The organism is Pseudomonas sp. LSJ-87, assembly GCF_032971465.1.
In the GTDB taxonomy this organism is placed as follows: Bacteria; Pseudomonadota; Gammaproteobacteria; order Pseudomonadales; family Pseudomonadaceae; genus Aquipseudomonas; species Aquipseudomonas putida_Z.
In genome coordinates, this window is sequence record NZ_JAWJYQ010000006.1 from 168,900 (window position 1) to 279,915 (window position 111,016).

A 111,016-nucleotide genomic window follows, 5' to 3' on the forward strand; every position below is an offset into this window, starting at 1 on the left:
CTTCTTCGGCGTTCTTGACCGTGTCGCCCAAGGCGAACACCTGGCCGGCCTGTTCTGCCTTGACCCAGGCAGGGCTGCGCCCGGCCCATTCCTCGGCGATTACCTGCAGGTCGTTGCGTGCGAGCGCCACTTCCATGCTGACGGTGCTGCCGGGCAGGGTGTCGGTGGTGTAGCCGTAGCCACGCTCCACGATCAGCCGCAGGATCTCGGTGGTGAGGGCACCGCTTTCCCAGCCGATGGCACCAAAGCGGATGGGCGTGGTGCGTTCTGCGGAGGCGGCGCTGTCGGTGCTGGCCAGGCCTACGGCGAGCAGCAGGCCGGCCAGCAACGTCGGAATCTTTTTCATGGGGCCTCTTGGAGTGGCGCTACTGAGTTGCCGCAAGTGTAGACGACCGGCTCCAGGCCCGGCAGGAAGGCCGCTGCACGCGATTGGCAGCGGCCTGCAAGTGACTCAGACGCGGAACTGGTCCATCAGCGCCTGTTGCTGGTTGGCCAGGCTGTTCAGCGACTGGCTTACGCGCGCCGACTCGTTGGCCTGCCCCGACAGCGATTCGGTGACATCACGGATGGTTGCCACGTTGCTGTTGATCTCCTCGGCCACTGCGCTCTGCTCCTCGGCGGCCGAGGCGATCTGCAGGTTCATGTCGGTGATCACCGTCACTGCCTGGCCGATGCGCTGCAGCGCGGTGACGGCCTGGCCAACCTGCTGCACGCCGCCCTGGGCCTGGCGGTGGCTGTTGTCCATGGCCCCGACCACTTCGCGGGTGCCGTTCTGCAAAGCCTCGATCACCTGGCGGGTTTCTTCCACCGATTCCTGGGTACGCTGGGCCAGGTTGCGCACCTCGTCCGCGACCACGGCAAAGCCACGGCCGGCTTCACCGGCACGGGCCGCCTCGATGGCGGCATTGAGCGCCAGCAGGTTGGTCTGCTCGGCGATCGAGCGGATCACTTCCAGCACCGAACCGATCTTCTCGCTGTTCTGCGCCAGGCCCTCCACCTCGGCCATGGCGTTGCTCATGTCGGCGGCCAGGGCATCGATGCTGTGGGTGGTGCGGTCGATCACCGCCAGGCCTTCGCGGGTGGCCTGGTCGGCGTCGCGGGCGGCCTGCGCGGCCTGGGCGGCGCTGCGGGCGACGTCCTGGGCGGTGGCACTCATCTCGTGCGAGGCAGTGGCCACCTGGTCGACCTGGCGGTACTGCTGCTCCATGCCGGCGCTGGTCTGGGTGGCAATTGCCGAAGACTGGTCGGCGGTGCCACGGGCAGCCTGCACCGAGCGTTTGACCTCGGCGATGGTCGGCTGCAGCTTGTCGAGGAAGCGGTTGAACCAGCCGGCCAGTTCGCCCAGTTCGTCCTGCTTCTGGTAGGTCAGGCGGCGGGTCAGGTCACCTTCGCCGCTGGCGATGTCCTTGAGCATGCTTGCCACGCCGAGGATCGGCCGGGTAACGCCGCGGGCCATCAGCCACACCATCAGCAGGCCGGCAATCGCCGCCGCCAGGCCCAGGCCAAGTTCCAGCAGGGTGCCGCTGGTGTTCAGCGCGTCCAGTTCCTGTTTCAGCGCTTCGGCCGGCCCGGTCAGGGCGTTTTCCGGCACATCCAGCAGCACGCCCCAGGGCTGGGCATCCGGGATCGGCCGGAACGCGGCCAGCACTTTCAGGCGCTGCTGGTCGTGCACGATGGTCATCTTGCCATCGGCCAGCTTGCGCACCAGTTCGGCACCTTTGGCGGTATCGACCTGGTCGAAGCGCTGGGCCAGCTTGCTGGCGTCGGCGCTGTAGCCGGCCAGCAGGCCGACCGGGCTGAGGATGCCGACCGTGGTGCGGCCTTCGTACAGGCTGCGGCTGGCCTCCTGGCTCAGGGCCTGCAGGCTGTTGAGGTTGATGTCGATGGACAGGGTGGCGATCACCTTGCCGTCGACTGCCAGCGGGAAGACGATGCTGGTCATCAGCACCTGCTGGCCATCGATGTCGTAGAAGTAGGGCTCCACCACGCACACCTTGCCGGATGTGCGCGGGCACACCCACCAGGTATTGGCTGGCTGGCCGCTGGGGCCGATCTCGGTGTTGGCCATGTCATGCTCGGGCAGGGCCATGGCCGTCAACTGGCCGACACGCGGCTGCGACCAGTACAGGGCGAAGCGCCCGGTTTCGTTGCTGCCCAGTTCCGCCTTGCCGGCGAACAGGCTGTCCTTGTTGTCCAGGGCGTTGGGCTCGAACACCAGCGACAGGCCGAGCAGCTCAGGGTTGGCCTGCAGGGCGGCGCGCACCTGGCGGGTCATGTCCTCGCGCAGGTCGAAGGCATCGAGAAAGCGCTTTTCCGCCTGCTCGCGCAGGAACAGCACCTGGCGGGCGAAACCGGCGCCGTACTGGTAGGCGTCCATGAACTGGCGGCGGATGTTCAGCGCCTGCACCTCGCCCTGCGACTCGATGCGCGACTGCGCCGACTCGGTCAGCATCTGCATGCTGCTGGCCTTGACCAGGTCCGAGCTGTGGTCCATGCGGTACAGCGACAGGCCGACGAGCAGGGTGACGATGCCGGCCAGGCAGAGACCGGCGAGCAGGGTGATCTTCCACTGGATGGAAAGTTGTCGCAAAGGCATGGGGGTGGGTCCCTTGTAATAAGAGTGTGGCTGACGAATGTGTCGGCTGGCGCGGGCTTTTCTTTATTCAAACGTTCAATTTAATCCGCAGGTCGCGCGAGGCGTTGGTAATCCGCCGCAACATGGCGCTTTTGACATCTGCTGCCCACTGCTTCAGAGTGCGCGCTTTTTTTCCGTCGCAATGAGGTAAGCCAACCATGAATGCAGTGATCGCCGCGGTCGGCATCATGCTGATACTCAGCCTGTCCCGCGTGCACGTGGTCATCGCCCTGATCATCGGGGCCCTGGCCGGTGGGCTGGTGGGTGGCCTGGGTATCGAGGGTACGCTCAAGGCCTTCAACGGCGGCCTCGGCGGCGGGGCCACGGTGGCCCTGTCCTATGCACTGCTGGGCGCCTTTGCCGTGGCCATCGCCAAGTCCGGCCTGGCCCATGCCCTGGCCGACCGCGCCCTGGCCATGATCGACCGCCAGGGCCATGCCAATGGTGGCAAGGTCAAATGGTTGCTGGTCGGCCTGATGCTGGTGGTGGCGGTGTCGTCGCAGAACATCCTGCCTATCCACATCGCCTTCATCCCCTTGCTGGTGCCGCCGCTGCTGTACGTGCTGACCCGCCTGCGCATCGACCGCCGGCTGATCGCCTGCGTGATCACCTTCGGCCTGATCACCCCGTACATGTTCCTGCCGGTGGGCTTTGGCAACATCTTCCTCAACGAAATCCTGCTGGCCAACGTTGCCCGCGCGGGTGTCGACGTGAGTGGCGTGAATGTCACCCACGCCATGGCCATCCCGGCAGCCGGTATGCTGGCAGGCCTGTTGCTGGCGGTATTCATCAGTTACCGCAAGAAGCGTGACTACGACCTGGCGCGCATCGAGCAGGTGGAGCAGGTGAGCGTGCAGTACAACCCGCTGACCCTGCTGGTGGCCGGCCTGGCGATTGCCTCGGCGTTCATCGTCCAGTTGTGGCTGGACTCGATGATCATCGGCGCCATGGTCGGCTTCCTGATCTTCTCGCTGTCGGGCATCGTGCGCTGGAAGGACACTGACGATCTGTTCACCGAAGGCATGAAGATGATGGCCATGATCGGCTTCATCATGATTGCCGCCTCGGGCTTTGCCGATGTGATGAAGGCCACCGGTGAGGTGAAGAGCCTGGTGGAAACCTCGGCGCAGTGGATCGACCACAGCAAGGGCGTCGGGGCCTTGTTGATGCTGCTGGTGGGCCTGCTGGTGACCATGGGCATCGGCTCGTCGTTCTCCACCGTGCCGATCCTGGCCGCGATCTTCGTGCCGCTGTGCGTGCAGCTGGGCTTCGACCCGCTGGCCACGGTGTGCATCGTTGGTACCGCTGGTGCGCTGGGCGACGCCGGCTCGCCTGCCTCGGACTCGACCCTGGGCCCGACCTCGGGTTTGAACGTGGATGGCCAGCACCACCATATCTGGGACACCGTGGTGCCCACCTTCATCCACTACAACCTGCCACTGCTGGCGTTCGGCTGGTTGGCGGCGATGACGCTGTAAGACGGGGAGGGCGTCAGCCCTTGTCGGGCGGCGGCGAGATGCGGTTGAGCACGGTGCTGCCGTCCTTGCTGCGGGTCAGGTAGACCGGCAGTACCTTGGGCAGGTTGTTGACCAGGCGCCCCACCTCACGGGTGTTGTAGATGCCGCTGATGCGGATGCGGCCGGTGCTGGCGTCGGCCAGCAACAGCGGTGCGTCGAGGTAGCGGTTGATAATCGGCAGGGCCTGTTCCAGGCTCAGGTTGTCGAGTACCAGCTTGCCGTCGCGCCAGGCCAGGCTGTTGCCGTAGTCGTCGCTCTGCTCCAGTTGCGGCTCGAAGTCGCCCTTGTGATAGCTGGCCTGCATCCCCGGGCCCAGGCGGTAGCCACCGGCGCTGCCGTCGCTGGATACCAGTACCGAACCCTCCACCAGGGTGACCTTGACCTGCTCCTGGTACTTCCACACGTTGAACTGGGTGCCGGTGACGCGGGTCTGGCCGCGACCGGCATGCACGATGAACGGGTGGCTGCTGTCGTGCTGCACCTTGAAGAACGCCTCGCCACGCTTGAGCGTGACCTGGCGTTGGTCCTTGTAGTTGAGGTAGGTGAGCTCGGTGTTGAGGTTGAGCTGCACCGTGCTGCCGTCGCTCAGCTGCACGGTCTGCATGTGCGCGCCGGCTTCGAAGTGCTGGTAGTGGTTGGGCAGCCAGCCTTGCTCCCAGCCCACCCAGCCGGCCAGCGGCAGCACCGCCAGGGCGATCGCGGCAGCGGATGCCAGCGGCCGCCAGTTGCGCGGGCGTGCGGCCTGTTGCACGGGCGGGTTGAAGTCGATGACGGTGGCATTGCGCGGCAGCAGGTCGGCGGTTTGCCAGATTTCCAGCATCGCCTGGTATTCCTCGGCATGCCGCGGATCGGCCGCCAGCCAGCGGGCGAACGCCTCGCGCTCGCCCGCCGTGCAATCTTCGGCGTGCAGGCGCATGCACCAGTGCGCGGCGGCGTCGGTGATGGCATCGTCTGGGCTGGGATTGAGGCGGTCGTGGTTCATTGCGGCTCCGGGTTTTGCGCATTCTACCCTTGCTGGAGGGCTCCCGAGAACCGAGGTAATGGCGAATGACTATCAGTTGTGCCGGTTTTCGTCGGATTGGTGATGGTTTTCCAGCGTTTGAGAACCCTTCGCGCAGGTAAATTCAGGCTGAAATCGTTGGGGCTGCTGCGCAGCCCTTTCGCGACACAAGGCCGCTCCCACAGGTACAGCGCTGCCCGATGGGTTGGTGCGATACCTGTGGGAGCGGCCTTGTGTCGCGAAAGGGGCGCATAGCGCCCCCAGCGGCTCATCAGAACTGCGCCGCCTCCAAACCATAAAGGCTGCCACTACCCGCCCGGATACTGGCCTCCAGCCCCAACCCCCGCGGCAAGACCCGCTGGAAGAAGAACTCTGCACACGCAAGTTTGGCCCCATGAAACGCGGCATCCTCGTCACGCCTGGCCAATGCCACCGCCGCCATCCGCGCCCACATGTAGGCATACGCAGTCAGCCCGAACAGCTGCAGGTATTCCACCGCCACCGCACTGACCAGGTTGGCATCCTCGCCGGCCCGCGCCCGCAGCCAGGCGCTGGTGGCCTCCAGCCGCGCCAGGCTCGCTTGCAGGGCTTCACGGTGCAGCGGCGCATCCACGCTGAAGGCCCGCACCTCGGCGGCAAAGCTGGCCAGCGCCTGGCCACCGTCGGCCAGCACCTTGCGCCCGAGCAGGTCGAGGGCCTGGATGCCGTTGGTGCCTTCATAGATCTGCGCAATGCGCACGTCGCGCACCCGCTGCTCCTGGCCCCATTCGCGGATGTAGCCATGGCCGCCATACACCTGCTGGCCGAGCACGCAGCTTTCCAGGCCGTTGTCGGTGAAGAACGCCTTGGCCACCGGCGTCAGCAGCGCCACCAGGCGCTGCGCATGCTCGCGCTCGCCGGCGTCTTCGGCGTAGCGCGCCAGGTCCAGCTGCTGGCCGACGTAGGCGGCAAACGCCCGCCCACCTTCGGTGAGGGTGCGCATGGTCAGCAGCATGCGCCGCACATCGCCGTGGTGGATGATCGGGTCGGCAGCCTTGTCTTGTGCCTGCGGGCCGCTGGCGGCGCGGCTTTGCAGGCGCTCGTTGGCGTAGCGGGCGGCGCTCTGGTAGGACGCCTCGGCACAGCCGATGCCCTGGATGCCGATGGACAGGCGCTCGTAGTTCATCATGGTGAACATCGCCGCCAGGCCCTTGTTCGGTTCGCCCACCAGGTAGCCGACGGCACCATCGAAGTTCATCACGCAGGTGGCCGAAGCCTTGATGCCCATCTTGTGTTCGATCGAGCCGCAATGGGCGGCGTTGCGCGCGCCCAGGCGGCCATCGGCCTCTACCAGGTACTTGGGCACCAGGAACAGCGAGATGCCCTTGGCGCCGGTGGGTGCATCCGGCAGCTTGGCCAGCACCAGGTGGACGATATTCTCCGTCAGGTCCTGTTCGCCGCCGGTGATGAAGATCTTGCTGCCGCTGATGCGATAGCTGCCGTCGGCCTGGGGCTCGGCGCGGCTGCGGATCAGCCCCAGGTCGGTGCCGGCATGGGGTTCGGTGAGGCACATGGTGCCGGCCCAGCGGCCTTCGTACAGGGGCGGCAGGTAGGTGGCCTTGAGCGTTTCGCTGGCGTGGGCGTCTATCGCCAGGCAGCTGCCGGCGCTCAACGCCGAATACAGGCTGAAGCTGCAATCGGCGGCGTAGAGCATTTCTTCGAACAGCACACCGAGCATTTTCGGCATGCCCATGCCGCCATGTTCGGGGTTGCCGCCCAGGCCGACCCAACCGCCTTCGCGGTAGGTGTGCCAGGCCTCGCGGAAGCCGTCAGGGGTAGTGACTTCGCCTGCGGCAAAGCGCACGCCTTGCTCGTCACCGTTGCGGCTGAGCGGGGCAATCAGCTGGCCGGTGACTTTGGCTGCTTCCTCGAGGATGGCATCGGCGGTATCGGCGTCGATGCGCTCGGCCAGGGCAGGCAGGCGGGCCCACAGGGCCGGGGCGTTGAACACATCATGCAGGACGAAGCGCATGTCGCGCAGGGGGGCGGAGTAGGTGGTCATCGGGGGCTCTTGGAATAAGGGAAACATGGGCTGGCCTCTTCGCGGGCACGCCCGCTCCCACAGGTAAAGCACAGGGTTCAAGGCCGGTGCGGTCCCTGTGGGAGCGGGCATGCCCGCGCCCACAGGGACCGCACCGGCCTTGAACCCTGTGCTTTACCTGTGGGAGCGGGCATGCCCGCGAAGAGGCCACCACTGGATCAGAGGGCTTTGGCCCGGTCGCGCAGCACGTACTTCTGGATCTTGCCGGTGGAGGTCTTGGGCAGTTCGCCGAACACCACGGTCTTCGGCACCTTGAACCCGGCCAGGTGCTCGCGGCACCAGCTGTAGATGTCGGCTTCGCGGGTGTCTTCGCGGCCCGGCTTGAGGGCAACGAAGGCGCACGGGGTTTCCCCCCATTTTTCATCCGGGCGCGCTACCACCGCGGCTTCCAGCACCGCCGGGTGCTTGTACAGGGCGTCCTCGACCTCGATGGTGGAGATGTTCTCGCCACCGGAAATGATGATGTCCTTGAGCCGGTCCTTGATCTCGACATAGCCATCGGCGTGCCACACGGCCAGGTCACCGGTGTGGAACCAGCCGCCACGGAAGGCTTCGACGGTGGCCTCGGGGTTCTTCAGGTAGCCCTTCATCACCGTGTTGCCACGCATGAAGATCTCGCCCAGGGTGTTGCCGTCGCGCGGCACCGGCTCGAGGGTTTGCGGGTCGGCGACCATCAGGCCGTCGAGGGTCGGGTAGCGCACGCCCTGGCGGGACTTGATCCGTGCGCGCTCTTCCAGCGACAGTTCATCCCATTCGTCATGCCAGGCACACACGGTCACCGGGCCGTAGACTTCGGTCAGGCCGTAGGTGTGGGTGACCTGTATGCCCATCTCTTCCACGGCGCCGATGACCTTGGCGGGTGGCGCGGCGCCGGCGACCATGGCCTGCACCGGGTGCTCGATGGCCGCCTTGGCCGCCTCGGGCATGTTGACCAGGGCGTTGAGCACGATCGGCGCGCCGCACAGGTGGCTGACCCGGTGCTCGCGGATCAGGGTCAGGATCTTCTGCGGGTCGACCCGGCGCAGGAACACATGGGTGCCGGCCAGCGCGGTGATGGTCCATGGGTAGCACCAGCCGTTGCAGTGGAACATCGGCAGGGTCCACAGGTACACCGGGCGATGGCCCATGCCCCAGACCATCTGGTTGCCCAGGGCGTTCAGGTAAGCGCCACGGTGGTGGTAGACCACGCCCTTGGGGTTGCCGGTGGTGCCGGAGGTGTAGTTGAGCGAGATCGCCTGCCACTCGTCATCGGGCCATTCCCAGGCAAAGTCCGGGTCGCCTTCGGCGAGGAACGCCTCATAATCCAGTTCGCTGACCGCACGGCCTTCGCCGTACTCCGGGTCATCCACATCCACCACCAATGGCGGGTGCTCGAGCAAGGCCAGGGCCGCCTCGATGACGCTGTGGAACTCGCGGTCGGTGATCAACACCTTGGCCTCGCCATGCTGCAGCATGAAGGCGATGGCCTCGGCGTCCAGGCGTACGTTCAGGGTATTGAGCACGGCGCCGGTCATGGGCACGCCAAAATGGGCTTCGAGCATGGCCGGAATATTGGGCAACATCACCGCCACGGTGTCGCCACGGCCGATACCCCTGCCCATCAGGGCGCTGGCCAGGCGTCGGCAGCGTTGGTAGGTCTGCTGCCAGTTGCGGCGGATGGCACCGTGGATCACCGCCGGGTAGTTGCCGTATACGGCAGCGGTGCGTTCGATGAAACTCAGCGGGGTGAGGGCGACATGGTTGACGGCAGCGGGCATCAGGCCCTGGGCATAGATCGACATGCGGTAATCCTGTAGGGGAGGCAGGCACAACCTGTGCGCTTGACCCCCGGTGGCTGATTGTTAGCTCTGTTCAGGGTGCAGGGAGGCGGACGGTGGGCCGCTCGCCCTTGTCGCAGTTTTACGCGAGTCGCTATGGTATTAGGAATATCGACTATAGCAATATAGTAAAACTACTATAACAACGAGCCGCCTACCGTGGACAACACTGCCTATCCCTTGCTCGCCAAGGATCCGCAACCCAGCCTGATGCTGGCCGGCGACGCCAGGCCGCTGGCACTCAACCCGGCGCTGCAGGCCTGGGTCGATGAGGGCCCGGCACTGGCCAGCTGGCTGCCGGGCAACTGCGCCGCCCTGGTGCGCGCCTGCCTGCGCCAGCGCCGGGCGATCGCCGATGTCGAGGTGCAGGTCGGTGAACGCATCGTGCTGTGGAGTTTCATCCCTGACGACCAGGGCCAGCAGGTGCTGGCGCGTGGCCGCGACGCCAGCGACGAGCGCCATGGCGCACGCGAGGCCAGCCGCGCCCGGCGCCTGTACCGGCTGATCATCGAGAACACCACCGACCTGATCTCCCGGCACAGCCCCGACGGCCGCTTCCTCGATGCCTCGCCGGCGGCATTCCGCCTGCTTGGCCTGTGGCCCGAGCAGCTGCGCGGCATGGCCGTGCATACCTTGCTGCACCCGCGCGAGCGCCGCCAGGTGCTGCGCCAGGCCGCCGCCGCGCTGGACCAGGACGGCTACCACACCATGACCTGCCGGGTGCGCCAGGCCGCAGGCGGCTACCGCTGGTTCGAGATCGCCAGCCGAGCCATCCGCGAAACCTACACCGGCACGGTGGTGGAGGTGGTCAGTGTGTCCCGCGACATCACCCTGCGCATCGAAGCTCAGGAAAGCCTGGCGCACAGTGCCCGGTTGGCCACCTTGGGCGAGCTGGCTTCGGGCATTGCCCACGAGATCAACCAGCCGTTGGCCGCAGTGGTCAACTATGCCAATGCCAGCCAGCGCTACTTGCAGGGCCTGGAGCGCGACCCGCAGGCCCGCGAGCGGGTGGGGCAGGGCCTGCAACGCATCAGCGAACAGGCCACCCATGCCGCCGAAGTGATCCGCCGCCTGCGCGCCTTCCTGCGCAAAGGGCCACGCCGCCTGCAGGCGCTGGACGTGGCCGAGGTGGCCGGCGAAGCCATGCGCCTGTGCGCCTGGGAGGCCGCGCGTGACCAGGTGGTGGTCGAGTTGCGCATGAGCGCGCAGTTGCCCTTGGTGTATGCCGACCGGGTACTGCTGGAGCAGGTGCTGTTGAACCTGCTGCGCAACGCCATCGATGCCAACCGCGAGCAGCATGGCGAGCGGCCGTCACATATCCTGCTGGGCGCTGCGCGCGATGGCGATGGCGTGCTGGTCGAGGTGGCCGACCAGGGCCCTGGCGTGGCGCCCGAGCGCCTGGATGAAATCTTCACGCCGTTCACCACCAGCAAGGCCGACGGCCTGGGCCTTGGCCTGAGCATGAGCCGCAGCCTGATCGAAGGCTTTGGCGGCAGCTTGTGGGCGCGTGCCGGTGACAATGGCGGTCTGGTACTGTGCTGCCGCCTGGCGGTCAGCAGGGGATAAGGGGAGATGGCGGTGCAAGCGAAAGTGTATGTGGTCGATGACGACCAGGGTATGCGCGACTCGACGGTGTGGCTGCTGCAGTCGGTGGGCTTGCAGGCCTTGCCGTTCGCCGGCGGGCAGGCGTTTCTCGACGCCTGCGTCGACGATGGGCCGGCCTGTGTGCTGCTGGATGTGCGCATGCCTGGGCTGGGCGGGTTGGCGGTGCAGCAGGCGATGCGCGAGCGTGGCCTGGGGTTGCCGGTGATCTTCGTCAGCGGCCATGCCGATGTGCCGATCGTGGTGCGGGCATTCAAGGCCGGCGCCTGCGACTTCATCGAAAAGCCCTACAACGACCAGTTGCTGCTCGACAGCGTACAGGCCGCGCTGGAGAACGCCGGGCGGGCACGCCAGGACGACCAGGCGCTGGCCGAGGTGCAGCTGCGCATCGATGGCCTGACACCGCGCGAGCGCGATGTGTTCGTGCCGTTGGCCCAAGGGTTGAGCAACCGCGAGATTGCCGAGCGGCTGGGCGTCAGCGTGAAGACGGTGGACCTGTACCGGGGGCGGGTGATGAAGCGGTTGCAGGCCGATAGCCTGGCGGAGTTGGTGGGCATGGCCATTGCCTGCGGGGCGGTGGAGGCACTGGGCCTGAAAGCGGTGTGACTGCGACTAGTGCGGTCTCTGTGGGAGCGGCCTTGTGTCGCGAAAGGGCTGCGCAGCAGCCCCAGTAATTTGCGCCATAGCAAAGATCGCTGGGGGCTGCTACGCAGCCCTTTCGCGACACAAGGCCGCTCCCACAAGAGCCTCCCTCGGCAGGCGAGAGAAGGGGAAAATCATGAAATTTTCCATAGCAACCTAATCAAGGCTTTGACATTCACTGCCTAGGCAGTAATATTTTTACACAATTACCCGAGCAGCCTCCGATGGCCCATTTCTCCCCCGAAAACTTCCAGACCTGCGCCATCGGCATGCTGCTTGGCCGCGCGGCGATCCTCAAGGACCGTATTCTCGACTGGCACCTCGAATCCGAAGGCGTCACCGCCGCGCAGTTCAAGGTGCTGATCATCGTCACCCAGTACCAGGTGGACACCCCGGCCGAGCTGTGCCGCTACCTGGGCCTGGACAGCGGGTCGATGACCCGCATGCTCGACCGCCTCGAGCAGAAGGAGCTGATCGTGCGCAACCGCTGCGCCGACGACCGTCGCCAGGTGCGCCTGGCCCTTACCGCCGATGGCCAGCGCCTGGCTGACCGCCTGCCGGAAATCGGCGCGGCGGCCATGAACGAGTTGTGCGGCGCGCTGGCAGCCGAAGAGCTCGCGACCCTGGAAGGCCTGCTGGCCAAGGTCCTGCTCGCTGCCGGCGACCCGTTGACGATCCGCCGCTTCGGCGATCGTTGAACCCTGTCACGAATTTTCCAAGGTATTGTCATGGCCACTCCCGCAGACACCCCGACTCCCTCCGCCGCGCCCGAACCGTCGCGCAAGCGCAAGGCCTGGCTGCTTGGCCTGGTGTTGCTGCTGATCCTTGCCGGCGTCGGTGCCTGGGCCTGGTACAGCCTGGTCGGGCGCTGGCACGAAAGCACCGACGATGCCTACGTCAACGGCAACGTGGTAGAGATCACCCCGCTGGTCACCGGCACCGTCACCAGCATCGGTGCCGATGACGGCGACCTGGTCCACGCCGGCCAGGTATTGCTGCAATTCGACCCGGCCGACAGCCAGGTGGCGTTGCAGTCCGCCGAAGCCAAACTGGCGCGCAGCGTGCGCCAGGTGCGCGGGTTGTACAGCAACGTCGACGCGCTCAAGGCGCAGCTGGAAACCCGCCAGGCGGAGCTGCGCAAGGCCCGCCAGGACTTCAACCGGCGCAAGGTGCTGGCCGACAGCGGTGCGATTGCCGCGGAAGAATTGTCCCATGCCCGCGATGACCTGAGCGTGGCCGAGGCTGCCGTCAACAGTGCGCGCCAGCAGCTCAGCACCAGCAGCGCGCTGGTCGACGACACCGTGGTGTCCTCGCACCCCGAGGTGATGGCCGCCGCCGCCGACCTGCGCCAGGCCTACCTCGACCATGCCCGCACCACCCTGGTGGCACCGGTCACCGGCTACGTCGCCAAGCGTACCGTGCAGCTGGGCCAGCGCCTGCAACCGGGCACCGCGACCATGGCGGTGATCCCGCTGGACCAGGTGTGGATCGACGCCAACTTCAAGGAAACCCAGCTACGCGACATGCGTATCGGCCAGCCGGTGCAGATCAGCGCCGACCTGTACGGCAGCGAGGTCAGGTACAGCGGCACGGTCGACAGCCTTGGCGCCGGCACCGGCAGCGCCTTCGCCCTGTTGCCGGCGCAGAATGCCACTGGTAACTGGATCAAGATCGTCCAGCGCGTGCCGGTACGCATCCACCTCAGCCCCGACCAGCTCAAGGACCACCCGCTGCGCATCGGCCTGTCCACCGTGGTCGAGGTCGACCTGCACGACCAGAGCGGCCCGGCCTTGGCCCAGCAGCCACCGCAGCAGGCCAGCTACACCACCCAGGTGTATGACCGCCAGCTGGTCGAAGCCGACAACCTGATCGCCCGGCTGATCCACGAAAACAGCGCAACCGGCAAGACGGCCCAGCGATGAGCAACAACGCTGCTGCCCAGTTCACGCCACCGAGCCTGCTGCTGACCACCATCGGCCTGTCGCTGGCGACGTTCATGCAGGTGCTCGACACCACCATCGCCAACGTGGCCTTGCCGACCATTTCCGGCAATCTGGGGGTGAGCTACGAGCAGGGCACCTGGGTCATCACTTCGTTCGCGGTGAGCAACGCCATCGCCTTGCCGCTGACCGGCTGGCTCAGCCGGCGGTTTGGCGAGGTGAAGCTGTTCATCTGGGCCACGCTGCTGTTCGTGCTGGCCTCGTTCCTGTGCGGTATTGCCCAGTCGATGCCGGAGCTGGTCGGTTTTCGCGTGTTGCAGGGCGTGGTGGCCGGGCCGTTGTACCCGATGACCCAGACCTTGCTGATCGCCGTCTACCCGCCGGCCAAGCGCGGCATGGCCCTGGCGCTGCTGGCGATGGTCACGGTGGTGGCGCCGATTGCCGGGCCGATTCTCGGGGGCTGGATCACCGACAGCTACAGCTGGCCGTGGATCTTCTTCATCAACGTGCCCATCGGCCTGTTCGCCGCCGCCGTGGTGCGCCAGCAGATGCGCACCCGGCCGGTGGTCACCAGCCGCCAGCCAATGGACTACATCGGCCTGCTGACGCTGGTCATCGGCGTTGGCGCGTTGCAGGTGGTGCTGGACAAAGGCAATGACCTGGACTGGTTCGAGTCGTCGTTCATCATTGTCGGCAGCCTGATCTCGCTGGTGTTCCTGGCGGTGTTCGTGATCTGGGAACTGACCGACCGTCACCCGGTGGTCAACCTGCGCCTGTTCGCGCACCGCAACTTCCGCGTCGGCACCATCGTGCTGGTAGGGGGCTATGCCGGGTTCTTCGGCATCAACCTGATCCTGCCGCAGTGGCTGCAGACGCAGATGGGCTATACCGCTACCTGGGCCGGCCTGGCGGTGGCGCCGATCGGCCTGTTGCCGGTGCTCATGTCGCCGTTCGTGGGCAAGTACGCGCACCGCTTCGACCTGCGGGTGCTGGCCGGGCTGGCGTTCCTGGCGATTGGCAGCAGCTGCTACATGCGTGCCGGGTTCACCAGCGAGGTGGACTTCCAGCATGTGGCGCTGGTGCAGCTGTTCATGGGCATTGGCGTGGCGCTGTTCTTCATGCCGACCTTGAGCATCCTGCTGTCCGACCTGCCACCGCAGCAGATTGCCGATGGCTCGGGCCTGGCGACCTTCCTGCGTACCTTGGGCGGCAGTTTCGCGGCGTCGCTGACCACCTGGATCTGGATTCGCCGGGCGGACCAGCACCATGCCTACCTGAGCGAGCACATCAGCCAGTTCGACCCGGCCACGCGGCATACCCTGGAGCAGCTGGGCGGGGCCAGCCCACAGAGCTATGCGCAGCTGGAGCAGATACTCAACGGGCAGGCGTACATGATGTCGACGGTGGACTACTTCACCCTGATGACCTGGGTGTTTGCCGGGTTGATCCTGCTGGTGTGGTTCGCCAAACCGCCCTTTACCGCCAAGGCGGGGCCGGCGTCGGCAGGGCACTGAGCCGGGCCAGAACAAGGCCCGGGCTCTTTGCCAAATGCCAGGTCAGGCACTCGCTGCTGCGTACCAGGGCCGCTGCATGCGCAGCACCAACCGGTCGATTTGCGGCACCAGCAGGTTGCCGGCCAGCACGGCGAAGCAGAGGCCATCGGCATACAGCCCGAATTCGCGAATCAGCTCGGTCAGCGTGCCGACGGTCACGCCGAAGAGGATGCGACCGGCGCGGGTATCGGGGCTGGTGACCGGATCGGTGGCGATGAAGAAGGCGGTGAAGAGATAGCCGCCGAGGCTGAGGTTGTACACGGCTTCCTGCAGGCTGTGGCCGGCAGCCATGCACAGCAATACCGTGCTCGCGATCATCGCCAGCGGAATCTCGATGCGGATCACCCGCAGCGAAGCCAGCAGCAAACCGCCGGCAATGTAGCCGTACCCCGACAGGTTGTGGGTGACATGGGTGAACTCGTTCTGCGCCAGTTGCGTGGCGCCGGCGAACGCATCGAGTTCCAGGCGTGGCGCCAACTGTAGCTGTTGCAGCAGAACCGCCTTGGCGTCCAGGGCTGCGGTCCAGGGGGCATGGTTCGATGGCGCGGGGTACAACTGCTGGTAGAAGCAGATGGCAACCACCCCCAGGCCAACCATCGCAGGGTTGAGGCGGTTGCGACCAAGGCCTCCACTGGCGTGCTTGCACAGTGCCAGAGCGGCAAAGCTGGCCAGGGCGATCATCCACAACGGCACCATCAGCGGCAATGCCCGAGCCAGTATCAGGCCCAGCACCAGCCAGCTGAGGTCGCTCAAACCCTTGCGTACGTCATGCCCGCGCAGGCGCAGCAGGGCGGCTTCGAAGCCCAGGGCGAACAGCACGCACCAGAAGGTCTGCAACCAGACCACGACACCGAATTGCCAGGCATACAGGACGGTGCCCGGCAGCAGGCACAGGACGACCAGCAGCATCACCGTGCGCAGCCGTTGCGGGATGGGGTGGCGTATCAGGCTCATGCGCGGACCTCCGTCTTGCTCTGGCGGAAGCGTTCGCGCAGCGGGATATTGCTCGGGCAGATGCTGCTGCAGCTGCCGCATTCGATGCAGGCGTCCAGGCGCAGCTGTTGCAGGCTGGCCTTGTCCAGGCGTTCGGCAGCAGCGTAGAGGTCCAGCGGCCGCAGCGACATCGGGCAGACATCCACGCAGCGCGTGCAGCGAATGCAACTGCTGGCGGGGCGAGCAGCCGGCAGGTAGCGCTCGGCGCCGAATATCAGGCAACTGCTGGTCTTGCTGACGAAGGCGTTGGCGTCCGGTAGCGGCTGCCCCATCATCGGGCCGCCGACCTGGGTCAGCTGCCCAGTGGAGGACGCGCCAGCAATCGCGCGCAGTTCGCTGACCGGGTAACCCACCGGCACCCGCACATTGCCCGGGCGCTCGCAGTCACCTGTCAGGGTCAGCACGCGGCTGGTCAGTGGTTCGCCCTGGAAGACGGCCCGGCCCAGTGCGTAGAGGGTTGCGACATTCAGCGCCAGCACGCCGATATCGGCGGGGCGGCTCCCCGGGGCCAGGTTGCGGCCACTGAGGCTCTTGATCATCAACGGCTGCCCACCTGCCGGGTAACGCTCCGGAAGTGGACAAATCTCGACCCGGGTGCGCGCTTGGCGAGCGGCGGCACGTAACGTGGTCATCGCCTCCGGCTTGTTGGTTTCGATGCCGAAACGGGTAGTCGTTATTCCCAGCAGCGCGGCGACATAGTCGGCGGCCTCGATCAACGCTTCGGCATTCTCACGCATGAGGCGGTCATCGCAGGTAAGGAAGGGCTCGCATTCGGCACCGTTGATCAGCAGCAGATCGGGCTGCTGTGCGCCGGCCAGCTTGAGGGCAGTCGGGAACCCCGCACCACCAAGGCCGACTATGCCCATCTGCAATGCGCGCTCGACCAGCGCCTCTGGCGTTTGCGGCAGGCCCGGCGCCGGGCGTTCGAGCCACTCATCCAGGCCATCTGCGTTCAGGATGACGGCCATGACCGGCTCGGCCGAGTCGGCCGCGAAGACGTGATCGATCCGTTCCACGATGCCGGAAGTACTGGCATGCACCCAGGCGGTGGTGTTGTCGCCAATACCGATCACTTCGCCCTTGCTAACATGCTGCCCCGGCTGCACGCAAGGCTGGACAAACCGCCGACCCCGCCCGAGCGGGATCGCCAGCTGGATTTTTCCGATTGCGACCGGGGCAACCGGGGTGGCGTTGGACAGTTCCTTGTATCCCCTGAGCTCGATCCCTCCATGCCAACTACGCTGAGAGGATGAGGCGATGGCCAGCAGACGGCGCCAGAAAGGTTTCTGTTGCGGCTGACGCTGGGCGCGGATGCGGCTCTGCAGGCGTTCGACGCTCTGCAACGAATGGCTAGACATTTACTGTCCTCCAATTTTTGGGCAATGAACGCCCCTGTGCGCTTATGCACATGGTTGTTTTATTGCTTCCGGGACGTTAAGCGGAAAGGGAGGGGGGATGATTGATCACCCGCGCAGATCAGAGTGCTCGATGAGGATTTTGTTCGGTTTTTGACCAGGTTTGCTGATGAACGGTAGGCCAATTGCCATCTCGCAATTCTGGTGAAATAACCTGCGCCGCGAACGGGCGGCCAGAGTCGGCGAGGTGTCGAATGATGCGCGCAAGCCTGCTGGTGATGCTGGTGACATTGCTGTATGGCTGCGGCGATAGGATTGAACGCTTTGGCGGGCCGACCATGGGCAGCACGTATTCGATCCAGTACGTACCCACCGCGCAGGCGCCCGGCGCGCAGCAGGTAAAGGCCGAAGTCGAGAGGATTCTCGAGGCGCTCGACAAGCAGTTTTCCAACTGGCGCGGCGATTCCGTGGTTGCCCGCTTCAACGCTCTGCCGGCCGGCGCCTGTCAGGCGGTGCCGGAAGAGATGCAGCATTTGCTGGTGTACGGTGTGTCTCTGTTCCGCGAGAGTGGCGGGGCTTTCGACCTGACGGTCTTGCCATTGATGAACCTCTGGGGCTTCGGCCCGCAGTCACGCGGCAGGCAGGTGCCGGACGCCAGCGCACTGGCACGGGAGCAGGCACGGGTAGGGTTGCAGCACTTGCACCTGGATGGAGAAAAGCTGTGCAAGGATGTGGCGGCGCAGCTGGATTTCGACAGCATGCTCGCCGGTTATGCAGTGGATCGGGTGGGTGACCGGCTTGCGGCCCTGGGTATCCAGGCCTATCTGGTCGAGATCACCGGTGAACTCAAGGGCGTCGGCCGCAAGCCGGATGGCTCGCCCTGGCGCATCGCCCTCGAGGTGCCGAGTGGCGGGGGCGAGCAGCAAGTGGAGCGCGCCATCGCCCTGGATGGCTACGGCGTTGCCACCGCCGGCGATTACCGCAACTATTTCAAGGAAGGTGGCCAGCGCTATTCGCACACCTTCGACCCCCGTGTCGGCAGGCCGGTCAAGCACGCGCTGGCGGCAGTGTCGGTGGTCGACCCTTCGGTGCTGCGTGCCGATGCCCTCGATACATTGTTGATGGTGCTCGGCCCGGAGGAAGGCTATGCCTTCGCCGAGCGGCATGAAATAGCTGCCTACTTCATCATGCACCAAGGGCTGGGTTTCGTTGCGCGGGCGACGCCGCGATTCGAGACGTTGTTTCCTCAGCAGGGCACGCCCAGGCAGTAGCAGCAGGAAAGGTCATTCCCACGCGCAGCCTTTTCCCCTATTGTCGATGCTCCCTTTCCAAACGATTGGCAGATCCATGGAGAAAGTCATCGTCATCACCGGTGCCAGCCGCGGCATCGGCGCCGCCACGGCGCTGCTGGCCGCCCGCCAGGGCTACCGCATCTGCATCAACTACCACGCCGACGACCAGGCCGCCGAGGACATCCTCGGCCAGGTCCGCGCCCTGGGCGCCAAGGCCATCACCGTGCGCGCCGACGCCAGTGTCGAGGATGAGGTCATCCAGCTGTTCCAGCGCGTGGACGAAGAACTCGGCCCAGTCACTGCGCTGGTCAACAACGCAGGCACCATCGGCCAGCAAAGCCGGGTCGAGGACATGTCCGAATTCCGCCTGCTCAAGGTCATGAAGACCAACGTCGTCGGCCCCATGCTCTGCGCCAAGCACGCACTGAAGCGCATGGCACGCCGGTACGGCGGGCCGGGCGGGGCCATCGTCAACGTGTCGTCGGTGGCCGCACGCCTGGGCTCGCCCAACGAATACGTGGACTATGCCGCTTCCAAGGGCGCCCTCGACACCTTCACCATTGGCCTGGCAAAGGAAGTGGCAGGCGAGGGCGTGCGGGTCAATGGTGTGCGGCCAGGCTACATCCATACCGGGTTCCACGCGCTGTCGGGCGACCCCGACCGGGTCAGCAAGCTCGAGCCCGGCTTGCCCATGGGCCGCGGCGGGCGCCCCGAGGAAGTGGCCGAGGCCATCCTCTGGCTGCTCTCGGACAAAGCCTCGTACTCCACCGGCAGCTTCATCGACCTGGGCGGCGGGCGCTGAGCGCGCCGGTCAATCCTCCAGCAGCGTGCGTACCCGTTCGGCCAGCACTTCCAGCTCGAACGGCTTGGTCAGCACCTGAGTGCCTTGCAGCAACTGGCCGTCACTGAGCGCCGCGCTTTCGTCGTAGCCAGTGATGAACAGCACCCTGAGGTCGGGATGGCGCTCGCGGCAACGTTCAGCCAACTGGCGGCCATTCAGGCCGCCGGGCAGGCCGATATCGCTCAACAGCAGGTCTGGCCGCTCGCCAGCTTGCAGGTGGGCGAGGGCGGCCGGGCCGTTCTCGAATGCATCGACCCGATAACCCAGTTCTTCCAGCACCTCGCAGACGACCACGCGCAAGGCGGCCTGGTCTTCGACCAGCAGGATACGCTGCGTGGCGCCGCTGCTTTTTTCCAGCAGTGTGCGCGGTGGCCTGGGTGCCGGGGCTTCGGGGTGCTGGTGGTGGCGGGGAAGCAGCAGCTCGATGCGGGTGCCTTCGCCAAGTGTCGACAACACCCGTAGCTGCCCGCCCGACTGGCGCACGAAGCCATAGGTCATCGACAAGCCCAGCCCAGTGCCCTGGCCCATCGGCTTGGTGGTGAAGAACGGGTCGACGGCGCGCTCGGCCACCTCCGACGACATGCCTTTACCGTTGTCGCTGATGCTCAGCCGTACATATTCGCCAGCTGGCAGTTCCAGTGCACGGGCTTGCTGGTCGTCGAGCAGCAGGTTGTCACCGAGGATATCGATCACGCCGCCAGCGGGCATGGCATCGCGGGCATTGATGCACACGTTGAGCAGGGCGCTTTCCAGTTGCGGCGGGTCGATGAAGGTCGGCCACAGCTGGCAGGGGAATTGGCTGGTCAGGGTGATGGAGGGGCCGATGGTGCGGCGCAGCAGCTCTTCCATGCCGCCCACCAGCGTGGCCACCTGCGTGGAGCAGGGCTGCAGGGTCTGCTGACGGGAGAATGCCAGCAGCCGGTGTACCAGCGAAGAGGCCCGCTGCGCCGAGTCGCTGGACAGCTTCAGCAACGGCTCCAGTGCGTCGAAACGGGATTGCTCCAGGCGTTGGCGCATCAGCTCCTGGGCACTGAGGATGCCGCCCAGCAGGTTGTTGAAGTCGTGGGCGATGCCGCCACTGAGCTGGCCGACCGCCTCCATCTTCTGTGCCTGGCGCAGGGCTTCCTCGGCCTTGGCCTGTTCTGCCAGTGCCGCATTCACCCGTTGTTCCAGTTCCTCGTTCAGGCGCTGCAGGGCCTGCTCTGCCCGTCGGCGTGCGGTGACGTCCTTGAACAGTACCGCCACCTGGCGCTTTTCGGCCGGCTCTACACGGAAGGTGGTCACCGACAACACATGGCCGGTGGCGACCAGCTCCTGCTCGAAATGCAGCGGCTCGCCCGTGCGCAGCACCGCGCCATAACGAGCGACCCAGTCGTCTGCCTCATCGGGCACCATCTCGCGCAGTTTCTGCCCGACCACGTTGGGGATGCCGGCGTGCTTGGCATAGGCCGCATTGGCCAGCACATGCACATAGTCGCTCAGTGGGCCGTGAGGGCCGTCGAAGAACTCGATGATGCAGAAGCCCTCGTCCATGGTGTCGAACAGCGAGCGGTAGAAGTCCTGGTCGTGTTGCTGATGGCTTGCCAGGCGGGCTTCCAGCAGCGCGTTCTGTTGCTGCAGGGCTTCGACTTGTTGGCGCAGTGAAAGCAGGTCGCGGGAGGGCATGCCGACGTCCGACAGTGGATGAAGCCCAGACTTTAGCGTGTTCGGCAACAGGCGAATAGCCAGTCAAGGCGGGTGTGGCGCAATGCCCAGCAGCCGCTCGATCCGTTCGCCAAGGGTGCTCAGGTCGAAGGGTTTGTGCAGCAGTTCGGTGCGCCTGTCGGGCCGGGCAAAGTGCACCGTATCGGCAGCGTCGTAGCCGGTAATCAGCAATACCGGGGCATGCTCCACAAGGTTTTGGTAGGCCTCTGCAAGCTGGTAGCCGTCAACCCGCCCAGGCAGGCCGACATCGGTGATCAGCAAGTCCGGTGGCGGCCCTTCCTGCAACGACTCAAGCGCCGGGTGGCCGCCCTCGAAAGCTTGCACCTGGTAGCCCAGCTCCGTCAGCACTTCGACCAGCACCAGGCGCAAGGCCGGTTGGTCCTCCACCAGCATGATCCGGCACCCGCGCGCATGCAGGGGCGCGGTGGCGGATGTGGCTGGCTCGTCGTTGCAGGTTGCGGGAGCGCTCCGGTCTCGGGGCAGGTACACGTGAACGCAAGTGCCTTGCCCGGCGACGCTGTCGATCAGCAACTGCCCCCCGGACTGGCGAACAAAGCCATAGACCATGGACAATCCCAGGCCGGTGCCCTGGCCCAGTGGCTTGGTGGTGAAGAAGGGTTCGAGGGCGCGTTGCAGCACTTCACTGGACATGCCCACGCCGGTGTCCTCGACTTGAATGTGCAGGTAGTGGCCCGTCGGCAGGTCCAGGCGCTTGGCTTCGGCCGCTGCGAGATCGGCGTTTTCGCAACCGATGCGCAAGGTGCCGCCCAGCGGCATGGCGTCACGGGCGTTGATGCACAGGTTGAGCAGGGCGTTCTCCAGCTGTTGCGGGTCGATGCGGATCGACCATTGCGCAGCCAGTGTGCGGTCCTGGAAGTCAATGTGCCGGCCGGTCGAGCTGCGGATCAGGTCATGCATGTCGGCGACCAGGCGCTGCACATCCACCGCTTGTGGCAGCAGCGTCTGCTGGCGCGAAAAGGCCAGCAACCGCTGCACCAGGGCTGAGGCGCGCAGTGCGTTGCTACGGCCGAGCTCGAGCATGCGGGCCGTGTCGGCAAAGCGTTGCTGGCCCAGGCGTTGCTCTGCCAGCTCCAGTGCGCCAAGCAGGCTGCCCAGCAAGTTGTTGAAGTCGTGGGCGATGCCACCGGTCAACTGGCCGACCGCCTCCATTTTCTGCGACTGGCGCAGGGCTTCTTCGGCCTGGCGCAGGCGCTCCTGCTCGGCCACGCGCTCGGTGATGTCATAGGCGAACAGGTACCCGCCCTGGACTTGCTGCTGCGCATCGTGCAACGGGTGGTAGCGAATCTCGTAATGGCGCGGGGCGTCAGGTGGGCCGAGGGTGATGGTGTCGATGAAGGCTTCGCCGGCCAGCACGCGTGGCCACACCGGTGCCAGGCGGCCCATGATGTCAGGCTGGTTGAGCAGGAACTGCGGCACGTAATCGCCGATCTGCGGCACGAAACCACGGTAATGCGCGAAGGTTTCCCGGGCCATGCGGTTGATCGCTATCAGGCGCATGCTGCGGTCGGCAGCAAACACGTTGGCCAGGCTGTTGTCGAGCAATTCGCCCAGTAGCCGGTTGTGGGCCTGTGCAGTGTCGTCGCGCTCGGCCAGGCGAGCTTCCAGTTCTGCGACACGCGCTTGCAGCTGTGCCAATGACGGGAGCGAATCTGCTTGCATGGCGAGGGCCCGGTGAGCGGATCGGGCAACTATAGTCGCCCACCGGGGCACCAGCCATCAGAACGAGCGGATGATCCGCCCCAGGGTTTCCATGGCCCGTTCGGCATCCTCGTGCCAGGGGCTGCCGTAGTTCAGGCGGATGCAGTTGCCGAAGCGCCGGGTGGGCGAGAAGATCGGCCCGGGGGCGATGCTGATGCCTTGGGCCAAGGCCATGTGGAACAGCTTGAGGGCGTCCATCTGTTCAGGCAGTTCCAGCCACAGGAAGTAGCCGCCGGACGGCTGGCTGACCCGCGTCTGCGCCGGAAAGTGCCGGGCGATGGCCGCCAGCATGTTGGCCTGCTGGCCTTCCAGGGCATAGCGCAGCTTGCGCAGGTGGCGGTCGTAGCCACCGTGCTGCAGGTAGTCGGCGATGGCCGCCTGGGCCGGCATCGAGGCACACAGCGAGGTCATCAGCTTGAGCCGTTCGATCTTCTGTGCAAAGCGCCCGGCTGCCACCCAGCCGATGCGGTAGCCGGGTGCCAGGCTCTTGGCGAACGAGCCGCAGTGCATCACCAGGCCCTGGGTGTCGAAGGCCTTGGCCGGCTTGGGTGCCTGTTGCGCGTAGTACAGTTCGGCGTACACGTCGTCTTCGATCAATGGCACCTGATGACGCGCCAGCAGCTCCACCAGTGCCTGCTTTTTCGCCTCCGGCATGCTGGCGCCCACCGGGTTCTGGAAGTTGGTCATGCACCACACGGCCTTGACCGGGTGCTTCTCCAGCGTTTGCGCCAGCACGCCCAGGTCCATGCCTTCGCGCGGGTGCACAGGAATTTCCACGGCCTTGAGCTTGAGCCGCTCCAGTACCTGCAGGCAGGCATAGAAAGCGGGTGCTTCGATGGCCACCAGGTCACCGGGCTGGGTGACGGCCTGCAGGCACAGGTTCAAGGCTTCCAGCGCGCCGTTGGTGATCAGCAGCTCCTCCATCGGCAACATCAGCCCGCCAACCATGTAGCGCAGGGCAATCTGCCGGCGCAGCTGCGGGTTGCCGGGTGACAGGTCGGTCACCACCATGCGCGGGTCCATGCTGCGGCTGGCGCTGGCCAGCGAGCGCGACAGGCGTTGCAGCGGAAACAGCTCGGGGCTGGGGAAGGCCGAGCCGAACGGCACGGTGTTGGGGTCCTTGATCGAGTCGAGGATCGAGAACACCAGCGCGCTGACGTCGACGTCGGTGGACTCGCTGACCGGCTGCAATGCCTGCGGTTCGCTGAACTGGCGCGGGGCGTGGGCGTTGACGAAATAACCCGAGCGCGGCCGGGCGCGGATCAGACCGCGCCGTTCCAGCAGGTAGTAGGCCTGGAACACGGTGGACGGGCTGACCCCGTGGGTCTGGCTGGCATAGCGCACCGAGGGCACGCGCTGGCCGGGGCCCAGCACCCCGGAGCGGATCAGTTCGGCGATGTCGTCGGCAAAGCGTTCGTAGCGTTTCATTCTGGCCTTCTGTCGAAGCCTGGCAGGCAAGGTGGAGTCAGTGTAAGGGATCAGCGGTTCAGCGGTGCGACGAAGCGGCTGTGGGCCACGCTGCGGATGGCGGGGGCGTCGCGCTCGCTGATCTCGAAGCTCAGCGTCTGCGAGCTGCTGGCCGGGCGCTCGGCGAGCATCGCCACCGACACCGGCAGCTCACTCATTTCACCGGCCGGGATCATGAATGAGGTCTTGCCCTGCAGGCTGAAGCCGTCGGCGTCCAGCAGGCGCAGCTGGTAGTGCCGGGTGCTTTCGGTCTTGTTGATGACCTTGAGCAGGTAGATGTTCTCGATCTGGCCCTGGGCATTCTCGCGGAACAGGCCGCGGTCCTTGATCACATCCAGCGACACCATCGGGCGCAGCTGCAAGGCCACCACCAGCGCCGCGATCATCACCCCCAGCGCGGCGGCGTAGCCCAGCAGGCGCGGGCGCAGCCAATGGGTGGTGCCACCTTGCAGGCTGCGTTCGGACTTGTAGCCGATCAGGCCACGGGCATAGCCCATCTTGTCCATTACCCCGTCACAGGCATCGATGCACGCCGCACAACCGATGCACGCCATTTGCAGGCCATCGCGGATATCGATGCCGGTAGGGCACACCTGCACGCACAAGGTGCAGTCGATGCAGTCGCCCAGGCCCAGGGCGCGGAGGTCGCTGCCTTTCTTGCGCGGGCCACGGGCTTCGCCGCGCCGCGGGTCATAGGCGACCGCCAGGGTGTCCTTGTCGAACATCACGCTCTGGAAGCGTGCATAGGGGCACATGTGCAGGCACACCGCTTCGCGCAGCAGGCCGGCATTGATGTAGGTGGCGGCGGTGAAGAACAGCACCCAGAACAGCGCCACGCCGCCCAGTTGCAAGGTGAACAGCTCCGCGGCCAGTGGGCGGATCGGGGTGAAGTAGCCGACGAAGGTCAGCCCGGTGAGCACGCCAATGGCCAGCCACAGGCTGTGCTTCAGCGTGCGCCGGGCCAGTTTGTTCAGGCTCCAGGGCGCGGAAGCCAGCTTGATGCGCTGGTTGCGGTCGCCCTCGGTGACCTTTTCGCACCACATGAACAGCCAGGTCCAGGTGCTCTGCGGGCAGCTGTAGCCGCACCACACGCGGCCGGCATACACGGTGATGGCGAACAGGCCAAAGGCGCAGATGATCAACAGCGCCGACAGCAGGATGAAGTCCTGCGGCCAGAAGGTGGCGCCGAAGATGTGGAATTTGCTGTTGCCCAGGTCCCACAGCACGGCCTGGCGGCCGTTCCAGTTCAGCCAGGCGGTGCCGAAGAACAGCACGAACAGGGCGCCGGCGAAGCCGATGCGCAGGTTGCGGTACAGCCCGGTGAAGCTGCGGGTATGGATGCCATTGTCGGCGCGGCGCGGCTGGGGGCTGGCTGGGGCGGTGGCGATCTCTGTGAAAGGGATTCTATCGTTCATGGCTCGGTGCTCATCAGGCCTCGATCAGGCATGAGCACTATGGCCCTGAGGCTGTTATCAGCACAGGCTCAGATTTTGCGATAAAAACCGTATCAGATTTCCGGGCAGGCCCCGCCAGGCCTCAGATTACCGAGCCTGGCGTGCTGGCCTTCAGATGCCTGCGGCTATCCACCGCACCCGCCACGGTCAGTGCATCGGCCTCGGCTTCGGTGATGGGCACGCGCTGGCCGGCCAGCAGGGCCACGGACATGCGCAGCTGTTCGTCGGTGACGATTTCGATGGACGGGCCATCACCCTCGATGCGCAGGTCTTCGGCGATCAGGGTGCAGCGGCGGGTGGTTTCGTCGATTTCAATGGGCATGGAGTGGTCCTCCTGGGGGTTACAGGGGTGGACCACAGGGCGGGGCGGGTTGCTGCATCCGGAAGCTGAGCGGCACTTTGTCATTTGCCCGGAGGTCAACCCTTGCAGATGGCAGGCCCGGCCTCTTCGCGGGTAAACCCGCTCCCACAGGTACTGCATTGCATTGAAACCTGTGCAAACCCTGTGGGAGCGGGTTTACCCGCGAAGAGGCCGGGCCTGGCAATGCAATACTCAGGCAGGGGAAAAGCAATGGACCTCATCTGGCAAGCAATCCAGGCCGAATTCGCCGATATCACCGACGAGCGCGAGGTCACGCAAATCCTCGTACGCCTGCTGATGGCAGCCCTGCTCGGCGCCGTGCTGGGCTTCGAGCGCGAGCACAAGGGCAAGGCCGCAGGGGTGCGCACGCATATGCTGGTTTCGCTGGGCGCCGCGCTGTTCGTGCTGGCACCGAGCATGGCCGGGGCCGATGAGCAGGCGCTGAGCCGGGTGATCCAGGGCATTGTCGCCGGTATCGGTTTTCTGGGTGCGGGCACCATTCTCAAGGGTAACGGCCAGGACGCCAGCCATGTGAAGGGCCTGACCACTGCCGCCGGGCTGTGGATGACCGCCGCCATCGGTACGGCAGCCGGCATGGGCCGTGAAGCCACGGCGTTGATCAGCACGATACTGGCCCTGCTGGTGCTGGGCACGATGCCGTTGCTGGTGGACAAGCTCGAAGGGCAGGATGAGGGAAAGCAGGAGGAGGAAGAGGGCAGGAAGCACTGAGGGGAGCCGAAGCTCCCCTCAAAGCGTTGTTGCCTGCTCTTTTTTTATTATTGGGACCGGCCTGTTGTTGTTTTTGTCAGCCTGTCCTGGTGTTGCGGGCGACCCCCATGCGGGGTCAAGAGCAAACGTATTTTTTTGAGCGCTGACCTGCCTTCATCATTGCTGATCCGAACCTGGCTGCCGCTACCTGGAGGTAGTTTTATTGTTCTGTGCCAGACCGCGGGGCGTACCCCTGAAAAGCGTGTCGACTCCAAAAAAATCTGCTTGCTACGCCTCTGCCGTGTTGTTCTTGTTATGTCAGAGCCGTTACCTGTTGTTTTTATTGGGTGTCACATTCTTTTTGTTGTTGTACCAGAGATATAGCAGGGTGCGTGCCAACTTTTGAAAACCTTTTAAAATCAAGCACTTGGCGATTTCTGTCGAAATCGACCGGCCTGAAATTCTGCCGATTTGTTTCCCTGTTACCCGATTTTTTGCTGCAAAACGTGGGGGCGGTAACACTTCACCCACACCAATGTGACACCCGTATGACTTATTGCGCGCTGCGCGCCCGCGCTACCCGCGACCCGTTGTCGCGGCCCAGCACGCTGCTGATGCGGCGGCCGGCGGCGATCAGCAGGTCCAGTTCGATGCCGGTTTCAATGCCCAGCCCCTGCAGCAGGTACACCAGGTCTTCACTGGCGATATTGCCGGTAGCGCCTTTGGCATAGGGGCAGCCGCCCAGCCCGGCCACCGAGCTGTCGAACACGCTGATGCCTTCGAGCAGGCTGGCATACACGTTGGCCAGGGCCTGGCCATAGGTATCGTGGAAGTGCCCGGCCAGTTGCTCGCGCGGTACCTGTGCCGCGACCACCTCGAACAGGCGCCGGGTTTCGCCAGCGGTGCCGGTGCCGATGGTGTCGCCCAGCGATACCTCGTAGCAGCCCATGTCGTGCAGGGCACGGGCCACCGGGGCGACCTGCTCGGCGCTGACCTTGCCTTCATAGGGGCAGCCGAGCACGCACGACACATAGCCGCGCACGCGCACACCGTGGTTGCGCGCGGCTTCCATGATCGGCTCGAAGCGCTTGAGGCTGTCGCTGATCGAGCAGTTGATGTTGCGTTGCGAGAAGGCTTCGGAGGCGGCCGCGAACACCGCCACTTCCTTCACGCCAGCGGCCAGGGCGTCCTCGAAACCGCGCAGGTTGGGGGCCAGCGCCGCATAGGTGACACCCGGGCGCTGCTGGATACCGGCGAACACTTCGGCGGAGCCGGCCATCTGTGGTACCCACTTGGGCGAGACGAAACTGCCCACTTCGATATAGGCCAGGCCCGCTTTGGTGAGGTCGTCCACCAGGCGCACCTTGTCGGCGACGCTGATGGGCTGGGCTTCGTTCTGCAGGCCGTCGCGGGGGCCTACTTCGACCAGGCGGACGTGTTTGGGCAAGGACATGGCGGGTTTCCTGTGGCGTTCAGCGGTTGTCTTTGTTGTTCAGGGTGGCGGCCAGGGCTTGTTCGCAGCGCTCCTGGGCGGTGTCCAGCTCCAGCTGCATCTGGTGGATGTCGAGCATCTGCTGTTCCAGCTGGGCGCGGCGCTCGGCGATTTTCGCCAGCATGCTGTTGAGCTGCTTGAGGTTGCCGCTGGAGGGATCGTACAGCTCGATCAGCTCGCGGCATTCGGCCAGCGAAAAGCCGATGCGCTTGCCGCGCAGGATGAGCTTCAGGCTGACCTTGTCACGCGCCGAATAGATACGCTCCAGTCCACGGCGCTCGGGGCTCAGCAGGCCCTGTTCCTCATAGAAGCGGATGGCGCGGGTGGTGATGTCCAGCTCGCGGGACAGGTCGGAGATACTGTAGGTCTGGGTGCTCATGCTGGGGCTCGGCGTGGGGTATGCGGGTATCCTGAGGGCAGGTTGACGTTTACGTCAAGCAGGGGGCGGGATGTGTGTTGCCTGAACCGGCCTCTTCGCGGGTAAACCCGCTCCCACAGGAAGTGCACAGGCCTTGAGGGCACCGCCGTCCCTGTGGGAGCGGGTTCACCCGCGAAGAGGCCAGAACAGGCGAAAAAGTTACTCAGACAACCCCGACCTGCGATACCCATTCGGTGTCTGCCCACTCAACCGCTTGAACCACCGGGCAAAATAGGTGGGGTCGGTAAAGCCCAGGCTATCCGACAACTGCCCGATGCTCATCCGCGTATAGATCAGGTTGCGCCGCGCCTCCAGCAGCAACCGCTGGTGCACCACCTGCAGCGCGGTCTGCCCACTCAGCGCCCGGCACAGCTGGTTCAGCTGCAAACTCGGAATATTCAGCCGCGCGGCAAAGTCCTCCACCGACAGGTGCTCACGGTAATGCGCCTCGACCAGGCGCAGGTACTGCCCCAGCAACTGGCGGTCGCGTTCATCGCGGTTGCGCGGCGCCTGCCCCAGCTGCTGGCGGCGGCTGATCCACACCATCAGCGCCGTCACCAGCGCCTCGAGCAGTGCCGCCCGCGTCGGGGCGTTGCCCTGGTACTCCTGCTGCAGGGTCTCGATCAGGCTGCGCAGGTGCACCCGGTCCCGGCCCAGCGGGTAACACGCCGCCTTCGCCAGCACCGCCAGCGGCGCGCCCAGGCGCTGCTCCAGGTTGGCCACCAGTGCCGTGCCAAAGGTCAGCACATGCCCCTGGATATCGGCGCTGAAGCGAAAGCCATGCACGGTCATCGGCGGCACCACCTGGATCGCCGCTTCGCTGATGGCGCTGCGCACCCCCTCTACCTCCACCTCGGCCCGGCCGCGTTGCACATACAGCAACTGGAACAGCTCGGCATGCTGGTGCGGCTTGATTTCCCAGTGGTGCAAACGGCTACGCGCCGGGATCGACTCGCAGTGCAGCAGGTCGGTGCCGGGCCAGGCCTGGTTTTCGCCATACAGCTTGAACAAGGGGACGCCGGGGAGGGTGGATTTCATGCGTGCAGGCCTGTCCGTTAATCGAACGTTTTTTGTAAAAGTGCAGGTTATGCATGGAATAGCACACTTCAATGGCTGTTTTTGCCAGTAAAAATGCAAGGGCAAACCCTAACAGCAGATGCCGCCCCACTGCCAGTCCAGGGCCGGCATCGTCCGCACAGAGACAACAACAATGAAAACTCAGGTCGCAATTATTGGTGCAGGTCCGTCTGGCCTGCTGCTGGGCCAACTGCTGCACAAGGCCGGTATCGATACGGTCATCGTCGAACGCCAGACGCCCGAATACGTGCTAGGCCGCATCCGTGCCGGGGTGCTGGAGCAAGGCACGGTCGACCTGCTGCGTGAAGCCGGTGTGGCCGAGCGCATGGACCGTGAAGGCCTGGTACACGAGGGTGTCGAACTGCTGGTCGGCGGGCGCCGCCAACGCCTGGACCTCAAGGCCCTGACCGGTGGCAAGACGGTGATGGTATACGGCCAGACCGAAGTCACCCGAGACCTGATGCAGGCACGTGAAGCAAGCGGCGCGCCGATCATCTATTCGGCAAGCAATGTCCAGCCGCACGAACTCAAGGGCGAACGGCCCTACCTGACCTATGAAAAAGACGGCCAGGTGCACCGGGTGGACTGCGACTACATTGCCGGTTGTGACGGCTTCCACGGTGTCTCGCGGCAGAGCATCCCCGAGGGCATTCTCAAGCAGTACGAGCGGGTCTACCCGTTTGGCTGGCTGGGCATGCTGTCAGACACGCCACCGGTCAACCACGAACTGATCTACGCCCACCACGAACGCGGTTTCGTGCTGTGCAGCCAGCGTTCGCACACCCGTAGCCGCTACTACCTGCAGGTTCCGCTGGAAGAGCAGGTGGAGGCGTGGTCCGACGAGCGCTTCTGGGAGGAGCTGAAGGCACGTTTGCCCGAAGACGTGGCTGCGCGCCTGGTCACCGGCCCGGCGCTGGAGAAGAGCATCGCGCCGCTGCGCAGCCTGGTGGTCGAGCCGATGCAGTATGGCCAGCTGTTCCTGGTCGGGGATGCCGCGCATATCGTCCCGCCGACCGGCGCCAAGGGCCTGAACCTGGCGGCATCGGACGTCAACTACCTGTACCGCATCCTGGTCAAGGTGTACCGCGAAGGGCGCACCGACCTGCTGCAGCAGTATTCGCCGCTGGCCCTGCGCCGGGTGTGGAAAGGCGAGCGATTCAGCTGGTTCATGACCCAGCTGCTGCATGACTTCGGCAGCCACAAGGATGCCTGGGACCAGAAGATGCAGGAGGCCGACCGCGAGTACTTCCTGACCTCGCCGGCGGGGTTGGTGAACATTGCCGAGAACTATGTAGGGCTGCCGTTCGAAGAAGTCGCCTGAGGTCCTGTGCTGCCTGTCCTGGCCTCATCGCCGGCAAGCCAGCTCCCACAGGGATAGCGCCTGGCTCGAGGCCGATGCGGTCGGGGTGGGAGCTGGCTTGCCGGCGATCACGGGCGAAGCCCGTGCCATGCAACCTTGCCTAGCGGGCCAGTAACGCCTCCATCTCCCGATACCCCCGCTGCCGCGCATGCTCCAGCGCGGTCATCCCATCCTTGTCGGCAATCTGCCTATCTGCCCCGGCCACCAGCAGCCGGCGCACGATCTCCACATGCCGCGGCCCGCCGTCACCGAGGATCACCGCCTCCAGCAGCGCAGTCCAGTGCAGGCGGTTGAGATGGTTCACGTCCACCCCGGCATCGATCAGCAACTGCACGGTCTCGACATGCCCGCGTTCGGCGGCGGGTATCAGCGCAGTGCCTCCGTACCGGTTGGTGCTCTTGAGGTCGGCACCGTGGTTCAAGGTCAGCCGCAGGATGTCGTTCAGGCCACGTGCCCCGGCATACAGGTACGGGCTGTCGTCGATGTTGTCCTTGGCATTCACATCGGCACCGGCCTCGATCAGCGCTTTCGCGGCCGCAACCTGGTTGCCATGGGTGGCCACCAGCAGGGCAGTGCGCCCTTGCTCGTCACGGCTCTCCAGCTGCGCACCTTGTGCCAGCAGTTGTTGCAGGGTGCGCACATCATCGTGACGGGCAGCGTTGTGCAGGCGGTTGTCCATGGCAGTGCTCTCGGCGTGGGCGGCAAGGCTGGTGCACAGTGCGAACAGCATCGCAGCAAGTAGTGAACGCATGGCGCAGGCTCCTCGATGACCTGCCCGCATCCTAGAAAAAACACGCCAGGGCTTGAAGTTAAGTTTGCGCATGACAGACAGTGCCTTGCTGAATAGGCAATGGCAGGAAGCACAACGATGACATTCTCCACCCCCCTGATGGGCGCCTTGTGCCTGGTAGCTGCCAGCGGCTGGGCCTGTGCCGACCAGGTGCTGCCCGCACCACCGGAACTGGCCTCCGGCTACCGCACCGGCCTGCAGCCGGTGCATGCCAGCCGGCACATGGCCGCAGCTGCCAACCCGCTGGCCAGCGAGGCGGGGCGGGCGATGCTGCGTGCCGGTGGCAGCGCCATCGACGCGGCCATCGCCATGCAGATGGTGCTGACCCTGGTCGAACCGCAATCCAGCGGCATTGGCGGCGGGGGGTTCATCCTCTACTGGGATGGGCAGCGCGTACAGGCGTTCGATGGCCGCGAGGCAGCCCCGGCGGCGGTGACGGAAAACCTGTTCCTGCAAGCCGATGGTTCACCGATGCCATTCAGGGCGGCGCAGATCGGCGGGCGTTCGGTGGGCGTACCGGGGGTTCTGCGTGCCCTGAAGCTGGCCCATGAGCAGCACGGCAAGCTGCCCTGGCGCGACCTGTTCGCCCCGGCCATTGCGCTGGCACGTAACGGTTTCGCGGTTTCCGAGCGCCTTCACACGCTGGTGGCGGGCGACCCGTTCATTGCCCGTTCACCGGCCATGGCCCGCTACTTCCTGAATGAACAGGGCAAGCCACTGGCGGTGGGGGCTACCTTGCGCAACCCCGAGCTTGCGCAAACCTTCGAGCAGATTGCCGCGCACGGCCCCGAAGTGTTCTACAGCGGCGAGATCGCCGACGCCATCGTCGCCAAGGTGCGCAGCCATGCCAATGCCGGCTACCTGTCGTTGCAGGATATGCAGCAATACCGGGCCAAGATGCGCGAGCCGCTGTGCGGCCCCTACAAGGCCTGGCGCATCTGTGGCATGCCACCGCCGTCGTCGGGCGGGGTGACGGTGCTGCAGACCCTGGGCATCTTGGAGGCACTGCAGCGGGCTTCGCCACAGCGCGACCTTGCTGCCATGCGGCCGCTGCGCACTTCGTCGGTTGCCGGGCTGGAAGTCCCGCCGCTGGCCGTGCACCTGGTTGCCGAGGCCGAGCGCCTGGCCTATGCCGACCGCGCCCAGTACCTGGCCGACAGCGATTACGTGCCGGTGCCGCTCAAGGCCCTGACCGACTCCGCATACCTGGCCAGCCGCGCTGCGCAGGTCGGCGAGTACAGCATGAAACGCGCCCGCCCGGGCCAGCCGCAGGGGGCCGATCTGGCCCTGGCGCCAGACCGCTCGCCGCTGCGCATCTCCACCTCGCACCTCAGCGCGGTGGACGACCGCGGCCAGGCCCTGGCCATGACCACTTCGGTGGAAGCGGCGTTCGGCTCGCACCTGATGGTCAAGGGCTTTTTGCTCAACAACCACCTGACCGACTTCTCGTTCATCCCCCGGGAACAAGGCAAGCCTGTGGCCAACCGGGTACAACCGGGCAAACGGCCGCTGTCGGCCATGGCGCCGACCCTGGTGTTCTCGCAAGCTTCCGGCGAGCTGGTGGCCAGCCTGGGCTCGCCCGGCGGCTCGCAGATCATCGGCTACGTGAACAAGGCGCTGATCGGCCTGCTGGATTGGCAGCTCGACCCGCAGCAGGCCGCCGGCCTGCCCAACTTCGGCAGCCGCAATGCCGGCACCGAAGTAGAGGCGGGGTTGGCCAGTCCGGCACTGATCCGCCAGTTGGCAGCCTGGGGGCATGAGGTGACGCCGATGATCATGACCAGTGGCATGCAGATCATCCAGCGCAGTGGCGAGGGTTGGTCGGGTGGTGCCGACCCTCGGCGCGAAGGCGTGGCAGTCGGCGACTAGCGGTGCGCGTTGCGGTGCAGCAGGTGGCGTGGTAGAAGTCAGTCTTGCCATTCAGAAGTTGAATATCAAGATGTCCATCAGCGTGAAATCGAATAGGGCCCTGTTCGACCTCGACCTGCTGCGTGCCATTGTCGTGGTGGCCGATTGCGGCAGCTTCACCACGGCTGCTGCGCGGCTGCACTCCACCCAATCGACCATCAGCCAGAAGGTGCGCCGCCTGGAGGATATGGTTGGGCACCGTCTGCTGGTGCGTGGCAATCGCGACGTGCTGCCGACCGACGCCGGGCAGACCCTGCTCGGCTATGCCCGGCACATGCTGGCCCTCAACGATCAGATGCTCGAAGCCTTGGCCGGGGCGATGGTTGGCATGACCGTGCGCCTTGGCGTGCCCGAGGACTTCGTGGGCGGGCGTACCACCAATGCGCTGTCGGCGTTCAGCCGGCTGCACCCGCAGGTGAAGCTGGAAGTGACCAGCGGCCTGTGCCGCGACCTCAGCCAGGCCTACGACAACGGTGAGCTCGACCTGGTGTTGCTCAAGCAGCGGCGCAACAGCCGCGAAGGCGTGGCCTGCTGGCCCGAACGCCTGCAGTGGATCGACAGCTCGCGCACGCCCGCCTTCGAACTGGACCCGATCCCGCTGGTGACCTTCCCGCCCCGTGGCCTGTACCGCGACGACATGATCACCGCCATCGAAGGCATGGGCCGGCGTTGGCGCATCAGCTTCACCAGCTCCAGCCTCAGCGGCATCCAGGCAGCGGTCGCCGATGGCATGGGTATCAGCCTGCTGCCGCCACGGGCGGCCACTGGCGAGCACCGGGTGCTGGGGGCAGGGCAAGGGTTGCCGGAAGTCGACAGCTACGAAATCGTCATCGTCCACCGGCCGACGGCGGATGTGATGGTCAAGGCGTTGGCCGAGGTGATGACGCAATTGCTTGCAGGTGGCGGGATCTGACGATCTGTGCGGCGATGCAGGATTTGGCAATCTCACGCGATCCCTGTGGGAACGCCGCTCCTACATCGACCGCATCGGTTTCAAGCCATGCGCAGTACCTGGGAGCAACTGTCTTGCTCAAATTCCAAAAGGTGGCGCGATCTGTGTGGGAGCGGCCTTGTGTCGCGAAAGGGCTGCAAAGCAGCCCCAGCAATTTCAACTGTTGCGCATCAACCCTGGGGCCGCGTTGCGGCCCTTTCGCGACACAAGGCCGCTCCCACAGGTACTGCGACAACCTCGAGAGCAATGCTGTACCTGTGGGAGCTGGCTTGCCGGCGATGAGGCCAGCACAGTCAGAACCCTGAGCTTTAGCGCAAGGTATTCTTGGTCAGCTCAACTTCGTTCATCAAAGCCTTGGCCAACGCCGTGAGATAATCGGCGGCGCCCAGGAACTTGTGGTCGTCCTCCATATCGCCTTCGCGCAGCAGGTGCTTGATATAGCTCAGCAGGATCGACACCTGCTCGTAGGCATCATCAATAGGAATGCCGGGCTGGACCCGCAGCAGATTGATCGGCGGGTTGCCGACCTCGAGGAAGGTCTCTGCGCCGATGGTGAGGATAACCTTGGGTTCGTCTTTCATGTTTTCAGGGTTCCAGTTCTCTAGTAAGGGAACTGCCACCAGAATCTTTCTCACGGATTGAAGGTGGCAGCCATACGTGGGGTGAGAAACCGAGGAGAATTGGTAAAGACTCGGCCAGGCAAAAGCCTGCCCACGTACGGCCACCATGACGGTGTTACCAAATCTACCCGTCGGGTTCTCACACCCGGTCGCCGGAGCGACCCGGAAACGTTATCCGTGAGGTGTTTCCCCGACAACAGCGATAGTTCGGCAGCGCGCGTAGGATAATTCCTAAGCGGGTTCATTCTGAAGCATTTGGTTTCATGTTCAGAAATGTCTTACAGGTGTTGGCTTTGTTGGCTGTGGGGTGTAGAGCGAGAGGTTGGAGTCAGGGCTCCCATGTGTCCGGCACCACATTTTCAGCGCCTGTGAGATCGAGCGCCGCCCGCGCGGCGCTCCGCAGCACAAGGCTGCTCCTACATCTGTTTCTGGCCAGTAACGCCTGTGCCAACGCGCGCGACCGCCTTTTTTGCCCGGCACAATATCGAGGTCGACGCGAAGGGGGCGTGCCTTTGCTTCAGGAACGGCCTTGTGTCGCGATCGGGCCACAAAGACCTCGCTGGCGGTGTTGATCAGTTTGGCCAGCTGACCCAAGGTATTTCCTCACCGCTGGCTTGAGTTGGGGGCGGCGGTACAGGAGTTTTGGTGAAATGCTATACCGCCGCCTCCGCTTGTTTTTCGCACTTTAGCGATGGACGCTGCCGTCTGGTGTTAGTTTCTGAGATGTAATGGTTCTGGGTCACTTGCTGTCATGGATATTAATTAGCTTGAATTTCTCTGAAAGCTCAAGGATTCTCTCGATGAGTGCCTCGCTATTTAGTTTGATAAGCGGCGGGAGTTCGTCGAATTTTCCAAACACATTGGCTGGAATAAGCTGTCCCTTTGATACAACTAGGCGAATGTCGGGCCTGATCTCAGATACCTGCTTCCTTGGGGGTGGCCATGCTGAGTCTTCGTTTGGGAATGGAATATTTACGACTCTTGGCCATTCACCGCTCTCCATGGGCTTTCGTATGGTCAGGACATCTTGGTAAGATGTTAGATCAGCAAAATCTGAAGCGTTTAATAGTATTTCTCTAGAGATTATGGGGAGAATTGCTATGTCGGGGTCTTGATATGCCCGGATATAGCCGTAAAGCGGCTCTCGTGTTGATAGTGGAGCCGCGAATACGTCTCCGGTGCTAATTCTAACTTTTCTCGATTTCATTTAGATTGGATGTCATAAATCTTCTATTGGTTTTCGTCGACGAGCGCATGTCTACGTCTGCGCTGTAATGGGTGTGTGGTAGTTCATTATAACTCCTATAGTAGATTGCTAAGTGGTTTGGATTATGAATGATCCGGCTGCTTGGTCTTGCTCGGTAATTTCATTTTTCAGTAGTAGATAACCTATGCCTCCAACTAGTATTCCTTTGTGTTTTGGTGTTGATTTGTTTAGTCTTGAGTTATTTATTTGGAGGATGAATTTTAAGTTTGTCTCAGCTTTTTCTTGAAGCCAAGATGGAATGCCGCCGATTTTTGCAATCCCGTTATCTGGACCATCACTTTGGGGGTTGTCGGTCACTGATATTAGGTGGCTATCAAGCGGTGGGTTAAACGTGCTTGAGTATGCTTTGCAAGGGATGTAAGCAATAACCTTTCCGCCTTCATTTAATGCTGTGTCAATATATTGGTCTGATTCGGAGTATGGTGTAAATATTGAGATTAATAGTTTTGGATTTATGGTTATCCCCTTAATATGTTCTGTAATAAAGGTGGCGGGCAGGCTTGCCAAGTGCAGCATTGGATTTCCGAATTTGTCGGTAGGCCATGGCGTGTTTTCGGGGATGTATGGTTCGCCACCAATGAACGGTAATCCAGATGATTGAGGGTGTTTGGTAAATATTAATTCTTTGAACATATAGTTTATCCTTTTACGGGCAAAAGCAGTTGCAATCTAGGAATTGCTGTGCGTTATTGCGTAGCACTCTGACGCGGGAGGCTGGAACTCCGGATGCTCTTAATGCTCCTTGCCATATATCCATCTGTCGTTTACTTGGTTTTCCATTGGAGCCGATTTGGAATTCATCGCGACCTAAGCCTAAATGAAACGATGCCAGTCGACTCTCTGCTCTATGAGCGTCGATGTGCATTGGACGCGGGATGGCGATGGAAGGATTGTTCCTGCTTCGCTTCCCTTCGGGAGTCATTCCTATTTGTTCAAGTGCTTCGTGTCGTATAAATTCGTGTGCATCTAGTTGATCTCCTCTGTTGGCGTCTAAATTTGTTAAGCTTTCGTAGGTGCCTAATTGACATTTTCGTGCTAACCCTAACGGATCTGCCCACTCCGTTGGATTAGGAGCATACATGTATATGTTTATACCGCCTAAGAAACCAATAGGATCCTTTCCAATGAAGCGCCCAAGGCGCGAATCATAGTAGCGATGTCGGTTATAGTGTAGTCCTGTTTCACTATCAAAGTATTGGCCTTGGAAATGCAGCGAGTTACAGTTCTGCAACAACTCGGCGTCGGGCTGTTTCTGGCTCGTATGTCCCCAAGCTTTATATGCCCCGTGCCACTGAACGTTTCCATCATTAGAGGTGAGTTCCATCGCAGTACCCAAATGATCACATTGATACCAGCTGAGAGCGTCGAATGGTTTCGGCATAGGCTTACGCTGCCACACGGGATCTCTGTCGATGTCATACGGGAAACTATACGCCGGCTGATGCAGCATCTCCTCAATGTGATTCATCACCCCTTGCGCGACCGGAACGAAAGTCCCCGGTTCAAACACATAGTGCGTAGTCCGCCCCTTACCATCCCGACCGCGCTGCTCGAACGCCAGCGTATCGCCGTCCCAGATGAACAGCGTCAAATCACAGCCCAGCTTTTCATCCAGCGCTCGCCGCGCATTCTCGTTCCAGACCGGCCCAGCTTGTATCCGTTTGCGGTACTTCGAGCGCGAGTCCTTGTACACTCGGCGGCCTAACGCGTCATACCCGAACTCGACAACCAGCCGCTCATCCTCGTAGCGCCGCAGCCGGTCATACAGGTCCCAGGTAAACTTGCCTGTCTTGCCGTTCTCAATCCGCTCCTGCAGGTTGCCGCGCTCGTCGTACCGATACTGCGTGCCGCAGTAGCTGCGCAGCACGTTGTCCATCAGCTTGTGCGGCGAGTGCGGATTAGGATTGGGTGGTGCCTCGGGGTCCAGCAGGTTGCTCGCCGGGTCGAAGGCGAAGGTTTCCTTCTCGTAGTTGCGGCTGGCTTCAAGCAAACGGCCAACCGGGTCGTAGCGATAGTGCAGGTCGCCACGGTTGAGGTCGTCGATGTGGCACAGCTGGCCGGCTTCGTCGTAGCGGTAGCTGCGCGCCGCGATGCGTCTGGATTCACCTTGGCGAGCCAGTGTCTGCTCCAGCAACTGGCCATTCGGGCTCCAGGTCTGACGCTGGACCAGGCCATTGCCTTGCACGCGGCCGATCTCCCGGTGCAGATCATCTCGCTCGTAGCTGATCAGCTCCTGGTCATCGAGCTTGAGCGCAAGCAGGTGGCCGCTGCCGTAGGTCAGCCAACTGACCCGATGCCCATCGGGGCGGGTGGTGGCGATGCGTTGGTTGAGGGTGTCGTACTCATGCCTGAACACGGCAACCTGTGGCTTGACCAGATAATCCAGCCACTGATGCTCGCGCGTGTTGTTGCCGGCAGCATCGTAGAACCATTGCAGCCTGCAGGCCTCATTGTTGGCCGCCAGCAGGTTGCCATTGCCGTCATAGGCAAAGGTTTCAACCTCCCACTTGTCACCGCCACGCCGAGCGGCCTTGCGCTGGATGAGCCGGCCCATGGGGTCGTACTCGAAGTGCATGGTCCTGTCGCCATCCACGCGGCGGGTGGGCAGGTTGCTGCCGTTGTCGTAGAGGTAGTGAGTGGTCTCTTTGTCGAAGCCGGTTTCCTTGAGCAGCCGCCCGACGGGGTCATATTTGAAGCTGGCTTCGCTGTTGTTCTCGTTGCGCAGGCGTACCAGTTGGCCGAGCTTGTCCCAGTGGTAGGTGAGGGTGGTGTCGTTGGCGTTGTGGCGCTGGTGAATCAACCCTGCTTCGTTGTAGGTCCAGGCGGTTCGGCGATACAGGGCGTCGGTATGGCTGAGCAAGCGGCCTTCGGCATCACGTTCGAAGCGTTCGGTGGTCTTGTCCGGGTGGATGAGCAACACCAGCTGACCTGCTTCGTATTGGTATTCGGTAACCTCGCCGGCGGCGTTGATCAGTTTGGCCAGTTGCCCCAACGCGTTGTATTTCCACTGCGTGGTCTTGCCTGAGCAATCGGTGTAGCTCGTCAGCTGGCCATCAGGGTTATAGGCCAACTTCTTCTCACCGCCGTTGGCGTCGGTGATGGCGATGGGCAGGTTGTCGCTGTTGTAGGTATAGAGGGTCTTGTTCTCCAGTGGGTCCTGGGTTTCGATGATGTTGCCGCGCTGGTCGTAATCGTACTTCCACAGGCCGCCCTCGGCATCGCGGGTCTTGAAGCGCTGGTCCAGGTCGTCGTAGGCGTGGTGGACGGTCGTGTAGTCCGGGCGTGTGTGCTGCAGCAGATTGCCGCGATTGTCATAGACGTAGTGATCAGCGGTGCCATCAGGATGAACATGCTGGGTAACGTTCTTGTCCCTGTCACGGTACAGCCATTCTTCGTCACCATTCGGGTGGATGATGCGGTAGGTGTAACCCAAGCTGTCGTAGAAGTGCCGGGTCTGGTTGCCGTTGGCATCGGTCACGCAGGTCAGGCGAATATCTGGGTCCCAGTTCAATCGGGTATCCAGGCTGCCGTCGTCGGCCCACTCGCGGATGGCCTTGGCGTCGGAGCCTTCGCCGACCCATTCAAGGTTCATGCCCCGGCCCGTACGGTCGGTGTAGCGGGTGATCAAGTGATGGGCGTACTGGTAGGTCCATTGCGCGCCAGTTTCGTCACGCGCACTGCACAGGTCGCCCTGGGCATCGAATTCATAGCCAGCGACTTGACGCTCTGGCTGGCCATCACGCATCAACCACAGGGCGACGATCCGGCCGTGATCGTCCAGTTGCGTGTGGATGTGCTGATGGGCGGTTTCGTACTGGTAGGTCACCAGGTCGGACAGCACAGAACGGTCGGCATGGCGGTGCTCATAGAACAGTGCGATGCGTGCACCGCCCTGCTGCGAGATCAGCTCCAGCCGGAACTGGTCACCGTCGCGCACGTACACCTCATGCATCACATGCCCGCGTGCCAGCACCAGCTTGTCAGCCTCTGGTCGTCCGACCCACAGGTTTTCGATCGGGTCGTGGTGATGCTTGCTGACATCAGGCAAGGGGTAGTGCTGGCTACGGCCATCGATGCCGTGGTACACGAGCGTGTCCCCGGCCAGGTCGAAGCGGCTGGAGAACGGCGTGATCCAGCGGGCGCCGAACGGGCTATGGTCGTAGGCGCCTAGAGTCGAGCGATAGGTTCTGTTCCAGTTGATGGGAAACGCGCCGGGTAGCGCGAAGTCCGTGTGGCTGATCGTTTCGCTGCCCAGGGCAAAACTGATGCTGCATCCTGTGCCGCCGGCAACCCCGGCTTTGCGGCAGTTGGGGTCGGCACGGGCAGGGCGTTGCCGCGGGGCTGCTTCGGTGCCGTTTTGTGGGTGAACGCGCCGCACTTGGGTGACCCTGCCGTCGGCATTCACGTTGGCCCGCATCACTACAGGCTTGCGCTTGCTCAGGGCCAGCTTCAACGCATCCAGGATCGCCGCCAGGCTGCCTGGGGTGGCCTTGCTGCCGATCTGGGCGATCTTGTTGCCTGCCATTCGGCCGAGGCTTTCCAGGCTGAGCGCAATGGGTTCGAGCAGTGCCAGCAGTTTTGGGTCCGGCCCCAGGCCAAGCTGGTCTCTGCTCAAGCCGTAGCCGGTTTTGCGTTTGGCATAATCGGAGGCTTCGGCAACCAGGCGTAACCCCGGGAAGATAACGGTCAGGGCAGTGCTTTTGACGGTGCCGTCTGCGGCCGAGCGGATAAGGTCTGCGAGGAACTGGCAGATATCCACGACCTTCTGCGCAAAGCTGGCCAGGATGGTTTGTAACTGCCGGTCGATTTCCTTGACGAAGTTTTCCAGGTCGCCCCGGCAGACGTCGGCGAGGGCGTTTTCCATCGCGATCAGCAGGGCTTGGGCCATGCCGTCCTTGGAGGAAGCCCTCGCGGACTTCAACACCGGCCGCATCACTTTGCGAGCGGGACTCATGCCGGGTATCGGTGCAATGGCGAACAGGTTGATGCCAAGGCCAACCCAGTTGAACAGGTCGGCCCGGTATTCCGGAGTGCCCTGGACAAGGCTGATGATGTCCCCGATGGCGTCGGTGGCGGCGAATACCGAACCGGCGACGGGCAATACCTCCGCGACGGTGATGACGGTGCGCCAGTTGACCAGATGGCCGGTGAGGTCGGTCAGCCATTGCGCCAGCAGTTCGGTGCTGGCGCCGACATCGTCCTGGTCGAAGGTCTCGGTGGGGGCGACGACGCCGGAGCATTTATCCATGGCGGGTACCCCAGGTGACGGGATGAATCATCCAGGCTGGAGTGAGGGTATTTGGGGTAACGCCTAGAGTGTGTTGTGCGCTCATTAGTGTTCCTGCTGTTCATTCCATCGGGCAGGTGAACGCCGGCATGCAGCCTCCTGGCGCATGCGGGCAGGTGTGGTGAATTGCACGGGGTGCAAGCACCGGACACTAACGAGGCAAGGGTTCCGGGTCGCTAGTCCGGCTTCCGAAAAATGTGTAGGAAAGTTCGACTCGTGGCGTTACAGGGTGTTGGGGATGTAATAAGTGGTCACAGGCAGGCCTTTGAACCGAGCGACGTGATGGATGGCACCGGCTGCGCCGGTGTTCGCGGGTGAACCCGCTCCCACATCGACCGTATCGGTTTCAAGCCATGTGCAGTAACTGTGGGAGCTGGCTTGCCTGCGATGAGGCCAGTACGGGTAGCGACTTGTTGGCTGCAAAGCGCCGCCCGCGCGGCGCTCGATCTCACAGGCGCTGAAAATCTTGTGACGAACACCTGCAACCCACCCCCCGTTTCGGGGAAAACCGCTGGGGAATCCTCCCCAACCTGTTTCGTTTGCCGCTGCAACCAACTGAAAACAAAAGCAATCCGCTCCTGGCATACACCTTGCTCCAGCTCCACGCAGAGATCCTGTGTCCCGGAGGTGCAGCATGTCTATGCCACTCAAAGGCCCCATCCTGTCATCACTCGTTCTGGCCTTGCTCGGCTGGGAGTCGACCAGCGAAGCCGCCGTGCAGTGCCAGCGCACCCTGGTCGCCAACGTGGTGGCGCTGGACCAGCCACTGATGTTCAACCGCCTTGGCGCGCAAAACGCCAACGGCATGATTTTCGCCCTGCGCGAGGATGTGGTGGACGACAAGATGGTCCCCCTCAGCAGCGGTGGGGCGGCAGTACCGGGCAAGGTCACCCTGCGCCCGGACAAGCGCCCGCGGCCCATCGTGCTGCGGGTGGCCGCCGGTGAATGCCTTACCGTCAACCTGACCAACCTGCTCGACTACAAGGCCAACCCCAACAAGCACGGCATCGAGGCTGAAGAGGCTGAGGGCGAAGAGGAGGGGCCGGAGCTCGAAAACGAAGCCGCCGAAGGCTTCGTCGCCGACGAGCAGGTGGCCGAACGCATGGTCGGCTTCCAGGTCAACGGCATGCAGGCGGTCAACAGCATCGCCGACATTTCTGCCTATACCGGGCGTAACGGCAACTTCTTCGTCAGCCCCGGCAGCACCCGCAGTTATACCTTGTACGCCGAACGCGAAGGCGCTTTCGCCGCTACCAGCAAGGCCGCCACCTTCGGCGGCGAGGGTACTGCGGGCAACGTTGCCAACGGCCTGTTCGGCCAGGTAGTGGTGGTGCCCAAGCTCGGCCGCACCTACCGCAATACCCTCACCGAAGAAGAAATGCGCCTGGCCACCACCGGCCGTACCGCCACCGGCCAGCCGGTGATCGACTACGAAGCCCGCTACCCGCAAATGCAACCCTGGATCGCCGAAGGCAAGGCCGGCAAGCCGATCATTGCCATGGTCGACGGCAACCAGATCATCAACAGCGAAACCGATGCCATCGTCATGGGCCCCAACCCCGATGGCAGCTTCCCCAAATCCACCTACCCGCTGGAAAGCCTGGGCAAGCGCAACCCGGCGCTGCCCAACCGCCTGGAGGCGTTCCGTGACTTCGCCTCGCAGTTCGCCGACGAGGTCGCCGGCACCCAGGCCTTCCCTGGCTACTGGGCCGACCCGGTGATGGGCCACGTACTGGAACCCACCCGCGACTCGTTCATGATCAACTACGGTTCCGGTGGCATGGGCGCCGAAGTGGTGGCCAACCGCCTGGGCGTGGGGCCGATGCACGACTGCCTGTCGTGCGCCTATGAGGAGTTCTTCCTCAGTGCCCACACTGTCGGTGACGTCGGTACGCTGGTGGACGTGCCGGCCAACGTCGGCCTGGAGCACATCCGCCCTGGCGAGGTACCACCGGCCAGCGCTGTCGGGGTCAAGGCCAGCATGGCCCTGTTCCCGGCGGAACCGGCCAACGTGCACCACAGCTACATCGGTGACTTCACCAAGTTCCGCAACACCCACAACGGCCATGAACAGCACATCTTCCACCTGCACGGCCACCAGTGGCTGTTCAACCCCAATGACGACAATTCCGACTACATCGATGCCCAGGGCATCGGCGCGGGGGTCGGCTACACCTACGAAATCGCCAACGGCGGTTCGGGCAACCGCAACCGAGTGGCAGGCGATGCCATCTACCATTGCCACTTCTACCCGCACTTCGCCCAGGGCATGTGGGCCATGTGGCGGGTGCACGACGTGTTCGAGGAAGGCACCCGCCTCGAGGTGAGCGGGCAGGGCGAGAACGGCTTCCACAACACCCCGTTCGCCCTGCGCAGCGGCAAGCCGGCGGTTGGCGCCCGGGCCCTGCCCGATGGCGAGATCGTTGCCGGCACGCCGATCCCGGCCATCGTGCCGCTGCCCGGCAAGGCCATGGCGCCGATGCCAGGCAAGGTGGTGGTGGTACCGAAGCTGTCCGAAGCGCTGGTTGTCGCCAACGATGATGACGACGAGCCCGAGGAAGAAGAGGATGAGGAGCCAGCCAACCAGGCGCCGGTTCGCAAGGCCATCGGCTCGCTGGCGCTGGTCGACCGCAGCGACGCCAACCGCAACGCCGACGGCACCTTGAAGAACCCTGGCTATCCGTTCTGGATCGGCGGCATGGAAAGCAGCGTGGGCAACCGCCCACCAACCCCGCCACTGGACATGCTCGACCCGGCCATGGCACGCCAGCTCAAGGAAAGCGGCAAGGCACTGTGGGCCAACCTCGACCCGAACCAGGTCGATGGCTGGGACGGCGGCCTGGGGCGCCACGCGCTGGACGGCGTATCCGCCGGCGGCGAGGCCGAAACCACCACCACCAAGCTCGATTTCACCAAGGTGGTACACAAGGCCAAGCCGATCTACCTGCCCGAAGAGGGCACCGATGTCGAGCAGGCGGCCATGCAGTTCCACGCCCTGGCCGAACACCCAAGCTTCGCCCTGATCCCCGGCAGCCAGCCGGTGGCCAAGGCGTTCCGCACCAACGGCGCCTTGCCGACTGCCGGCGCGCCGTTCTACGAGCCGTGCATGGATGACCGGGGCAAACGCCTGACCCAGTCTTCCGGGGTAGGCGAGTACTTCAGCGGCGAAAGCCTTTCGGGCCTGAACTTCCGTGGCGCCTCGGCCTTCACCGCCGACCGCCCACGCATCTACAAGGGCGCCAACATCCAGTTCGACGCGGTGTACAACAAGGTCGGCTACCACTTCCCGCAGGCCCGCATCATCGCCCTGTGGGAAGACGCCTGGCCGGTGATCACCAAGCAGCGCCCGCCAGAGCCGCTGGTGATGCGCATGAACACCTTCGACTGCACCATGTACCAGCACACCAACCTGATCCCGAACATCTATGAGATGGACGACTACCAGGTGCGCACCCCGACCGATGTGATCGGCCAGCACATCCACCTGCCCAAGTGGGACCTGACCGCCGCCGACGGCTCGGCCAACGGCTGGAACTACGAAGACGGCATCCTCTCGCCCGGCAGCGTGGTCGAGCGGGTGCAGGCCATTCGTGCCTACAACGGCTGCACCCAGGGCGATAGCCGCGACGGCAGCGCCGCCTGCCCGCAAGCCCGGCAGCACCCGTACTTCGGCCGCTTCGGCCGGGCCGACTGGCTGGGCGCACGCACGGCCATGCAGCGCTGGTTCGCCGACCCACTGGTGAACGTGTACAACGTCGACCGTGGCCTGGGCACCATCTTCACCCACGACCACCTCGGCCCATCGACCCACCAACAGCTTGGGCTGTATGCCACCGTGCTGGCCGAACCGGCCAACTCCACCTGGTACCACGCCGAAACCGGCGAGAAGCTTTACAACCCGGCCACGCGCCAGGACGGTGGCCCGACCTCGTGGCAGGCGGTGATCCACACCGGTGACCACGATGGCGACGGCAAGAACGACAGCTACCGCGAGTTCTTCCTGGAATACAGCGACTTCCAGCACGCCTATGAGGCTGGTGTGTACGTCGGCGCCGGGCCGGACGGCATCCCCAATGCCCAGTCGTACCCGGCCACCGCCGACAGCTTCCGCTACGCCATCAACCCGCCGGTGCGCGGCAAGGCGTCGAACCTGCTGGAGGCCATCGTCGAGGAGCGCGGCGGCATCAACCCCGGTTGCCCAAGCCGGCCCTGCCCGCAGGCGATCTCGGTGGATGACCCGGGCATGTTCGTCGTCAACTACCGCAACGAGCCCCTGGCCCTGCGTGTGTACGACCCGAACAAGGTCGGCCCGGACGGCAAGCGTGGCATGCAGGCTGACGGCCTGGCCGGCGACCTGAGCTACGCCTTGCAAACCCGTACCGACCGCGCCATCCCGGCACTGAACCTGGCGCCCTCGGCGATCACCTCGGCGGTCGGCCCCACCGGTGGTACCACGCTGTTCCCGCCGCACATCAATGTGGCCGGCAGCGAACCAGGTGACCCGTTTACCCCGATGCTGCGCACCTACTCCGGTGACAACGTACGCCTGCGCATGCACGCCGGTGGCCATGAAGAGGAGCACAACATCACCTTGCATGGCGTGAAGTGGCTGCAGAATGGCACCGGCTACGGCAACAGCTCCAACTCGGGCTGGAAGGCATCGCAGATGATCGGTATTTCCGAGCAACTGGGCTTCATGGCGCCGGTGTCGATGATCTCCAGTTCGGCGGCCACCAACGGTGACTACCTGTATTCCCTGGACGCGGCCCTGGAGGGCTACTGGAACGGCATCTGGGGCATCATGCGCAACTACACCGCGCAGCGTGCCGACCTGTTCCCGCTGCCCAACAACCCGCAGCCGGTGGCCATGCGCAACACCGTCAACTTCGACGGCATCTGCCCGAAAACCACGGCCAACCCCAACGGCATCGGCAGCCGCCCCACGGTCAAGCGCAGCTACGAAATCGTCGCGGCACTGGCCAACGACATCCTCGAGAACCGCAACGGCGTCAGCATCAACGACCCGGCCGGTGTCGGCCAGCATGTCGGCGGCCCGCTCAAGGCCAACGGCGGCACCCTGGTGTTCAACAGCCGCAAGACCGCCATACCGCTGGTCAGTGGGGTAGACCCCGAAGATGGGGAACCCTTCACCATCGGTGGCCACAGCGCGCCGCTGCACGACCCGACCGCGATCCTGTACGTGCGCAAGGCCGACCTGGACGCCATCACCGGCAAGCTCAAGGCGGGCGTGCCCGTGGAGCCGCTGGTGCTGCGCGCCAACGCCGGCGAGTGCATCAGCATCACCCTGGAAAACCGCCTGCCACTGGTGATGCCGGACCTGCCCAGCACTGCGGTGATGCACAACGTGGTCAAGCGTGACCGCTTCGACAGCGAGGGTGCCACCGCCTTTGCCAACAACCTGATGCGGCCGTCCAGCCACGTGGGCCTGCATGCCCAGCTGCTGGCCTACGACATCACCAAGTCCGACGGCGCCAACGTCGGCCTCAACCCGGTGCAGACCGTGGCCCCGCGTGCCGGCACCAGTGGCGCCTGGCCGACCCGTACCTACCAGTACTATGCCGGCCACCTGGAGCGTGAAGGCAAGCCGGTGTCGCAACTGGGCCGCACGGTGGACAACATCAACACCACGGCCATCGAGTTCGGCGGCCTCAACCTGACCCCGTCGGACTTCATCAAGCAGCCGCAGAAAGGCCTGGTGGGTGCCATGAGCATCCTGCCGCAGACCGCCACCTGGACCGAGGACAGCGCAACACGGGCCCAGGCCACGGTCAAGGTCACCGGCCAGCCGGACTACCGCGACTTCGTCACGGTCTGGCAGCGTGCGCTGAACATGCGCTGGGCCGACGGCCGCCCGGTGGAGGGCATCAATACCGAAGGCAACGGCGCCGCCGGCGACCCGCAGGACAACGGCAACATGGCGGTCAACTACAAGACCGAGCCCCTGTGGCTGCGCTTCGGCATGGCCCCCGACTCACCCTTCGGCCGCGCCGCCGGCCTGGGCTTTGGCGATGTGCCCAACGCCCACATGGCCTACGCCAACGCCCTGGTCGGCGGCGATCCGCAAACCCCGGTGCTGTACGCCAAGCCCGGCCAGCCAGTGCGCAACCATATCGTGATGCCCAGTGGCGGCAGCCGCGGCATGGTCTACCAGCTGGATGGCCACTTGTGGCCGCTGCACAACTACCAGGCCGAGAAGAGCGACGAGTACGGCTACCCGATGTGGCAGCCCGGCATCGGCTCGGTGCGCTTCGGCTACAACCCGATGGCCATGTACATCGGTGCCCAGGAAAGCGTGCTGCCAGCCGCGCACTTCAGCTTCATGCTGCCCAGTGCCGGCGGCGCCAACGCGGTGGCGGGTGACTACCTGTTCCGCGACTACGCCGCCTACGGCAACCTTTCGGGGCTGTGGGGGATCTTGCGGGTGACCAATGAAGCGCCGCCGGCAACGGCACCGGCGCAGTGACGGTAAATGGGGGCGCGAACATGAACAAGAAAACCCGCCTTGCATACATGGGGGTAGCACTGGGGGCTGTGCTGATCGGCCTGGGTGTGGCCTATGAAAGCCTCTGGTGCGATCCGCGCGAGTATTTGCAGGGCTCTGACGACCCGCAGGCCCCGCACCGGCTCAGCCGCGACGGCGTGACCGTGGAGTTCGAGGCCCGGCCGCTGGCGGGGGGCGAGCTGCAGGAGGGCAGCTTCGCCAACATCCGTTTCAAGGTCAGCGACCAGGCCAGTGGCCAGCCGCTGTCGGGCATGGCCCCGGGGGCGTGGATCGACCCGACGCAGTCGGCCCCGGAGGGCGACCGCGACCAGAGCTGCAAGGCCCGTGTCGCGCTGTTCCTCAAAAGCAGTATCGGCGCCCGGCCGTTGCTCGACTTGAACAGCTACTTCCTGTTGATGATGAACAAGGACGCCAGCCTGACGGTGATCGACCCGACCGTTTCGGTTGGCGGCGTGACCAGTACCATGGCCCGCATCGACCTGCCTGGGCGGCCCATGGACTGGGTGGCCACCGGTGACGACAAGCTGGTGTTCGTGTCCATCCCGGAGCGCGGCAAAGTCTCGGTGATCGACACCGAAACCTTCACCCGCGTGGCCGACCTGAACGCTGGCGACCAGCCCCTGCGCGTGGCCCTGCAGCCGGACCAGCACCGGTTGTGGGTAGGCAACAACAGCAGCGATCCGGCCAAGGGCGGGGTAACGGTGATCGATGTACCGGGGCGCAACACCCTGAAAACTTTCAACACCGGCGGCGGGCACCACGAAATCGCCTTCAGTGCCGACTCGCGCTACGCCTATGTCAGCAACCGCGACAGCGGCACCCTGAGTGTCATCGACATCCCGGAAATGCGCCTGGCCAAGACCATCAAGGTTGGCCCGCACCCGCTGTCGGTCAGTTATTCGGCGTTGTCCCAAGCGGTGTACGTGGTCGATGGCGAGGAGGGCAGCGTGCGCGTGTTCGATGCCCGCAACCACCAGCTGCGCCACACGGTCCAGGCCGCCCAGGGCCTGGGGCCAATGCGCTTCAGCAGCGATGGCCGCTACGGCATCGTGCTCAACACCCTGGAGAACCAGGCCCTGGTGATCGACGCCAGTACCGACAAGCTGATCCACCAGATCCCGGTGGCGGCCGAGCCGTACCAGCTGACCTTCACCAAGGGCTATGCCTACGTGCGCGGCCTGGCTTCGCCGAAGGTGAGCATGATCAACCTGGCCAGCCTGGGCGAAGGGCGTTCGCCGATCATCCAGGGCTTCGAGGCCGGCCCGGCGGCGCCACGCCAGGCCGGTGACCTGCCGCTGGCCCAGGGGCTGTCGGTGTCGCGTGACGACAATTCGGTGTTCGTGGTCAATCCGGTGGACAACACCACCTACTTCTACGCCGAAGGCATGAACGCACCGATGTCCGGCTACAACAACCGTGGCCACCAGGCCCGCGCCGCCATCGTCGTCGACCGCAGCCTGCGCGAACTGGCGCCGGGCGTGTACGGCTCGACGGTGAAGATGCCCGCCGCCGGCAAGTTCGACGTGGCCTTCCTGCTCAACCAGCCGCAGATCATCCACTGCTTCAGCACCGACGTGGCCGCAGCGCCGAATGCCGGCAAGCGCAAGGGCGCCCACGCCGAGTTCATCGGCCTGGACCGGCCGTTGTCGCAGCACAGCGCCGTTACCGCGCGGGTGCGCATCGTCGGCGACGACGGCCAGCCGCGCCTGGGCCTGAGCGACCTGAGCCTGCGCTACTTCCTGGCGCCTTCGTCCATGCCGCAAAACCTGCAACTGGAGGAGGTGGGCGAGGGCATCTATCAGGCAGCCCTGACCCTGCCTGAAGCCGGCGCCTGGTACCTGCACGTGCAGTCGCCGTCGCTGGGGCGCAGGTTCGCCGAGGAAAACTACACCAGCCTGCGCGTCCTGCCGGCCGCAACGTCCACCGTTTCCGAGAATGACGTGAGGAGTCTGCGATGAACGCCAAGCATGCTTGCAAACTGTTGGCCCTGAGCCTGGCTTTGGCCGGCAACCTGGCTCTGGCCCATGGTGGCCACGATCACAACGGCCACGCCGAACAGCCGCCGGCGGCGCGCCAGGAAAAGGCCAGCGTGCGCTTTGCCGATGTCTCGCTGCTGAACCAGGACGGTATGCCGGTACGCCTGGAAAAAGACCTGGTGGGTGACCACCTGGTGGTCATGGGCTTCATCTACACCAGCTGCACCACGGTGTGCCCGGTGGTGTCGTCGATCATGGGCAAGGTCCAGCAGCAACTGGGTGGCCGGGTAGGGCAAGACATTCATCTGGTGTCGATCAGCGTCGACCCGCAACGTGACGACGCCAGGCGCCTGCAGGACTACGCCAAGGCCTTCCAGAAGGGGCCGGGCTGGAGCTGGTTGACCGGCACGCCGTACGCCATCAGCGAAACCCTCAAGGGCCTGGGCAGCTTCAGCGCCGATCTCAGGCAGCACCCGCCGCTGATCTTGGTGGGTGACGGGCGCACCGGGCACTGGACGCGCTACTACGGGTTCACCGACCCGGCAGTGCTGATCGACGAAATCAACCGCCTCGGCGCCCGCCGGGTGCATGCCAAGAGCACGGCCATTGCCGACCATCACGAGGTGCAACCATGAGCCAGGTAAGCAACCGCCGCGTTGCCATGCGCGGTTTTGACTGGCTGGTGCTGGGTGGCTGCCTGTGGATCCTCGCCTCGGTGGCGTTCGCCCATGAAGGCCATGCCCCGCAGGCGCCAGAACCGCAGCCGGCCCCGCAGGCGATGACCAGTGGCGGCGGCACCCGCGATGCCCAGACCTGGTTCACCGACACTGTGCTCAAGGACCAGAACGGCCGCGAGCTGCGCTTCTACAGCGATGTGCTCAAGGACAAGGTGGTGATGCTCAACGTGATCTTCACCCACTGCACCGACGCCTGCCCGCTGATTACCCGCAAGTTGCGTGAAGTGCGCGAGACCATGGGGCCGCAGCTGGCCAGCCAGGTGACCTTCGTGTCGATCAGCAGCGACCCGCTCAACGACACCCCCGAAGTGCTCAAGGCGTTTGCCGAGAAGCAGGGCGTGGATGGGCCCAACTGGGTGTTCCTGACGGGTGACAAGGCCAATGTCGACCTGGTGCTCGGCCGCATCGGCCAGTTTCTGCCCAGCCCCGAGCAGCATTCGACACAGCTGATTGCCGGCGACGTGGCCGGCAAGCGCTGGAGCAAGATCCGCCCGGATGCGCCGCCTGCGGCGATTGCCCAGCGCATGCAGTTGCTGGCACTGCCTTTGGCAGGGCGGTGAGCATCATGAATGCCTTGGTGGCCTTGTGCTGTTGCTGCCGGCCTCATCGCCGGCAAGCCGGCTCCCACAGGTATGACACTGCCTTCAGGCACGCTGCGATCTGTGTGGGAGCTGGCTTGCCGGCGATGAGGCCTGAGCAGGCTGGAAAAGCCATGAGCACGATCCTGGTTGTGCTTTTGAGCCTGATGTTTTGTGCTCCGGCCTTTGCCCTGGACCTCAGCGCCAACGAACAAGCCGGCAAACACCTCTACCGCCAGGGCGTCTCCAGCAGCGACGCACAGCTGCAGGCCCGGGTCGGTGCCAGTGACATGACGGTCCCCGCCAGCGTGCTGCCCTGTGCCAGCTGCCACGGCAACGATGGCCGCGGCCGCGCCGAAGGGGGTGTACGCCCGCCCAGCCTCGACTGGCAGCGCCTGGCGCAAGGCCAGGGCGAACGCGAGGTCAACGGCCGCCGCTATCCGGCCTACACCGACAGCAGCCTGGCCCGGGCCATCCAGCAAGGCATCGACCCGGCCGGCAATCGCCTGGACCCGGCCATGCCACGCTTCGAGCTGACCCTGGCCGACCAGCGCAACCTCACGGCCTACCTCAAGCGCCTGGCCCAGGAGCGCGACCCCGGCGTGGAGGAGGGCGTGCTGCGCCTGGGCACCTTGCTGCCGGCATCCGGCCCGCTGGCCGAGGCCGGGCAGGTGGTGCGTGCGGTGCTGGAAGACGGCCTGACGCAACTCAACCAGCAGGGTGGCATCCACGGGCGACGCCTGGAACTGGTGGTGCTCGACCCGGGCGCCGACCCGGCCAGCGCCGAACGGGCACTGCAGCAGTTGCTGGAGCAGGAACGGGTGTTCGCCCTGATCGCGCCATTGGTACCCATGCTCGACCAGCGCCTGGCAACCTTGCTGGCGCCACACAATGTACCGCTGATCGGCAGCACCCCACGAAGCGGCGGCAGCCCACAGATTTTCGACCCGTTGCCCGGCTTGCCCGCGCAATTGCTGAGCCTGGCCGGCCACGCCCGCGCAGCGCTGGGCCTGGCAGCGGGCGACCTGCGTGTGGTGTATGCCGGCAATGAACATGCGGCGTTGGCCGAACAGGTGCGCGAACGCCTGCTGCAGCAGGGCTGGGCAACACCTGCGGCCCAGGCCTTTGCAGGAAAAGCCGTGGACGGGCAGGGCATTGTCTTCCTTGGCCGTGCCCAGGCCTTTGCCGAACTGGCTTCGGCGCTGCAGTCAGCCGGCCGCCAGCCATACCTGTTTGGCGCCTCCAGCCAGGTGACCGGCGCCGTGGCGCGCTTGCCCGAGTTCTGGTCGCAACGGGTGTTCCTGGCTTATCCCTACGTGCCCGAGGACTGGACCGAACAGGGCCTGGCGACCCTGGCCGGCCTGCAGCAGCGCCAGGGCCTCGACCCTCGCCAGGCGTCGTTGCAGGTCAACACCCTGTGCGCCCTGCGCCTGTTGAGCGAAGCGTTGAAGCAGACTGGCCGTGACACCAGCCGCGAGCAGCTGATTGCCGCGCTGGAGGGCCTGCATGATGTGTCCACCGGCCTGACCCCGGCCCTGGGCTTCGGCCCCGGTCGCCGCCAGGGCATGGCCGGTGCCCATGTGGTGGCGGTGGCCCTGCCCGGGCCGCGCTTTACCGCGGTCACCCCGTACCGGCCACTGCCGGACAGCCCTTGAGCGGAGGTTGCCATGCGTGTTCTGTTGTTGTGCCTGTTGCAGGTGCTGGCCAAGGCAAGCTGGGCCGATATGCCGGCGGCACGGGTCAACGGTGTGGAGATCGAGACGATGCGCCTGGAGCGCTATTTCAGCGAATACCTGGACGCCCAGGGCCGCGCGGTGGCCAGCATCCGCAACCCGAACCTGTACCAGCGCCTGCGCGATCAGGCCCTGGATGAACTGATCGACAAGGAGCTGTTGTGGCAGGAGGCCCAGCGCCTCGGCATAGCCATCAGCGACGAGCAGGTGTCGGCGCATGTGGGCGAGATCGAGGCCGCGCTTGGCAGCCCGGCAATTTTTGAGCGGCGGCTGGCGGAAGCGGGTTTCGATAGGGCACAGTACAATGAGTACACCCGGCGCGAGCTGGCCGCGCAGCAGGTGTACGCCCAGCTCAGCGCGGTCGCCGCGCCCAGCGAGGCCGAAGTGGAGGCATTCTATGATGCCAATTCGCAAAACCTGCAAGGAGTGCAGCAACAAAGTGACGAGCCTTCGGTCATACGCGAACAGGGCCTGGTCCTGGCCAGGGCCACGCTCATCGGGCAGCGGGAGGCGCAGGCGCGCCAGTCCGTGCGCCAACGTTTGCGTGCGTCCGCTACCGTGGAGATCGCCGACTGAGGCCCCTGATGGCGTTTCCCCAATGCTGGGGAATAACGAAATGGCAGTGTGCCATCAGTTTCCCCGCATGTGGGGAACGGGGCCGGTGCGCCTGTTTGCCGCGTTGCGGATAGTGATCGGCGCTCCAGCAAAATCAATGAGTTACGGTTATTCAGCATGACTATTCACGCCTGGCACGAAGCCTGCTCAAGCCTGTACAGGGGCGCACTTCGCAGACCGGGTTACCGGGCAGTTCTTGGGAGTCGACCTTGGTGAACAGAGTATTGGTAGTCGATGACGAACAGACTCTTGCGCAGAACCTGCAAGCGTACCTGCAGGCGCAAGGCCTGGAAGTTCATGTTGCCCACGACGGTGCCAGTGGTATCGAGCAGGCTGCAAGCCTGGCACCGCAAGTGATCGTGCTGGATTACCGCTTGCCCGACATGGAGGGTTTTCAGGTTCTGGAGACCGTACGCAGGAACAGGCAGTGCCACTTCGTGCTGATTACCGCCCACCCCACCGTCGAAGTGCGTGAGCGGGCCGCCGAACTGGGTGTGAGCCATGTCCTGTTCAAGCCGTTCCCGTTGGTGGAACTGGCCCGTGCAGTCTTCGACCTGATGGGCATCGAGCGCCGGCGCAGGGCCACGGACAACCCGGCTGAAGGGTTCGTCGAACGACGCCAGAACAGGAACGAATCGTTCCCCCTGCAGTTGTACGATGGAAGCTGGGTATTGGCCGACCGCCGCCGTAACGGCGCCAAGCCCCCAGGGCCCGACGACGATCAACTGCTCACAGGGGAATAGCGGCGCCCGCACCCCTGGCCGAGCCAGCCTGCGACGCGCCCCTGAGCGGAGTCGCAGGCCATGCCAGAAGCATTCGATGCAACCCAGGACGCTCCACCGCCTGCACCGGCCTCTTCGCGGGTAAACCCGCTCCCACAGGGGCACTGCAATCCTGAAGATATCGAAAATCCTGTGGGAGCGGGTTTACCCGCGAAAGGGCCGGCACAGGTAAAAGCATATTCTGCCTACCCCCGCGACCTCTTGGCCCAGGCCCGCCTGCAAACCAGCGACGAACGCCTGCTCACCCGCCTGGAACAGCTGGCCTGCGACACCCCCGACACCTTCACCCAGCGCCTGGGCCTGACCCTGCATTACCCGGTGCTGGGCAGCCACACCTTGCTGGCCAGCACCCCACGCTTCGACAAGGTCAGCCTGGCGATGTGCCTGAAGCGTGAATTCGTGCTGATCGAGCAGGGCGGCCAACTGCTGGGCGTGTTCGCCGACCCCTTCGACCACGCCCGCCTGGCCTGGATCGACGACGTGCTGCAAGGCGCACCGCTGTACCTGGCCCACGCCGCCGACCTGGCCACCTTCCTGGCCCGCCACGAAGAAAGCTTCCACGCCGTGGACGCCCTTGACCACGACGCCGAAACCAGCAGCGAAAGCGACCCGCTGCAGCGCCTGTCGCTGGCCAGCATCAGCGAAGACCAGAGCCGCGTGGTCAAGCTGGTCAACTCCACGCTGTACGACGCCCTCAAGCTGCACGCCAGCGACATCCACCTGGGCATGACCGGCCAGGGCCTGACCATCAAGTACCGCATCGACGGTGTGCTAAACGGCGCCGGCAAGGCCAGCGGCAGCGCCTTCGCCGACCAGGTCATCTCGCGCATCAAGGTGATGGCCGAGCTGGACATCGGCGAAAAACGCGTGCCCCAGGACGGCCGTTTCAAGGTTGCCGTGGGCGACCGGCAAATCGACTTCCGGGTATCGATCATGCCCAGCATCTTCGGCGAAGACGCCGTGCTGCGGGTGCTCGACAAGCAGGACCTTTCCGACCGGGTCAGCGGCGTGCAGCTGCAGGCCCTGGGCTTTGCCGAGGAAACCCTGCGCGCCCTGCGCCGGCTGGCCGCCGAACCCTACGGCATGATCCTGGTCACCGGCCCCACCGGCAGCGGCAAGACCACCACCCTGTACGCCATGATCAGCGAGATCAACCACGGAGTAGACAAGATCATCACCATCGAGGACCCGGTCGAATACCAGCTGCCCGGCGTGCTGCAGATCCCGGTCAACGAGAAGAAGGGCCTGACGTTCGCCCGCGGCCTGCGCTCGATCCTGCGCCACGACCCGGACAAGATTCTGGTCGGTGAAATCCGCGATCCGGACACCGCGCAAATCGCCGTGCAGTCGGCGCTCACCGGCCACCTGGTGTTCACCACCATCCACGCCAACAACGTGTTCGATGTGATCGGCCGCTTCAGCCAGATGCAGGTCGACCCCTACAGCTTCGTCTCTGCGCTCAATGCGGTGCTGGCCCAGCGCCTGATCCGCCTGGCCTGCCCGCACTGCGCCACGCCGTGCGAAGTCGACGACGACACCCTGTACGGCGCGGGCCTGACCCGCGAGGGCGTGGCCGGCTGGAGGTTCGTCCGCGCCCAGGGCTGCGGCCAGTGCCGCGGCAGTGGCTACCGCGGCCGCAGCGCCATCGCCGAACTGCTGCACCTGGACGACGACCTGCGGCAGATGATCGTCGAGCGCCGCCCCCTGTCGCAAATCAAGAACCTCGCCTGCCAGCGCGGCCTGCGCTTGCTGCGGGCCTCGGCCCTGGACCTGGTCCGGGATGGCCGTACCACTCTCGAGGAGATCAACCGTGTCACATTCATCTGATCGTGGCGCTTACAGATACAGTGCCGTACTCGGCGCCGAAGGTGTAGGCCTGGGTAGCTGGCACGCCAATCACCACCAATGGCTGGGCAGCCGCGACTTCACCTGCGATGCCGCCCAACCGGCCTGGGAGGCCGCCGTCGATGCCCTGGCCACGCTGCTGGGCGAGCATGCCGTGCGCGGTGCCCAGTTGCGGGTGCTGCTGTCGGCCCGCTACAGCCGCTTCTGCCTGGTGCCCTGGAGTGATGCCATCAGCCACCCGCGCGAGTTGGACGCCTACGCCCGGGCCTGTTTCGAAAACCTCTACGGGCAGCCGCTGGACGACTGGCGCATCGTGCTGTCGCCCGAGCCGGCCGGTGCCGCACGCATCGCCACGGCGCTGCCCGAAGCCCTGCTGCAGCGGCTGCAGGCGCTGGGGCGGGAAAGCCACCTGAGCCTGCGCTCGGTGCAGCCGTACCTGATGGCCGCCTACAACCGCTGCTCGGCACAGCTGGAGCAGGGCGACTTCCTGTTCGTCCTGGCCGAACCGCGCCGCAGCGTGCTGCTGCTGGCCGCCGGTGGGGCCTGGCAGCAAGTGCTGGCGCAAGGCTGCGCCGACAGCGACCAGGCCCTGCAAGCATTGATCGAGCGCACCTGCGAGCTGTACGGCGAGCACCTGCCACGGGTCTACCTGCATGCCCCGGGCCGGGGCGAGGTGCCGCAACTGGCGGCGGTGCAGCTGTGCCAGCCGGCCAGCGACGCCGACCCGCTGTGCGCCATGTGGCGGGCGGTGGCCTGACATGCGCCGCCTCGACCTGGAATTCCAGCCCCGGCGCAACAGCCCGTTGGCCTGGTCGCTGCTGGCCGTGGCGAGTGCCATGGTCGCCGGCCTGGTGCTGCTGCAACAAAGCTTGCAGGCCGAGCAGGTCGAAGTGGAGGCCAGCGTGCAAAGCCTGGAGCAGCAACTGGGCCGTCGCCCGGCCACTGTCGCACCGCTGGGCAGCGCCGCCAGCCGCGAACAGGCCGAGCGCCTGGCGCAGATGCAAAGCGTGTCGCAGCAGCTGCAACGGCCCTGGCAGCAGCTGTTCGCCATGCTTGAAGCGCAACCCCAGGACGATGTGGCGCTGCTCAGCCTGGCCCCCGACGCGCGCAAAGGCCAGCTGCGCATCACCGCCGAGGCGCGCAACCTGGAAGCGATGCTGCAGTACCACCAGCGCCTGGAAGCCAGTGCCGAGCTCAGCGATGTGTCGCTGCTCAACCACGAGGTGCTGGCCGCGCAGCCCGAGCACCCGGTGCGCTTCACCCTCACCGCCACCTGGGAGACCGGCCATGCGCGCCCGTGAATCGCTGAACAGCCTGATCCTCCAGGAACGCCTGCGTCGCGTCGGCCCGGTCGGCCTGGCTGCGGTTGCGGTGGGCCTGCTGGCCGTTGGCGTGCTGTGCGGTGGGGTGGTGCCGCAATGGCAGAACCTGCGCGAACTGCGCGCCGCCGAAGCGGACGCCAGCGTGCAGGTCGAGCGGGTCAGGCGTGGCGAGCTGAAAATCGCCATCAAACCCGAGCAGCAGGCCCTCGACAGCCTGCGCCAGCAACTGCCGGGGCAGCCCCGGGCCAGCGAGCTGATCGAGCGCCTGTACCACTTGGCCAGTGCCGAGCATATCAGCCTGGCGCGTGGCGAATATGCCCTGGGCATCGACCCCAGGACGCAACTGGCGCGTTACCAGATCGTGCTGCCGGTGCGCGGCAGCTACCCGCAGATTCGCGGCTTCCTCAGGGGCCTGCTCAAGCAGTTGCCGACCCTGGTACTGGAAGACCTGGAGCTGCAACGCAAACGCATTGGCGACAGCGAGCTCAACGCCCGCCTGCGCATGACCCTTTACCTGTCGAGGTCGTGATGAACACACAACGTGCTGTCATCTGGGTTGGCTTCCTCGGCGTGAGCGCGGCGCTGGCCTGGGCCCCGGGCCATTGGTTCGGCGAGGAAGACAGTGTTGCCCCCTTCGCGGGCAAACCCACTCCCACAAAATCGGCGGTATCCACGGTCCCTGTGGGAGCGGGTTTACCCGCGAAAGGGCCGGAACAAGCCTCAAGAGATCTCTTCCCAACCCAGCAATGGACCAAACCCCAGGCCCTGGCCACCGTCACCGAACAACCCGTGGTCACCGCACCCGCCGTAGCCGAAGCCCCGACTGCCCCGGCCCTGCCATTCCAGTTCATTGGCCGCATCGGCGACCGCGACGACCTGCAGATCTTCCTGCAGAGCGGCGAAAAACTCTACGTCGTGCGCCAGGGCGACGTGATCGAAGACACCTACCGCCTCGAACGGGTATCGGCCAGCGAGCTGCACCTGGTCTACCTGCCTTTGCATCAGTCGCAGACTTTGTCTGTAGGGAGCGCACCATGAAGTCGTCAAAGCTGTGCAAACCGGCTCCGTTCCTGCTAGTGGCGCTGTGCGTGGCCATTGCCGGCTGCGGCTCCAGCGCGGTACGCAAGGACAGCGACCAGCTGATGAAGGAGGGCCAGTACGAAGCCGGCATCGCCCGCCTGGAAGAAGCCCTGCGCGAGGACCCGCGTGACACCGAGCTGAACATCGCCCTGGCCCACAGCCGCCAGGCCGCGGTCGAAGCGCTGCTGACCCAGGCCGACGCCGACCGCATCCGCCACGACTTCGCCAGCGCCCGCATGGGCTATGGCCGGGTGCTGACCCTGGAGCCGAACAACCGCCGCGCCCAGGAAGGCATCCGCCAGCTGGAGCTGATCCGCACCCTCGACGAGCGCGTGGCGCTGGGCCAGGCGGCGCTGCGCCAGGGCGACCTGTTCGGTGCCGAGCGCTACATGCGCGAAGTGCTGCGCCTGGACCCGCAGAACCAGAAGGGCATTGCCCTGCGCAGCGACATCGAGAACGTGCAGGCGCGCACCGCGCAACCGTTCCCGCAGCTGCGCAGCAAGCTGGAGCGGCCGGTGACCCTGGAGTTTCGCGATGCCAACCTGAAGACCATCTTCGAGGTGCTGTCCCAGGTCGCCGGCATCAACTTCATCTTCGACAAGGACATGCGCCCGGACATGAAGGCCACCATCTTCGTGCGCGAGTTGCGCATCGAGGACGCCGTGGCGCTGCTGCTGGAACAGAACCAGCTGCGGCAGAAGATCGTCAACGAAAACACCCTGATGATCTACCCCGACTCGCCGCAGAAGACCAAGGACTACCAGGAACTGGTCATGCGCACCTTCTACCTGACCAGCATCGACTCCAACACTGCGCTGAACATGGTCAAGACCATGCTCAAGACCCGCGACGTGTTCGTCGACGAACGCCTCAACACCCTGACCATGCGCGATACCCCCGATGCCGTGCGCATGGCCGAGAAGCTGCTGCAGTCGCAGGACCAGTCCAACCCCGAGGTGGTGCTGGAAGTGGAGGTGATGGAAGTGGCCACCTCGCGCATCCTCGACCTCGGCCTGCAATGGCCCAACACCTTCGGCGTGCTGAGCTCCGACGGCCAGCCGGTGAGCGTGCTCGACCAGCTCAAGGGCATCGACTCCAGCCGCATCAGCATCGCGCCGGCGCCGCAGGCCAAGATCAACGCCCAGGACAAGGACATCAACACCTTGGCCAGCCCGGTGATCCGCGTCAGCAACCGTGAGCAGGCGCGCATCCACATCGGCCAGCGGGTACCGATCATCAGCGCCACCTCGGTGCCGTCCACCCAGGGCCCGGTGATCACCGAAAGCGTCACCTACCTGGACGTGGGCCTGAAGCTTGAGGTGCAGCCCACCGTGCACCTGAACAACGAAGTGGCGATCAAGGTAGCCCTGGAGGTGAGCAACGCCACCCCGCTGGAAGCCACGCGCCAGGGCACCATCCCGGTCCAGGTCGACACCCGCAACGCCCAGACCACCCTGCGCCTGCACGATGGCGAAACCCAGGTGCTGGCCGGCCTGGTGCGCAACGACCACAACGCCAGCGGCAACAAGATCCCGGGCCTTGGCGACATTCCCGGTCTGGGCCGGCTGTTCGGCAGCAACAAGGATGACATGAGCAAGTCGGAGCTGGTGCTGGCGATCACCCCGCGCATCGTGCGCAACCTGCCGTACCAGAGCCCGTCGGACATGGAGTTCGCCACCGGCACCGAGTCGGCCATGCAGGTGCGGCAGATGGCGCCGTTGCCGCCGGCGGATGTGCCTGGCAATGCCCCGGCCACCGATGCCCCGGTGGTGGAAAGCCAGATGGCGATCGCCCCGGCCAAAGGGAGCCCGCGGCCATGATCGCGCAGCGCCGCATGCAGGGCTTCAGCCTGATCGAGGTGGTGCTGACCCTGGCACTGCTCGGGCTGCTTGCCAGCATGGCCGCGCCGCTGACCGAAACCGTGGTGCGCCGCGGCAAGGAACAGCAGCTGCGCGAGGCGCTGTACCAGATTCGCGACGCCATCGACGCCTACAAGCGCGCGTTCGATGCCGGCTACATCGAGAAGCGCCTGGACGCCAGCGGCTACCCGCCGAACCTGCAGGTGCTGGTCGACGGCGTGCGCGATGTGCGCAGCGCCAAGGGCGCCAAGTTCTACTTCCTGCGGCGCATCCCGCACGACCCGCTGGTGGCGGCCAAGGGTGAGGACGAAGGCGGGTGGGGGCTGCGCGCCTACGACAGCAGCCCCGACAACCCGCGCGAAGGCGAAGACGTGTTCGACGTGTATTCCAAGGCCCGCGGCAAAGGCCTGAACAACATCCCCTACGGGCAATGGTGACAGCCATGAAACGCAGCAAAGGCTTCACCCTGATCGAACTGCTGGTGGTGCTGGCGATCATCGCCACGCTGATGACCATCGCCATGCCGCGCTACTTCAACAGCCTGGAAAGCTCCCGCGAAGCCACCCTGCGCCAGAGCCTGGCGGTGCTGCGCGAGGCGCTGGACCACTACTACGGCGACACCGGCCACTACCCCGACTCGCTGGAGCAGTTGGTGGAGCAGCGTTACCTGCGCAACACCCCGATCGACCCGATCACCGAGCGCAGCGATGCCTGGCAGCTGGTGCCACCGCCCGAAGGCGTGGCCGGCGGCGTGGCCGATATCAAGAGCGGTGCCACAGGGAGGGCGCGCGATGGCAGCCTGTTCGCGGAATGGTAAGGCCGACGCCGGCTTTACCTACCTGGGCGTGTTGCTGCTGATTGCGGTCAGCAGCGTGGCCCTGGCCGCCACCGGCACGCTCTGGGCCAGTGCCGCCCAGCGTGACCGCGAACGCCAGCTGTTGTGGGTGGGCAGCCAGTATGCCCAGGCCCTGCGCAGCTACTACCGCGCCTCGCCGGGGCTGGCCCAGTATCCGCAGGAACTGGCCGACCTGCTGCAGGACAACCGCTTCCCGCAGGCCAGGCGGCACATTCGCCGGCTGTACCCAGACCCCATCACCAACAGTGACGATTGGGGCCTGCTGCGCTCGATCGATGGCCGCATCACCGGCGTGCACAGCCGCTCGGACGCCACCCCGTTCAAGCGCAGTGGCTTCAGCGCCGAATGGAGCGGTTTCGATGGGCTGGAACATTACAGCGACTGGCAGTTCGTCGCCGAGCAGGCCTTTACCGAAAGTGCCGGTGGCGTGCAGACCCATGCCGGCCCGGGAGACACGCCATGAGCCGCCTGGCCGCGCTGTGCCTGGGCCTGCTGCTGGTGGCAGTGCTGGCCACCTCGGCCAGGGCCGGGGACGAGGACGAGATGCAAGGCTTCATCGTCGACAACACCATCTCGCACATCGGCCACGACTTTTACTACTACTTCGCCGACCGCCTGCGCGCCACCAGCCGGCTTGATTTCAACCTGGTGGTGCGCGAACGCCCGGATGCCCGTTGGGGCAGCCTGGTCACCGTGGAATTCGAGCGTGAGGTGGTGTACCGCCGCTTCCTGCCGCCGAACACCACCGAGCTCAAGGACGAGGCCGTTGCAGCAGCCGACCTGGTCAAGCAGCAAATCATCCAACGCAAGTTGCAACGCCTGCTGCAGGACACCACCGATCTGGAGAGGGACGAGCTATGAAGTACCACATACCCCGTTGCATCGCCGCCTGCCTGTTTGCCAGCGCATGTGCCGTCCAGGCCACCGAGCTGGTGTACACCCCGGTCAACCCGGCCTTTGGCGGCAACCCGCTCAATGGCACCTGGTTGCTGAACAACGCCCAGGCGCAGAACGACTACGACGACCCCGACCTCAAGGACCGTTCCTCGGCCTTTACCGGCACCACGGCCCTGGAGCGCTTCAGCAACCAGCTGGAGTCGCGGATGTTGTCGCAGTTGCTGGACAACATCAGTAACGGCAACACCGGCAGCATGGCGACCGATGCGTTTCTCATCGACGTCATCGACGATTCCGGGGCCTTGAGTATCAAGGTCACCGATCGCGCCACAGGAGAAATTTCGATCATTGAGGTCAGCGGCCTGAACCCTTGAGGGGGCAAGGCTATTTGTTGGGGAGAGAACACCATGAAACGTCTGCTGAGCACGCTGCTGATCCTCACCGTCCTGGGTCTGCACGGTTGTGGCCTGCGCGAACCGATGCCCGCCGAACAGGACTCGGAAACCCCGACCCTGACCCCCCGTGCGTCGACCTACTACGACCTGATCAACATGCCACGGCCCAAGGGCCGGTTGATGGCGGTGGTGTACGGTTTCCGCGACCAGACCGGGCAGTACAAGCCGACCCCGGCCAGCTCGTTCTCCACCAGCGTCACCCAGGGCGCGGCAAGCATGCTGATGGACGCCCTGAACGCCAGCGGCTGGTTCGTGGTGCTGGAGCGTGAAGGCCTGCAGAACCTGCTGACCGAGCGCAAGATCATCCGTGCTTCGCAGAAAAAGCCCGACGTGCCGGAAAACATCATGGGCGAGCTGCCACCGCTGCAGGCCGCCAACCTGATGCTGGAGGGCGGCATCATCGCCTACGACACCAACGTGCGCAGCGGCGGCGAGGGCGCTCGTTACCTGGGTATAGACATCTCCCGCGAGTACCGCGTCGACCAGGTGACCGTGAACCTGCGCGCGGTGGACGTGCGCACCGGGCAGGTGCTGGCCAATGTGATGACCAGCAAGACCATCTATTCGGTCGGCCGTAGTGCCGGGGTGTTCAAGTTCATCGAGTTCAAAAAGCTGCTCGAGGCCGAGGTGGGGTACACCACCAACGAACCGGCGCAGTTGTGCGTGCTGTCGGCGATCGAGGCGGCGGTGGGGCACTTGCTGGCGCAGGGGATTGAACGGCGGCTGTGGCAGGTGGCGGGGGATGCGGGGGAGGGGCAGGCTACGGTGGACAAGTACCTGAGCCAGAATCAACAGCCTGATTGAGCTTGAGGGCCTCTTCGCGGGTGAACCCGCTCCTACCGGTGTGTTGATATCCCGGTAGTAGCGGGTTTATCGTGGCGTCGAACCGCTGAGAAGAAGCCGGTGCAGATTACACAATCTATTGTTAATTTCCCACTGTGGTTTTAACAGTCTCGGACGTAAAGTTTAATATCGGTGTGATTTTGTGGGAGATTTGTATTGGTTGGAAAGAAATAACGTTTATTGTAGGTTACATCATGCAGCATAGGGTTGCTTTTCAATTTTAGTGATCTCAAATACATACTGTCATGAATGTATTGAGTGGCTTGTTTCACTGCATCCGGATAGGTTATCCAACCGGGGTTTCCTGGTGCTAGGGCGGCATTTGACTTTGTCACTATATGGTTGGCAATGAAGCCGATGGAATCGATGTTGTAGTTGACTGTAAGCTCGCCGACATATGCTTGCGTTACTTTTTTGCTTGCGTCTGAGAAATCCCGGGCGAGAGAATGTGTATTGCCATCTGCGGAGTGGCATATTTTTAGCTGGACGATGTCAATGTCGTCAAAGTTTATCAGGGATTTTCCAGTTGGATCTTTAAGCGCTTTCAGTTCATTATATAGTTTTTGTCCATCCCAGTAAGAATACCGTTTTAATGTCCGGCCGCCAGTAACTCTTGGGGCGCGATCAGCAATTTGTACTCGCGCTGTGACGCCGCCGTGTACGGTTGCTTTGGCAGGTGAACCATGAGCCATGACGATAAGCCGGGTAAGAGGGGCGGTGGATGTGAAGTCACACTGTAGTAAACTGGGGCCCAGCAAATAAGATTGTTCTTTCGCGACCGTTCGTAAATCGGTATCAGTAATGTGGTTGATGGCGTTCTCTACTGCGGCAGTGACAGCACGTCTGCAGCGAGACAGCTTCATTTGCAGAGAGTTAGTGTGATTGATAATGTCTGTAACGGTGTCTTGTATCTGCTTTTGCGCTTGACTGGCGGTATCCAATGCGGTTCGCGCACTGGCGCGATCCGCCTCGATTAGCTTAGCGGTTTCGGCGAGTGCTATTTTGTTTGCTTTCTTCGTGTTTTTAAAAGGATTTAGAGGTGTGAGTTGTTTGTAACAGGCTGGGCGATAGTTGTGCTTTTTTAAAAAGTCTAAAATGACATCGGTATTGGCACTGCTTTGATTAGGCATCTCATTGACGCGTTTTGTAATACGCGTCCAGTTGGCCCGAAGTTTCTCTACCTTGGCAATGGGGAGTGCCGCTGCTTGGACTGCAGTCTCGGCATCAATCAGATCTGCGATAAGTTTTGCAGTTTTGGTGTGATGGCTAGAGATAGCGGAGCTTATAGACTTCAGCTCCGCAATAGAGCTTTGTGCGGTTGTTAAAGCGTGCGATGCTGTGGCTTTAGCAATAGTTGCTATTACGTTGTCTACATCCAAGAGTGTCTTATTCAGGCGCTTAGTGCTTGCAGCCATTCGAGACAGGTTTTCCCCAAGGGATGCCTTTACATTAAAATCGTCGATCCCGATCCATAGGCCACCATTTCCACCTGGGTTGCTGGGGAACAGGATACTGGTGTTATCGAGGATATTTCCGCCCAATCGCTCAATGGTCATTCCAGATTGTGTTACGCCATTGTCAAGCGTGTTCGTGAGCGCAGTCGGCGTGGTCGGAAGCTTGGTGCAGAGGGCATGATAGGTCTGTGAGGATTTGAAGAGTGCTTTTAGGCCCCCCATTTTTATCGCGTTTCGCAGTTGAACCACTCCACGGCTTGCTCTGCGTACGACTCTGACCAGCCACAGCCCAGCTTTGCCAATACCTTTGGCGCCTGCATCAAGAAAATTGGCTGCCAGAGAACCCCACCCCAGTTTTTTTGAAAGATCCGGGTTAGTTTGCCGCAACGCCAGCTCTGCTGCGCCCAGGCCGAAACTTACAAGGCCAGCAGCAAGCAGTAATGCTCCAGCAGCACCACCCGTGATAACGGACAAGCCAACCGTTAATAGCATGCCGTAAGCGAGTAACGCCCATTCCCACCATGCAGCAGCTTCATGATGGGGTGGCTTGGTTTCGCTGATCATTTGATCCAATGAAAAAAGATTGGCCGATGCCTCCCTCCGGCTAATCATGATATGCCCGCTCGGGTCATGCCAATTTACGGGGTCACGACCTGCGCAGTAGGCCAGATTATTCAGCCCACCGTTTTCAAAGGGGCTGAGACTGTCGCTTTGGCAAAACGCCTGGTGACGGGGATTGTAGAACCTCGAGCCGAAGTGATAACAGCCTGTCACCGGGTCGACGCGTTGGCCATTGTAGCCAAGGCCACTGTTCAACTTGTTGAGGCGCTCCAGAGGGGCCTCACCCCAAGGGGTAAAGCCGACTGACTGACTTGACCAGAGTCCCGAGGCATTGAACGAGTACTCCTCGGCGCTGCTGTTTTGTGGATCCGGAAAAACATACAAGGTCTGACTGTCACCCGCTTCTTCGCCCATTTTGTGAAGCTGTACGATCAAGCCAGCCTCTTCATCAAATGTACGATAGCTTAAAGGTTGATTCTGGCTGTTCAACCAGACCTCGCCACCCAATTGATCATCGGTGTAATGCAGCACACGCCATTGCTGATTGGCGGCATCCCATTGCCCTGCTAGTCGGCCACTTTCATCGTACTCATAGGTCGTATCAGGTTGATTGTTCAGCGTCTGTGCAACAGACAGTAGTTGTCCTGTCTGGGTATACGTGAACTGGCTGTCGTTAATGTCGTTGAGTGCACTACCATTTTTATCGGTCTGAAAGGAGATGGAAGTGGGTGGTTGAGTACTTCCATCTTCACTGAAAAGCGCTACGGTCACACGGGTGCGCTGGGTGGGATGTGACGGGTCGTCATAAGCATACGCCCGCTGTTCGCCCGCGCCATCGATAAATGTCGTGGTGCAGGTAAGCAGGTTGCCAATAAAGTCATAGGTGTAAGCTTGTTCTCGAATGTGTTTGCCATTGATATCTTCAATCTCGAAACCTTCGGCTGCCTCCACCGTCCAGTGAGTAAGTTCGTTGCGTAGTTTGTCGTAGGAAAAATTTTCTGTGCGAGAGGGTTCGGTGTTTCCATTGCGGAACCATTCTTTTTTCGACAGTTGTCCGGTTTGTGACCAGCTAAGTTTATACCTGCTCTTGGTCGTGCCGTTCAAGCTGTAAATACGTTGAACTTCCCTGCCAAAATTATCGTAATCGTAATCGACAGTTAGCTGTTGTCCTTGTCGCAAGTCATCCACGGCCATACGCTTGACCGAACCCTGTGCAGTATAGAGATAGCGATATTCAAAGTGACCGCGGCGTACGCGGCTGCGCCGATTCCTCCCATCGGACCAGACTCGCTTGGCTGAACCATTCGCGAGTTGCACTTGCTCAACATTGCCACGCAGTGAGTGAAGGCTGCATTGCTCATGGGAAACGCCATGTGTCGTCCGGCGCCTGGTCAGGTTTCCAAGCAGTTGCGGGGATAACACCTCTGTGCTGATGCGAGTTTGCAGGTTGGCTCTATGAGCAGGCCGCTCTATGTGTATGGCTTTAGTGAATGCGTTGTAGGTAAACGACGCAATCATTCTTTTGCTGTTGGGGCGCTGCAGGTCGCTATGGAACCAGAAAACCGCGTTGCCATCTGCACTGCTCTCGTTCCACACCTGAATACCGTCTGGGCGCTGGTATCCATTGTCTTCGAATGTGAACGTGCGTAATGAGCCATTGGTGCCCACTGTAAGGGAACACGTTGTGCTGTTTGTTTCATCGAAGACTTGCTGTCCAAGTTGAACTTGCTGGCCGGATGGAGATTTGATGTAAATTCTAGTCGGTTTAGTGTTGAAGCCTTCGAAGGTCCAGGTTGTCGACGTGCCGTCAGGAGACGTTATCTTCGTACGCCGCCCCAGTTCGTCAAAGGTGCTTTTCCATTCCCGGGTTAAGTCGCCAATGGTTTCATTGATTTGTTCGCATTGCCCACGTGCATTAATTATTTTTTCAGTGACTACGCCGGCGGTCTGCATCTGCTGTTGTACATTGTCCCATGTGAGGTGCGACTCTCTGATGGTGACGCATCCGTTGTGATGGTTATGTTGTGTTACTTCCTGGCTGCGCAGTGTTCCAAGCAGTGGCGTGCCTGTAACGGATCTGGTTATTTGGTTTGTTGTTCCGTCTGTTTCGGTTTGCGTGTGCTGTTCGTTAATTTCCCAGAACCAATCCCGCAGTGCGCCAGACAAGCTCACCCCTTTGTTTTGAATGCACAGTCCACCTGCATGATAGTCGTAAGTGCAGCGTTCCAGAACCTCTCCAGAGGAACCATACGAAATTTCTTCAAGGCATACGAAGTCGTTGTCTTTATCGCAGACGTTGACCAGACGTTGCAATTCGCGGCGTACCGGGCGCTGAAGGCCATCGAGCAAAGTGCGCCCTTTGCGACCGTCTGGCCCAGTAGTTGTGACCCAGTTCCCCCCAGCCTCTTGACTCCACTGGTGATGAACGCCTGCCAGTCCGAGGCCATTAGCAAGGCCTGACTGGAAACAATTAGTGTCCCAAGCATAGACGGTACTGGTTAGCAATCGATCAAGTGAATCGTGCGAGCGATAGACCATTGTAGTTGGCCGGCCCAGCTCATCCTGTCTTGACTCACGGAGGATACGGCCGCTACGCCCCGAGCGTATCTGCTGAGTAACAATCGCCGTCAACTCCAGCGCGCCCAATTTCAAGGGCGACTCACCCTTTGTCCACAGCGTGCCGTTGAGGGAATCGACGGTTGTGGTTTCTTTTAATGTTTGAGTGTGGCGTGTTTCACTGTTTTTGTACCACCGTGTTGAGGTTGTCTCGGTCTTGCTCTGTACAGACCCACCGGAGTTTTCTATTTGTTGCAGACTAACCAGCAACCCTTCCCGGCCTGACGCTTTTGTGAGGGTCCACGGTGTGCTGGAAGTGTCTACCTCAACGCCCTCCAGGTTCAGAATGATGTCGGGAATCAACATACCTTGGCTGTCTCTGTTGGCACGACCGTAGCCAAACAAGGAAACACTGATGTCCGAGCGGCTTCCATCGGGGAACGTCACATAGTTGCACTGTGCAAGAAGCGGAGGGGATAGGGCATCAAAAATTTCTGGGCACGCAAGTGGTTGAGCCAAGGCGGATGTTTCACCTTGCTGAAGCCTGAAGCCTTTCAACAATTGGTTAAGCTTTGGAACCTGATCGCTTCGATCAGGCTTATCCGCACTGGCTTGGGTTGCGTAATAGCAAAGGTGCGTGGTCTGCCCATCATCGGTGACGGCTTTCGTAAGCAGTGCCGTATTCGCATCGTAGGTGAAATGTGTGGTTTCTTTCGATGCCCGCGTTTTGGCACTTTTGGCAGCGTGATCGAGATGAGTACTCATGATTGGCTCTCCGGTGTGACGCTTTTCGCATTGCGGTCGTTCAGGACCTGAGCGCGCAGGTCTTCAAATGTCACCGTTGTGCTTACTGGTTGAGTGGCCAACCGATAGATGACAGCCGGATCGGTGCTGGTGATCGCTTCTGGATAGGTATGGGTCGTCGTTTCGCGAGCAAGTCCCGGCGTTGTTTCAACGGTCTGAGTTTCGACCAAGAAGCCGTTGGTGAGCGTCCAGGTCCGTCGGGTAGACGGGCCATGATGATGGGTACCGGTTTCCAGGCTGCGGGTGCCGCTGAAGGTATCGCCTTCCTTCATTGCAAGTACGCTGGTATTACCGTCCCATTCCCAGATATATGTGATTGGGCGTTGCCCTGCGCCGGGCAACAAGGTATGGCGCACCACCCGGGAAAGCGGAATGATGCTGTTGCTGACGTCCCAGTCTTTCCACATTGGCGCGTAGCTCACGTACTCGAGTGAGCCATCATCCTCGGCTACGGAGCACAGCACGCGGTCCAGAACCGCTTCTCCCTCGTAGCCGAACACGACTGATTGTACTGGGGAGGCATCGCGCAGGCCCTGGCGTTTCAGTTGAATGAGCAGGCAGTCCTCGATAGTGAGGCTAACGGTATAGGCCTCATCGGTGTCCGGCCAGACGGTGAATTGGCTGGTGTAAGTGCCAGTTGCTGTGGGTGGTTCATGCACTGCCGTTAGCAACTGGATGGAGCCTTCAGCGATGGAGTGCAGGTGTACATGGCCTTTTCTTCCTTCCCATGACAGCGTCAGTGTGCTGCCTTGTGGTGCCGAAATCTGGCTGGGTGTCAGGATGAAGGCCTTGCGATCCATCTCGCTTTCAAGTTTGCCTATTTCGTCGAGTTTGCTTTGGAAGTTACTGCTCTGCTCGGTCGATAGCCCAGACTCGCGGAGCCATTTCTGCAGGTTTTCCTTGATCTTGCGAACCTTCAGAAGGAGCGCGTCTTTATAGTCCTTACTGGCTTCCTGACCGTCGTGGAGAGCGGGCCTGGTCAAGGTCTCTTGGCGGCCGGAGGGGTAGATCACTGTCAACGCTGTCAGGGAAGCAAAGCTGCCTGTGGCGCCTGTCAATGTGACTCCGTTGATGGCCAAGCGCTTGTTGCCTTTTGCCTTATCAATATGATCGGCGGTGAGCGTGATGGTTTGGCCGGTGTACAGCGTCAGCTTGTGTAAACGGTTATCCCAGGCGCTGAAGCGGAATGCCCAGCCATCTCCGAGAGCACTTTCGTTGGCGCGTGTGGCGCAGTAGTGAAGGTTGAGTTCTATCTCCGGTCCATTGCCCGATAACCCGCGGATTACAGCTACGGAATAATGTGCATGGAACAGCCCGGTCTTGGCATCGACACCGTTCTCACTGGCGCCGCTGACATCGTAAACCTCTGAACCTACGGTATTGGCGTAGTCTGCGCAGAGCGTGTCCTTGGGCTTGAAGTCTCGCCCAGTGTAGGGTTTCTGAATCATGAACGGAGCTTGGCCTACTCGTCGCCCTTCGGGAGTTAGGCTTCTACGCGTTGGTACGATGCCTGTTCGGCTGACGCTGCTTGCGCTGCAAATAACTTCGTTCGGTCTGATGTCGGAGGAGCGCGGAATGTAGAGTCGAAAACCACCGTTTGGTGCATTGGCATCGACGAGTAAGTCAGGTGCGAAATCTGAAGTGTAGGAAATGAATCGAATCCCTTTTTTAACAGCGCTTGCAGTGAGTTGCAGGTGAAGGTACTCGGCATTGACCTCATCGATGCGCCCCAACCGTGAGACGAGAGCTGCTTCATCCAGTAACTTGCAGATTTCAGCGATTCCAGGTGTCGCTAACAAGCCTGCAATTAGCTCTCGACTGCACTCATTTCCCTCAGGTGTGGCCGTAGCGTCATTCGTGTCTGCATCGCGGATATTATCTGACAGGTCTGATAAGCTCAGATCTTCTACGGAAAAATCTGCTCGGTCAATAATGAGATACTCAGGAAATTCCGAAAAGTTCTCATCCCTGGCAGGGGGTGTTATTTGTTTTTTTGCCAGCGCGTCGAGGCACTCAAGCACTAGATCAGCTTCTGCCGTCAACAAGGACGCGTCCTTGAAAGCGTGCAATATGTTGGCGAGATCGGGAGTATGCTCGCGCGCTTGAATGAGATGCCGAGTGTGCAGCCGATTGTTGCTTGCGAGTGAAAGAAGCTTCAGCGCGGCGGCAATAGGAAAGTAATCAGGGTTTGGCCTCGCAAAGGCGATAGTCATCTGATAGTCGTTACTTGAAACGCACTCGGTCCAATACGATGTTCCGCGAGATTCGCGCCAGGAATAATGCGGAGGTTGCGAGTTTGTACGTAATTGCCATACATCTTTTTGTGGGTAGGGTTCGTTGCCTCTTGAGAGCTTGGATGCTACCAGTGCAGGAACATTGGCCGAAGGTATGTAGAAGTCAAAGTCGGGGCGCTTCATCAGTTCGCGAGTAAACCGTTCGCGAGCTTCTCGTCGATTTACTTCTTTTCGATCTCGCTCGGTTAGAGGTTCATCACCAAAAGCGATCATGCTCGAAAAATGAGTGTGGTAGCTGGTCACATACGCCCGTTCTTCCTCTTTCAACCTGGCGTATTCTTCTGCTTCTTCCCACTGGAAATAATCGCGCACGAAAGTAAATTCAGGGTAAAGATCAGGAAGGCAGCGCGCGGCTGGGGTGGGTTCTTTTTCAATTTGACCGACAATCAGGACACTCTCCAACGCCTTAGGCAGCCACAGCGTGTGATTAGACAGATCCATTGCATCAATGACCGGCTGCGGATGTAGAGCATCCAGTGTGCCCCACCGCACGAATTGAGACCCAAGCTGCAAGGCCAATCCCCTGACCCATTGAGCGAGCGACTGGGTTTGCTCTGAATCCGCTGTGAACATCCAGGTTGAAACAGTCTGCTCGTTCCAGCGATCGGTCAGTGCCAAGGTCAAGCCTTGCTTATAATCCTGGTACAGCTGCTGAAGCGTGAGTTTTTGACCCGCCAGCGTTTCAAGCGCTGGCTCATAAGTGCCACCTAGGCTGGGAAGACCCTCTACAATGAATCTTGCAGGTAGTGGCAATAGCCACAGCCACCAACCGTCTGCTGAGTCCGGTTTGCCTTTGTGAGAATAAGCATCCCCGAGCCGTAGGCAATCTCCCAGTGCAGACGTCTGCAGCGTCTCGGCCAGTGAAAGGAGGCACGCTTGGGCATCAGACTCACCCTGCGGGACAGTGAAGCTGAGCGGCGATCCAGGCAACTGCGTGCTGCTGTATTGGTCGAGCATGTGAAACTTTATTTCCTGACCAGCCACTGGCGTAAAGGCACTCACTGCCCGATGCTTTCTGAATGACAGTGCGTCGAGTTCAACCGAAAGGTTGGACTGCTGAGGAATCCAAAGTGAGTTTCCGCTGGGCGCTGCAGTTAGGGTTACTCCATCTTCCGCTAACGCACCTGCTCGCAGCATCCCGTATTGGCTATTGGCATTGAGGTGCTGCTTGTTAATGAAGTCACAAAACCCGTTGATCCACGTACTTGAAGCGGCATTGTCCGTGGCAATTGAGTAGAGATGGGTTTCATACAGGCGTAGGGTCGTTCGGTCGCGCACTTGTACAGAGACAGTATCGCCCTCGGCGGGCGGATAATCAGGGAGGTTGCAGGCGATAACCTGATTGGCGGTGAAGGGGGCATTGGTGAACAGCCGGCAGTTATCCGCGTAGTACCATAGGCGGTTTAGCCTATGTTTTTCTGATGATTCCAGTCTTAAGAAGTCGGTGGTACGCAAAACTGTATCGGCTATTGCCATCCCGCCGGAATCTGCCAGATAACCCGCGCACATCCACTGGTTACCATCTGCCACTGCCAGCGTCGCATTGAGGGTTGAAAGAAACACCTTTGGCCAGCTTTCCAAGATGTTGTCGTCCGTCGTTGCCTGAGAGGACACAGTCTTGAGAATACGTCCATCGTGTTCACTGATGACCCAGGCTTTTACGCATTCGCCGGGTTTCAAATCGCGATCGGCTAGCAAAAAAACTGGGCTACACCACGTGTGAGCACCGCCACCGATCATGGTAGGCTCAAACCCCGTCATGTTGGGCAACATGTCGTTATTTAATGCACTGGCGGAAACAGCCCATTGTGCAGCCGGATATAATGCTTCAATTGTCTGCGCGTCTGAAGGCACGGGTTCGGCAGTGAGCTTGATGTCGGCCAGCGTGTAGACGGCTGCGATTTCGGACTCATCGATATCGACACTATCGTATGCTGCGAATTTTGCGATAGACTCGTGCTGCTGGCTCAGCGCGTCAAAGGTTTTTTTAAAGGGGATGCTGCAACCGAAAGTAATGCTGCCTGAATAAACGTCATGTGCGGTGACAAGGCCGAAATAGCCGTAGTGGCTGTCGGTTTTTTCCGGATCGCTTTCCAATAATACCAATAGTGGTCCGGTTTCAGTGGTCAAGTCATCGTGTTCGTAGACAGGCTTGACAGGTTTTGCCCCTGCTTCAAGCAAGGCATTAATCAGGTTTTTTCTTGCTGTACGCGCTTCCGTTACCGCATTGAAATCCGCTACGGCTGCCAGCGAATAAATTTTGCGGATGTGTTGAGTAGCGATGTAGATTTCGTCGTCAGGTGCACAGAAATAACTCAGGATGGGATATTTTTCCGCTAGCTCTGTTTTGACGTCCCGGAGCATTTTGTCTGTTGATACGGTGATGTGCTGTGCGTTTGACAGGAAAGGCGGGTTATTATCAAGATAACCCAGTAAACTATAGTTTTCCAGTTTTCGAAGAATAGGGTCGGTACGTTCGCCATGCGCATAATATCCCCAGGGGGTGTCGATGCTGTCATGGTGTTCCGCGAAATTTTCGATAGGGTGTTTAAGTTCAATCAGTACGGGTGTGTGGCTGGCGGAGATTCGCGCAAGTTCTCCAATGGTTTTTATCGAGGCTCCCGCTTCAATTATGCTAGATAGGAGCTCCTCGTAAACGGATTCATACTTTTCGTAAATTTCAGGGTTGCAGCTATAGAGCGTGATGACTTCGGGCGCAATGCCATGGATGTCCTTCAGAAGCTCCGTATGCGCTGGACCTAATGCGGAATCATCAAAAACAAAACGTTTGGGGTATTTTCGGCTGCTGTCCTGAGCGGCTGTAATCCCGTCGCTCTCCAGGCTCCAAAAAGTACTGTCGTTTGTATATAGGGCTCGAATTGTTATGTTATCGCCATTTTTTAGTTTGGCTTTCTCGATGACTTCTTTGTTGTAGCCTGTTTTTAATGTGTCTGAGAAACGGCCCATTGAACTATCCTTGATTATCACCATGGGTGAGAGGGCGTTAGGCCCGGTGTGAAAAGCTTTGATGCTCGGTAATGCTGCATTGAAAACCGCCTCGGCATGCTCGTTTACGATCTGTAAACTCCGCTTCCTCGTCTGCTGTAGCTTTGCCTGGCCTGAGTCTCAAGACTTTTCACACAGAGCGTAGGACCCTGAGATAAATATGTGGCATGCCCGGTACTGCACATAAAAAACTTCGGTGCCTTGAGCTTTATTCAGTTCTGAGTGTTTGTCACCTAGCAAAAATGTCAGTTACTCTGCTTCGGGAGTTGACTGTCCCGTACGCGCCACCACGGCGTGCTCCAGTTTTTCCAGGTGCGAATGCAGCCATCCACCGTTTTTGCTGGAGCTGGCCAGGGGGGACCTGTAGTGATCTTTGTTGAGCAATGAACCATGGGCTGGATTCGGCCAAGGCGGTGGTGGAGGCGTTGCTGGATGGGGGAGAGGTAGCGGCTGGTTGGGCGGAAGACGATCTCCGGTGTCTTACGGGCTTGGCGCCAGTGACATCGAGCGCCGGCCGCGCGGCACGATGTCAGCCCCCACCCAAAACCCAAGCCATGCCCCAGCCTTTTCGCCGGGCACCTGACCTCATATGCCCAGCCACTGCTGGCCTGATGGAATGCTGACCTCGTCCAGTAGCTGGGCTTAGATGTCACTGGCTTGTCCGCCAGAGAGGAGAAAACGCAGGGGTGTCCCGTTAGCGTCGCAGAGCATGTGGATCTTGGTTGTCAGTCCGCCGCGACTGCGGCCTAGGGATTCTCCGATCAAGTCAGCACAGACCATCTGACCTGTGCTGAAATAGCCCTTCGTCCAACTGCCCTCTACAAGCCCTCCATCCCATGAGTCAGATGAGCTTTTCCGATTTCGAGTACGCCGGTAAGCGCAAGCAAACCCGCCGCGAGCGTTTCCTGGCCGAGATGGAGTTGGTGGTTCCGTGGAGCGGTTTGATGGCGTTGATTGAGCCGCACTACCCAAAGGCCGGCGGTGGTCGCAAGCCGTATCCTCTGGAAACCATGCTGCGCATTCACCTGCTGCAGAACTGGTTCTGGTTGGGCGACCCAGCCATGGAAGAGGCGCTGTACGAGATCACTTCAATGCGCCAGTTTGCTCGACTGAAGCTCAGCGCTCCGATCCCCGAAGACACGACCATCATGAATTTCCGGCACCTGCTGGAGAAGCAGCAACTGGCGTCGGGCATTCTGGAAACCATCAACAATTACCTGCGAGACAAGGGCCTGTCGTTGCGCCAGGGCACCATCGTCGACGCCACCATCATCCACGCCCCCAGTTCGACCAAGAACAAGGAAGGCAAACGCGATCCTGAAATGCATCAGACGAAGAAGGGTAATCAGTATTTCTTCGGCATGAAGGCGCATATCGGTGCCGATGCCGAGTCGGGCCTGGTGCACCACGTGCACGGCACAGCGGCGAATGTGGCTGATGTAACGGAGGTCGCTCACCTGTTGCATGGCGAAGAAAATTTTATCTGTGCCGATGCGGGTTATACCGGCGTGGAGAAAAGGCCGGAGCATGATGGGCGGCCGGTGATCTGGCAGATCGCAGCCCGCCGCAGTACCTACAAGCACTTGAGCAAACGCAGCGTGCTCTACAAAGCCAGACGTAAGATCGAGAAGGTCAAAGCGCAGGCGCGAGCGAAGGTCGAACATCCATTCCGTGTGATCAAGCGCCAATTCGGCTATGTGAAAACCCGCTTCCGTGGCTTGGCCAAGAATACGGCGCAATTGACCACGCTGTTTGCACTGTCGAATCTGTGGATGGTGCGCCGGCAATTATTGCCAGCTGCGGGAGAGGTGCGCCCGTGAGGGCAGATAACCAAGGCTTTGCCTTGGTTATCCAATAATCAGCGGCTGAAAATCGGGCTTTTCGGCATTCCCAAGCCGTACATTTCCGATTGGTGGGCGACTTGTTCGGAGTTTCCCTAAGGGCAGAAGGCATTTCCGACGCGCGCGCGCACATAATGCATGGTGCCCTATCAAAGCTGGTATCAAAGTTTCGAGGCACCCAATGAATCGCTGATACCGTTGCTCAATAGGAACCGTTGATACACCGTTGACCATCGTTGGAACCGAATTAACCCTACCCCTTGGAGTTCCATCACTTTCTGGCCGAGTCGCAAAACAGATCGAGCTCGACGGCCTTCTCGCGGGTGAACCCGTTCCCACAGAGCTTGTGCAAGCTTTCAGATCTTGAGCAAGGCGGCGCTCCTGCGTGTCCCTTTACGTAAACGTCACCATATGCCACCTTCTACCTCAGCCTGATGACGGCCAGGGATTTCTCCCGCACACTGCGGAAAATTCCCAAGCCCGTTCCCCGCCACCTAGCGGGGTACAGCCGGAGTAGAAAATGGCGCGACAACTAATAACAAACGCCCACGACCCGCTGCACGAATCCCGCCAGGCCCGCCTGAAGCTGGCCAGCGAAGGCGAGCTGCCACTGGGCATGCTGCGCGACGAGATCGATGCCTCCTGGCGCCGCAGCCTGGGCCATGGCCTGGACTGCCTGCAGGGCGAGCAGGTCGGCCTGGGCCTGGAGCAGGGCCACGACCTGCGCATGCTGCTGGAGCGCAACCGCCTGCTGGTCGACGCCGTTACCCCCGAACTGGACTACCTGGTCGCGCGCCAGGGCAAGGCCGGCATCGTCATTCTCGGCGACGCCCAGGCCAATGTGCTGGCCATCGAAGGGCAGAAGCACGTGCTGCAACGCGAGGGCCTGCGGGACCTGCACCCGGGTAGTTGCTGGAGCGAATCACTGCGTGGCACCAACGCGATCGGCACGGCAGTGGTGGAAGGCCGGCCGACCTTGATCAACTGCGGCGAACATTACCTCGACCGCCTCAGCCCGTTCTCCTGCACTTCGGTACCCCTGCGCGACCCGCGCGGCGAGGTGATCGGCGTGCTCGACATCACCCGTGAAGGGGTGATGGCGCAACCACAGGACAGCCTGTCGACACTGATGCTGGCGGCCGGCAACATAGAAAGCCGCATGTTCGGCCTGTGCCACCCGGAGCAATTGGTGCTGGCCTTCCACAGCCGCCCGCAATACCTCAACAGCGCCTGGCATGGCCTGCTGGCGCTGAGCCTGGACGGTGAAGTGCTGGCTGCCAACGACAGTGCCTGCCAGCTGTTGCAGGTGCCGCGCCATGAGCTGTTGGGCCGGCGCAGCAGCGACCTGCTGGGTGAACGGTCACCGGCCTTCATCGCCCGCCTGTGGCAGGGGGGGGTGAGCAGTGTGCAAACGGCCAAGGGCGAGTTCTACTTCCGCGCCCTGCAGTTGCCGCGCCACGGCCGGGTCAACGGCAGTACGCCGGTGAGCAAGCCGGCGTCGGGCAAGCAGTCGCCGGCGCTCGACGCGCTGGCCGGTGGCGACCCGCGCCTGGCGCGCAACCTGCGCATGGCCCGCCAGGGGCTGGGCAATGGCCTGCCGGTGCTGCTGCTGGGCGAGACCGGTACCGGCAAGGAGGTTGTCGCCCGGGCCCTGCACCAGGCCAGCCCGCGCGCTGACAAACCGTTCGTGGCCGTCAACTGCGCGGCCATCCCCGAAGGGCTGATCGAGTCCGAACTGTTCGGTTACCGTGAAGGCGCGTTCACCGGTTCGCGCCGGGGCGGCATGGTCGGCCGGCTGATGCAGGCCCATGGCGGCACGCTGTTCCTCGACGAAATCGGCGACATGCCGCTAGCGCTGCAGGCGCGCTTGTTGCGGGTACTGCAGGAACGGCGCGTGGCACCACTGGGGGCGGGCGACGAGCAGGACATCGACGTGGCATTGATCTGTGCCACGCACCGCGACCTCAAGCGCCTGGTGCAGGAGCAGCACTTCCGCGAAGACCTTTACTATCGAGTCAACGGCGTGTCGCTGCGCCTGCCGGCACTGCGCGAGCGTGATGACCTGGCGGCGATCATCCAGGGGCTGCTGGACAAGTCAGATGCCCGGGGCGTGACCTTGGACCCGGCCCTGACCGCGTTGCTCGAAGGCTTCGACTGGCCGGGCAACATCCGCCAGCTGGAAATGGTCGTGCGCACCGCGCTGGCCATGCGCGAGGACGGCGAGCAGGTGCTGACCCTCGATCACCTCACCGACTGCCTGCTGGACGAACTGGCCAGCGGCACTGCGCCTTCCGGCAGCCTCAAGGACAACGAGCTGGAGCTGATCCGTGGCGCCTTGGCGCGCCATCAGGGCAACGTGTCTGCAGCGGCCGAGGCGCTGGGTATCAGCCGGGCGACGCTGTACCGCAAGCTCAAACAGTTGCGCGGCTGACGTGGGCGGCCTGTTCGCCCGGCTGGTGGAGTCCAGCGACCCTGTGCTCATGCGCCAGGCGTTGGCCTGGCTGTATGGTTTCGTGCGCCCCCATCGACGTGCCATCGGCCTGTTGCTCGGTTTGTCGCTGGGCGCCTCGTTGCTGGCGCTGGCGCAACCCTGGCTGGTCAAGACGCTGATCGACGAGGGGCTGCTGGCCAAGGACTACCAGACCCTCTGGCACATGGCCGCGATCATGATCAGCGCGGGCCTGCTGGGTACCGTGCTGGCCGGGGTCAACCGTTACCTGCACACGCGCTTGTCGGGGCGCATTCTGTTTGCCCTGCGCGACGACCTTTACCGCCACCTTCAGCAGCTGTCGCCGACGTTCTACGGGCGGCGGCGCATCGGCGACATCCTTTCGCGGCTGGATGGCGATGTGGCGGAAATCCAGCGCTTTGCCGTGGATTCGCTGTTTTCGGCGGTGTCGGCGCTGATCGGCCTGGTAGGCGCGGTGGTGTTGATGCTGATGCTGTCGTGGCAACTGTCGCTGCTGCTGGCGCTGCTGGTGCCGATCGAAGTGCTGTGGCTGCGCTGGATGCGGCGCAAGGTGGAGCGCGAAGTACGCAACCTGCGCGAACGCTCGGCGGATGTGTCGTCGTTCCTGGTCGAAACCCTGCCGGCGATGAAGTTCATCCAGGCCGCCGGCCAGCAAGGCCGCGAGGCGGGGCGCCTGGACCAGTTGGGCCAGGGCTACATGCGCCAGCTGCTCAAGGTGCAGGTGACCGAATTCTTCACCCAGGCCATCCCTGGCACGCTGACCTCCTGGTGCCGCGCCTGCGCGTTCCTGGTCGGCGGTTGGTGGGTAATCCAGGGCACTTGGCAACTAGGTGCGCTGATCGCCTTTTCCACCTACATGGGCATGGCGGTAGGGCCGGTGCAGAGCCTGCTGGGCCTGTACGTGGCGGTGCAGCGCATGGCGGTGAGCCTGGGGCGGGTGATGGAACTGAAGCAGGAGACGGTGGCCGTGCTCCCGGCAGCCAACCCGCAGCCGATGCCCGACGGCCCGGGCGAATTGCGCCTCGAGGGGGTGAGCTTTGCCCACGAAGGGCGCCAGGGCGCGGTGCTGAACAACGTGCAGGTGTGCGTGCCGGGTGGCCTGAAGGTGGCCATCAGCGGTGCCTCGGGGGTGGGCAAGTCGACCCTGATCGACCTGCTGCAGCGCTTCTACGACCCGGACGCCGGGCGCATCCTGCTGGACGGCACCGACCTGCGCGAAATGGACCTGGCCGCGTTGCGCCGGCGCATTGCGGTGGTCAGCCAGGATATCGTGCTGTTCCGCGGCACCCTGGCACAGAACCTGGCCTACGGCGTGCCCGAGGCCAGCCGTGAGGAGCTGGAGCGGGTGGTGCGCCTGGCGCGGCTGGACAGCCTGGTCGACAGCCTGCCGCTGGGCCTGGACGGCCTGCTGGGTGAGCGTGGCCAGCAGTTGTCCGGTGGGCAGAAACAACGCATTGCCATTGCCCGCGCCGTGCTGCAAGCGCCGGCGATCCTGGTACTGGACGAGGCCACCTCGGCGGTGGACGAAGCCACCGAGCGCGAAGTGATCGCGGCCATCGACCAGCTGTTCGCCGGCCGCACGCGCATCCTGATCAGCCACCGTGCTTCGACCCTGGCCGATGCCGACCTGCACCTGCAGCTGCACGCTGGCCAGTTGCAGGTGCTGCCCGAGGAGGTGATCAAGCATGGGCACTGACGTGCGTGTTGGCGTGATCGACAGTGGTTGCACGCCGGAGCAGGCCAGCGCCTTGCTGGGCGCGCGCCGCTTCTGGCTGGAGGACGGCCAGTTGCGCGAAGGTGACATGCTGCCCGACCAGCTTGGGCACGGTAGCGCGGTGCTCGCCGGCTTGCAGCGGGAGGCCGGGCCGGTGCCCGTGCTGCTGGCCCAGGTTTTCGGCGCCCAGGCCAGCACCAGTGCCTTGCAGGTGGCGGCCGCGCTGCTGTGGCTGGTGGAGGCGGGGGTTACGCTGGTCAACCTCAGCCTTGGCCTGCAGCAGGACCGGCCTGTGTTGCACCAGGCCTGCGCCGAGGCTTTGGCCGCGGGTGTGCTGTTGTGCGCCTCCAGCCCGGCCCAGGGCGGGCCGGTGTATCCGGCCAGCTACCCCGGAGTGATCCGGGTTACCGGCGACGCCCGCTGTGCACCGGGCCAGTGGTCCTGGCTGGGTACCCGGCAGGCGGACTTCGGCGGCTATGTGGGCGCGGGCGGCAGGGCAGGCGCGAGCCTGGGCTGTGCGGCCCTGAGTGGCAGGATCGCTGCGTTGCTGCGTGATGAGCCGGGCATGGGCCACCAGCAGGTTCATGACTGGTTGCGCCACCACGCGGCGTTTACCGGCCCCGAGCGACGAGGTGCCGGCCATGGTTGAACCGCGCATCGTGGTGCTGGGGGCAGGCCCTGCGGGTGCGGCCACGGCCATTGGCTTGCGGCGGCTGGGCTATGCGGTGACGGTGGTGTCCGAGTGGCGCCGGTTCGCGGCGGTCGAAGGGGTTTCGCAGCGGGTGCTGGACGGTCTGCGCCACGCCGGCCTTGGCGGGGCGTTGAGCCAGGCGGCGATGCCGGCGACTCGGCAAGTGCACTGGAACGGCCAGCAGCTGCACCTGAATCAGGAGTTTCTGCTGGATCGGCAAAGGTTTGACCGGGCGCTGCGCGACGACCTTCAGCGTGCGGGTGTGAGCGTGGTCGAGGGGCGGGTGCGTGAGGTGGTTCGCGAAGTCGGTCATGGCATTCGCCTGGATGACGGGCAGGTACTGCAGGCCGATTTCCTGGTCGAAGCCCGAGGCCGCCAGGCACCGCTGGCCGCAGACCGCCTGCGCGGGCCGGAGACGGTCAGCTTGCTGAATGTCTGGCAGGCCGCTCCCGGGGCGCCCGCGTCGGCGGTGGAGAGCCTGGCGGATGGCTGGGCTTGGATGGCGCGCCTGGAAGACGGCCGCTGCTACTGGCAAGTCACCCTGGACGCCGCAGGGCTGCCGGGCAAGGCCGGGTTGGCGGATTATTGCGCGGCGCGGCGAGCCGACAGCGCGCTGGTGGCCGAGCTGTTCGATGCCAGGGCATTGGCGCCGGCAGAGGTGCATGCGCGCAGCAGCACCGCGATTCTGGCCGGTGAGTGCGTCGGGCAGGACTGGATACGCGTGGGCGATGCCGCGATGGCCGTTGACCCACTGTCGGGCAACGGGATCTTCCAGTCGCTGTCTTCGGCGCTGCAGGCGCCGGTGGTGATCAATACCTTGCTGCGCAGGCCCGAGCGGGCCGGGTTGGCGCGGCAGTTTCACCAGCAGCGGATCGAACAGCTGTTTTTGCGTTTTGCCCGGATCGGGCGGGACTTCTATGGGCAAGAGCAGGGTCGGGTGGGGCAGCCATTCTGGGCGCGGCGGCAGGGTTGGCCGGACATGCAGGCATTGCACGTGGCGGCGGACTGGAGCGCGGTGAGGGTCGAGCGGCGGCCGGTGTTGCGTGACGGGCTGGTGGATGAGGCCGAGGTGGTGGTAACGGCGGATCAGCCGTTGGGGGTGTGGCATTTGCAGGGGGTGGAGCTGGCGCCGGTGGTGCGGGGGCTGCGTAGCGGCCGACCTATCGAGGCAGTGTTGTCAGGCCTGCCAGGGGAGCAGCAGGTGATGGTGCGGCGGTGGTTGTTGGAGCTGGGCTTGGTTTGAGATTGCCGGGGCCGCTTTGCGGCCCTTTCGCCGGCAAGCCAGCTCCCACAGGTTGCCACAGAGCCGGAGGCTTGTATTGTACCTGTGGGAGCTGGCTTGCCGGCGATAGGGCCCTTGAATCAGAAGAATGTCCCGACGATCAGCTGCATGTAGGTCCCGGTATCCCGCCCGCCCAGCTGCGTCCCGCCATTGGCCGCGCTGCGCTCCGGCTTGTAGAACCCTACCAGCGGGCTGATCAGCAGGTGATCGTTGACCATCCATTCCACATACAGGTCCAGCTCCCGCCCGCCCAGGTTGCCTTGGTCGGTGTCCAGCGTATCGAAGTCGAAGTACAGCGCGCCGACGGTCAGGTTGTCCCGTGGCTTGCCCTTCAGCGCCACGTGGTGCACCTGGCTGTTGCTGTTGAACGGCCCGGCGTAGTTGGCTGCCACCTCACCCTGGAACCAGGTGCCATAGCCGCGGCTGAGGCCATAGAACAGCGGGTCGAAGTCTTCGGAAAAGCGGCTGTAGCGGTAGGTGGCGGTGGGGGACCAGGGCAGTTCGGAAAAGGTCCAGTTGCCTTCCAGGTACCAGGCGTTCTCCCGCCCGCCGGTTTTGTCCTGGGTCACGTACTCGGCGGCCAGCTCCAGGTCTTTCACCCCCAGGTTGCCACGCCCACGCAGGCTGGCGGTGTCCATGCCGTCGCGGTGTTCCAGGCCCATGATCTGCGCGTAGCGCTGGTCCACGTCGAGGCCGCGGATCCAGCTCAGGCCGACGGTGCCGGCGTCGGCGACATGCTCCAGGTTGGCCACCGCCAGCGAGGTGTCGGCCTGGTAGTGGTTGTCGGACTTCAGCCACATCAGGTCGCTGCGCCAGCCTTGCTTGCCGCCCAGGCGCAGCACGGCGGTGCGGTCGAAGGCCTTGCGTGCGGCCAGGTAGTAGGCGCCGCCGCGGTCGAAGTTGGCGCCCAGGTCGACCTTGCCCAGGTTCACCGGGTCGCCCTGGATCAGGAAGCCGTCGCCCAGGGTCACCACCTGGCGGCCGCCGGAAATGTCCACGCCGTCTTCGCCCAGGGCCGGGAACAGGTTGGCCGAGCGCCAGCCCAGGTACAGGTCTTCGATGGCGGTGCGGCGCTCGTCACCCAGGGTCAGGCCGGCGGCATCGCCGTCGCCCCAGGTGGCGGAGCTGAGCAGGTTGAAGGCGCCGTAGAGCGCGCCGCTGTCGGCCAGGGCCTGGCTGCCGCTGAGGCCATATTTGACGTAGCCTTCCTGCCAGGCGGTACTGCCGGGCTTGCGGTTGCCGGCCAGGTTGAAGCTTTCGTCGCTGTGGAAGGCGCCGAACAGGGCTTCGAGGTCGGCGTTGAGGGTGGTGCCGTCGTGGTTGTACAGCTCGTAGGCCTGGGTGACCGGGGCGGCGAACAGCAGGGCCAATGTGCAGGCGAGTTTGTGCCTCATGGTGTGCTCCATGTTTTTGTTGTTGTTTTCGGGTTGCCTGTGCAGGCCTCTTCGCGGGTGAACCCGCTCCCACAGGGACCCCACAGTGTTCGGGCCTGTGGTGATCCTGTGGGAGCGGGTTTACCCGCGAAAGGGCCGGTACAGGCTGAAGATCAGAGCTTGATCAACACCGACTTCAGCTCGGTGTAGTGCTCGATGGCAGCCGCCCCCATCTCACGGCCGACGCCGGACATCTTGTAGCCGCCAAAGGGCAAGGCAGGGTCGAGGGCGCTGTGGCAGTTGACCCACACCGACCCCGACTTGATGCGTGGGATCATCCGGTGCACGGCGGCCAGGTCGTTGGACCAGATGCTCGCACCCAGGCCATAGGGGTTGTCGTTGGCCATGCCGATCACTTCGTCGATGTCATCGAACGGCATCGCCACCAGCACCGGCCCGAAGATCTCTTCCTGCACCAGGCGGTGGCGCTGGTCGACATCGACGATCACTGTCGGCTTTACGAAGTAGCCCGGCCCGAAGCCTTCGCCACCGCAGGCGATGGTCGCGCCCAGCTCGCGGCCAAGCTCGATGTAGCCGGTGACGCGGTCCTGCTGCTTGGCCGAGATCAGCGGGCCCATCTGCACTGCCGGGTCCAGGCCGCTGCCCAGCTTCATGCCGTTGGCGATGCCGGCGATGTCGGCCACCACGTTGTCGAAGTGCTTGCGGTGCACGTACAGGCGGGACCCGGCACAGCACACCTGGCCCTGGTTGAAGAAGATCGCCGTGGCCGCGCCGGCCGCGGCTTCCTGCAGGTTGGCGTCGGGCATGACAATTGTCGGCGACTTGCCGCCGAGTTCCAGGGTGACGCGGGTCATGTTGTCCATGGCCGCCTTGCCGATCAGCTTGCCGACCTCGGTGGAGCCGGTGAAGGTCAGTTTGTCCACGCCGGGGTGGCGGCTGAGTGCGGCGCCAGCGTTCAGGCCGGTGCCGGTGACCACGTTGAACACGCCAGCCGGGTAGCCGGCTTCGTCCACCAGCTCAGCCAGCTTGAGCACGCTCAGCGGTGTTTCGTCGGCGGGCTTGAGCACTACGGTGCAACCGGTAGCCAGGGCCGGGCCGAGCTTCCAGCAGGCCAGCAGCAGCGGGAAGTTCCAGGCGACGATGGCGCCGACCACGCCCACTGCCTCGCGCCGCACGAAACCATGGAACTGGTCGTTGGGCATCAACGGCATCGAGGCTTCGACGGTGCTACCCTCGATCTTGGTGGCCCAGCCGGCCATGTAGCGCAGGAAGTCGATGGCCAGTTGCACGTCCATCACCTGGGCAACGGCGGCGCTCTTGCCGTTGTTCAGGCATTCCAGTTCGGCCAGCTGGCGGGCGTCGCGCTCCATCAGGTCGGCCAGGCGCCACAGCAGGTTCTGCCGTTCGCGCGGGCGCAGGCGGCTCCACGGCGAATCATCGAAGGCCTGGCGCGCGGCGCGCACGGCGCGGTCGACATCTTCGGCCTCGGCGGCGGGCACTTCACCCAGTACCTCGCCAGTGGCCGGGTTGCGGAACGACAGGGTGCGACCGCTGGCGGCGTCCTGCCAGTCGGCGCCGATGCGCATCTTCAGCTTGCGTTCGAGAAAGGCGCGGGTGGCGGGCAGGATGGGCAGTTCGGAAAGCATGGGACGGTGCCTCTTGTCATTGGATGTGACAGGCATAGGCGCAATGGGCGTGCCAAGGTCGGTAGATGGCCGCAAGCCGTTGAACGGGTTGGGTTTTGTCCTGGTGCAAGGTTGGGATTGCAGGGTTGCGCTGTTGCACATTGAGACGGTGTGAGACGGTGGTGAAACAGTGGCATCAAGGGCCAATCGCCGGCAAGCCAGCTCCCACAGGTTAACCACTGCCTTGAAGGCCTGTGCTGTACCTGTGGGAGCTGGCTTGCCGGCGATTGGCCTGCGCAGCAGGCCTTGTCTCAGGATGAAACACCCTGTCGCGAAATGGCACGCTGCAATTGGCCATACCTGCTGCTGGCCAAGGCCGGAAAACCGGCTAAAAGGTTGAAAGAAAACACTTTTACAGCACCTGGCACAGTTCCTGTATCACAACCGTCACATGCACACCTGCTGTACCAAAGCGTGCGAAAACGATAAGAACAACAACCGTGGAGGTCTGACCTTGAAGACGACTCGACTCCGGCGGCATGCGGGCAAACTGGCGCTGGTCGCCGCCGCGCTGCTGAGCACCCAGGCCATGGCGGCCGAGCAGGGCCCGAGCCTGTTGCAGAACAAGTGCATGGGGTGCCATATCCCCGAAGGCAACGACACCTACAGCCGTATCAGCCACCAGCGCAAGACGCCGGAAGGCTGGCTGATGAGCATCGCCCGCATGCAGGTGATGCACGGCCTGCAGATCAGCGACGACGACCGCCGCACCCTGGTCAAGTACCTGGCCGACAAGCAGGGCCTGGCGCCCAGCGAAACCGATGGCGTGCGTTATGCCATGGAGCGCCGGCTGAATACCGTCGAGCAGTTCGACACCCAGCTCAGCGAAACCTGTGGCCGTTGCCACTCCGGTGCCCGTGTCGCCTTGCAGCGGCGCCCGGCCAAGGAGTGGGAGCACTTGGTCAACTTCCATCTCGGCCAGTGGCCGTCCCTCGAATACCAGGCCCAGGCGCGTGACCGCGACTGGCTGCCGATCGCCCTGCAACAAGTGGTGCCGGACCTGGCCAAGCGCTACCCGCTGGAAAGCGCGGCCTGGGCCGAATGGCAGAAAGCCAGGCCCAAGGCCGATGCGCTGCCGGGCCAGTGGGCATTCAGCGGCCACATGCTGGCCAAGGGCGATGTACGCGGGGTGATGAGCGTCACGCCTGACCAGGGCGACACCTTCAAGGTCGAGGTCAAGGGCGCTTATGCCGACGGCACGCCGTTCAATGGCAGCGGGTCGGCGATCCTCTACAACGGCTATGAATGGCGTGGCAACGTCAAGGTTGGCGACGCCAACCTGCGCCAGGTGTTCGCCGCGCTGGATGGCGAAATGAAGGGCCGCATGTTCGAGGCCGAGCACGACGAGCGTGGCCTGGACTTCACCGCAGTGAAGGAGGGCAAGGCGCGCCTGCTGGCGGTACAACCGGCATTCATCAAGGCCGGTGGCGAAAGCGAGATCACCCTGGTCGGCAGTGGCCTGGCCGGCAAACCGGACCTGGGCGCTGGCGTGGAAGTGACCGAGGTGCTGGAGCAGACCCCGACCCTGGTACGGGTGAAGGCCCGCGCCGCGGCCGATGCCAAGCCTGGTCAGCGCGAAGTCGCCGTAGGGGCGCTCAAGGGCGTCAACCTGGCGGTGTACGACAAGGTCGAGGAAGTGAAGGTGGTGCCGGCGTTCTCCATCGCCCGCATCGGCGAAAACGGCGCCTCGGTGCCCAAGGTGCAGGGCCGCTTCGAGGCCGAAGCCTGGGGCAAGGACGCCAATGGCCAGCCGCTGCGCATCGGCTACCTGCCGGCCAGCTGGAAGGTCGAGCCGTTCAACGAGCGTGCGGTCGAAGACGAAGACGTCAAGTTCGCCGGGAAGATGCAGGCCGATGGCGTGTTCGTGCCAGGCGGTGCCGGCCCCAACCCGGAGCGCAAGATGATGACCAACAACGCCGGCAACCTGAAGGTCATCGCCACCCTGGCCGACGGTGGCCAGACTGGCGAAGGGCACATGATCGTCACCGTACAGCGCTGGAACAACCCGCCGCTGCCGTAACGGCAGGGGGCTTACGGTTTTCCAACGGATCGATTATCGGGAGGTCGCCATGGGCGCGCTACTGAACCTGGTCGAACGCAACCTGCATGAAGTGCAGGTCGACGCCGACCGCATGCTGTTCCATATCCCCAGCAGTTCGCTGTTCACCGCCGACGCGGTGACCGGCGGCATCATCGACACCCTGCGCCAGCAAGGCTGCTCGGCCGAGGAGCTGATGCAGCGCCTTGGCCAGCAGTTTGCCGGCAGCGATATCCAGGACACCCTGCGCGAGCTGATCGCGCTGGAACTGGTCAGCGACGGCTCGCCGCTGACCCCGGAAATCGCCCTCAAGCAGGTCGAGCGCACGGCGCTGAACACCGTGGTGCTCAACGTCAACACCGGCTGCAACCTCAGCTGCACCTACTGCTACAAGGAAGACCTGGACAAACCGTCCGCGGGCAAGAAGATGAGTACCGCCACCGCCGAGGCTTCGGTGGAGATGCTGCTCAAGGAGTCGCCCGACGAGCAGCGCTACAGCGTGGTGTTCTTTGGTGGCGAGCCGCTGTCCAACCGGCCACTGATCGAGCACATGGTCGCCTACTGCGAGCGGCGCTTCGCCGAGGCGGGCAAGCAGGTGGAGTTCATCATGACCACCAATGCCACCTTGCTCACCGAAGAGATCATCGACTGGCTCAATGCCCATCGCTTCGGCCTGTCGATCAGCATCGACGGCCCCAAGACCGTGCACGACCGCAACCGCATCACCGTGGGCGGGCAGGGCACCTATGACGTGGTGCGGCGCAAGGTCGACATGCTGCTGTCGCGCTACCACAGCCGCCCGGTGGGTGCGCGGGTCACGCTGACCCGTGGCATCACCGACGTCGAGACCATCTGGAACCACCTGTTCAACGAACTGGGCTTCGCTGAAGTCGGCTTTGCCCCGGTCACCTCCGGCGACATGGCCAACTTCAACCTCACCGGCGAAGAACTGGTGCAGGTGTTCGCCAACATGAAGGCGCTGGGCCGGCGGTACCTGGAGGCTGCGCTGGAGCACCGCAACATCGGCTTCTCCAACCTGCACCAGTTGATCACCGACATCCACGAAGGCCACAAGAAGGCCCTGCCGTGCGGCGCCGGGCTGAAGATGCTGGCCGTGGACCATGAGGGCGAGCTGAACCTGTGCCACCGCTTCACCGGCTCCAGCCTGCCGACCTTCGGCAATGTGCACCAGGGCGTGAAGCAGGCGCAGCTCAACGACTTCCTGTCGCAGCGCCTGGACCGCAGCAACACCGGCTGCGACAGCTGCCGCATCCGCAACCTGTGCTCCGGCGGCTGCTACCACGAAAGCTATGCCCGCTATGGCGACCCGCAGCACCCGACCTACCACTATTGCGAACTGATGCGCGACTGGGTCGACTTCGGCATCGAAGTCTACAGCCGCATCATGGCCGCCAACCCGGCCTTCATCGATCGCTACATCACCCCGCGGAAGGCGCACTGACATGAAGCACTTGAAGCCCCTGAACAACAAGGCGCGCATCCTCGAGCAGGCCGCCGCCGAAGACCGCGTCGAAGAAGTCATGGCCATGAGCGCAGTGGCGGGCTGCACCGCCACCACCGACCCGGGTTGGGAAGTGGACGCCTTTGGTGGCGTGAGCTCGCTGTGCCAGCCGATGGAGGCCGACCTGTATGGCTGCTCCGACCCTTGCTGGTGGCCGGCCCAGGTGCCGGACATGATGAGCACCTACCAGGACTGGAACGCCCAGGCGAGTAACTCGGCGGAAGACTGGCGCAACCTCGGCACCGTGTTCCCGAAAGACAAGTGACCGGCCCAACAAGAATGACAAGGGGAAACCGCATGAAAGCTGGACGCTGCGCGTCACTCGCGCTCACCATCGCCGCCACGGCCTGTGCCGGGCTGGTACAGGCCGCCGACACCGGGCCGGCGCTGAAGGCTGGCCACGAATACATGATCGTGACCAACTACCCGAACAACCTGCACGTGGTCGATGTGGCCAGTGACACGGTGTACAAGAGCTGCGTGATGCCCGACAAGTTCGGCCCCGGCACCGCGATGATGGCGCCGGACAACCGCACCGCCTACGTGCTCAACAACCACTACGGCGACATCTACGGCATCGACCTGGACACCTGCAAGAACACCTTCCACGCCAACCTGTCCAGTGTGCCGGGTGAGATGGGCCGGTCGATGTACTCGTTCGCTATCAGCCCGGACGGCAAGGAAGTGTACGCCACGGTCAACCCGACCCAGCGCCTGAACGACCACTACGTGGTCAAGCCACCGCGGCTGGAAGTGTTCAGCACGGCCGATGGCCTGGAGGCCAAGCCGGTGCGCACCTTCCCGATGCCGCGCCAGGTGTACCTGATGCGTGCGGCGGACGATGGCAGCCTGTACGTCGCCGGGCCGGACATCTACAAGATGGACGTGAAGACCGGCAAGTACACGGTGGCCTTGCCGCTGCGCAACTGGAACCGCAAAGGCTACAGCGCCCCGGACGTGCTGTACTTCTGGCCGCACCAGAGCCCGCGCCACGAGTTCTCGATGCTGTACACCATTGCCAGGTTCAAGGATGACAAGCAGGACCCGGCCACCGCCGATCTGCTGTATGGCTACCTGAGCGTCGACCTTAAGACCGGCAAGACCCACACCCAGGAATTTGCCGACCTGACCGAGCTGTACTTCACCGGGCTGCGTTCGCCGAAAGACCCGAACCAGATCTACGGCGTGCTCAACCGCCTGGCCAAGTACGACCTCGAACAGCGCAAGCTGATCAAGGCGGCGAATCTGGACCACACTTACTACTGCGTGACCTTCGACAAGAAGGGCGACAAGTTGTACCTGGGCGGCACCTTCAACGACCTGGCGGTGTTCAACCCGGATACGCTGGAGAAAGTGAAGAACATCAAGTTGCCGGGTGGGGACATGTCCACCACTACGCCGCAGGTGTTCATCCGTTAAACCGGTGTTGCTTTCTTCGCGGGTAAACCCGCTCCCACAAGGACCTCCACAGGGGCTGAATGTGGTGCGGTCCCTGTGGGAGCGGGTTTACCCGCGAAGAGGCCCGCTCAATCAACACAAGAACAACAAGAGACCGCCCATGCCCCAGCCAAGCTATTCCCAGGGCAACCAGGACAAACCCCTGCTTACCCAGTGCATCGGCGACGCCTTCGACACCACCGTCGCCCGCTTCCCCGACCGTGACGCCCTGGTCGTCCGCCACCAGGCCCTGCGCTACACCTGGCAGCAACTGGCCGAAGCCGTCGACCAGCATGCCCGTGCGCTGATGGCCCTGGGCGTGCAGCCCGGTGACCGCCTCGGTATCTGGGCACCCAACTGCGCAGAATGGTGCATCACCCAGTTCGCCAGCGCCAAGGTGGGCGCGATCCTGGTCAACATCAACCCGGCCTACCGCTCCAGCGAACTGGACTACGCCCTCGGCCAGTCCGGCTGCCGCTGGGTGATCTGCGCCGACGCGTTCAAGACCTCCGACTACCACGCCATGCTGCTGGGGCTGGTCCCGGGCCTGGCCGGCGGCCAGCCGGGCGCCCTGATCTGCGAACGCTTCCCCGAACTGCGCGGTGTGGTCAGCCTGGCCGTCGCGCCACCGCCGGGCTTCCTGGCCTGGCACGACCTGCAGGCCCGTGCCGCGGCCGTCAGCCGCGAAGCCCTTGCCGAGCGCCAGGCACAGCTGCGCTGCGACGACCCGATCAATATCCAGTACACCTCGGGCACCACCGGTTTCCCGAAAGGCGCCACCCTCAGCCACAGCAATATCCTCAACAACGGCTACATGGTCGGTGAAAGCCTGGGCCTGACCGAGCATGACCGGCTGGTGGTGCCGGTGCCGCTGTACCACTGCTTTGGCATGGTCATGGCCAACCTCGGCTGCATGACCCACGGCAGCACCCTGATCTACCCCAACGACGCCTTCGACCCGCTGGCCACCCTGCGTGCGGTGGCGGAAGAAAAGGCCACGGCGTTGTATGGTGTGCCGACCATGTTCATCGCCGAACTGGACCACCCCCAGCGCGGCGAGTTCGACCTGTCGAGCCTGCGCACCGGGATCATGGCCGGTGCCACCTGCCCGATCGAAGTGATGCGCCGGGTTATCGGCGAGATGCACATGGCCGAGGTGCAGATTGCCTATGGCATGACCGAAACCAGCCCGGTGTCGTTGCAGACCGGCGCCAGCGACGACCTGGAGCGCCGCGTGACCAGCGTCGGGCGCACCCAGCCGCGGCTGGAGAACAAGGTGATCGATGCCGATGGCAACAGCGTGCCGCGTGGCGAGATCGGCGAGCTGTGCACGCGGGGTTACAGTGTGATGCTGGGCTACTGGAACAACCCCAAGGCCACGGCCGAAAGCATCGATGAGGACGGCTGGATGCACACCGGCGACCTGGCGGTGATGGACGAGCAGGGCTATGTGCGTATTGTCGGGCGCAGCAAGGACATGATCATTCGCGGCGGCGAGAACATCTACCCGCGCGAGCTGGAGGAGTTCTTCTTCACCCACCCGGCGGTGGCCGATGTGCAGGTGATTGGCGTGCCGTGCAGCAAGTACGGTGAAGAGATCGTGGCCTGGGTGCGGCTGCACCCGGGGCATACGGCCAGTGCGGAAGAACTGCGCGATTGGGCGAAGGCGCGGATAGCGCACTTCAAGGTGCCGCGGTACTTCCGCTTTGTCGATGAGTTCCCGATGACGGTGACCGGCAAGGTGCAGAAGTTCCGCATGCGCGAGATCAGTGTCGAGGAGCTGTCTGCCGGGTGATGTGTCGCCTGTGCTGGCCTCTTCGCGGGTAAACCCGCTCCCACAGGTACTGCACAGGCTTCAAGGGCATTGGAGACCTGTGGGGAGCATCTACTGCCTGTGCCGGCCTCTTCGCGGGTAAACCCGCTCCCACAGGTATTGCACAGGTCTCAAGGGCAGTGGAGAACCTGTGGGAGCGGGTTTACCCGCGAAGAGGCCGGCACAGGCAGCAGATGACCTCAGCCCTGCAACAGCTCCGGGCTGTTGAAGTTGCTCAACCTGCGATCATCGTCGGCACATTCCAACCCTTGCACCGCTTCACGCAGCAAGGCCTTCTGCAAACTCCGCTCGCCCGCCGCCCAGGCCTGCTCCAGCACCGGCAACACCCGGCGTGGCAGCACGCTGAACATCGGCTGCCAGTACCCACCCTGGCGTACCATGGCCGCACTGTCACCCGCCACCGCCAGCCGCAGCAGGTCCTCGATCAACCCCCGGTCAACCAGCGGGGCATCACAGGCCAGCAGCACCACCCATTCATGCCGCGCCACCTTGAGCCCGGCAATCACCCCCGCCAACGGCCCGGGGTAGTCCGCCTCGGCATCGCCCACCAACTGGTCGGCATACGCCCGGTAGGCCTGCTGGTTACGGTTGCAGGAAATCACCAGGTCATCGCTGAGCGGCCGTACCACGCGCTGCACATGCGCCACCAGCGGTTCGCCCTGCCAGTCGACCAGGCCTTTGTCGCGACCGCCCATGCGCTGGCCGCGGCCACCGGCGAGAATGAGGATGGAGCAGAGGGGAAGGGCATCAGGCATGAAAAAGGGTTCCGGGCAGTCATTGCCGGGAACCCTCCCATTTCACGCGGGGCTTGTCCAGTCAGCTTTCGCTGGTCACGGCCTGCGTGTCGGCATTACCCGCCTGGCGTCGCCCGGCAAGGCGCATCACCACCACGAAGAACACCGGCACGAACACCACTGCCAGGGTAGCGCTGAGCATGCCGCCGATCACCCCGGTGCCGATCGCCTGCTGGCTGGCCGAACTGGCGCCGCTGGCGATGGCCAGTGGCACCACGCCCAGGATGAACGCCAGCGAGGTCATCACGATCGGCCGCAGGCGCAGGCGCGCGGCCTGCACGGCGGCGTCGGCGGCATCGACGCCCTGGTCGACCAGGCTCTTGGCGAACTCGATGATCAGGATGGCGTTCTTCGCCGACAGGCCGATCAGGGTGATCAGGCCGACCTTGAAGAACACGTCGTTGGGCATGCCGCGCAGGGTCACCGCCAGCACCGCACCGAGCACGCCCAGCGGTACTACCAGCAGTACTGCGGTGGGGATCGACCAGCTTTCGTACAGCGCTGCCAGGCACAGGAACACCACCAGCAACGACAGCGCCATCAGCATCGGTGCCTGGCTGCCGGACAGCCGCTCCTGCAGCGACAGGCCAGTCCATTCCAGGCCGGCACCGGCCGGCAGCTGGGCCACCAGGCGCTCGATCTCGGCCATGGCTTCGCCCGAACTGTAGCCGGCCGCCGGTTCGCCGGAAATCGACACCGCCGGGTAGCCGTTGTAGCGGGTCAGCTGCACCGGGCCGCTGACCCACCTGGCCTGGACGAAGGCGCCCAGTGGCACCATCTTGCCGCTGTCGTTGCGCACGTGGATCTTCAGCAGGTCTTCGACCTGGCTGCGCTGGTCGCCTTCGGCCTGCACCACCACCCGCTGCATGCGGCCCTGGTTGGGGAAGTCGTTGACGTAGCTGGAACCCACGGCCACATCCAGCACCGAGCCGATATCGGCAAACGATACGCCCAGGGCGTTGGCCTGGCGGCGGTCGATTTCCAGCTGCACCTGCGGGCTTTCCGCCAGCGAGGCTTCGCGCACGTTGGTCAACACCTTGCTCTTGCCGGCATTGGCCAGCAGCTCGTCGCGGGCGGCCATCAGCTCGGCGTGGCCCATGCCGCCGCGGTCCTGCAGGCGGAACTCGAAGCCGGTCGACTCGCCAAGGCCGTCGATCGGCGGCGGCAGCACGGCGTAGGCCACGGCGTCCTTGAGCTGGGTGAAGGCCATGGTCGCGCGGTCGGCAATCGACTGGGCGCTGTCGTCGGCGCCGCGTTCGGACCAGTCCTTGAGCGTGGTGAAGGCCAGTGCCGCGTTCTGCCCGCTGCCCGAGAAGCTGAAACCCAGGATCAAGGTGGTGTTACCCACGCCGGGCTCTTCGGCGTTGTGCGCCTCGATCTGTGCCGCCACCTGTTCGGTGCGCATGCGGCTGGCGCCAGGCGGCAGCTGGATATCGGTGATGGTGTAGCCCTGGTCTTCGGTGGGCAGGAACGCCGTGGGCAGTTGGCTGAAGCCATAGCCCAGCACTGCCAGCAACAGCGCGTATACCAGCAGGTAGCGGCCGCTGCGCTTGAGCGCCTGCATCACCCAGCGCTGGTAGCCGTTGCTCATGCCCTCGAAGCGGCGGTTGAACCAGCCGAAGAAGCCCTTGCGTTCGTGATGCTCGCCCTTGGCTACCGGCTTGAGCAGGGTGGCGCACAGCGCCGGGGTCAGGCTGAGGGCCAGGAACGCCGAGAACAGGATCGACACTGCCATCGACAGCGAGAACTGCTGGTAGATCACCCCCACCGAGCCTTGCATGAAGGCCATGGGCAGGAACACCGCCACCAGCACCAGGGTAATGCCGACGATCGCGCCGCTGATCTGGCCCATGGCCTTGCGCGTGGCCTCCTTGGGCGGCAGGCCTTCCTCGGCCATGATCCGCTCGACGTTTTCCACCACCACGATGGCATCGTCGACCAGAATGCCGATGGCCAGCACCATGCCGAACAGGGTCAGCACGTTGACCGAGAAGCCCATGGCCAGCATCACGGCGAAGGTGCCCATCAGGGCCACCGGCACCACCAGGGTCGGGATCAGGGTGTAGCGCAGGTTCTGCAGGAACAGGAACATCACCGCGAACACCAGCAGCATGGCCTCGAACAGGGTGTTGATGACCTGCTCGATCGACACCTTGACGAATGGCGAGGTGTCGTAGGGGATGTCGTACTTGACGCCTTCGGGGAAGTAGCGCGCCAGGTCCTGCATCTTCGCCCGCACCAGGGTGGCGGTTTCCATGGCGTTGGCGCCCGGCGACAGCTGCACGCTGAAGGCGGTGGCCGGCTTGCCGTTCAGGCGTGTGCCGTACTGGTATTCCTGGGCACCGATCTCGACCCGGGCGACATCGCCGATGGTCACCGTGGAACCGTCCGGGTTGGCACGCAGGACAATCCCGGCGAACTCCTCCGGGGTGCTCAGCTGGCCCTTGACCACCACGTTGGCGGTGATTTCCTGGGTGCCACGGGTGGGCAGGTCACCAATGCTGCCGGGGGCCACCTGGGCGTTCTGCGCGGCGATGGCCTCGGCCACGTCGTTGGGCGTGAGGTTGAAGCCGATCAGCTTGCGCGGGTCGATCCAGATGCGCATGGCGCGTTCCGAACCATACAGCTGGGCCTTGCCGACGCCCTTGAGGCGGCGAATCTCGTCCATCACGTTGCGCGCAAGGATATCCGACAGGGCGGTTTCGTCGAGCTTGCCGTCTTCGGAGGTGAGGGTGGCCAGCAGCAGGAAGCCGGTGGAGACCTTTTCCACCTGCAGGCCTTGCTGGGTCACCGGGCGCGGCAGGCGCGACTCGACCACCTTCAGGCGGTTCTGCACGTCGACCTGGGCCAGGTCCGGGTTGGTGCCCGGGGCGAAGGTGGCGGTGATGGTGGCGCTGCCCAGGCTGCTCTGCGACTCGAAGTACAGCAGGTTGTCGGCGCCGTTGAGCTCCTGCTCGATAAGGCTGACCACGCTCTCGTCCATGGTCGCCGCCGAGGCGCCCGGGTACACGGCGTAGATTTCCACCTGCGGCGGGGCCACGTTGGGATACTGGGCCACCGGCAACTGCGGGATGGCCAGGGCACCTGCCAGCAGGATGAACAGGGCGACCACCCAGGCGAATACTGGGCGGTCGATGAAGAATTGCGGCATGAATCAGGCCCTCACTGGCCAGTGTGCTGTGCGATGGGCGATGCCCCTGATGCATTGTCGACCTGCACCTGGTCACCGGCCTTGACGTGTTGCAGGCCCTCGACCACCACCCGCTCGCCGGGGGCCAGGCCTTCGCTGACGATCCAGCGATCGCCCTGGGCGCTGCCCAGTACTACCTGGCGGTCGCTGACCCGGGCCTGCGGGTCGACCACCAGCACCTTGGGCACGCCAGCGCTGTCGCGCAGGATGGCGCGCTGCGGCACGCTGAGGCCCTTGGGCTGCACGGCCTGCTCCAGGCGCACGCGCACGTAGCTGCCGGGCAGCAGGTCGAGGTCCGGGTTGGGGAACTCGCTGCGCAGGGTGATCTGGTTGGTGCTGGGGTCGACGCTGATGTCGGAGAACAGCAGTTTGCCCGGCAGCGGGTAGGTGCTGCCATCGTCCTGGATCAGCGTGGCCCGGGCCTGGCCGTCACCGACCTGCTGCAGCTCGCCGGCACGCAGGGCACGGCGCAGGGCGTTGAGCTCGCGGGTCGACTGGGTGACATCGGCGTGGATCGGGTCCAGCTGCTGGATGGTCGCCAGCGGCGTGGTCTCGTTCTGCCCCACCAGCGCACCTTCGGTGACCTGGGCGCGGCCGATACGGCCAGAAATCGGCGCGGTCACGGTGGCGTAGCCGAGGTTGAGGCGGGCGCGTTCCAGGGCGGCCCTGGCCTCGGCCACTGCGGCATCGGCCTGCAGGTAGCTGGCCTTGGCGTTGTCGTATTCCTGGCGGCTGACGGCCTTGTCGTCGACCAGCTCGCGGTAGCGCTGCTCCTGCAGGCGTGCCTGGTACAGGGTGGCCTCGGCCTTGGCCAGGGTGGCGCGGGCGCTGTCGTGGTCGGCCTTGAACGGTGCCGGGTCGATCAGGAACAGCACATCGCCCTGCTTGACGTCGCTGCCTTCGCGGTACACCCGCTTGAGCACCACGCCCGCGACGCGCGCACGCACTTCTGCGGTGCGCGGCGCAAGGATACGGCCGCTGAGCTCACTGCTGATGGCCAGTGGCTGCAGTTGCAGGATTTCCACCCGCACTTGCGGGGTGGGGGCCTGTTCTTCCTGTTCGGCGCTGTCGTCGCAGCCGGCCAGGGACAGGCTCAGGAACGCCAGAAGCGCCAACGGGCGCAAGCGTGGGGGGAGGGTAGTAGACATACGGATCTTCCGATGATGACCACCGGTATGCTACGGCAGGCGTTCCTTGGGTGGCTGTTAATACCTGTAGGACGAGTGTGAAAAAGTGTGAAGAACAATCCTGCCGACCTGTAGGGTTCTATATTCTGCGTGTACCTGTACCGGCCTCTTCGCGGGTAAACCCGCTCCCACAGGGACCGCACAGCATCTGGAACCTGTGCAGTCCCTGTGGGAGCGGGTTTACCCGCGAAGAGGCCGGCAAGGCCTACCACAACCCAGACTTACAAGCACCTATGCCGAATATTTTCCTGGTCGAAGACGACAGCGCCCTGTCCGAGCTGATCGCCAGCTACCTGCAACGCAACGACTTCCATGTCCAGGTGATCGCCCGCGGCGATCATGTGCTGGACGAGTACCGCCGGCAAAAGCCCGACCTGGTCATCCTCGACCTGATGCTGCCGGGCATCGATGGCCTGCAGCTGTGCCGCCTGCTGCGCCAGGAGTCGCAGGGCCTGCCGATCCTGATGCTGACCGCCCGCGACGACAGCCACGACCAGGTCCTGGGCCTGGAAATGGGCGCCGACGACTACGTGACCAAACCCTGCGAGCCGCGGGTGCTGCTGGCCCGCGTGCGCACCCTGCTGCGCCGCAGCAGCGTCAACGAGCCGCGCCTGGACAACGACCTGATCCTGATCGGTGGCCTGCGCATCGACCTGGCCGAGCGCACCGTGAGCTGGCGCGGCGAAGAGGTGGAGCTGTCCAGCGGCGAGTACAACCTGCTGGTGGTACTGGCGCGCAATGCCGGCGAAGTGCTGAACCGCGACCGCATCCTGCAGCAACTGCGGGGTATCGAGTTCAACGGCACCGACCGCTCGGTGGATGTGGCCATCTCCAAGCTGCGGCGCAAGTTCGACGATAACGCCGGCGAAGCGCGCAAGATCAAGACCGTGTGGGGCAAGGGCTATCTGTTCAGCCGTGTCGAGTGGGAGTGCTGACCGCCCATGCTGAAGATTCTGGTGCGGCTGTACCTGGTGATCATCGTTGCCTATGCCGGTGCGCTGTTGTTCATCCCCGACACCATCGTCGGCCTGTTCCAGGACCGCTTCATGGCCTACAACCTGGACCAGGCCAAGGGCGTGCAGTCGCTGATCGTGCGCCAGTTCCGCCAGGCCCCGCGCGAGCAGTGGCCGGCGGTGGAGCAAGAGCTGGCCAGTGATTTCGCGCCGTTGGAACTGCAGCTGCTGCGCATGGACCAGGCTGACCTGAGCGAGGACGAGCAGGCGCGCCTGGAGCACGGCCTGTACGCCGTGCGCATTGCCGAATGGGGCTACTACGAGACGGTGCTGGCGCCGCTGGACAAGGAATGGCTGGTGCGCCTGCACTCACCGCCAGACCCGCTGGATATCAACGTGCTGTCGTGGGGCGTGACCGTACTGATCGGTGCAGCCATGCTCGGTTGCCTGCTGCTGTGGGTATGGCCGCACTGGCGCGACCTGGAGCGCCTCAAGGAGACCGCCCGGCGCCTGGGCCAGGGGCAGATGGCCGAGCGTACGCACATCTCGCCGCACTCCAACATCGGTGAGCTGGCCGGGGTGTTCGACACCATGGCCAGTGACCTGGAGCGCCACGTCAACCAGCAGCGCGAGCTGCTCAATGCGGTGTCGCACGAGTTGCGCACGCCGCTGACCCGGCTGGATTTCGGCCTGGTGCTGCTGTTCGACGAAGTGCCGCCTGCCAGCCGCAAGCGCCTGCTGGAGCTGGTGGGGCATGTGCGTGAGCTGGATGAGCTGGTGCTGGAGCTGTTGTCCTACAGCCGCCTGTACAACGCCGACCAGGCCCGCGAGCGGGTCGAGGTGTCGTTGCTGGAGCTGGTCGACAGCGTGCTCGGCGGCTTTGCCGAGGAGCTCGATGGCCGGGGTATCCAGTGGGAGGTGCGGGCCGAGGGGGATCTGCCGCGTTTTGTGCTGGACCCACGGCTGACGGCACGGGCGGTGCAGAACCTGGTGCGCAATGCCATGCGTTACTGCGACGAGAGCCTGTTGCTGCGCTTGCGCCTGGAAGACGATGGCGCCTGCCTGGTGACGGTGGAGGATGACGGGATTGGTATTCCGGTGGAGGAGCGCGAGCGGATTTTCCAGCCGTTCTACCGCCTGGACCGTAGCCGTGACCGCAATACCGGCGGGTTTGGCCTGGGGTTGGCGATCAGCCGGCGGGCGATCGAGGGGCAAGGTGGCACCTTGACCGTGGCGCAGTCGGCGCTGGGTGGTGCGCAGTTCCGGATTCGCTTGCCTGCCGGGTGATGGGCTGCCTGTACCGGCCCTTTCGCGGGTAAACCCGCTCCCACAAGGACCGCACAGATTTCAAACGCTGTAGAGAACCTGTGGGAGCGGGTTTACCCGCGAAAGGGCCGGGCCTGCTAACCCTGGTCCTCCACAGGGGCCGCACAGATTTCAAACACTGTGGAGCACTTGTGGGAGCGGGCGAGCCCGCGAAGAGGCCGGGCCTGCTAATCACTTTCTGCCAGCCGGGCAGACCACAGCACAAACCGGTCCTTGCCACTGTGCTTGGCCTCGTATAGCGCCTGGTCGGCGCGCACCAGCGCCGTGGTCAGGCTGTCGCCCTGGTCCACCCGGGCCAGGCCGATGCTGACAGTTACCGGATGCTCGCCAACGTCTTCGCGCACCCGTTGGCACAGCGCCGCCACCCGTTGCTCGGCGCCTTGCTGGTCCAGCCCCTGGAAAAAGATCGCGAATTCCTCGCCGCCCAGTCGGGCAAACTCGTAACCGGCCATGCTCGCCTTGATATGCAGGGCCACGCGCTTGAGCACTTCATCGCCCACGTCATGGCCGAAACGGTCATTCACCCGTTTGAAGTTGTCGATGTCGATCATCGCCAGGTACTGCTCGCCCGTGGCCAGGCGCAGCTGGCGGTCGGCCTGGGTCATGAACGAACGGCGGTTGGGGATTTCGGTCAGGGCATCGACATAGGCCTGGTCCAGCAGCACCTTGGACAGGTAGAAGTTGTGCAGCTTGGCCTTGCGCATCTGCAGGTAGCTGTAGATGACCAGGCCGCTGAGGAACACCGCGTAGCTGATCAGCATGGCGCCTTCGAGTTCGTCCGGCCCGATGCGGGTGTGGTAGAACGGGTTGAGCACCACCCAGGTGATGGCCATGGCGCAGAAGAACGACCAGCGCCGCACCGGTAGCACCGACACGGCATACAGCACGGTGGAGACTCCGAGCACCAGCCACACCGGGCGCAGGGCCACCGGGATGCCTTCGATCACCAGGCGCATGCCCAGGGTGATGGAGGCGATGAACAGCAGGTTGAGCACATCGAAATGATGGCTGCGACGGGTGAACCGCAGTACCACGGTGAGGGCGCCGAGCAGGGTGATGAACAGGTAGGACAGCCAGGTGAAACCCTGGCCGCCGAGGAAGCTGACGATCAGGTCGAACACCAGCCAGATCAGGATGCTGACGCAGAATACCAACAGGCAGAATGGGCGCATGGCCTCGAATTCGTGCTGGCGGAATTCGGCGCGCAGGGCGGCGGGGGCGACCTGTTTGCGAACGTGGGCTTCGATGGTCTTGAACATCGCTGGCTCCTGAGAGTACTGCTTTACCAGGCCTGGCCCTTTCGCGGGTAAACCCGCTCCCACAGGCCTCCCACAGCACTGGAAATCTGTGCGGTCCCTGTGGGAGCGGGTTTACCCGCGAAGAGGCCGGGCCTGGAGACTCAATTGGTGGGCAGAACACCCCGGGCCCATGGCCGGTAACGCAGGTCGAACACCGCCTCGGCATGGCACCCGGCGCCCAGCTTCGGCTGGGCAGGCTCAGCCCGAAACGCCTGGCCTGGCGCGCTCACCTGGCGGAACGCCTCGCGCACCACGCCCACCCGGCACGGCAAGGCCTGCTCGTAGCCCTGGCGTACCAACGCGGGCAAGCGCCCGGTCCCGGCGCCATCCTGCCACCACACAGTCAAGCCCAACCCGGCCAGTTGATCCAGCCATGCGGCATTGACCCGAGGTGAGAGTTTGCCGGCGCTGAAAGCGCTGATGTGCAATGGCTTGTCCAGCTGCCGGTTGAAGGCCTGCAACTGGGTGTGCAGGGCATCCCGGCGCTCGGCCTCGCGAAAATGATGGTCGTCCAGCTCCATGGGCAGGTACCAGCCGTCCACCGGCAACTGCCACGCCTGGCGCAGTTGCTGGTACTGGCTGAGCGAGCGCCCCAGCTGCGCCTTCCAGTAACTGTTCAGGCCTTCACCGTCCAGTTCGTCGATGCGCTGGTAATAGGCCGGGTCCATGTACAGCCCCAGCACCAGTTGCAGGCCCTGGGCACGCGCGCTGCGCAGGCTGTCGGCCAGCCAGCCTTGGGCACCGCCGAAATCGCTGTCGCCATAGGCGCTCCACTGCACGATCAGGGTCTTGCCGCCCTGGGCCACGGTGGCGTGCCACAGTTGCTGCCACTGGGCGGGGGTGACATTGGCGTCGCGGTTGAGGGGTTGGTAGAACAGGCGCTGGTCGGCGCTGGCTGGCAGGCACAGGGCAAGCAGGCAGAGGGCCAGGAACGTACGCATCAGAAGGTCATCTCCGCACCGACCAGCACGCCGTTGGCGCGCTCGTATAGATTGCCGCCCAGCGATTGCTGGTATTCGGCACGCACTTTCAGCGAACCACGGTAGGCGTTGTAGCGGTCGTCATCGAACCACCATTGCCAGCGCACACCAACCCCGGCCCGGGCGTCCTGGCGCCAGTCGTTGCTCGGGTCCTGGCTGGAAAACTCGACAAAACCATAGGGCATGATGGTTTGCGGCGAGCTGCCCGGCAGCTTCCAGGCGTGGCCCTGCTGGTAGCGCGACAGCCAGGCGTGGTCGCCGGCACGGGTCCACCAGGCGGCGTCAAGGTAGAGGAAGCGCTCGTTCCAGTCGTCTTCATCGACCCGCCAGTCGTTGCGCCAGTCGCCCTGGTCGAGGAACGAGGCGGTGGCACGCAACAGCAGGTCGTTGCTCGATTCGGCGTGGTGACGCAGGTCGCCCCAGTTGCCGCCGACCTTGGCCGGGCTCAGCAGCTGGCCCAGGCTCAGGCCGCGGTAGTGCTCTTCGTCGATCTGACGCTGGTGGTACAGCTCGGCATACAGGTTGAGGTTGGCCTGGCCGAATGGCTTGTAGCGCAGACCGACACCGGTACCCATGCTTTGCGCGTAGTCGGTGCGGCTTTGCCCACCGAACAGTACCCGGCCATACACCGACAGGGTGCTGCCGTTGCGGCTGGGCTCCTCGCCCAGGGCGTGGTCCCACATGGCCAGTTGCACGTTCTGCGATTGCGCGCGGCGCGAAGTGCCGCTGCGCTGGCCATTGTCGAGGAACTTGTCGTTGGTCGAGGTGCCGGCCGGCGACCAGGTGCTGGCCAGGGTGATGGTGTCGCGCCGCGACAGGCTTTCGTGGGCGCGGCGCTGGCGGTACTTGCGGGCTTCCAGGCTGCCGTATTCATCGTCGCCGTCGACCAGGTCCTGCTCCACATCGAGGATGCGGCGCAGTTCGCGGCGCGCCGAAGCGCTGTCTTCGGCTTCGTCGTAGCGCAAGGCCAGCGTCTCGCCAAGGCGGTAGTCCTCGGGGAAGTCGTGGGTGGCGCGCTCCAGGTAGGGGATCGACTGGCGGCGCTGGGCCTTGTCCGTCGAGCTGGCCAGGCGCATGCCGTAGTCGGCGCGGTAGCGTGGCTGGTCGGGGGCCAGGCGCACGGCTTCGGCCAGCCAGGCGCTGCTCTGGGCACTGTCACCAGCCAGTTGCGCGGTGCTGGAGGCAGCGTAGTAGTGGTCGGCCCGCGGGTTGTGTGCCAGGGCCTGGCGCTGGAAGCCCAGCGCGGCCTGGTAATCGCCTTGGCGCTGGGCGATGGCGGCACCCAGGGCCCAGTCGTCGGCGCTATCGTGCGCGGCGGCGTCCCAATAGCGCCTGGCCGCTTGTGCGTCGCCGGCGTTCAGCGCGCCACGGGCGGCGGTGAGGCGGGCGTTGTCGGTCCAGGCGCTGTCCGGCTGGGTGCGCCAGATGGGCAGGGCCGCTTCGGAGTCGCCAGCGGCTTCCAGGGCATAGGCCAGGGGCAAGCGGCTCCCGCTGTCGCCCAGGCGCTCGGCGGCCTGGTAGTAGACCACCGCTTGGCCGGGCTGGTCGGGCATGGCGCAGCGGCCCAGGGCGCGGTACTGGCCAGCCTCGCTCGGGGTGGCCGGTACGGCCTGGCGCACGGCATCGCACTGGCCAGCCTCGGCCAGGCGGCCGAGCAGCTGGGCCCGGGTACTGGCGTCGACCCGAGGGATCAGGCCGAGCATGCGGCGGCTGTCCAGCGGCCCGTCGTTGCGCGCATACAGGTTGCCCAGGCGCTGCAGCAGCGAGGGTGCAAGGCGGCCCTGGTGGCGGTCGTAGGCCTGCTCCAGCAGTTGCCGGGCGTGTTCGCCATGGCCCTGTTGCATCAGCAGGAAGGTGGCTTGCTCCAGTGCGGCCAAATCGCCGCTCTGCCGATAGCGTTGCTCCCATTCGGCGGCGGTGCGTGGTTGCGGGGGCTGGGGCGGGTCGCCGTACAGGCGTTGCTTGAGCACGGCATAGGCCCTGGGGTCGGTGCTGGCGGTGCAGCCCTTGAACTGTGCGCGCGCCAGCTCCGGGTCGCGGCGCGACAGCCAGTCGACGGTTTCCAGGCAGGGGCGTTGCAGTTCGTTGCTCAGGCGCTGTACCAGCGGCGCGTCGTCGCCTTCGCGGGCCAGCTCCCACAGTTGCTGGCGCTGCTCGGGCTGGTTCAGCTGCGCGGCGGGCAGTGCCTGCAGCCAATGCCGGGCCTGCTGGTTCTGGCCGACGGCGATGGCGCGGTTGGCCATGGCCAGGCGGGCCTGGTTGGCTGCTTCGGGGGAAGGGGCGCTGGGCAGCAGCGCGTTCAGCCCTTTTTCATCCACCTGCTGGATATAGGCATTGGCCAGGCGCTGCCAGTCTTGCGCAGGCAACTGGCCTTGGTCGGCCAGCGGCTGCAGCTGTTCGATGGTTTCCTTCCAGTTGCGCAGTTGCTCGGCGAAGTTGGCCCGGGCCAGGCGCAGCACTTGGCCGTCGCCCTGTGGCGGCAGATGGTTGAGCCAGTCCAGCGCCTTGGCGGCACCACCGTATTTGGCCAGGCTCAGGCTATAGGCCTGCCACAGGCGCACCCGGTGGGTGCCGTCGCTGCTGGCCAGCCACTGTTCCACCTGGCTGGCCGGCGGCGGGTCTTGTTCGATCCAGGCCAGGCGCAGTTCAAGCAGGGCGTTGGCGTATTCGGGGCTGTCGCCCAACTGTTCGGCAAGGGCCTCGGCCTCCTTGTAGCGGCGCTGGTGAGCCAGGGCCTCCACCAGCAGCGCACGGGCTTCGTCGTTATTCGGCACCCGGCCCAGCACGTGGCGGGTCAGGCGTTCGACCTCGGGCCAGTTGTCCTTCTTCGCTTCGCGGTAGCTGCGCTCCATGAAGGGGTAGCTGGTGAACCGCTGAAAGTCGGTCATCGGCGCCGAAGCGGCGCAGGGCAGGGCGGCGGAGCACAGCAACAAGCCAGTGAAGGTGAGGGAAAAGCGCGGCTTCATGCCACCTCCCGGGTCAGGTCAAAGGCGGCCTGCTGTTCGCTGGCCTGTTCGATCAGGGCCTGCTGCAGCACCTGCTCGGTGATGATGCCGCGGGCAATCAGGTGCTCGCCGAGGCTCTGGTGTTCCGGGTCGAAGTCGATCAGCGCCTGGTTGAACAAAGTGACCGGGACCATGCCGCGCACCTGCAGCAGGGCGCCGAGCATCACCTGGTGGTGGCTGACCTGTTCCAGCAGCACTTCGTCGTCCTGGTGGCGCTCGAGGATGGCCAGCATGTCGCGGGTTTCCGGCTTCTGCCAGGGGCTTGGGTAGTGGTAGCGCAGGCCCAGGGTCACCCGGCCCTGGGGCGCCAGGCGGGCGCTGACTGGGCGCTTCAGGTGGCGGCTGATTACCCCCAGCGATACCTGGCTGACCGGGCTTTCGCTGGCCAGCACCAGCGTGTCGCCGTCTTCGGCCACCGGCAGCACGCCATAGTGCGTCGCCAGCTTGCGCGGCAGTTTGGCGATCAGCTGCGGGTCGAGCTTGAACGGGTTGAGCGGTGCCCAGGGCAGGTCCATCTGCTCGGCCAGGGTGGCGACCAGCTGTTCGCTGTTCAGCCAGCCGCGCAGCAGCAGCTCGCGGCCCAGGCGCCGGCGTACCGGGCTGGTGATCGCCTGTTGCAGCTGTTCGTCGCTGATCAGGCTCTTGGCTACCAGGCGCTGGCCCAGCGGCGTGCGGGCGGGGGCGGCGATGGCGGGGAATTCGTGAGTGGTCTTGTCCCAGGCCACGCGCCGCGAGTCACCCATCTCCATCACCTGGCGCAGGGCGCGCAGGTTGGCGAAGAAGTTGACGAAGTTGCTCCACATCATCCGCGGTGCCGACAGCAGCCCTTCGCCGATGCCATAGAAACGGGTGACGAACCAGGCGCGCTGGAACAGGCGGTTGAACAGCATCAGCCCGTTCAGCCACAGCAAGGTGGTCAGCAGCCAGCTGTCGCTGAGGATCGACATGAAGCGCCACGACTCCGGCGCAATCACCGTGACCAGCCACATGGCCAGCAACACCAGCAGCAACAGGTTGACCAGGAAACTCAGCAGGTAGGCGAACAGGCCGCGGCGGTCACGCCAGAGGAAGTAGTTGAGCGCGCCCTTGCGGCTCCAGCCGAGGTTGCTGGTGCCCTGGAACACGATGCCGACGATCCACCGCGACTTCTGCCGGATGGCATGCTGCCAGTCGCGCGGGAAGTGCTCGCGCACGCAGATTACCTGGGAGAATTCGCGGCTCATGCCCGGGCGCCATTCCTGCTTCAGGGTCAGCGCCGGGTCGGTGATGGAGTAGCGGGCGAAAATGCACTTCATGCCCTTCTGCTTCAGGCGGAAGCCGATGTCGTAGTCTTCGGTGAGGCTCTGTACGTCGAAGGCGATGCCATCGCCGTCCTCGAGCAGCGCGCTGATGGCGCGGCGGCTGAAGCAGGTGCCGACCCCGGCGCTGGGCACCTGGCCGGTCAGGGCCTCGCGCACGATCACGTCCTTGCCGTGGTTTTCGGCGAACTCGTCGACATAGTGGCCGGCGGTGAAGCCTTTCCATTCCGGTGCGTAGGGGTACACCGGGATCTGGATCATGTCCTTGTTCGGTAGCAGGTAGTTGAACAGGCGCAGCTCCATGGGCGAGATCACGTCTTCGGCGTCGTGCAGGATGAAGCCGGCAAACTGGATGCCGGCGTCCTGCTGGAAGCGCAGCAGCGCGTCGATGATGTTGTTCAGGCAGTCGGCCTTGCTGGTGGGGCCGGGGCGAGCGCAGACCACCTTGTGCACGTTGGGGTAATGCAGGCACACCGCGTCGACGTCGGCCTGGGTTTGCGGGTCGTTGGGGTAGGTGCCGACGAAGATCTGGTAGTTCTCGTAGTCGATGGTCGAGGCTGCCAGGCGCGCCATCTCGCCGACCACGCCCACTTCGTTCCAGGCCGGGACCATGATGGCCAGGGGCTTTTCTGGTACCTCGAACAGGCGTTTTTCGTCGGCTTTTTCGTACTTGTCGTAGATGCGAAACCGCCGGATCAGCTTGCGGCCCCAGTAGCAAAGGTCGATGAACAGGTCATCCAGGCCCAGCAGGAACATCAGCGTGGCCAGGACGATCGCGAGGATCTTCAGGCCGAACAGCACATAGGTGAGAAAATCGATGAATGCCAGGCTCATGTGCCGGTCACCGGCAGGAAGGGGTGGGCCATCGTCTATATCCTCGTTCGATTCCCTGGACGAAGTTGTACGACTTGTCGCCGTTTGTACTGGATAGATACAAGCAGCCGAACGCGGGGTTGTCCAAATTTCAGGCTTTTTCTTGTGGGCCACTTCTTGTAGCTTTACAGGTCGTTTACCCAGGGAGCTGAACATGCAAGGCAAGGCACGCAAGATCGTCCAGGCCATTCTTTACGAAGCCATCGCCGTCGCCTGCGTGGCGCCCGCGCTGGAGCTGGCGTTCGGTGCCGGCATGGCGCAGTCGACCGTGCTGTCAGTGCTGATGTCGGGCATCGCGATGAGCTGGAACATGGCCTACAACTGGGTGTTCGAACGCTGGGAAGCGCGCCAGCACCGGCGTGAGCGCACTTTCCTGCGGCGCCTGCTGCATGCGCTGGGCTTCGAGGGTGGGCTGGTGCTGATCCTGCTGCCGCTGGTGGCGTACTGGCTGGATGTCAGCCTGTGGGCGGCGTTGCTGACCAACCTGGCGTTGTTCGTGTTCTTCTTCGCTTACGCGTTCGTCTTCCAGTGGGGCTTCGACAAGGTGTTCGATGTGCCGCTTTCGGCGCAGCAGGCGAAGTGTTGACTTTGTGCCGCACTACCGGCTAAGTTCCTACCCCATGAATACTTTCCAGCACGTCAACGCCATTATTATTACCGCCATTATCAGTTTGGCGGGCTAGCGCGTACGTGCACCGAACCCGCCCTGGAGGCGGGTTTCTTCTCTCTGACTCCTGGGCAACGTGAACACAGCCAAGGAGTCATCGATGACCAGCTTCGTCAGCCCTCGTTCTACCGTCACCCCCCAGCAACTGCTGTCGGAGCAGGTGCGGCGCATTCTTGCCGCCCCGGTGTACGACCTGGCCATCGAAACGCCTTTGCAGGCTGCGCCTGCGTTGTCTGCCAGCCTGGGCAACCAGGTGTTGCTCAAGCGGGAAGACCTGCAGCCTACTTTCTCGTTCAAGATCCGCGGTGCGTACACCCGCCTGTCACGCCTGAGTACCGTGCAGCGCGAGCGCGGCGTGATCACCGCCTCTGCGGGCAACCATGCCCAGGGGGTGGCCCTGGCGGCATCGCACCTGGGCATGAAAGCCACCATCGTCATGCCTACCACCACGCCGTCGCTGAAGGTGGAAGGGGTACGTTCGCGCGGTGGCCACGTAGTGCTGCACGGCGAGAGCTTCCCCCATGCCTTGGCCCATGCGCTGAAACTGGCCGACAGCGAAGGTGCCACCTTCGTGCCACCGTTCGACGACCCGGATGTGATCGCCGGGCAGGGCACCGTTGCCATGGAGATCCTGCGCCAGCGCCCGGGGGCGCTGGACGCCATCTTCGTGCCGGTGGGTGGCGGTGGGCTGATCGCTGGCATTGCCGCCTATGTGAAGTACCTGCGCCCCGAGGTGAAGGTGATCGGCGTCGAGCCGGAGGACTCCAACTGCCTGCAGGCTGCCATGGCGGCTGGTGAGCGGGTGATCCTGCCGCAGGTCGGCACCTTCGCCGATGGTGTGGCGGTGGCGCAGATCGGCGCCCATTGCTTCGAGCTGTGCCGGCACTTCGTTGACGAAGTGGTGACCGTGAGCAGCGACGAGCTGTGCGCGGCGATCAAGGACATCTATGACGATACCCGCTCGATCACCGAGCCGTCCGGGGCCCTGGCCGTGGCCGGGATCAAGAAGTACGTGGCGCGCGACGGCGTGCAGGGGCAGACCCTGGTGGCGATCGATTCCGGGGCCAACGTCAATTTCGACCGCCTGCGCCATGTGGCCGAGCGTGCCGAACTGGGCGAGCAGCGCGAGGCGATCATCGCTGTCACCATTCCGGAACAGCCGGGCAGCTTCCGCGCCTTTTGCCAGGCACTGGGCAAGCGGCAGATCACCGAGTTCAACTACCGCTATTACCCCGGCAAGGAGGCGCGGCTGTTCGTGGGTGTGCAGACACACCCGCTGCACGACCCGCGCGACCAGTTGCTGGCCAGCCTGCGCGAGCAGGGCTACAGCGTACTGGACCTGACCGACAACGAACTGGCCAAGCTGCACGTGCGCCATACCGTTGGCGGCCATGCCGCACCCGGGGCTGACGAGCGGGTGCTGCGCTTCGAATTTCCCGAGCGCCCGGGGGCCTTGCTTGGCTTTCTGGAGCGGCTTGGCAAGCGCTGGAACATCAGCCTGTTCCATTACCGCAACCATGGTGCGGCGGAGGCACGGGTGTTTGCGGCGCTGGAAGTACCGGGGGATGAGTTGGCGGGGTTGCCGTTGACGCTGGATGAGATGGGGTACCGGTACTGGGATGAGACCGACAACCCGGCGTACAAGCTGTTTCTGGGTTGATACGCAAACCTAATGCAGCCTGTACGGGTCGCCCGCTCCCACAGGGACGGCGCACGGCTTGAGGTTGTCGCTGTATCTGTAGGAGCGGCCGCGTCGGCCAACAGTGGCGTGTATTCCGGCTCGCGGATGCTCTACGGCCTGTCGCACCAGCAGCAGGCGCCGGTGGCGTTCGGGCGGTTGTCGGGCTCGGGTACGCAGGCCTGTTGCTGGCCTATCGGCGCAGGGCCAGGGCTTGTGCTCGGCCGCAGGCAGCTACTGCTGCTTAGCACGTTGGGGCTGCTGTGCAGCCCATCGCCGGCAAGCCAGCTCCCACCTCGATTGCATCGACCTCGAGGTTTGCACAGTATCTGTGGGAGCACTGTTGCGCATCAATCCTGGGGCCGCGTTGCGGCCCTTTCGCGACACAAGGCCGCTCCCACAGGTACAGCGACAACCTTGAGAGCAACGCTGTACCTGTGGGAGCTGGCTTGCCGGCGATGAGGCCGGTGCAGGTTTTCAATACCCTCTACGGCTGGCGCTCGGCCACCGCCCGCAAGGTCCGCAATGTCACCACGGGTGCATCCACCACAAACCGGTTGGCCAGCCACCCCGGCACATCCCCCGCAGGGTCGGCCTGCAGTTGGTAGGTCACTTCGGTCTTGCGCTCACCCAGCGGTTTCATCCGCCACTCGCCGCTGAGGTGCTGCACGCGGATCAGCCCCTTTACCTTGGGGATCCTGCCGGGCTCGGCGCTCAGGTGGCGCAGCAGCGTGCCGTCGTCCAGGCGTTCGGTGGTGACCTTCAGCACGATGTCCCGCGGCATTGTCGGCCACGGCAGGTTGGTGGTCAGGTACACCCAGGTGTTTTCGCCCTGCACATCCAGCAAGCGCATCTCGGCGCAGGCGTACAGCCACTTGCAGGCCACCCGCAGGTTCTCCTGCAGGTCGGTGAGCGTGCGAACGCTGGCTTTCATGGTGCTGACACCACGGAATTGCTGGTAGGGCGAGTCGGGGGCGGCGCTCAGGTAAACGCGGATGCCTTCGCGGTCGTAGGCCAGGTTCCAGTCATCGGCGGCTGGGGCGGGGGTGCAGAGCAGCAGGGCGGCGAGCAGCAGGCAGCGGTTCATGGCTGGTACCGCGCGGGGGGCAGGATTTTCAGTATGCGGCTACTGGGGCTGCTTTGCAGCCCTTTCGCGACACAAGGCCGCTGCCACAGCGTTCGGCGTACACCGTACTTATGGACTGCCCCCAAGAAGTTGGACACCAATCCAA

77 protein-coding genes and 3 pseudogenes (1 of these 80 running past the window's edge) are annotated in these 111,016 nt (G+C 63.7%); 46 read left to right on the forward strand and 34 right to left on the reverse strand.

Annotated elements, in window-relative coordinates; genetic code table 11:
- The 3 genes and pseudogenes from RYH74_RS07220 to RYH74_RS26440 all read right to left on the reverse strand — a co-directional run.
- Positions 1-346, reverse strand: the 5' end (the start) of a protein-coding gene (locus RYH74_RS07220) for an ABC transporter substrate-binding protein (RefSeq protein ID WP_317409159.1). The gene continues 671 nt to the left of window position 1, outside the view; only the first 346 of its 1,017 coding nucleotides appear in the window; it begins with the start codon at positions 344-346; its stop codon lies off the left edge, out of view.
- Positions 347-451: 105 nt separating this feature from the next.
- Positions 452-1,207, reverse strand: a complete 756-nt coding sequence (locus tag RYH74_RS26435) for a methyl-accepting chemotaxis protein (RefSeq protein ID WP_370290277.1) — start codon at positions 1,205-1,207, stop codon at positions 452-454.
- Positions 1,208-1,309: 102 nt separating this feature from the next.
- Positions 1,310-2,596, reverse strand: a pseudogene (locus RYH74_RS26440) (HAMP domain-containing protein); the annotation flags it as partial.
- 197 nt (positions 2,597-2,793) lie between these two features.
- On the opposite strand from RYH74_RS26440, the gene RYH74_RS07230 reads away from it, so the two are divergent.
- A complete protein-coding gene (locus tag RYH74_RS07230) occupies positions 2,794-4,113 on the forward strand; it encodes a Na+/H+ antiporter family protein (protein ID WP_025338869.1) in 1,320 nt (439 codons plus the stop codon).
- 13 nt (positions 4,114-4,126) lie between these two features.
- Here RYH74_RS07230 and RYH74_RS07235 read toward each other — a convergent pair whose 3' ends face one another.
- From RYH74_RS07235 to RYH74_RS07245, 3 genes are all read right to left on the reverse strand, one after another.
- A complete protein-coding gene (locus tag RYH74_RS07235) occupies positions 4,127-5,134 on the reverse strand; it encodes a FecR family protein (RefSeq protein WP_075045017.1) in 1,008 nt (335 codons plus the stop codon).
- A 289-nt stretch (positions 5,135-5,423) separates the two neighbouring features.
- A complete protein-coding gene (locus RYH74_RS07240) occupies positions 5,424-7,193 on the reverse strand; it encodes an acyl-CoA dehydrogenase C-terminal domain-containing protein (RefSeq protein ID WP_137163739.1) in 1,770 nt (589 codons plus the stop codon).
- Between the two features lie 197 nt (positions 7,194-7,390).
- The gene (locus RYH74_RS07245; RefSeq protein WP_317409160.1) at positions 7,391-9,013 is read right to left on the reverse strand and encodes an acyl-CoA synthetase; all 1,623 of its coding nucleotides are present in this window, start codon (positions 9,011-9,013) and stop codon (positions 7,391-7,393) included.
- Between the two features lie 195 nt (positions 9,014-9,208).
- Between RYH74_RS07245 and RYH74_RS07250 the strand changes: the two genes are divergently transcribed.
- The 5 genes from RYH74_RS07250 (at position 9,209) to RYH74_RS07270 (ending at position 14,747) form a co-directional block, all read left to right on the forward strand.
- Positions 9,209-10,615, forward strand: coding sequence for a sensor histidine kinase (locus tag RYH74_RS07250; protein ID WP_317409161.1), 1,407 nt, complete (start codon positions 9,209-9,211; stop codon positions 10,613-10,615).
- A 6-nt stretch (positions 10,616-10,621) separates the two neighbouring features.
- Positions 10,622-11,257, forward strand: a complete 636-nt coding sequence (locus RYH74_RS07255; RefSeq protein WP_286101763.1) for a response regulator transcription factor — start codon at positions 10,622-10,624, stop codon at positions 11,255-11,257.
- A gap of 260 nt (positions 11,258-11,517) precedes the next feature.
- Entirely contained in the window at positions 11,518-11,991 is a 474-nt protein-coding gene (locus tag RYH74_RS07260) for a MarR family winged helix-turn-helix transcriptional regulator (protein WP_286101764.1), read from the forward strand.
- A 30-nt stretch (positions 11,992-12,021) separates the two neighbouring features.
- Positions 12,022-13,215, forward strand: coding sequence for an HlyD family efflux transporter periplasmic adaptor subunit (locus RYH74_RS07265; RefSeq protein WP_025338876.1), 1,194 nt, complete (start codon positions 12,022-12,024; stop codon positions 13,213-13,215).
- On the forward strand, positions 13,212-14,747 hold the full coding sequence (locus tag RYH74_RS07270) for a DHA2 family efflux MFS transporter permease subunit (protein WP_025338877.1): 1,536 nt from the start codon (positions 13,212-13,214) through the stop codon (positions 14,745-14,747). Before RYH74_RS07265 ends, RYH74_RS07270 begins: the two co-directional genes overlap by 4 nt.
- Positions 14,748-14,789: 42 nt before the next feature.
- On the opposite strand, the gene RYH74_RS07275 is transcribed toward RYH74_RS07270, so the two are convergent.
- Positions 14,790-15,740 carry an RnfABCDGE type electron transport complex subunit D gene (locus RYH74_RS07275; RefSeq protein WP_317409162.1) on the reverse strand — a complete coding sequence of 317 codons (951 nt, stop codon included), beginning with the start codon at positions 15,738-15,740 and terminating at the stop codon, positions 14,790-14,792.
- The gene (gene rsxC / locus RYH74_RS07280; RefSeq protein WP_317409163.1) at positions 15,737-17,137 is read right to left on the reverse strand and encodes an electron transport complex subunit RsxC; all 1,401 of its coding nucleotides are present in this window, start codon (positions 17,135-17,137) and stop codon (positions 15,737-15,739) included. Before rsxC ends, RYH74_RS07275 begins: the two co-directional genes overlap by 4 nt.
- Positions 17,138-17,388: 251 nt before the next feature.
- Between rsxC and RYH74_RS07285 the strand changes: the two genes are divergently transcribed.
- Both RYH74_RS07285 and RYH74_RS07290 read left to right on the forward strand, forming a co-directional pair.
- Positions 17,389-18,405, forward strand: a complete 1,017-nt coding sequence (locus RYH74_RS07285) for an FAD:protein FMN transferase (protein WP_317409164.1) — start codon at positions 17,389-17,391, stop codon at positions 18,403-18,405.
- Between the two features lie 76 nt (positions 18,406-18,481).
- Entirely contained in the window at positions 18,482-19,228 is a 747-nt protein-coding gene (locus RYH74_RS07290; RefSeq protein ID WP_061305325.1) for an SDR family oxidoreductase, read from the forward strand.
- A 9-nt stretch (positions 19,229-19,237) separates the two neighbouring features.
- On the opposite strand, the gene RYH74_RS07295 is transcribed toward RYH74_RS07290, so the two are convergent.
- The 5 genes from RYH74_RS07295 to RYH74_RS07315 form a co-directional block, all read right to left on the reverse strand.
- Positions 19,238-20,932, reverse strand: coding sequence for a response regulator (locus RYH74_RS07295; RefSeq protein WP_317409165.1), 1,695 nt, complete (start codon positions 20,930-20,932; stop codon positions 19,238-19,240).
- A 63-nt stretch (positions 20,933-20,995) separates the two neighbouring features.
- Entirely contained in the window at positions 20,996-22,651 is a 1,656-nt protein-coding gene (locus tag RYH74_RS07300; protein ID WP_317409166.1) for a PAS domain-containing sensor histidine kinase, read from the reverse strand.
- Between the two features lie 57 nt (positions 22,652-22,708).
- The gene (gene mapR / locus RYH74_RS07305) at positions 22,709-24,118 is read right to left on the reverse strand and encodes a GntR family transcriptional regulator MpaR (RefSeq protein WP_013972935.1); all 1,410 of its coding nucleotides are present in this window, start codon (positions 24,116-24,118) and stop codon (positions 22,709-22,711) included.
- Positions 24,119-24,168: 50 nt separating this feature from the next.
- Positions 24,169-25,572 carry a cytochrome c oxidase accessory protein CcoG gene (gene ccoG / locus RYH74_RS07310; protein WP_317409167.1) on the reverse strand — a complete coding sequence of 468 codons (1,404 nt, stop codon included), beginning with the start codon at positions 25,570-25,572 and terminating at the stop codon, positions 24,169-24,171.
- Between the two features lie 121 nt (positions 25,573-25,693).
- On the reverse strand, positions 25,694-25,933 hold the full coding sequence (locus RYH74_RS07315; RefSeq protein ID WP_013972933.1) for a DUF3203 family protein: 240 nt from the start codon (positions 25,931-25,933) through the stop codon (positions 25,694-25,696).
- Positions 25,934-26,182: 249 nt separating this feature from the next.
- On the opposite strand from RYH74_RS07315, the gene RYH74_RS07320 reads away from it, so the two are divergent.
- Positions 26,183-26,701, forward strand: coding sequence for an MgtC/SapB family protein (locus RYH74_RS07320; RefSeq protein WP_013972932.1), 519 nt, complete (start codon positions 26,183-26,185; stop codon positions 26,699-26,701).
- Between the two features lie 532 nt (positions 26,702-27,233).
- Here RYH74_RS07320 and RYH74_RS07325 read toward each other — a convergent pair.
- The 3 genes from RYH74_RS07325 to RYH74_RS07335 form a co-directional block, all read right to left on the reverse strand.
- Entirely contained in the window at positions 27,234-28,133 is a 900-nt protein-coding gene (locus RYH74_RS07325) for a hydroxymethylglutaryl-CoA lyase (protein ID WP_075045030.1), read from the reverse strand.
- A 19-nt stretch (positions 28,134-28,152) separates the two neighbouring features.
- Positions 28,153-28,551, reverse strand: coding sequence for a MerR family transcriptional regulator (locus tag RYH74_RS07330; protein WP_013972930.1), 399 nt, complete (start codon positions 28,549-28,551; stop codon positions 28,153-28,155).
- A gap of 198 nt (positions 28,552-28,749) precedes the next feature.
- Entirely contained in the window at positions 28,750-29,628 is an 879-nt protein-coding gene (locus RYH74_RS07335) for a helix-turn-helix domain-containing protein (protein WP_317409168.1), read from the reverse strand.
- 172 nt (positions 29,629-29,800) lie between these two features.
- On the opposite strand from RYH74_RS07335, the gene pobA reads away from it, so the two are divergent.
- Positions 29,801-30,988 (forward strand): 4-hydroxybenzoate 3-monooxygenase, encoded by a 1,188-nt coding sequence (gene pobA / locus RYH74_RS07340; RefSeq protein WP_075045032.1) that lies wholly within the window; start codon positions 29,801-29,803, stop codon positions 30,986-30,988.
- 139 nt (positions 30,989-31,127) lie between these two features.
- Here pobA and RYH74_RS07345 read toward each other — a convergent pair whose 3' ends face one another.
- Positions 31,128-31,778, reverse strand: coding sequence for an ankyrin repeat domain-containing protein (locus RYH74_RS07345; RefSeq protein WP_317409169.1), 651 nt, complete (start codon positions 31,776-31,778; stop codon positions 31,128-31,130).
- Between the two features lie 117 nt (positions 31,779-31,895).
- Here RYH74_RS07345 and ggt point away from each other — a divergent pair, with 117 nt between their 5' ends.
- Together ggt and RYH74_RS07355 are read left to right on the forward strand one after the other, a co-directional pair.
- Entirely contained in the window at positions 31,896-33,686 is a 1,791-nt protein-coding gene (gene ggt, locus RYH74_RS07350) for a gamma-glutamyltransferase (RefSeq protein WP_075045034.1), read from the forward strand.
- A 70-nt stretch (positions 33,687-33,756) separates the two neighbouring features.
- Entirely contained in the window at positions 33,757-34,638 is an 882-nt protein-coding gene (locus RYH74_RS07355) for a LysR substrate-binding domain-containing protein (RefSeq protein ID WP_075045035.1), read from the forward strand.
- Positions 34,639-34,985: 347 nt separating this feature from the next.
- Here RYH74_RS07355 and RYH74_RS07360 read toward each other — a convergent pair whose 3' ends face one another.
- The 4 genes from RYH74_RS07360 to RYH74_RS07375 all read right to left on the reverse strand — a co-directional run bounded on the left by RYH74_RS07360 (position 34,986) and on the right by RYH74_RS07375 (position 41,812).
- Positions 34,986-35,258 carry a DUF3077 domain-containing protein gene (locus tag RYH74_RS07360; protein WP_015270601.1) on the reverse strand — a complete coding sequence of 91 codons (273 nt, stop codon included), beginning with the start codon at positions 35,256-35,258 and terminating at the stop codon, positions 34,986-34,988.
- Between the two features lie 778 nt (positions 35,259-36,036).
- A complete protein-coding gene (locus RYH74_RS07365) occupies positions 36,037-36,504 on the reverse strand; it encodes a hypothetical protein (protein WP_317409171.1) in 468 nt (155 codons plus the stop codon).
- 108 nt (positions 36,505-36,612) lie between these two features.
- Complete coding sequence (locus RYH74_RS07370; RefSeq protein ID WP_075045037.1) at positions 36,613-37,197, reverse strand: DUF1963 domain-containing protein; 585 nt, start codon at positions 37,195-37,197, stop codon at positions 36,613-36,615.
- A gap of 13 nt (positions 37,198-37,210) precedes the next feature.
- Positions 37,211-41,812 (reverse strand): RHS repeat-associated core domain-containing protein, encoded by a 4,602-nt coding sequence (locus RYH74_RS07375; protein WP_317409172.1) that lies wholly within the window; start codon positions 41,810-41,812, stop codon positions 37,211-37,213.
- A 673-nt stretch (positions 41,813-42,485) separates the two neighbouring features.
- Here RYH74_RS07375 and mnxG point away from each other — a divergent pair.
- From mnxG to RYH74_RS07470, 19 genes are all read left to right on the forward strand, one after another.
- Positions 42,486-48,335, forward strand: a complete 5,850-nt coding sequence (mnxG, locus tag RYH74_RS07380; RefSeq protein ID WP_317409173.1) for a manganese-oxidizing multicopper oxidase MnxG — start codon at positions 42,486-42,488, stop codon at positions 48,333-48,335.
- A gap of 20 nt (positions 48,336-48,355) precedes the next feature.
- A complete protein-coding gene (locus RYH74_RS07385; protein WP_085588433.1) occupies positions 48,356-50,332 on the forward strand; it encodes a cytochrome D1 domain-containing protein in 1,977 nt (658 codons plus the stop codon).
- The gene (locus RYH74_RS07390) at positions 50,329-50,985 is read left to right on the forward strand and encodes an SCO family protein (protein ID WP_317409174.1); all 657 of its coding nucleotides are present in this window, start codon (positions 50,329-50,331) and stop codon (positions 50,983-50,985) included. Before RYH74_RS07385 ends, RYH74_RS07390 begins: the two co-directional genes overlap by 4 nt.
- Positions 50,982-51,647 carry an SCO family protein gene (locus tag RYH74_RS07395; protein WP_085665553.1) on the forward strand — a complete coding sequence of 222 codons (666 nt, stop codon included), beginning with the start codon at positions 50,982-50,984 and terminating at the stop codon, positions 51,645-51,647. Before RYH74_RS07390 ends, RYH74_RS07395 begins: the two co-directional genes overlap by 4 nt.
- A 152-nt stretch (positions 51,648-51,799) precedes the next feature.
- Positions 51,800-53,320 (forward strand): ABC transporter substrate-binding protein, encoded by a 1,521-nt coding sequence (locus RYH74_RS07400; protein WP_317409175.1) that lies wholly within the window; start codon positions 51,800-51,802, stop codon positions 53,318-53,320.
- Between the two features lie 12 nt (positions 53,321-53,332).
- Positions 53,333-53,974 (forward strand): SurA N-terminal domain-containing protein, encoded by a 642-nt coding sequence (locus RYH74_RS07405; protein ID WP_085588441.1) that lies wholly within the window; start codon positions 53,333-53,335, stop codon positions 53,972-53,974.
- Between the two features lie 248 nt (positions 53,975-54,222).
- A complete protein-coding gene (locus RYH74_RS07410; RefSeq protein WP_031325917.1) occupies positions 54,223-54,756 on the forward strand; it encodes a response regulator in 534 nt (177 codons plus the stop codon).
- A 60-nt stretch (positions 54,757-54,816) separates the two neighbouring features.
- Complete coding sequence (locus RYH74_RS07415) at positions 54,817-56,622, forward strand: GspE/PulE family protein (protein ID WP_317409176.1); 1,806 nt, start codon at positions 54,817-54,819, stop codon at positions 56,620-56,622.
- Positions 56,606-57,397 (forward strand): hypothetical protein, encoded by a 792-nt coding sequence (locus RYH74_RS07420; protein ID WP_317409177.1) that lies wholly within the window; start codon positions 56,606-56,608, stop codon positions 57,395-57,397. The genes RYH74_RS07415 and RYH74_RS07420 overlap by 17 nt, the downstream gene beginning before the upstream one ends.
- A 1-nt stretch (position 57,398) precedes the next feature.
- The gene (locus RYH74_RS07425; RefSeq protein WP_317409178.1) at positions 57,399-57,941 is read left to right on the forward strand and encodes a PilN domain-containing protein; all 543 of its coding nucleotides are present in this window, start codon (positions 57,399-57,401) and stop codon (positions 57,939-57,941) included.
- On the forward strand, positions 57,928-58,491 hold the full coding sequence (locus RYH74_RS07430) for a GspMb/PilO family protein (protein WP_085615416.1): 564 nt from the start codon (positions 57,928-57,930) through the stop codon (positions 58,489-58,491). The genes RYH74_RS07425 and RYH74_RS07430 overlap by 14 nt, the downstream gene beginning before the upstream one ends.
- Positions 58,491-59,000 (forward strand): hypothetical protein, encoded by a 510-nt coding sequence (locus RYH74_RS07435; RefSeq protein ID WP_286101780.1) that lies wholly within the window; start codon positions 58,491-58,493, stop codon positions 58,998-59,000. The genes RYH74_RS07430 and RYH74_RS07435 overlap by 1 nt, the downstream gene beginning before the upstream one ends.
- Positions 58,997-60,862 (forward strand): secretin N-terminal domain-containing protein, encoded by a 1,866-nt coding sequence (locus tag RYH74_RS07440; protein ID WP_025339365.1) that lies wholly within the window; start codon positions 58,997-58,999, stop codon positions 60,860-60,862. Before RYH74_RS07435 ends, RYH74_RS07440 begins: the two co-directional genes overlap by 4 nt.
- Entirely contained in the window at positions 60,859-61,338 is a 480-nt protein-coding gene (locus RYH74_RS07445; RefSeq protein ID WP_015270589.1) for a type II secretion system protein, read from the forward strand. The genes RYH74_RS07440 and RYH74_RS07445 overlap by 4 nt, the downstream gene beginning before the upstream one ends.
- Positions 61,339-61,343: 5 nt before the next feature.
- Positions 61,344-61,718 carry a type II secretion system protein gene (locus RYH74_RS07450; RefSeq protein WP_024087221.1) on the forward strand — a complete coding sequence of 125 codons (375 nt, stop codon included), beginning with the start codon at positions 61,344-61,346 and terminating at the stop codon, positions 61,716-61,718.
- Entirely contained in the window at positions 61,693-62,220 is a 528-nt protein-coding gene (locus RYH74_RS07455) for a type II secretion system protein (protein WP_013972856.1), read from the forward strand. Before RYH74_RS07450 ends, RYH74_RS07455 begins: the two co-directional genes overlap by 26 nt.
- Positions 62,217-62,618, forward strand: coding sequence for a curli production assembly/transport protein CsgE (gene csgE, locus RYH74_RS07460; RefSeq protein WP_013972855.1), 402 nt, complete (start codon positions 62,217-62,219; stop codon positions 62,616-62,618). The genes RYH74_RS07455 and csgE overlap by 4 nt, the downstream gene beginning before the upstream one ends.
- Positions 62,615-63,028, forward strand: a complete 414-nt coding sequence (locus RYH74_RS07465; protein ID WP_075045050.1) for a curli assembly protein CsgF — start codon at positions 62,615-62,617, stop codon at positions 63,026-63,028. Before csgE ends, RYH74_RS07465 begins: the two co-directional genes overlap by 4 nt.
- Positions 63,029-63,061: 33 nt before the next feature.
- Positions 63,062-63,913 carry a CsgG/HfaB family protein gene (locus RYH74_RS07470; RefSeq protein WP_317409180.1) on the forward strand — a complete coding sequence of 284 codons (852 nt, stop codon included), beginning with the start codon at positions 63,062-63,064 and terminating at the stop codon, positions 63,911-63,913.
- A 140-nt stretch (positions 63,914-64,053) separates the two neighbouring features.
- On the opposite strand, the gene RYH74_RS07475 is transcribed toward RYH74_RS07470, so the two are convergent.
- The 3 genes and pseudogenes from RYH74_RS07475 to RYH74_RS07485 form a co-directional block, all read right to left on the reverse strand.
- Entirely contained in the window at positions 64,054-69,288 is a 5,235-nt protein-coding gene (locus RYH74_RS07475; RefSeq protein ID WP_317409181.1) for an RHS repeat-associated core domain-containing protein, read from the reverse strand.
- Complete coding sequence (locus RYH74_RS07480; protein ID WP_317409182.1) at positions 69,285-74,588, reverse strand: hypothetical protein; 5,304 nt, start codon at positions 74,586-74,588, stop codon at positions 69,285-69,287. The genes RYH74_RS07475 and RYH74_RS07480 overlap by 4 nt, the downstream gene beginning before the upstream one ends.
- 684 nt (positions 74,589-75,272) lie before the next feature.
- Positions 75,273-75,383, reverse strand: a pseudogene (locus tag RYH74_RS07485) (IS5/IS1182 family transposase); the annotation flags it as partial.
- Positions 75,384-75,463: 80 nt separating this feature from the next.
- On the opposite strand from RYH74_RS07485, the gene RYH74_RS07490 reads away from it, so the two are divergent.
- The 5 genes from RYH74_RS07490 (at position 75,464) to RYH74_RS07510 (ending at position 82,586) form a co-directional block, all read left to right on the forward strand.
- On the forward strand, positions 75,464-76,447 hold the full coding sequence (locus RYH74_RS07490; protein ID WP_317409183.1) for an IS5 family transposase: 984 nt from the start codon (positions 75,464-75,466) through the stop codon (positions 76,445-76,447).
- A gap of 541 nt (positions 76,448-76,988) precedes the next feature.
- A complete protein-coding gene (locus RYH74_RS07495) occupies positions 76,989-78,899 on the forward strand; it encodes a sigma-54-dependent Fis family transcriptional regulator (RefSeq protein ID WP_075045053.1) in 1,911 nt (636 codons plus the stop codon).
- Position 78,900: 1 nt separating this feature from the next.
- Complete coding sequence (locus RYH74_RS07500) at positions 78,901-80,634, forward strand: ABC transporter ATP-binding protein (protein WP_317409184.1); 1,734 nt, start codon at positions 78,901-78,903, stop codon at positions 80,632-80,634.
- Complete coding sequence (locus RYH74_RS07505; protein WP_015270573.1) at positions 80,624-81,301, forward strand: hypothetical protein; 678 nt, start codon at positions 80,624-80,626, stop codon at positions 81,299-81,301. The genes RYH74_RS07500 and RYH74_RS07505 overlap by 11 nt, the downstream gene beginning before the upstream one ends.
- A complete protein-coding gene (locus tag RYH74_RS07510) occupies positions 81,294-82,586 on the forward strand; it encodes an NAD(P)/FAD-dependent oxidoreductase (protein WP_317409185.1) in 1,293 nt (430 codons plus the stop codon). Before RYH74_RS07505 ends, RYH74_RS07510 begins: the two co-directional genes overlap by 8 nt.
- Positions 82,587-82,705: 119 nt before the next feature.
- On the opposite strand, the gene RYH74_RS07515 is transcribed toward RYH74_RS07510, so the two are convergent.
- Both RYH74_RS07515 and RYH74_RS07520 read right to left on the reverse strand, forming a co-directional pair.
- The gene (locus tag RYH74_RS07515) at positions 82,706-84,019 is read right to left on the reverse strand and encodes a hypothetical protein (RefSeq protein ID WP_085615438.1); all 1,314 of its coding nucleotides are present in this window, start codon (positions 84,017-84,019) and stop codon (positions 82,706-82,708) included.
- A gap of 152 nt (positions 84,020-84,171) precedes the next feature.
- The gene (locus RYH74_RS07520; RefSeq protein WP_046614337.1) at positions 84,172-85,665 is read right to left on the reverse strand and encodes an aldehyde dehydrogenase family protein; all 1,494 of its coding nucleotides are present in this window, start codon (positions 85,663-85,665) and stop codon (positions 84,172-84,174) included.
- 493 nt (positions 85,666-86,158) lie between these two features.
- Here RYH74_RS07520 and peaA point away from each other — a divergent pair, with 493 nt between their 5' ends.
- The 5 genes from peaA (at position 86,159) to RYH74_RS07545 (ending at position 92,496) form a co-directional block, all read left to right on the forward strand.
- Positions 86,159-87,724: a quinohemoprotein amine dehydrogenase subunit alpha gene (peaA, locus tag RYH74_RS07525; RefSeq protein ID WP_047934355.1), complete on the forward strand. Its 1,566-nt coding sequence runs from the start codon at positions 86,159-86,161 to the stop codon at positions 87,722-87,724.
- A gap of 49 nt (positions 87,725-87,773) precedes the next feature.
- Positions 87,774-89,204, forward strand: a complete 1,431-nt coding sequence (gene peaB, locus RYH74_RS07530; protein WP_013972844.1) for a quinohemoprotein amine dehydrogenase maturation protein — start codon at positions 87,774-87,776, stop codon at positions 89,202-89,204.
- Between the two features lies 1 nt (position 89,205).
- Positions 89,206-89,529 (forward strand): quinohemoprotein amine dehydrogenase subunit gamma, encoded by a 324-nt coding sequence (qhpC, locus tag RYH74_RS07535; protein WP_004375838.1) that lies wholly within the window; start codon positions 89,206-89,208, stop codon positions 89,527-89,529.
- A 32-nt stretch (positions 89,530-89,561) separates the two neighbouring features.
- Positions 89,562-90,683: a quinohemoprotein amine dehydrogenase subunit beta gene (gene peaD / locus RYH74_RS07540; protein ID WP_317409186.1), complete on the forward strand. Its 1,122-nt coding sequence runs from the start codon at positions 89,562-89,564 to the stop codon at positions 90,681-90,683.
- 139 nt (positions 90,684-90,822) lie between these two features.
- Positions 90,823-92,496, forward strand: a complete 1,674-nt coding sequence (locus RYH74_RS07545; RefSeq protein WP_317409187.1) for a fatty acid CoA ligase family protein — start codon at positions 90,823-90,825, stop codon at positions 92,494-92,496.
- A gap of 218 nt (positions 92,497-92,714) precedes the next feature.
- Here the strand turns inward: RYH74_RS07545 and mobA are convergent, their stop codons facing one another.
- The 3 genes from mobA to RYH74_RS07560 all read right to left on the reverse strand — a co-directional run bounded on the left by mobA (position 92,715) and on the right by RYH74_RS07560 (position 97,667).
- Positions 92,715-93,290 (reverse strand): molybdenum cofactor guanylyltransferase MobA, encoded by a 576-nt coding sequence (gene mobA, locus RYH74_RS07550; RefSeq protein ID WP_317409188.1) that lies wholly within the window; start codon positions 93,288-93,290, stop codon positions 92,715-92,717.
- Between the two features lie 61 nt (positions 93,291-93,351).
- A complete protein-coding gene (locus RYH74_RS07555) occupies positions 93,352-96,480 on the reverse strand; it encodes an efflux RND transporter permease subunit (protein ID WP_274079204.1) in 3,129 nt (1,042 codons plus the stop codon).
- 11 nt (positions 96,481-96,491) lie between these two features.
- Entirely contained in the window at positions 96,492-97,667 is a 1,176-nt protein-coding gene (locus RYH74_RS07560; RefSeq protein WP_075045061.1) for an efflux RND transporter periplasmic adaptor subunit, read from the reverse strand.
- Between the two features lie 272 nt (positions 97,668-97,939).
- Here RYH74_RS07560 and RYH74_RS07565 point away from each other — a divergent pair, with 272 nt between their 5' ends.
- Together RYH74_RS07565 and RYH74_RS07570 are read left to right on the forward strand one after the other, a co-directional pair.
- Positions 97,940-98,641, forward strand: a complete 702-nt coding sequence (locus tag RYH74_RS07565; protein ID WP_003259958.1) for a response regulator transcription factor — start codon at positions 97,940-97,942, stop codon at positions 98,639-98,641.
- A gap of 6 nt (positions 98,642-98,647) precedes the next feature.
- A complete protein-coding gene (locus RYH74_RS07570) occupies positions 98,648-99,946 on the forward strand; it encodes an ATP-binding protein (protein ID WP_013972839.1) in 1,299 nt (432 codons plus the stop codon).
- A gap of 206 nt (positions 99,947-100,152) precedes the next feature.
- Here RYH74_RS07570 and RYH74_RS07575 read toward each other — a convergent pair whose 3' ends face one another.
- From RYH74_RS07575 to nrfB, 4 genes are all read right to left on the reverse strand, one after another.
- On the reverse strand, positions 100,153-101,244 hold the full coding sequence (locus tag RYH74_RS07575; protein WP_317409189.1) for a GGDEF domain-containing protein: 1,092 nt from the start codon (positions 101,242-101,244) through the stop codon (positions 100,153-100,155).
- 140 nt (positions 101,245-101,384) lie between these two features.
- Complete coding sequence (locus RYH74_RS07580; protein WP_075045063.1) at positions 101,385-102,224, reverse strand: DUF4434 family protein; 840 nt, start codon at positions 102,222-102,224, stop codon at positions 101,385-101,387.
- Complete coding sequence (locus tag RYH74_RS07585) at positions 102,224-105,229, reverse strand: phage receptor (protein WP_317409190.1); 3,006 nt, start codon at positions 105,227-105,229, stop codon at positions 102,224-102,226. The genes RYH74_RS07580 and RYH74_RS07585 overlap by 1 nt, the downstream gene beginning before the upstream one ends.
- Positions 105,226-107,400, reverse strand: a complete 2,175-nt coding sequence (nrfB, locus tag RYH74_RS07590) for a cyclic di-3',5'-guanylate-activated glycosyltransferase NrfB (protein ID WP_317409191.1) — start codon at positions 107,398-107,400, stop codon at positions 105,226-105,228. Before nrfB ends, RYH74_RS07585 begins: the two co-directional genes overlap by 4 nt.
- Before the next feature lie 193 nt (positions 107,401-107,593).
- On the opposite strand from nrfB, the gene RYH74_RS07595 reads away from it, so the two are divergent.
- The 3 genes and pseudogenes from RYH74_RS07595 to RYH74_RS07605 all read left to right on the forward strand — a co-directional run.
- On the forward strand, positions 107,594-108,025 hold the full coding sequence (locus tag RYH74_RS07595; protein ID WP_025339342.1) for a PACE efflux transporter: 432 nt from the start codon (positions 107,594-107,596) through the stop codon (positions 108,023-108,025).
- Between the two features lie 181 nt (positions 108,026-108,206).
- Complete coding sequence (gene ilvA / locus RYH74_RS07600) at positions 108,207-109,766, forward strand: threonine ammonia-lyase, biosynthetic (protein ID WP_075045065.1); 1,560 nt, start codon at positions 108,207-108,209, stop codon at positions 109,764-109,766.
- Between the two features lie 72 nt (positions 109,767-109,838).
- Positions 109,839-109,961: pseudogene (locus RYH74_RS07605) on the forward strand (amino acid transporter); the annotation flags it as partial.
- A gap of 310 nt (positions 109,962-110,271) precedes the next feature.
- On the opposite strand, the gene RYH74_RS07610 reads toward RYH74_RS07605, so the two are convergent.
- Positions 110,272-110,871, reverse strand: coding sequence for an START domain-containing protein (locus RYH74_RS07610; protein WP_274078816.1), 600 nt, complete (start codon positions 110,869-110,871; stop codon positions 110,272-110,274).
- Positions 110,872-111,016 lie beyond the last annotated feature (145 nt).

What these genes read in the sequence shown, in the direction of transcription:
- RYH74_RS26435 (WP_370290277.1), bottom strand. Translation starts at nt 1,207, where the DNA reads ATGGAGCAGCAGTACCGCCAGGTCGACCAGGTGGCCACTGCCTCGCAC.
- RYH74_RS07230 (WP_025338869.1), top strand. Translation starts at nt 2,794, where the DNA reads ATGAATGCAGTGATCGCCGCGGTCGGCATCATGCTGATACTCAGCCTG.
- RYH74_RS07235 (WP_075045017.1), bottom strand. Translation starts at nt 5,134, where the DNA reads ATGAACCACGACCGCCTCAATCCCAGCCCAGACGATGCCATCACCGAC.
- RYH74_RS07240 (WP_137163739.1), bottom strand. Translation starts at nt 7,193, where the DNA reads ATGACCACCTACTCCGCCCCCCTGCGCGACATGCGCTTCGTCCTGCAT.
- RYH74_RS07245 (WP_317409160.1), bottom strand. Translation starts at nt 9,013, where the DNA reads ATGTCGATCTATGCCCAGGGCCTGATGCCCGCTGCCGTCAACCATGTC.
- RYH74_RS07255 (WP_286101763.1), top strand. Translation starts at nt 10,622, where the DNA reads ATGGCGGTGCAAGCGAAAGTGTATGTGGTCGATGACGACCAGGGTATG.
- RYH74_RS07260 (WP_286101764.1), top strand. Translation starts at nt 11,518, where the DNA reads ATGGCCCATTTCTCCCCCGAAAACTTCCAGACCTGCGCCATCGGCATG.
- RYH74_RS07265 (WP_025338876.1), top strand. Translation starts at nt 12,022, where the DNA reads ATGGCCACTCCCGCAGACACCCCGACTCCCTCCGCCGCGCCCGAACCG.
- RYH74_RS07270 (WP_025338877.1), top strand. Translation starts at nt 13,212, where the DNA reads ATGAGCAACAACGCTGCTGCCCAGTTCACGCCACCGAGCCTGCTGCTG.
- RYH74_RS07275 (WP_317409162.1), bottom strand. Translation starts at nt 15,740, where the DNA reads ATGAGCCTGATACGCCACCCCATCCCGCAACGGCTGCGCACGGTGATG.
- rsxC (WP_317409163.1), bottom strand. Translation starts at nt 17,137, where the DNA reads ATGTCTAGCCATTCGTTGCAGAGCGTCGAACGCCTGCAGAGCCGCATC.
- RYH74_RS07285 (WP_317409164.1), top strand. Translation starts at nt 17,389, where the DNA reads ATGATGCGCGCAAGCCTGCTGGTGATGCTGGTGACATTGCTGTATGGC.
- RYH74_RS07290 (WP_061305325.1), top strand. Translation starts at nt 18,482, where the DNA reads ATGGAGAAAGTCATCGTCATCACCGGTGCCAGCCGCGGCATCGGCGCC.
- RYH74_RS07295 (WP_317409165.1), bottom strand. Translation starts at nt 20,932, where the DNA reads ATGCCCTCCCGCGACCTGCTTTCACTGCGCCAACAAGTCGAAGCCCTG.
- RYH74_RS07300 (WP_317409166.1), bottom strand. Translation starts at nt 22,651, where the DNA reads ATGCAAGCAGATTCGCTCCCGTCATTGGCACAGCTGCAAGCGCGTGTC.
- mapR (WP_013972935.1), bottom strand. Translation starts at nt 24,118, where the DNA reads ATGAAACGCTACGAACGCTTTGCCGACGACATCGCCGAACTGATCCGC.
- ccoG (WP_317409167.1), bottom strand. Translation starts at nt 25,572, where the DNA reads ATGAACGATAGAATCCCTTTCACAGAGATCGCCACCGCCCCAGCCAGC.
- RYH74_RS07315 (WP_013972933.1), bottom strand. Translation starts at nt 25,933, where the DNA reads ATGCCCATTGAAATCGACGAAACCACCCGCCGCTGCACCCTGATCGCC.
- RYH74_RS07320 (WP_013972932.1), top strand. Translation starts at nt 26,183, where the DNA reads ATGGACCTCATCTGGCAAGCAATCCAGGCCGAATTCGCCGATATCACC.
- RYH74_RS07325 (WP_075045030.1), bottom strand. Translation starts at nt 28,133, where the DNA reads ATGTCCTTGCCCAAACACGTCCGCCTGGTCGAAGTAGGCCCCCGCGAC.
- RYH74_RS07330 (WP_013972930.1), bottom strand. Translation starts at nt 28,551, where the DNA reads ATGAGCACCCAGACCTACAGTATCTCCGACCTGTCCCGCGAGCTGGAC.
- RYH74_RS07335 (WP_317409168.1), bottom strand. Translation starts at nt 29,628, where the DNA reads ATGAAATCCACCCTCCCCGGCGTCCCCTTGTTCAAGCTGTATGGCGAA.
- pobA (WP_075045032.1), top strand. Translation starts at nt 29,801, where the DNA reads ATGAAAACTCAGGTCGCAATTATTGGTGCAGGTCCGTCTGGCCTGCTG.
- RYH74_RS07345 (WP_317409169.1), bottom strand. Translation starts at nt 31,778, where the DNA reads ATGCGTTCACTACTTGCTGCGATGCTGTTCGCACTGTGCACCAGCCTT.
- ggt (WP_075045034.1), top strand. Translation starts at nt 31,896, where the DNA reads ATGACATTCTCCACCCCCCTGATGGGCGCCTTGTGCCTGGTAGCTGCC.
- RYH74_RS07355 (WP_075045035.1), top strand. Translation starts at nt 33,757, where the DNA reads ATGTCCATCAGCGTGAAATCGAATAGGGCCCTGTTCGACCTCGACCTG.
- RYH74_RS07360 (WP_015270601.1), bottom strand. Translation starts at nt 35,258, where the DNA reads ATGAAAGACGAACCCAAGGTTATCCTCACCATCGGCGCAGAGACCTTC.
- RYH74_RS07365 (WP_317409171.1), bottom strand. Translation starts at nt 36,504, where the DNA reads ATGAAATCGAGAAAAGTTAGAATTAGCACCGGAGACGTATTCGCGGCT.
- RYH74_RS07370 (WP_075045037.1), bottom strand. Translation starts at nt 37,197, where the DNA reads ATGTTCAAAGAATTAATATTTACCAAACACCCTCAATCATCTGGATTA.
- RYH74_RS07375 (WP_317409172.1), bottom strand. Translation starts at nt 41,812, where the DNA reads ATGGATAAATGCTCCGGCGTCGTCGCCCCCACCGAGACCTTCGACCAG.
- mnxG (WP_317409173.1), top strand. Translation starts at nt 42,486, where the DNA reads ATGTCTATGCCACTCAAAGGCCCCATCCTGTCATCACTCGTTCTGGCC.
- RYH74_RS07385 (WP_085588433.1), top strand. Translation starts at nt 48,356, where the DNA reads ATGAACAAGAAAACCCGCCTTGCATACATGGGGGTAGCACTGGGGGCT.
- RYH74_RS07390 (WP_317409174.1), top strand. Translation starts at nt 50,329, where the DNA reads ATGAACGCCAAGCATGCTTGCAAACTGTTGGCCCTGAGCCTGGCTTTG.
- RYH74_RS07395 (WP_085665553.1), top strand. Translation starts at nt 50,982, where the DNA reads ATGAGCCAGGTAAGCAACCGCCGCGTTGCCATGCGCGGTTTTGACTGG.
- RYH74_RS07400 (WP_317409175.1), top strand. Translation starts at nt 51,800, where the DNA reads ATGAGCACGATCCTGGTTGTGCTTTTGAGCCTGATGTTTTGTGCTCCG.
- RYH74_RS07405 (WP_085588441.1), top strand. Translation starts at nt 53,333, where the DNA reads ATGCGTGTTCTGTTGTTGTGCCTGTTGCAGGTGCTGGCCAAGGCAAGC.
- RYH74_RS07415 (WP_317409176.1), top strand. Translation starts at nt 54,817, where the DNA reads ATGCCAGAAGCATTCGATGCAACCCAGGACGCTCCACCGCCTGCACCG.
- RYH74_RS07425 (WP_317409178.1), top strand. Translation starts at nt 57,399, where the DNA reads ATGCGCCGCCTCGACCTGGAATTCCAGCCCCGGCGCAACAGCCCGTTG.
- RYH74_RS07430 (WP_085615416.1), top strand. Translation starts at nt 57,928, where the DNA reads ATGCGCGCCCGTGAATCGCTGAACAGCCTGATCCTCCAGGAACGCCTG.
- RYH74_RS07435 (WP_286101780.1), top strand. Translation starts at nt 58,491, where the DNA reads ATGAACACACAACGTGCTGTCATCTGGGTTGGCTTCCTCGGCGTGAGC.
- RYH74_RS07440 (WP_025339365.1), top strand. Translation starts at nt 58,997, where the DNA reads ATGAAGTCGTCAAAGCTGTGCAAACCGGCTCCGTTCCTGCTAGTGGCG.
- RYH74_RS07445 (WP_015270589.1), top strand. Translation starts at nt 60,859, where the DNA reads ATGATCGCGCAGCGCCGCATGCAGGGCTTCAGCCTGATCGAGGTGGTG.
- RYH74_RS07450 (WP_024087221.1), top strand. Translation starts at nt 61,344, where the DNA reads ATGAAACGCAGCAAAGGCTTCACCCTGATCGAACTGCTGGTGGTGCTG.
- RYH74_RS07455 (WP_013972856.1), top strand. Translation starts at nt 61,693, where the DNA reads ATGGCAGCCTGTTCGCGGAATGGTAAGGCCGACGCCGGCTTTACCTAC.
- csgE (WP_013972855.1), top strand. Translation starts at nt 62,217, where the DNA reads ATGAGCCGCCTGGCCGCGCTGTGCCTGGGCCTGCTGCTGGTGGCAGTG.
- RYH74_RS07465 (WP_075045050.1), top strand. Translation starts at nt 62,615, where the DNA reads ATGAAGTACCACATACCCCGTTGCATCGCCGCCTGCCTGTTTGCCAGC.
- RYH74_RS07470 (WP_317409180.1), top strand. Translation starts at nt 63,062, where the DNA reads ATGAAACGTCTGCTGAGCACGCTGCTGATCCTCACCGTCCTGGGTCTG.
- RYH74_RS07475 (WP_317409181.1), bottom strand. Translation starts at nt 69,288, where the DNA reads ATGAGTACTCATCTCGATCACGCTGCCAAAAGTGCCAAAACGCGGGCA.
- RYH74_RS07480 (WP_317409182.1), bottom strand. Translation starts at nt 74,588, where the DNA reads ATGGGCCGTTTCTCAGACACATTAAAAACAGGCTACAACAAAGAAGTC.
- RYH74_RS07490 (WP_317409183.1), top strand. Translation starts at nt 75,464, where the DNA reads ATGAGTCAGATGAGCTTTTCCGATTTCGAGTACGCCGGTAAGCGCAAG.
- RYH74_RS07495 (WP_075045053.1), top strand. Translation starts at nt 76,989, where the DNA reads ATGGCGCGACAACTAATAACAAACGCCCACGACCCGCTGCACGAATCC.
- RYH74_RS07505 (WP_015270573.1), top strand. Translation starts at nt 80,624, where the DNA reads ATGGGCACTGACGTGCGTGTTGGCGTGATCGACAGTGGTTGCACGCCG.
- RYH74_RS07510 (WP_317409185.1), top strand. Translation starts at nt 81,294, where the DNA reads ATGGTTGAACCGCGCATCGTGGTGCTGGGGGCAGGCCCTGCGGGTGCG.
- RYH74_RS07515 (WP_085615438.1), bottom strand. Translation starts at nt 84,019, where the DNA reads ATGAGGCACAAACTCGCCTGCACATTGGCCCTGCTGTTCGCCGCCCCG.
- RYH74_RS07520 (WP_046614337.1), bottom strand. Translation starts at nt 85,665, where the DNA reads ATGCTTTCCGAACTGCCCATCCTGCCCGCCACCCGCGCCTTTCTCGAA.
- peaB (WP_013972844.1), top strand. Translation starts at nt 87,774, where the DNA reads ATGGGCGCGCTACTGAACCTGGTCGAACGCAACCTGCATGAAGTGCAG.
- qhpC (WP_004375838.1), top strand. Translation starts at nt 89,206, where the DNA reads ATGAAGCACTTGAAGCCCCTGAACAACAAGGCGCGCATCCTCGAGCAG.
- peaD (WP_317409186.1), top strand. Translation starts at nt 89,562, where the DNA reads ATGAAAGCTGGACGCTGCGCGTCACTCGCGCTCACCATCGCCGCCACG.
- RYH74_RS07545 (WP_317409187.1), top strand. Translation starts at nt 90,823, where the DNA reads ATGCCCCAGCCAAGCTATTCCCAGGGCAACCAGGACAAACCCCTGCTT.
- mobA (WP_317409188.1), bottom strand. Translation starts at nt 93,290, where the DNA reads ATGCCTGATGCCCTTCCCCTCTGCTCCATCCTCATTCTCGCCGGTGGC.
- RYH74_RS07555 (WP_274079204.1), bottom strand. Translation starts at nt 96,480, where the DNA reads ATGCCGCAATTCTTCATCGACCGCCCAGTATTCGCCTGGGTGGTCGCC.
- RYH74_RS07560 (WP_075045061.1), bottom strand. Translation starts at nt 97,667, where the DNA reads ATGTCTACTACCCTCCCCCCACGCTTGCGCCCGTTGGCGCTTCTGGCG.
- RYH74_RS07565 (WP_003259958.1), top strand. Translation starts at nt 97,940, where the DNA reads ATGCCGAATATTTTCCTGGTCGAAGACGACAGCGCCCTGTCCGAGCTG.
- RYH74_RS07570 (WP_013972839.1), top strand. Translation starts at nt 98,648, where the DNA reads ATGCTGAAGATTCTGGTGCGGCTGTACCTGGTGATCATCGTTGCCTAT.
- RYH74_RS07575 (WP_317409189.1), bottom strand. Translation starts at nt 101,244, where the DNA reads ATGTTCAAGACCATCGAAGCCCACGTTCGCAAACAGGTCGCCCCCGCC.
- RYH74_RS07580 (WP_075045063.1), bottom strand. Translation starts at nt 102,224, where the DNA reads ATGCGTACGTTCCTGGCCCTCTGCCTGCTTGCCCTGTGCCTGCCAGCC.
- RYH74_RS07585 (WP_317409190.1), bottom strand. Translation starts at nt 105,229, where the DNA reads ATGAAGCCGCGCTTTTCCCTCACCTTCACTGGCTTGTTGCTGTGCTCC.
- nrfB (WP_317409191.1), bottom strand. Translation starts at nt 107,400, where the DNA reads ATGAGCCTGGCATTCATCGATTTTCTCACCTATGTGCTGTTCGGCCTG.
- RYH74_RS07595 (WP_025339342.1), top strand. Translation starts at nt 107,594, where the DNA reads ATGCAAGGCAAGGCACGCAAGATCGTCCAGGCCATTCTTTACGAAGCC.
- ilvA (WP_075045065.1), top strand. Translation starts at nt 108,207, where the DNA reads ATGACCAGCTTCGTCAGCCCTCGTTCTACCGTCACCCCCCAGCAACTG.
- RYH74_RS07610 (WP_274078816.1), bottom strand. Translation starts at nt 110,871, where the DNA reads ATGAACCGCTGCCTGCTGCTCGCCGCCCTGCTGCTCTGCACCCCCGCC.